The 93,374-nt window shown below is 44.2% G+C and carries 76 protein-coding genes (1 of these 76 cut by a window edge); 33 read left to right on the forward strand and 43 right to left on the reverse strand.

Features of this window, described 5'->3' with window-relative positions; all coding sequences use genetic code 11:
• Positions 1–1,079: the 3' end of an Hsp70 family protein gene (locus AACT19_RS13415; RefSeq protein WP_065681266.1), read on the forward strand. It extends 1,762 nt beyond the left edge of the window; the window shows 1,079 of its 2,841 coding nt (coding positions 1,763–2,841); the start codon falls outside the window, past its left edge; its stop codon occupies positions 1,077–1,079.
• Between the two features lie 156 nt (positions 1,080–1,235).
• Here AACT19_RS13415 and AACT19_RS13420 read toward each other — a convergent pair whose 3' ends face one another.
• The 8 genes from AACT19_RS13420 to AACT19_RS13455 all read right to left on the reverse strand — a co-directional run bounded on the left by AACT19_RS13420 (position 1,236) and on the right by AACT19_RS13455 (position 9,237).
• Positions 1,236–1,451 carry a hypothetical protein gene (locus AACT19_RS13420; RefSeq protein ID WP_076646691.1) on the reverse strand — a complete coding sequence of 72 codons (216 nt, stop codon included), beginning with the start codon at positions 1,449–1,451 and terminating at the stop codon, positions 1,236–1,238.
• A gap of 268 nt (positions 1,452–1,719) precedes the next feature.
• Positions 1,720–2,193 carry a DUF2947 domain-containing protein gene (locus AACT19_RS13425; protein ID WP_076646693.1) on the reverse strand — a complete coding sequence of 158 codons (474 nt, stop codon included), beginning with the start codon at positions 2,191–2,193 and terminating at the stop codon, positions 1,720–1,722.
• A 140-nt stretch (positions 2,194–2,333) separates the two neighbouring features.
• Positions 2,334–2,921, reverse strand: a complete 588-nt coding sequence (gene rimJ / locus AACT19_RS13430; protein WP_017094348.1) for a ribosomal protein S5-alanine N-acetyltransferase — start codon at positions 2,919–2,921, stop codon at positions 2,334–2,336.
• Positions 2,922–2,939: 18 nt separating this feature from the next.
• Positions 2,940–4,484: a transcriptional regulator TyrR gene (gene tyrR, locus AACT19_RS13435; protein WP_017077872.1), complete on the reverse strand. Its 1,545-nt coding sequence runs from the start codon at positions 4,482–4,484 to the stop codon at positions 2,940–2,942.
• Between the two features lie 224 nt (positions 4,485–4,708).
• Complete coding sequence (locus tag AACT19_RS13440) at positions 4,709–5,761, reverse strand: YcjF family protein (RefSeq protein WP_076646695.1); 1,053 nt, start codon at positions 5,759–5,761, stop codon at positions 4,709–4,711.
• A 14-nt stretch (positions 5,762–5,775) separates the two neighbouring features.
• Entirely contained in the window at positions 5,776–7,149 is a 1,374-nt protein-coding gene (locus AACT19_RS13445; RefSeq protein ID WP_076646697.1) for a YcjX family protein, read from the reverse strand.
• A gap of 221 nt (positions 7,150–7,370) precedes the next feature.
• Entirely contained in the window at positions 7,371–7,556 is a 186-nt protein-coding gene (locus AACT19_RS13450; protein ID WP_004734731.1) for a hypothetical protein, read from the reverse strand.
• 163 nt (positions 7,557–7,719) lie between these two features.
• Entirely contained in the window at positions 7,720–9,237 is a 1,518-nt protein-coding gene (locus AACT19_RS13455; RefSeq protein ID WP_004734730.1) for a fumarate hydratase, read from the reverse strand.
• Positions 9,238–9,482: 245 nt separating this feature from the next.
• Between AACT19_RS13455 and pabB the strand changes: the two genes are divergently transcribed.
• A complete protein-coding gene (gene pabB / locus AACT19_RS13460) occupies positions 9,483–10,862 on the forward strand; it encodes an aminodeoxychorismate synthase component I (protein ID WP_076646699.1) in 1,380 nt (459 codons plus the stop codon).
• Positions 10,863–11,020: 158 nt separating this feature from the next.
• On the opposite strand, the gene AACT19_RS13465 is transcribed toward pabB, so the two are convergent.
• Both AACT19_RS13465 and AACT19_RS13470 read right to left on the reverse strand, forming a co-directional pair.
• Positions 11,021–12,739, reverse strand: a complete 1,719-nt coding sequence (locus AACT19_RS13465; RefSeq protein ID WP_076646701.1) for an ATP-binding protein — start codon at positions 12,737–12,739, stop codon at positions 11,021–11,023.
• Position 12,740: 1 nt separating this feature from the next.
• Positions 12,741–13,283, reverse strand: a complete 543-nt coding sequence (locus AACT19_RS13470; protein WP_017080579.1) for a heme NO-binding domain-containing protein — start codon at positions 13,281–13,283, stop codon at positions 12,741–12,743.
• A 306-nt stretch (positions 13,284–13,589) separates the two neighbouring features.
• On the opposite strand from AACT19_RS13470, the gene AACT19_RS13475 reads away from it, so the two are divergent.
• The 3 genes from AACT19_RS13475 (at position 13,590) to AACT19_RS13485 (ending at position 17,234) form a co-directional block, all read left to right on the forward strand.
• Positions 13,590–14,189, forward strand: coding sequence for a CoA pyrophosphatase (locus AACT19_RS13475; protein ID WP_004734720.1), 600 nt, complete (start codon positions 13,590–13,592; stop codon positions 14,187–14,189).
• Positions 14,190–14,498: 309 nt separating this feature from the next.
• A complete protein-coding gene (locus AACT19_RS13480; protein ID WP_017091019.1) occupies positions 14,499–15,752 on the forward strand; it encodes an aromatic amino acid transport family protein in 1,254 nt (417 codons plus the stop codon).
• A gap of 120 nt (positions 15,753–15,872) precedes the next feature.
• Positions 15,873–17,234: an L-serine ammonia-lyase gene (locus AACT19_RS13485; RefSeq protein WP_076646703.1), complete on the forward strand. Its 1,362-nt coding sequence runs from the start codon at positions 15,873–15,875 to the stop codon at positions 17,232–17,234.
• 469 nt (positions 17,235–17,703) lie between these two features.
• Here the strand turns inward: AACT19_RS13485 and AACT19_RS13490 are convergent, their stop codons facing one another.
• The 4 genes from AACT19_RS13490 to AACT19_RS13505 form a co-directional block, all read right to left on the reverse strand.
• Positions 17,704–18,846 (reverse strand): amino acid permease, encoded by a 1,143-nt coding sequence (locus AACT19_RS13490; protein WP_102462093.1) that lies wholly within the window; start codon positions 18,844–18,846, stop codon positions 17,704–17,706.
• An 81-nt stretch (positions 18,847–18,927) separates the two neighbouring features.
• The gene (locus tag AACT19_RS13495) at positions 18,928–19,125 is read right to left on the reverse strand and encodes a hypothetical protein (protein ID WP_131825228.1); all 198 of its coding nucleotides are present in this window, start codon (positions 19,123–19,125) and stop codon (positions 18,928–18,930) included.
• A gap of 266 nt (positions 19,126–19,391) precedes the next feature.
• Positions 19,392–20,222, reverse strand: coding sequence for a formate dehydrogenase accessory sulfurtransferase FdhD (fdhD, locus tag AACT19_RS13500; RefSeq protein ID WP_076646707.1), 831 nt, complete (start codon positions 20,220–20,222; stop codon positions 19,392–19,394).
• An 89-nt stretch (positions 20,223–20,311) separates the two neighbouring features.
• A complete protein-coding gene (locus AACT19_RS13505; RefSeq protein WP_004734714.1) occupies positions 20,312–21,196 on the reverse strand; it encodes a LysR family transcriptional regulator in 885 nt (294 codons plus the stop codon).
• A gap of 600 nt (positions 21,197–21,796) precedes the next feature.
• On the opposite strand from AACT19_RS13505, the gene AACT19_RS13510 reads away from it, so the two are divergent.
• Complete coding sequence (locus tag AACT19_RS13510) at positions 21,797–24,121, forward strand: FdhF/YdeP family oxidoreductase (protein WP_076646709.1); 2,325 nt, start codon at positions 21,797–21,799, stop codon at positions 24,119–24,121.
• Between the two features lie 95 nt (positions 24,122–24,216).
• On the opposite strand, the gene AACT19_RS13515 is transcribed toward AACT19_RS13510, so the two are convergent.
• A complete protein-coding gene (locus AACT19_RS13515) occupies positions 24,217–25,110 on the reverse strand; it encodes a LysR family transcriptional regulator (protein WP_065608343.1) in 894 nt (297 codons plus the stop codon).
• Positions 25,111–25,224: 114 nt separating this feature from the next.
• Between AACT19_RS13515 and AACT19_RS13520 the strand changes: the two genes are divergently transcribed.
• Together AACT19_RS13520 and AACT19_RS13525 are read left to right on the forward strand one after the other, a co-directional pair.
• Positions 25,225–25,650 carry an ester cyclase gene (locus AACT19_RS13520; protein ID WP_017086469.1) on the forward strand — a complete coding sequence of 142 codons (426 nt, stop codon included), beginning with the start codon at positions 25,225–25,227 and terminating at the stop codon, positions 25,648–25,650.
• Between the two features lie 313 nt (positions 25,651–25,963).
• Positions 25,964–27,598, forward strand: a complete 1,635-nt coding sequence (locus AACT19_RS13525) for a methyl-accepting chemotaxis protein (RefSeq protein WP_076646757.1) — start codon at positions 25,964–25,966, stop codon at positions 27,596–27,598.
• A gap of 106 nt (positions 27,599–27,704) precedes the next feature.
• On the opposite strand, the gene AACT19_RS13530 is transcribed toward AACT19_RS13525, so the two are convergent.
• Entirely contained in the window at positions 27,705–29,195 is a 1,491-nt protein-coding gene (locus AACT19_RS13530) for a SulP family inorganic anion transporter (RefSeq protein WP_076646711.1), read from the reverse strand.
• Between the two features lie 823 nt (positions 29,196–30,018).
• On the opposite strand from AACT19_RS13530, the gene asnS reads away from it, so the two are divergent.
• A complete protein-coding gene (gene asnS / locus AACT19_RS13535; RefSeq protein ID WP_004734710.1) occupies positions 30,019–31,419 on the forward strand; it encodes an asparagine--tRNA ligase in 1,401 nt (466 codons plus the stop codon).
• A gap of 159 nt (positions 31,420–31,578) precedes the next feature.
• Here asnS and AACT19_RS13540 read toward each other — a convergent pair whose 3' ends face one another.
• The 4 genes from AACT19_RS13540 to AACT19_RS13555 all read right to left on the reverse strand — a co-directional run bounded on the left by AACT19_RS13540 (position 31,579) and on the right by AACT19_RS13555 (position 35,563).
• A complete protein-coding gene (locus AACT19_RS13540) occupies positions 31,579–32,739 on the reverse strand; it encodes a trypsin-like serine peptidase (protein WP_076646713.1) in 1,161 nt (386 codons plus the stop codon).
• A 1-nt stretch (position 32,740) separates the two neighbouring features.
• Positions 32,741–33,418, reverse strand: coding sequence for a hypothetical protein (locus tag AACT19_RS13545; RefSeq protein ID WP_076646760.1), 678 nt, complete (start codon positions 33,416–33,418; stop codon positions 32,741–32,743).
• Positions 33,419–33,825: 407 nt separating this feature from the next.
• Complete coding sequence (locus AACT19_RS13550) at positions 33,826–34,032, reverse strand: hypothetical protein (protein ID WP_004734707.1); 207 nt, start codon at positions 34,030–34,032, stop codon at positions 33,826–33,828.
• Positions 34,033–34,159: 127 nt separating this feature from the next.
• Positions 34,160–35,563, reverse strand: coding sequence for an aminotransferase-like domain-containing protein (locus AACT19_RS13555; RefSeq protein WP_076646715.1), 1,404 nt, complete (start codon positions 35,561–35,563; stop codon positions 34,160–34,162).
• Between the two features lie 220 nt (positions 35,564–35,783).
• On the opposite strand from AACT19_RS13555, the gene AACT19_RS13560 reads away from it, so the two are divergent.
• From AACT19_RS13560 to AACT19_RS13570, 3 genes are all read left to right on the forward strand, one after another.
• Positions 35,784–36,083 carry a hypothetical protein gene (locus AACT19_RS13560; protein ID WP_017083346.1) on the forward strand — a complete coding sequence of 100 codons (300 nt, stop codon included), beginning with the start codon at positions 35,784–35,786 and terminating at the stop codon, positions 36,081–36,083.
• 250 nt (positions 36,084–36,333) lie between these two features.
• Positions 36,334–37,875 carry an HD-GYP domain-containing protein gene (locus AACT19_RS13565; protein WP_076646717.1) on the forward strand — a complete coding sequence of 514 codons (1,542 nt, stop codon included), beginning with the start codon at positions 36,334–36,336 and terminating at the stop codon, positions 37,873–37,875.
• A 202-nt stretch (positions 37,876–38,077) separates the two neighbouring features.
• The gene (locus AACT19_RS13570; RefSeq protein WP_017086475.1) at positions 38,078–39,268 is read left to right on the forward strand and encodes an amino acid aminotransferase; all 1,191 of its coding nucleotides are present in this window, start codon (positions 38,078–38,080) and stop codon (positions 39,266–39,268) included.
• Between the two features lie 182 nt (positions 39,269–39,450).
• Here AACT19_RS13570 and AACT19_RS13575 read toward each other — a convergent pair whose 3' ends face one another.
• Complete coding sequence (locus AACT19_RS13575) at positions 39,451–40,095, reverse strand: TonB-dependent receptor (RefSeq protein ID WP_029222477.1); 645 nt, start codon at positions 40,093–40,095, stop codon at positions 39,451–39,453.
• Positions 40,096–40,245: 150 nt separating this feature from the next.
• Between AACT19_RS13575 and AACT19_RS13580 the strand changes: the two genes are divergently transcribed.
• Entirely contained in the window at positions 40,246–42,135 is a 1,890-nt protein-coding gene (locus tag AACT19_RS13580) for a DUF294 nucleotidyltransferase-like domain-containing protein (protein ID WP_004734701.1), read from the forward strand.
• A 5-nt stretch (positions 42,136–42,140) separates the two neighbouring features.
• Positions 42,141–42,857, forward strand: a complete 717-nt coding sequence (locus AACT19_RS13585) for a 3'-5' exonuclease (protein ID WP_004734700.1) — start codon at positions 42,141–42,143, stop codon at positions 42,855–42,857.
• Positions 42,858–43,014: 157 nt separating this feature from the next.
• Here the strand turns inward: AACT19_RS13585 and AACT19_RS13590 are convergent, their stop codons facing one another.
• Together AACT19_RS13590 and AACT19_RS13595 are read right to left on the reverse strand one after the other, a co-directional pair.
• Positions 43,015–43,707: an MOSC domain-containing protein gene (locus tag AACT19_RS13590; RefSeq protein ID WP_076646719.1), complete on the reverse strand. Its 693-nt coding sequence runs from the start codon at positions 43,705–43,707 to the stop codon at positions 43,015–43,017.
• A gap of 53 nt (positions 43,708–43,760) precedes the next feature.
• Positions 43,761–44,003, reverse strand: a complete 243-nt coding sequence (locus AACT19_RS13595) for a hypothetical protein (RefSeq protein WP_004734698.1) — start codon at positions 44,001–44,003, stop codon at positions 43,761–43,763.
• Between the two features lie 87 nt (positions 44,004–44,090).
• Here AACT19_RS13595 and AACT19_RS13600 point away from each other — a divergent pair, with 87 nt between their 5' ends.
• A complete protein-coding gene (locus AACT19_RS13600) occupies positions 44,091–44,903 on the forward strand; it encodes an AraC family transcriptional regulator (protein ID WP_076646721.1) in 813 nt (270 codons plus the stop codon).
• A 48-nt stretch (positions 44,904–44,951) separates the two neighbouring features.
• On the opposite strand, the gene AACT19_RS13605 is transcribed toward AACT19_RS13600, so the two are convergent.
• The 4 genes from AACT19_RS13605 to AACT19_RS13620 all read right to left on the reverse strand — a co-directional run bounded on the left by AACT19_RS13605 (position 44,952) and on the right by AACT19_RS13620 (position 50,967).
• A complete protein-coding gene (locus tag AACT19_RS13605) occupies positions 44,952–46,913 on the reverse strand; it encodes a bifunctional diguanylate cyclase/phosphodiesterase (protein WP_076646723.1) in 1,962 nt (653 codons plus the stop codon).
• Between the two features lie 20 nt (positions 46,914–46,933).
• Positions 46,934–48,082: a sugar ABC transporter substrate-binding protein gene (locus tag AACT19_RS13610; protein WP_076646725.1), complete on the reverse strand. Its 1,149-nt coding sequence runs from the start codon at positions 48,080–48,082 to the stop codon at positions 46,934–46,936.
• A 365-nt stretch (positions 48,083–48,447) separates the two neighbouring features.
• Complete coding sequence (serC, locus tag AACT19_RS13615; RefSeq protein WP_076646729.1) at positions 48,448–49,542, reverse strand: 3-phosphoserine/phosphohydroxythreonine transaminase; 1,095 nt, start codon at positions 49,540–49,542, stop codon at positions 48,448–48,450.
• Positions 49,543–49,704: 162 nt separating this feature from the next.
• Positions 49,705–50,967 (reverse strand): DUF945 family protein, encoded by a 1,263-nt coding sequence (locus AACT19_RS13620; protein ID WP_017091692.1) that lies wholly within the window; start codon positions 50,965–50,967, stop codon positions 49,705–49,707.
• A 183-nt stretch (positions 50,968–51,150) separates the two neighbouring features.
• Here AACT19_RS13620 and AACT19_RS13625 point away from each other — a divergent pair, with 183 nt between their 5' ends.
• From AACT19_RS13625 to AACT19_RS13635, 3 genes are all read left to right on the forward strand, one after another.
• On the forward strand, positions 51,151–53,094 hold the full coding sequence (locus tag AACT19_RS13625; protein WP_054540983.1) for an ATP-binding protein: 1,944 nt from the start codon (positions 51,151–51,153) through the stop codon (positions 53,092–53,094).
• The gene (locus AACT19_RS13630; protein ID WP_004734693.1) at positions 53,087–53,584 is read left to right on the forward strand and encodes a response regulator; all 498 of its coding nucleotides are present in this window, start codon (positions 53,087–53,089) and stop codon (positions 53,582–53,584) included. The genes AACT19_RS13625 and AACT19_RS13630 overlap by 8 nt, the downstream gene beginning before the upstream one ends.
• Before the next feature lie 249 nt (positions 53,585–53,833).
• Positions 53,834–54,376, forward strand: coding sequence for a hypothetical protein (locus tag AACT19_RS13635; protein ID WP_048609214.1), 543 nt, complete (start codon positions 53,834–53,836; stop codon positions 54,374–54,376).
• 162 nt (positions 54,377–54,538) lie between these two features.
• Here the strand turns inward: AACT19_RS13635 and AACT19_RS13640 are convergent, their stop codons facing one another.
• Positions 54,539–55,120 (reverse strand): TfoX/Sxy family DNA transformation protein, encoded by a 582-nt coding sequence (locus tag AACT19_RS13640; RefSeq protein ID WP_004734691.1) that lies wholly within the window; start codon positions 55,118–55,120, stop codon positions 54,539–54,541.
• A 357-nt stretch (positions 55,121–55,477) separates the two neighbouring features.
• Between AACT19_RS13640 and AACT19_RS13645 the strand changes: the two genes are divergently transcribed.
• The 5 genes from AACT19_RS13645 (at position 55,478) to AACT19_RS13665 (ending at position 61,037) form a co-directional block, all read left to right on the forward strand.
• Complete coding sequence (locus tag AACT19_RS13645; RefSeq protein WP_004734690.1) at positions 55,478–56,398, forward strand: HDOD domain-containing protein; 921 nt, start codon at positions 55,478–55,480, stop codon at positions 56,396–56,398.
• 54 nt (positions 56,399–56,452) lie between these two features.
• Positions 56,453–57,358, forward strand: coding sequence for a lysine exporter LysO family protein (locus AACT19_RS13650; protein ID WP_076646731.1), 906 nt, complete (start codon positions 56,453–56,455; stop codon positions 57,356–57,358).
• Positions 57,359–57,532: 174 nt separating this feature from the next.
• Positions 57,533–58,060, forward strand: a complete 528-nt coding sequence (locus AACT19_RS13655) for a hypothetical protein (protein ID WP_004734688.1) — start codon at positions 57,533–57,535, stop codon at positions 58,058–58,060.
• 119 nt (positions 58,061–58,179) lie between these two features.
• The gene (panP, locus tag AACT19_RS13660) at positions 58,180–59,823 is read left to right on the forward strand and encodes a pyridoxal-dependent aspartate 1-decarboxylase PanP (RefSeq protein WP_076646733.1); all 1,644 of its coding nucleotides are present in this window, start codon (positions 58,180–58,182) and stop codon (positions 59,821–59,823) included.
• Positions 59,824–60,182: 359 nt separating this feature from the next.
• A complete protein-coding gene (locus AACT19_RS13665; protein WP_004734686.1) occupies positions 60,183–61,037 on the forward strand; it encodes a MurR/RpiR family transcriptional regulator in 855 nt (284 codons plus the stop codon).
• 130 nt (positions 61,038–61,167) lie between these two features.
• On the opposite strand, the gene AACT19_RS13670 is transcribed toward AACT19_RS13665, so the two are convergent.
• Positions 61,168–62,469 carry an iron-containing alcohol dehydrogenase gene (locus AACT19_RS13670; protein WP_076646735.1) on the reverse strand — a complete coding sequence of 434 codons (1,302 nt, stop codon included), beginning with the start codon at positions 62,467–62,469 and terminating at the stop codon, positions 61,168–61,170.
• A 528-nt stretch (positions 62,470–62,997) separates the two neighbouring features.
• On the opposite strand from AACT19_RS13670, the gene AACT19_RS13675 reads away from it, so the two are divergent.
• Both AACT19_RS13675 and AACT19_RS13680 read left to right on the forward strand, forming a co-directional pair.
• Complete coding sequence (locus AACT19_RS13675) at positions 62,998–63,261, forward strand: GrxA family glutaredoxin (RefSeq protein ID WP_009847069.1); 264 nt, start codon at positions 62,998–63,000, stop codon at positions 63,259–63,261.
• 250 nt (positions 63,262–63,511) lie between these two features.
• On the forward strand, positions 63,512–65,194 hold the full coding sequence (locus AACT19_RS13680; RefSeq protein WP_017077841.1) for an aspartate:alanine antiporter: 1,683 nt from the start codon (positions 63,512–63,514) through the stop codon (positions 65,192–65,194).
• Positions 65,195–65,422: 228 nt separating this feature from the next.
• Here AACT19_RS13680 and fabV read toward each other — a convergent pair whose 3' ends face one another.
• The 3 genes from fabV to AACT19_RS13695 form a co-directional block, all read right to left on the reverse strand.
• Positions 65,423–66,625, reverse strand: coding sequence for an enoyl-ACP reductase FabV (fabV, locus tag AACT19_RS13685; RefSeq protein WP_029224510.1), 1,203 nt, complete (start codon positions 66,623–66,625; stop codon positions 65,423–65,425).
• A 210-nt stretch (positions 66,626–66,835) separates the two neighbouring features.
• Positions 66,836–69,118: an acyl-CoA dehydrogenase gene (locus AACT19_RS13690; RefSeq protein ID WP_076646737.1), complete on the reverse strand. Its 2,283-nt coding sequence runs from the start codon at positions 69,116–69,118 to the stop codon at positions 66,836–66,838.
• Positions 69,119–69,173: 55 nt separating this feature from the next.
• A complete protein-coding gene (locus AACT19_RS13695; RefSeq protein ID WP_029222147.1) occupies positions 69,174–69,803 on the reverse strand; it encodes a TetR/AcrR family transcriptional regulator in 630 nt (209 codons plus the stop codon).
• Between the two features lie 788 nt (positions 69,804–70,591).
• Between AACT19_RS13695 and AACT19_RS13700 the strand changes: the two genes are divergently transcribed.
• Positions 70,592–71,899: a TolC family outer membrane protein gene (locus AACT19_RS13700; RefSeq protein ID WP_017095900.1), complete on the forward strand. Its 1,308-nt coding sequence runs from the start codon at positions 70,592–70,594 to the stop codon at positions 71,897–71,899.
• Positions 71,899–72,510, forward strand: a complete 612-nt coding sequence (locus AACT19_RS13705; RefSeq protein ID WP_029406074.1) for an OmpA family protein — start codon at positions 71,899–71,901, stop codon at positions 72,508–72,510. The genes AACT19_RS13700 and AACT19_RS13705 overlap by 1 nt, the downstream gene beginning before the upstream one ends.
• Positions 72,511–72,758: 248 nt before the next feature.
• On the opposite strand, the gene nhaA is transcribed toward AACT19_RS13705, so the two are convergent.
• The 5 genes from nhaA to AACT19_RS13730 all read right to left on the reverse strand — a co-directional run bounded on the left by nhaA (position 72,759) and on the right by AACT19_RS13730 (position 79,935).
• A complete protein-coding gene (gene nhaA, locus AACT19_RS13710; protein WP_004734677.1) occupies positions 72,759–73,922 on the reverse strand; it encodes a Na+/H+ antiporter NhaA in 1,164 nt (387 codons plus the stop codon).
• A gap of 273 nt (positions 73,923–74,195) precedes the next feature.
• Positions 74,196–75,344, reverse strand: coding sequence for a lipocalin-like domain-containing protein (locus AACT19_RS13715; protein ID WP_017079058.1), 1,149 nt, complete (start codon positions 75,342–75,344; stop codon positions 74,196–74,198).
• Complete coding sequence (locus AACT19_RS13720; RefSeq protein WP_029222149.1) at positions 75,334–77,787, reverse strand: ABC transporter permease; 2,454 nt, start codon at positions 77,785–77,787, stop codon at positions 75,334–75,336. The genes AACT19_RS13715 and AACT19_RS13720 overlap by 11 nt, the downstream gene beginning before the upstream one ends.
• On the reverse strand, positions 77,768–78,439 hold the full coding sequence (locus AACT19_RS13725) for an ABC transporter ATP-binding protein (protein ID WP_004734674.1): 672 nt from the start codon (positions 78,437–78,439) through the stop codon (positions 77,768–77,770). The genes AACT19_RS13720 and AACT19_RS13725 overlap by 20 nt, the downstream gene beginning before the upstream one ends.
• Before the next feature lie 122 nt (positions 78,440–78,561).
• Entirely contained in the window at positions 78,562–79,935 is a 1,374-nt protein-coding gene (locus AACT19_RS13730) for an MATE family efflux transporter (protein ID WP_017086491.1), read from the reverse strand.
• Between the two features lie 96 nt (positions 79,936–80,031).
• Here AACT19_RS13730 and AACT19_RS13735 point away from each other — a divergent pair, with 96 nt between their 5' ends.
• Positions 80,032–81,492: a DUF2867 domain-containing protein gene (locus tag AACT19_RS13735; protein ID WP_017090666.1), complete on the forward strand. Its 1,461-nt coding sequence runs from the start codon at positions 80,032–80,034 to the stop codon at positions 81,490–81,492.
• A 174-nt stretch (positions 81,493–81,666) separates the two neighbouring features.
• On the opposite strand, the gene AACT19_RS13740 is transcribed toward AACT19_RS13735, so the two are convergent.
• The 3 genes from AACT19_RS13740 to rsuA form a co-directional block, all read right to left on the reverse strand.
• Positions 81,667–82,326: a DUF2913 family protein gene (locus AACT19_RS13740; RefSeq protein WP_017091686.1), complete on the reverse strand. Its 660-nt coding sequence runs from the start codon at positions 82,324–82,326 to the stop codon at positions 81,667–81,669.
• Complete coding sequence (locus tag AACT19_RS13745) at positions 82,326–83,543, reverse strand: Bcr/CflA family multidrug efflux MFS transporter (RefSeq protein WP_076646739.1); 1,218 nt, start codon at positions 83,541–83,543, stop codon at positions 82,326–82,328. Before AACT19_RS13745 ends, AACT19_RS13740 begins: the two co-directional genes overlap by 1 nt.
• A gap of 192 nt (positions 83,544–83,735) precedes the next feature.
• On the reverse strand, positions 83,736–84,431 hold the full coding sequence (gene rsuA, locus AACT19_RS13750) for a 16S rRNA pseudouridine(516) synthase RsuA (RefSeq protein ID WP_076646740.1): 696 nt from the start codon (positions 84,429–84,431) through the stop codon (positions 83,736–83,738).
• Between the two features lie 97 nt (positions 84,432–84,528).
• Between rsuA and AACT19_RS13755 the strand changes: the two genes are divergently transcribed.
• From AACT19_RS13755 to AACT19_RS13770, 4 genes are all read left to right on the forward strand, one after another.
• On the forward strand, positions 84,529–86,271 hold the full coding sequence (locus AACT19_RS13755; protein WP_076646742.1) for a DEAD/DEAH box helicase: 1,743 nt from the start codon (positions 84,529–84,531) through the stop codon (positions 86,269–86,271).
• Positions 86,272–86,375: 104 nt separating this feature from the next.
• Entirely contained in the window at positions 86,376–86,774 is a 399-nt protein-coding gene (locus AACT19_RS13760) for a PepSY domain-containing protein (protein ID WP_076646744.1), read from the forward strand.
• Positions 86,775–86,862: 88 nt separating this feature from the next.
• Positions 86,863–87,522: a response regulator transcription factor gene (locus AACT19_RS13765; RefSeq protein ID WP_004734666.1), complete on the forward strand. Its 660-nt coding sequence runs from the start codon at positions 86,863–86,865 to the stop codon at positions 87,520–87,522.
• 102 nt (positions 87,523–87,624) lie between these two features.
• Entirely contained in the window at positions 87,625–88,971 is a 1,347-nt protein-coding gene (locus AACT19_RS13770) for an ATP-binding protein (RefSeq protein ID WP_076646746.1), read from the forward strand.
• Between the two features lie 106 nt (positions 88,972–89,077).
• On the opposite strand, the gene AACT19_RS13775 is transcribed toward AACT19_RS13770, so the two are convergent.
• The 3 genes from AACT19_RS13775 to AACT19_RS13785 form a co-directional block, all read right to left on the reverse strand.
• Positions 89,078–89,458 (reverse strand): VOC family protein, encoded by a 381-nt coding sequence (locus tag AACT19_RS13775; protein WP_029222629.1) that lies wholly within the window; start codon positions 89,456–89,458, stop codon positions 89,078–89,080.
• Between the two features lie 174 nt (positions 89,459–89,632).
• Entirely contained in the window at positions 89,633–90,952 is a 1,320-nt protein-coding gene (locus AACT19_RS13780) for an LssY C-terminal domain-containing protein (RefSeq protein WP_076646747.1), read from the reverse strand.
• A gap of 14 nt (positions 90,953–90,966) precedes the next feature.
• Positions 90,967–91,695, reverse strand: coding sequence for a glycosyltransferase family 2 protein (locus tag AACT19_RS13785; protein WP_076646749.1), 729 nt, complete (start codon positions 91,693–91,695; stop codon positions 90,967–90,969).
• 369 nt (positions 91,696–92,064) lie between these two features.
• On the opposite strand from AACT19_RS13785, the gene rplY reads away from it, so the two are divergent.
• Positions 92,065–92,343 (forward strand): 50S ribosomal protein L25, encoded by a 279-nt coding sequence (gene rplY / locus AACT19_RS13790; protein WP_004734628.1) that lies wholly within the window; start codon positions 92,065–92,067, stop codon positions 92,341–92,343.
• Positions 92,344–93,374: the final 1,031 nt, after the last annotated feature.

The raw sequence follows: 93,374 nt of genomic DNA on the forward strand, positions 1-93,374 counted from the left end.
CGTGTCAATTAACGGAAGTCGGCACACTGAAAATGGAGTGTGTGAGTACGGAAGATGACACCAAGCGTTGGTTGCTTGAGTTCGAAGTTAGAAACAAGCAAGGCGATGAGTCTGATACCGCTAAACTTCACCCAAGACTGGATGAATGTAAGGAATTGATTTCTCGCCTGTACAGCGGCAACAAGAAGAGTGCTGAATCGAAAGAGATCAAAACACTATCGAAAGATCTTGAGAAGCGACTTGGTAAGCGCGATGAATGGGACTTCACGACCCTTCGCCATCTGTTTGATACCTTTTCATTAGGTCGTAAACGCCGTCGTCGTTCAGAAGCACACGAGAAGAACTGGCTGCGTTTGGCGGGCTACTCGCTGCGTCCAGGCTTTGGCGATCCGACTGACTCATGGCGTATCGAACAAATTTGGGGCCTTTACCAACAAAACATTCAGTTCCAGAACCACCAAGGTTGGACGGACTGGTGGGTATTCTGGCGTCGTGTTGCCGGTGGATTAAACCAAGAGCAGCAAGAGAGTATCTTGGCTGACATCGCTAAATACCTTCATCCAGGGGCAATGAAAAACCCTAAGACAGCCAAAGATGCACAAGACAATGGCTATGAAGCCATGGTTCGTTTGGCGGCGTCACTTGAGCAACTTGAAGTGGAAGACAAAGTTCTGCTGGCAAGCTGGTTCTTGAGCAAAGCGATTAACCATAACCAATTTGAACAGGCTCACTGGTGGGCGCTAGGTCGACTAGCATCAAGAACGCCTTTGTATGGTAGCCAACACAACGTAATTCCTAGAGAGCAAGCTGAACAGTGGTTACCAAAACTGCTTGAACAGAACTGGCAGAAAGAGCAGATGATCGCCTTCGCTGCTGTAATGATTTGTCGTAAAACCGGTGACCGTCAATTTGATATCTCTGACGACTATCGTAATCAAGTGATTGAGAAGCTAAAGCAAAGCAAGGTACCTGATTCATGGCTAACGCTAGTGAGTGAAGTGACTGAACTTTCTGAGAGCGAATCTAAGCGTGTGTTTGGTGATGCATTACCAAGCGGGTTAAGCCTGATTAATAACTAGTTTCAGGGCTCATTAGATTAGAGTGCTAACTAGTAAAGAAAAAGCCACTTTCGATTCGTTGAAAGTGGCTTTTTTATTGGTGGCTTAAGGCTGGTATGTTTAGTCGACTTATCGCTTCTTGGTTAAGAGCCTTAGCCGTATTGCAGTTCATCATTGTTAATGTTTCGTTCCTGTTGGGTTGATAGGAAAATCCGTATTTTCATAAATATCAGATAACTTTTTCGGTTTCTTCTCTTTAGCTCCTCTGTTCGATTGATTATGAGTTTCGCTTAAAAGCCATTCCTCATGCATTTTTGCTGAATCCAAAAACTCTGGATCTTCCATTGCTTCCTTGCGAAGTTTATTTACACGTTCGAGAGTATCCCAAATCATAATACTTCACCTCCACTAAGGCAGTAATATAAAGATAGTTCAACCCCATAAAACTTCAACTAGTCCAATGAGATAGCGATCTCAATTTCGAAATTTAACTGCTCTATGTCAGTAAAAATAGTCATCCTCAACTGAGGTAAAATAATCGTTTCTTTCCGATGATCTTCGAAGATCACTAGGCATAAAAAAAGCGAGCTCAATGCTCGCTTTTTGTCTGTCTATCTGTTGATCGGATCGTCAACATTCGCTCGATTAAATCACACCGAACTTAAGCACGGTTACCAATTTTAACGGTACCATTTGTAGCAAACCAAAGTGCTTCTGAACGGCGGCGACCTAGTAGAATCGGGCCATCATCGTAGAACAAAAAGTTCTTCCAGTGTTTCTTGAAAACTGACCATTTGGTTTCTAAAACATTGTATTTTTCATAACAAAAATAAACAGTTACGTCATCTTGCCAATCAATGAAGTTTAGAATTTCTTCTGGCATTTCAGGCTCATCCGCTTCCCAATTTGCCATCCAGCTGATCTCTTCATTCCAGTTCGATGTTTTGCTTGGCCAGTCTTGCGAGCTTAGTCTTTCCGCATCAGGGCTTTGAGGGCTCACGTTCTCTTTCCAGAACTGAGATGCTCTCGCCTGTGTCATTGGTTTAATCTTTTCCAAATCCTCTGCCGGCAGCGGCATTGACTGGTGAGTGAAAATCCATTTTCTTTGGTATTCGTCCAAAGTTGTGTATGACATCAAAATTCCTCAAATATCTTCTCAGGCTGATGGTTCTACCATGCCTATATGTTCTTTTTGATACAGCGGCGATTAGAGATCGCTTGATATTCGCTGCCTTTAAATTCGTTACTTGTTCTTACGCCTAGATACTATTTAGTCTAGACATTGCGTTTGTCTTCCCAGTTAGGGTTAACTAACGCGGTTAGTATATGGTCTTCCCATTTACCGTTAATCTGTAAGTAATCTTTGGCGAAGCCTTCTCGAACAAAGCCAAGATGTTCCAAGACACCCGCACTGCGTTCATTGTGAGGCATGTAGCCCGCCATTAAGCGGTGCATGTTCTGCACATCAAACATGTAGTCTTTTGCCATGCTCAAGCCTCTGCGCATGTAACCGTGGCCCTGTGCACTTTGCGCCAATGAGTAACCGACATTACAGGCGTAGAACGGGAAACGAGACAAATTACTGAACGATATGGTGCCTAACATTTCATTAGAGTCAGCATTAATCAGTAAACAGTAATAGCCTAGCCCCATTTTATGAAGCTCGTTTAACTTAATCAGTCGCTGCGCCCAACTCGCTCTATCAAAGAACGCATCTTCGCGAATCGGTTCCCAAGGTTTCAGGTACTCTCTGTTAACCTGAAAGTACGCACTGATCATCGCTGCGTCGTCTATTTCAGCCGTTCTCAGAATCAGGTTACCGTCACGCTTACAAATGCGCTCCGGTGTACTCAAATCTTCCATAATCTTGTTCTTATTCGGTCAGTTCTTTCTAATACCGTAATCACGAAGCTTATTCGCAATTGAGGTGTGAGATACATTCAAACGTTTTGCAAGCTTACGGCTTGATGGGAAAGACTGGTAGAGCTTCTCTAGAATCTGAGATTCATAGTCTTTCATGATCTCGTCAAGCGAGCCGTCTAAGCTCAAGTTCGCCATTCCAGCAGTCATGGTTTCAAGCTGTGGCAGGTGGAATTGCTCAACCGTTAACGTATCTGAATCCAACTCTGTTAGAGCACGTAGAACCATGTTGTCTAACTGACGAATGTTGCCCGGCCATTGGTAGTTACCTAATTGGTCGATTAGTTCTTGAGTCAGCTTTGGTTTCAACATGCCTAATTGCTGTGCGTACTTTGCAACGAATAGCTCCAGTAATGGGGCAACATCGTTTGAACGTTCACGCAAAGCAGGAATCGATAAAGTCAGCACGTTCAAGCGGTAGAACAGATCTTCACGGAACGAGCCCGAGTCGGCTAATTCGGATAGACGATGGCGCGTAGATGCGATAATACGAACATCCGCGTGCATCTCTTCTTCTTCACCAACACGACGGAATGAACCATCTTGTAGGAAACGCAGCAGTTTGATTTGTAGATGCGGGCTCATCTCGCCAATTTCATCTAAAAATACGGTACCGCCATTCGCTTGTTCGAAAATGCCTTTATGACCTTGTTCATGGTTAAATGAACCCGGTGCATGACCAAACAATTCCGTTTCCGCTACGTCATCAGGCATCGATGCACAGCTTAGAATCAAGAATGGGAATGACGCTCGGTTCGAACGGTTATGACACGCTTTAGCCAGCATCTCTTTACCCGTGCCTGTATCCCCTTCAATAAGCAGAGGTTGATCCAGCATAGCCAGTTTCTTAGCTTGGCTGATCAAGGCTTTATGGCGATTAGAGACACCAACAAAGTGTTCAAAACCTAGGTTATTCTGTTCAGGGATTGCGTCTGGCGTGTTCATCTCTTGGTTGCAAGAACGAATTGTCATTACCGCGCTAGCCAGTACCGCTTCGTTGACATCACCACCAAGGTAAATCGGCAGGATCTCAATAGAGAAATCTAAACCATCTAACACCACAACTTCACGATGGCGCGTTACATCGCCTTCAATCCAACGAGCGAAGTTAAAGCTAGGAACGAACGTCGCTAGCGGCTCACCGATCACTTCGTCTTCTTGCTTGTTAAAGAGATTCAATGCAGCGTGGTTTGCCATATCGATTGAGCCTTTAAGGTCAATCGCTATCACAGGGTCAGGTAGGTTTGCCAGCAGAGCAATCAACTCTGTGTTATGCCTTTCGCTTGGCATAAATTGGATTTTACGTACATCCTTCACACCTGAAATTCGGCGAATTTCAGCCATAAGTTCACTAAAAGCATCAAAATTAATATCAGGGCAGTTTAAGTAAATAATGCCTTTAACATCAATTTCGATTCCTCTTAAATCAATGCTTTTTGAGGCCAAGATATCGAGCAACTCACGCGTTAAGCCGAGTCTGTCTTCACACAATACTTCAAGACGCACAAATAGTCCTATTATAGGTGTCAGGATAAGTTGACAGTAGTGTGGATTAAGCTCTGAGTTCAGTCAAGAAGAAGAGTAAACATATGTTTACTCTTCACTCGCAAACGACTCAATGTCATACACTTTGTTGGTTAGTAGCTCGCTTTGTTGGTTAGTAGCTCGCTTTGTTGATCAGTAGCTCGCTTTGTTTAAGCGTGATGCGCTTTATTGATAAGCAACTCACTCTATTTAAGCGTAATGCGCTTTATTTCCGAAAGGACGGCTTTACGAAGATCTGATATTTTTACTTTTCGCTCATTATGCCAAGGCATAGGGCGCAGCAATGTCATGGCTTTTAAACCCAGTCTCGCAGTGAGAATACCGACACCGAGCCCCTGCCCTGCTCGAGCTGAAACCTTGCCTGCAAGATCCATCGAGACGAGGTCCATACTAGCGTCTATCGCGAGTTCACTGGCACCTGCCGCTGCCATGTTGATCAACACCAACTTGAACAACTTAATACGCGACCAGTAACCAAGCTCAATGCCATACACATCAGCAAGCTTGTCTATCATGGTGAAATTGCGCCACGCCACCAGCAACATATCGGCAGCCGCCAATGGGCTCACAGCAACCAAAGCGGCCGATTCGGTCGAGAACTTAGTGACAATTTGAGTCGCCACTTTATCTTGTTGGGCAACAACGAGTGCATCATACATATCCAAGACTTCAGCATCGCTGTGTGCAGGGTTAATGCTGTTTCGCCATTTATCATAAGCGGGTGATTCAGCGACAATACCGCCCTGCTTCGCAATGTGTTCACAGAACGATTTGCCTTTACCGACACTTTGGCTCTGAAGTAGCTCTTCACTCTGCTCTTGAACGCTGAAATGATCTTTCAATGAGCGTAGCTTCCACAGCTCTTTGCCTATTGCGCCCAAGCCTAATGAAGCGATTGCAGCAATAAAGCCAGCCCAACCTAACGCAAGCCAGTCTGCTGTTTGAATCGCGGTAATGACAGAGTCAATCGCCTGCCAGCCCACCAGACCAGAGAAAGCGACAAGTAAGCCCGTTCCAAACCACTTCTTCTTTTTGCTCGGTCGAATCACTTGCTCCAATTGCTGCTCAGCTTCACCATCAAGATCGGCTTCCACTTGCGGTGCGACAGGAACAAATTTCTCTTGCTCTGTGAACAGTTGTTGAGCGCCTAAACCTGGGCTAACTTCGCTCTTGTCTTGCTCATCAAAAGAGGTCTTCAACGGTTCATTAAAGACCTGCTTTGTTTTTAATTCACTCATTTTGATTGCCTCAATTACTTCAACTTGTCGCCAATGAGATACTCTAAAACCTTGTCGACTCTTAGATGTTGGCAAGGCTCATCGGAATGTTGCTCCATCGGCCTAAAGCTCGTGAAATCAAACTGGTTGGTTTCCCAATACTGTTTGTTTGGCAGTTTACGCGGCACCTCACCCGGATACATGGTTTGAGGAGCATTATCTAAAGTCACACCTTGCAGAGCAGGGACATTGTCTGAACCTGACGATATATAACCCGCGCTGGTCGCTTGAATAGACGCGATGCTCATGCAACTCATGTCGATATGTTCAAACGCCGCCTGTTGCCAAGCCGGATGTACCATCTGTTGTAACAGCGATACCAAGTTCGGATGTTGATCCGGAGTCACGTGATCGGCCTTGGTTGCGGCGAATAATATCTTGTCGATCTTCGGCGCGAATAAGCGCCTTAGCATATTGCTTCGACCATACTTAAAGCTTTTTAGTAGCTGCTCTAATGCGCCACGCATGTCCATGAAGGAGTCATAGCCCGCATTGAGCGGCTGTAAGCAGTCCACCAGCACGATTTGTCTGTCGAACGTAGCAAAGTGATTCTTGTAGAACGCTTTCACGACCTTCTGTTGATACTCTTCATAACGCGCTTTTAAAACCGCATAGTTACTTGTTTTTGAGAACTTGCCCTCAGGTGCGATGCACGGGAAAAATTGCAGCACAGGCGCGCCTTCAAGCTCACCCGGCAATACGAATCGACCCGGCTGTACCCAGTGCAACCCGTTATCCTTACAAGTGTGAAGGTACTGAGTATAGCTATCGGCAATGGCGACCAATTTCTTTTCGTCTGCTTCGGCTAACAAGTCAACGTCACCACGCATTGCGTTCCACTGTTGCGAGTAGGTTTCTCTATCGCCTTTTAGTGCTGCAAATTGAGACTGACTCCAAGTATCAAAATCCATATCCAGCAAAGGTAAATCAAGTAGCCACTCTCCCGGATAATCAACAATATCGAGATAAAGGGTGCTGTTCTTGCTCAGCAGCTTCTTTGCGCCTTTAGCAGGCTTATATTTGATTGCTAGACGAATCTCACTGACATCACGCGTTGGCACCGGCCATTCTGGTGGCTGTGCATTCAAAGATTCCATCGCTTCATCATAAGAGAAACGTGGAATCATCATGTTTTGTTGCGGGATGCGTTTAGCGCCAATAATTCTTCCGTCTCTCGCTGATGCAAGCAGTGGTAGATTTTTGTGGGTAGACGTATGAAGAAGCTGATTAACCAGCGAAGTAATGAATGCTGTCTTACCCGCACGAGAAAGCCCCGTGACCGCTACTCGAATGTGAGAATCCGTTCCTCTGCTTATAAAGTCACTCATTTCTTGAGTTAGGTGTTTCATTTGAACGACTCCGTGATAGTTAGGCTGGATTGCTGACTCACCAAGAGCGCAATCATTTGGAAAAATAGCCTACTTATTTATTCCAATCGGAATATCTTAAATACTGATGTTTTTGCTTATGGTGATAAGTATGCAATACACATTCTTAATGCTAGATGAATAAAAGCCCCTGACTACATTCATAATCAGGGGCTTTAGAATTTTTCTGCGATATCCGACGTTTAATCGTCTTCAATCAACTTGTAGATAACAAACAGTGCAATCTCTGCAATTAGCCAAAGCGCACAAGTAATTGTCACGTATTTATTATCAAAGATGCTGATCCCTTTCAAGATCAGGTCGTAACCAACAAAAGCACCAATCACCACTGCCAAGATAATCTGTAGGATCTGAATAAAACGAGGCATTCCTCTCTCCTATATTCTTATATCAAACTATGTGTTTATCACTATATCATTGATAATAAGACAAAAGTGCAAATAATGCTGCACTTTTGTCTTCAACTTTCTGTCAAGAATTGCAATTCAAACGCTGAAGCTAGCGCCTGTTACGACTTTTGACTTCGGTAAATTATGCTTTTTCAGCTTCAGCAATTTTCACTTTCCACGTATCAGGGCCGATCTGGTGCGCGTTCACGCCGTTAGAGTCAACCGCGACCGTTACCGGCATGTCTTCAACTTCAAACTCGTAAATCGCTTCCATACCGAGATCTTCAAACGCAACCACGCGTGCTTTTTTAATTGCTTTCGCGACTAAATAAGCTGCACCGCCAACGGCCATTAGGTAAACCGATTTATGTTGTTTGATTGACTCTACCGTTGCAGGGCCACGTTCTGCTTTACCAATCATGCCCATAATGCCGGTTTCTTCTAGCATCATGTCGGTGAACTTATCCATACGAGTAGACGTTGTTGGGCCAGCAGGACCAACCGCTTCATCGCGTACCGCATCAACAGGGCCAACGTAGTAAATAAACTTACCTTTCAGGTCAACGCCTTCAGGTAAACCTTCACCACTTTCAAGCATGCCTTGAATACGCTTATGCGCTGCATCACGACCGGTTAAGATCTTGCCTGATAGAAGAACCGTTTCGCCAGTCTTCCACTCTTGAACGTCTTCTTTAGTAATTTCATCTAGGTTAACACGGCGTGTATTTGCGCCTGCTTCCCAAGTAATATCTGGCCACTCTTCTAACTTAGGTGGTGTTAGTTCTGCAGGGCCGCTGCCGTCTAGCGTGAAGTGAACGTGACGCGTTGCTGCACAGTTCGGGATCAAGCAAACAGGCTTTGAAGCTGCATGCGTTGGCGCTGTTTTGATTTTAACGTCAACCACAGTCGTTAGACCGCCAAGACCTTGTGCACCAATACCAAGCTTGTTTACACGGTTGAAGATGTCTAAACGAAGCTCTTCTTCTGCGTTCTCTGGACCTTTGTCGATAAGGTCTTGAATATCGATGTGTTCCATCAGAGATTCTTTCGCTAGTACTGCTGCTTTCTCAGCCGTACCGCCGATGCCTATACCAAGCATGCCCGGTGGACACCAGCCCGCACCCATAGTTGGTAGCGTCTTCTCTACCCACTCTGCAATATCATCAGAAGGGTTAAGCATTACCATCTTGGTTTTGTTCTCAGAACCGCCGCCTTTTGCCGCGATTTGAATTTCAACTTTGTTGCCTGGAACCATATTAATGTGAACAACCGCTGGTGTGTTGTCTTTTGTATTAATACGCTTACCTGCAGGGTCCATTAGGACAGATGCACGCAATGGGTTATCTGGATTGTTGTAAGCTTGACGAACGCCTTCATCAACCATCTGTTGTACTGTTTGATCCGTTTCCCACCTAACATCCATACCGATGTTCACGAAACAAGTAACAATACCCGTATCCTGACAAATTGGACGATGGCCTTCCGCAGACATGCGCGAGTTAATCAGAATCTGAGCGATAGCATCTTTTGCTGCTTGGCTCTCTTCTTTCTCATACGCTTTTTCTAGGGCTTGGACAAAGTCTAAAGGGTGATAATAAGAAATGTACTGAAGTGCGTCAGCGACACTGCTGATCACATCTTGCTTACGAATAACCGTCATTGCATGCCTCTTTATTGTTCTGGTTCCATGTGGGTTCATGGTTTGACTATTCAGGCCTAATTGGCTTAGCTTTTTATTGTGTTGAGCTGTATTTAGTTGCTTTAGCAATCGCTTGCATAGCTGTAAACTAAACCACTTGTATTACACCGTTCTAATCAAGAACCCATTTTATTTTCAATTTATGATACTCTTGCTTCCTCTCACACGCCATGCAGTGATCGAACTCTTTGTCACAAATTAAACAAATGAATAACAACGAATTTCGCTCTATCCAAATCAAGCCGCTTGAATATCAATCAACTTTAGCTAAACAGCTGTTTTCCCATATTGAAAACCTACCGTGGGCAATGCTATTACGCTCTGCTTCAGAAAGCCACGTTGATAGTCGATACGACATTTTAGTTGCTCAACCCATCGCCACCTTCGAAACTATCGGTGCAGAAACGACCGTTAATGTTAATGAAGAGTGCGAGGTTTCAGACTCCGATCCTTTCGAACTACTCGACCAATATCAGCAACAGTTATTACCTGCGATTAAAGAACACGCTGAGTTGCCATTCGTTGGCGGTGCATTGGGCTACTTTAGTTATGATTTGGGGCGCAGAGTTGAAACACTTCCTTCACTCGCAAAGCGAGACATTGAAGCACCAGACATGGCGGTTGGTTTGTATGAGTGGGCTGTGATCGTTGACCATCAATTAAAAACGGCGTGTATTGTCGGCAGCAATATCGATGAACATCATGATTGGCTGATGCAGCAAGTGGCTCGGTCAAACCGAACACATGCGCCCTTTGGATTAACCACACCTTGGCAATCCAACATGAGCGAACAGAACTACGCAACGAAATTCGATAGTGTTCAAGAGTACCTGTTATCCGGCGATTGCTATCAGATTAACTTGGCTCAGCGTTTCAATGCCCAATACCAAGGCAGTGAATGGCTAGCCTATGACAAATTGGAACAATACAACTCGGCGCCCTTTTCTGGCTTCATCCGTTTGACCGACTGCGCAATCATCAGTGTTTCGCCTGAACGATTCTTAGAACTTAATAGTGGCACCATTGAAACAAAACCGATCAAAGGCACACGCCCTCGTTCTGAAAACCCTATGATTGATGATGCCAACGCACAAGACCTAGTCAACGCCGATAAAGATCAGGCAGAAAACTTGATGATCGTCGACCTGCTTCGTAATGATATTGGCCGAGTCGCAAAGCCGGGATCGGTTCATGTACCAAAGCTCTTCGATATTGAAAGCTTCCCTGCTGTGCACCACTTAGTGAGCACGATACGAGCGGACCTTGATGACCAATATTCTGCAACTGACCTTCTGAGAGCCTGTTTCCCTGGAGGCTCGATTACCGGCGCTCCAAAAGTTCGCGCGATGCAGATCATTGAAGAGTTAGAACCGCATCGACGTTCAGCGTACTGCGGCAGTATTGGCTACATCAGCCGAAATGGCAGAATGGACACCAGCATTACTATTCGTACGTTAGTGGCAGAGAACAATACGCTTTATGCATGGGCTGGCGGTGGTGTGGTATTTGATAGTGATTGCGCTTCTGAGTACCAAGAGACGTTGGATAAACTAAGTCGTATCCTACCTGTGCTTGAGGAATGTTAAGCATAACGTCATTAACTGACAGTTTCGCTGCTTAACGGCCAGCGAAAGCTCTATATAAGAAGAAACCGAAATAACAAAAACCGAAGGATCGTAAGATCACTTCGGCTTTTTTAGTCTTTGAACTAGAGTGCATTGCTCACAACGCATTATTCGCGCGTTTAAGCGACCTTCACCGCAGAGAGACCCCACTTCTTAAGCATTTCTTTAAGATCATTGGCTGTGTAAGGCTTACTAAGAATGTCATCCATTCCGCACTGAATACAACGTTCTCGCTCTTCCAGCGTCGTTCCGGCGGTGAGTGCCACAATAGATCTAACGTAACCCTTATCTCTAAGTTTCTCTGTCGCTTCAAATCCGTCCATGACGGGCATTCTGCAATCCATGAAAACAATGTCGTATTCATTATCTGAAGCAAGCTCAAAAGCTTCTACACCATTGCTCGCGGTAGCAGGTTCAATCTCATGTTTACGTAACATTTGTTGGATGATGATCTGGTTCATCTTAATATCATCAACCACCAGCACTTTAAGCAGTGACAATTCGACTTCAGATTCAAAGCCTCTAGCGACACTATCACTCTCTGCTGGTACATCGACAACCTGAAGAGGAATCGAGATGGTAAACGTAGTGCCTGAGCCAACAACACTGGTCACCCCAATCACGCCATTCATCAGAGCCACCAGCTTGCGACAAATCGCTAAGCCAAGCCCAGTGCCCTCATAATTTCGGCTACTTGAGTTATCAGCTTGTGTGAAAGGTTCAAACAGCGTCTTATGTGCAGATTCGGCAATGCCTACCCCAGTATCTTCCACTGAGAAGACAAACTGGTTTTTGTCCCACTCAATATCGACATTGACGTGCCCCTCTTCTGTAAATTTGATCGCATTACCGATTAAGTTTACAAACAGTTGCGTGATACGTTCTAAATCGCCTTGGAAATGAGAAGGTACGTTAGATGCGACACTGATATTAAATTCGATCTGCTTCTCAATCGCGCGATTGACGAAGATACTTTCAATCGTATTTCTCAAATCATGCAACGCAAATTTCTTAGGAATAAGATCCAACATCCCTGCATTGATTTTACTGAAATCAAGCAAGTCATTAATGATGGTTCTAAGAAACTCTCCAGATTGGCTCAGGTTATTCACTATTTCACGCTGAGAACTGCTGAGTTCGGTATCACTGATCAATTCTGCACTACCTAGCAAACCATTGAGCGGAGTTCTTAGCTCATGGTTAATCATGGCCACAAAGTCGCGCGTTGCCCTCTCGGACTCTTCCGCTCGTTTACGTGATTCAACATTTCGATTGATAGCAAGCTGATGAGTTAGTGCACTGCAGATAAGATCGGTCACTAACAACAGTTGGCTTTGAATGAATTCGTAGTCCTGGTCTAACAATCTGACCTTCACGATTAACGCGCCGACTATGACCTTTTCGACTTCTAATGGCACCGTTAGCAGGTTGCCTTGCCAATGAGGTTCTTGAATGTATTGCTCTATCACCTCGACGGCTTCGTCACCATAGTCGTAGGTGTGTAACTGCGGGATCAGCTTGGGAGGCAAAATCAAACGACTGGCTTCGATCAAGTAACTGTTGGTCACATTCATCGTCAATTGTGACAACATGACGTCATCGAGATCATTTCTAAGGAACGCGCGCCCGAAATCAATCAACAGGTTGTCGATTTGTTCTTGGAATTCAATACGGCGTATATTCGCGTTAGAGCGCTTTTCTAACTGACGCAGAGCAAGCTCAAGCTGTTGGTTAGCCTCAAACAGTTCGAGGCTCTTTTGTTCCAACAACGCTTCAGCCGCTTTTCTTGCCGCGATTTGACGCTTAAGTTTCTTCTCTATGGCAGATGCCGGATCCATATCACTTTTCTACTTTGAGATTAAACCTAACCACGCTTTGGTCATCATTTTGCGGCGTCATTTCAACCGCGATAGATTCACCGTGGTATTCAGCACACCCTTCAATAAGCCCTAAGCAAACGTGAGACATGCACCTTGCGCTTTTATAGTCAAAAACAAGCTGTGCTTCAGTCGTGGTAATAAAGCTGAATTCAGGCGGCTCCGCATCCGGATAGAGCTTCTTCACTTCAACGTGAATATAGCGCTCTACGTGTTGGATAAATTGAAAGGTGGTCGTGCTATGAGCAAGGCTCGCTTTATTAGGCAATGAGGCCAATAAGTTCTTAAACACCGACTGCCCAAAAACACGCTGTAAACTGGCGGCATCAATATCGGTTTTCTTACTCAAGTTGATAATCAACCTGACAAGGTCTTTGTGGTCATAGCTTCCGACCGACGTGTAGATCCCTTCGTCTTCTGACATCTCTAAAACTTCTTCCAAAAGCTCTAGCCCAAACTTGTCTTCAACAAGCTCTAAAAATTCGGTGAATATGATTCCTTTCATCTCATACCTTTTCTTCTATTTCTTTTTAGAATGGTCTACTAAGTTATTGTTATCAAATTCTTAAACAAAAAAACTACGTTTCATCACCTAATTTTATGACATGGGTAACGCTTACTCGGAAATGTACAAATATTGAATATAGCAAAACCCCTCGTTTTAAGGAGATAGGTGACTGCCCCCTCCCCTTTATTATGCTTAGTTAATGACTGAACTAAGGGTAAGTAAATGACGACAAACTCAAAATTGGTAATCAGCCCACGGTTATGCCTATACTTAAAATCATAATAATCAATATATTGGCTTGATATGAATAAAGAAAACTTCCTTCAACAATTCCAGCTTAACCCTACGGTTGGCTATCATCCCGAATCTGTAGAGCGTGTTTCGCATATCAGTGGCGATCAATTGCGCAAAGCGGCAGTGGTGGTCGGTTTAGTGGAACGAGAAGATGGTTTACATGTTATTTTTACTAAAAGAGCCGCTCATTTAAAGCATCATCCAGGCCAAGTCAGCTTTCCTGGAGGAAAACACGAACGTTCCGACCCTTCTATGCAATTTACTGCACTTAGAGAACTCCACGAAGAGGTGGGAATTCGATCGGATCAAGTTAAAATTGTTGGCCAATTACCTGCATTGAGTACTATTAGTAAATTTTCTGTGACACCGATTGTTGCAATGGTCGATCCTGACTATGAAGCCATCATCGATGAGAACGAAGTGGCCTCGATTTTTGAGGTGCCTGCCACCTATGTTTTAGACCAAGCCAAGTTACACAGCCACACAGTTAACGTTAAACAAATCAAGCATCGTGTTTTTGCGATGCCCTTCGAAGAGCACCTAATTTGGGGCGTTACAGCACAAATCATCCAATCTCTGCAGCGACATGTAGTGCAACAAATTACATAGCAACTACGTTTTGTTTAATCTCTGTTAACAAAATCCATCCTTTCTATAGAACAGATTTATTAATGCAATTTTACGCAAACGTTTCCCTGGTATAAATCTGACCACCCCCGCCATTCGCATAATAAAAACTAATGTCTAGCATGAACATAAATCACCTGTAGCACGCCAATTTCGTGATCAAAAATCCGTTTTTCGCATATCATGTGACACGCCGTTTCATTACATGATTTAGATCTATTTTTTACAGAAGAAAATTCTGCAGAATTAGCCCCAACTTATTTCCTGTTCCCAAAAAATGAGTAATTTAACATGAACACAACAACTTCTTCGGCAAATGCCGTTAAAGATTCAAGCAAGTTTAACTATAAAGATTTTACCTGGTGTTTATCACTATTCGGTACAGCAGTTGGTGCTGGCGTACTATTCCTTCCAATCAAAGCTGGTGCGGGTGGTTTTTGGCCATTAGTTATCCTAGCTCTAATCGCGGCACCAATGACTTGGTTCGCACACAAATCTCTAGCTCGTTTCGTACTGTCTGCTAAAAACCCTGAAGCTGATATTACAGACACAGTTGAAGAGCACTTCGGTAAGACTGGCGCAAACATTATTACTTTTGCTTACTTTTTCGCTATCTACCCAATCGTTCTTATCTACGGTGTTGGTATCACGAACACGGTTGATTCTTTCCTAGTAAACCAAATGGGTATGGAATCTATTCCACGTCCTCTTCTTTCTGGTGCACTGATCCTTGCTATGACAGCAGGTGTTGTATTCGGTAAAGAACTGATGCTTAAAGCAACGTCAGCAATGGTTTACCCACTAGTATTCGTCCTACTAGCGCTGTCTTTCTTCCTAGTTCCTGAATGGAACACTTCAATGATGGAAACAAGCCCAGAATGGTCTTCAATGCCTTCTATTATCTGGCTTGCGATTCCAATCATCGTGTTCTCTTTCAACCACAGCCCAATCATTTCACAGTTCTCTAAAGAGCAACGTCGTGTATACGGTGAAGACGCAGTTAAGAAAACTGACGCGATCACTGGCGGCGCAGCAATGATGCTGATGGGTTTTGTAATGTTCTTCGTATTCTCTGTAGTGCTTTCTCTATCTCCAGAGCAACTAGCTACAGCGCAAGCGCAAAACATCTCGGTACTTTCTTACCTAGCTAACGTTCACGAGTCTCCACTTATCTCTTACATGGGTCCTCTAGTAGCGTTCGCAGCGATTACTTCTAGCTACTTCGGTCACTTCCTAGGTGCTCATGAAGGTCTTGTTGGTCTAATCAAGTCTCGCTCTGGTTCTTCAATCAGCACGATTGAGAAAGCATCTCTAGCGTTCATCGTTGTTACAACTTGGATTGTTGCGGTAGTTAACCCAAGCATCCTAGGTATGATTGAAACAATGGGTGCTCCAATGATTGCAGCTATCCTGTTCCTAATGCCTGTATTCGCGATGCAGAAAGTACCAGCAATGGCTAAGTACAAAACATCAGCACCTGTGCAAATCTTTACAGCTTTATGTGGTCTAGCGGCTATTAGTTCTGTAATCTACGGCGCTCTTTAATCTCAAGTCCTTTTTATAAGATGACATCCATCTTATATCGCGAGATTAGACAAAAAATATAATGATAATAAATGAGCCTCCCTACTCCCCTTGGGAGGCTCTCTTTTTGAGGTAATCGCTATGATTAGTGTATTTGATATCTATAAAATCGGTGTTGGTCCATCGAGCTCACACACAGTTGGACCAATGAAAGCGGGTAAAGAATTTATTGATGACCTACGTTCAATGGGAAAATTGCGCGACATCACTAAAATCACCGTGGACGTATATGGATCACTATCACTGACAGGGAAAGGTCACCACACCGATATCGCAATCATCATGGGTCTTGCTGGCAATACTCCTGAGAAAGTAGATATCGACTCTATCGCAGGCTTCATTGCTCGCGTAGAAGAAACTGAACGTCTACCTGTTGGTATGCACTGTCATACTGTTTCGTTCCCGAAAGATGGCGGAATGAATTTCCATACTTCGAACCTTTCTCTACACGAGAATGGCATGAGCATTCATGCTTGGATTGACGACGAAGTAGCTTACTCAAAAACGTACTACTCAATTGGTGGCGGTTTCATCGTTGACGAAGAGAGCTTCGGCAAAGAAGAAGAAAACCCAATTAAAGCACCATACGAATTCACAACAGCTGAAGAGCTGGTTAATCAGTGTAAAGAAAGTGGTCTTTCTATCAGTACACTGGTTATGAAAAACCAAGCGGCTTTCCACTCAGACGAAGAGTCTCGTACTTACTTCGCTAACATCTGGAGAACGATGCGTGAGTGTATGGATCGCGGTATGAATACTGAAGGTATCTTGCCGGGTCCACTGCGTGTTCCTCGTCGTGCAGCTTCACTTCGCCAACTTCTGATTACTTCAGAAAAAACAACCAACGATCCAATGACGGTTGTTGATTGGGTGAACATGTTTGCATTCGCAGTAAACGAAGAAAATGCTGCCGGTGGCCGTGTTGTTACTGCACCAACTAACGGCGCATGTGGCATCATCCCAGCTGTATTGGCGTACTACGACAAGTTCATCCAAACGGTGACAGAGAAAGATTACATCCGTTACTTCGCGGCTTCTGGTGCGATCGGTGGTCTTTACAAGCGTAACGCTTCTATCTCTGGTGCTGAAGTTGGCTGTCAGGGCGAAGTTGGCGTGGCATGTTCTATGGCTGCTGCTGGTCTTGCTGAGCTTATGGGTGGTAGCCCTGAGCAAGTATGTATGGCTGCAGAAATCGGCATGGAGCACAACCTAGGTCTAACGTGTGACCCAGTTGCTGGCCAAGTACAAGTTCCATGTATCGAGCGTAACGGTATTGCTGCAGTTAAAGCAATCAACTCAACTCGTATGGCACTTCGTCGCTCTTCTGCTCCGACTGTTTCTCTAGATAAAGTTATCGAAACAATGCTAGAAACCGGTAAAGACATGAACGCTAAATACCGTGAGACATCTCAAGGTGGTTTGGCAGTTAAGGTGGTTTGTTAATTAACATTCGTTTGTTAGTTAACATTGGCTTGCTAGTCCGTATTAATTTATTGGCCAGCATCAGTTAACAAGCCAACACTTAACTCAGTCTGCTTTTAATGAGCAGATAATAAAAAGGAACGCCAATGCGTTCCTTTTTTTGTATCTGAAGTTTTTGTAGCTGAAACTTGGTGACTAGGGCGTGTTGATCTTTCGAGCTGATTTTTGCAGCGAGTTGCTGGGTATTTATACAAGGCAGAGGCGTCGATGTGTAGCTAGCCTACATGAGAAGCCGATAACGTAGTAGAAATGGCCAGCAAACGCTGCCCGAAGGGTTCGGCTATAAGCGTTTTACTCTTTGTTGAGGGGGATTTGCTTAGAGTGACTAGGCTACTTCCCCCTCGCCGCGATTAAAACGCTTTTATCTCGAACAAAATTTAACCACGAAGGGTCAACACGCCCTAATTATTCAGCCGACCAAATTGGTTTGCTAAATCACTTGTGAGATAAGCAAGAAGCAACCAAATAGCAATGAGAAAAGCATCATTGGTCGGCCACCTTCAGCGCTGTATCTGTCTTCCGCTACTTTCATGAAGCGCTGCTTGTGAACCATCACCAGAGGAACAAACACAGCTAGGAACACTAAGATGATACCTGCGTAGTTCAACACTTGTAGGAACTTGTCAGCTGCAAGCAATGAACCCGCCAAAGGCAAGATAAAGCTAATGCAGTACGTTACCGCTGTATTTTGATTGAACATGTCTTTGTTTTGGTTGAACAACGCCATCGCCACACCAAAGAAAGAAGTCAACAACGCCAAGCCAGTGAAGGTAGACAGAACGTTACCCACCCAAGGAGACTGAGCCTCAAACGCCGCCATCAAATCTGATACGTTCTTGAAGCTTCTGAATTGCTCTTCGCTCAAGTTACCCACTACCGCAAACAACCAACATAAGTAACACACTAATGGAATCAGAGAACCGACGATCACCATGTTACGTAGCTGTTTGTCTGTCGCTTCGTGGTTGTAAGAAACCAAGGTTGGAATCACAACCATAAAGCCAAAGCTCGTAAACAGGATGGCACTGGTTTTGATTAGATCAACGTGGTCATGACTGGTTACCTGCATCAAGTTTTCTTGAGTCATGCTCGGCGCTAAGAACACCATGGTTGCGAACAAGCTAGCAAGCATCACGAAGAACAGTGCACGGTTGAGTTTATCAATCACACCGGTGCCACTTGCGACTACAGCGCCAGCAAGTAACGTAAACACGACTTGGCTCGTGGTCGCGGTGAGTTCAACGCCAAAGTTAGACAGTAACTTACTCAGTAAATCACCTGCGCCTAGAATGTAAGCCATCAATAGGCAAATCAATAACGCGTATAGCAAGCCGTTAGTCAGTAACTGGCCTTGTTTACCCAAGGTTTTTCGAGCAATAGAGTTCAACCCTAGACCGCCACCGGCTTTGATGGTCGCTTCTAGAAGTAATAATGCTGCGTAAGTCGTACCGAAGCAGATCAGTACCATCAGCAGTGTGCCGTAAAGCAATCCGAATTGAGCTAATACCATTGGGATCGCAAGCATACCAGCACCGAGAGCGGTACCAGCGATAATTAGGGAGCTACCCATCATTTTAATATTCATTGTTTTTAACTTATTTGTTTAGTTTTTATAGATGTGAGTCTTCGTACATCGAGCGGATGACAAAGGAATTCAGATAGAAATAGAGTTATAAAACGAATAACAATAGGAGCGATAAGCGGTAAAGAAGCGTGCAGAGACGTGGTCGAACAAGGTGTTCAAAGGGGAGCTTGTCTTAAAAGAGGTAAAACGAGAAGCGTGAGTTTGCGTTAACTGATGTGGTGAACCTTCCGTAGGTTCAATAATCGGTGATGTAATCTTGAATTTCATGCATGTGTCCAATAATTAAGTCACATTCCATAGTAATTGAAGCAGCGTATCCATTGCTGCCCTACCTCTGTCATTAGAGGTGTTTTCATCTTATCGAATGAGCTTTGAAACACAACGCTATAACCACATTTTTTGCTATTAAATTGAACAAAACAGCCATTTGGATATAAATTAACCACCAAACCGCGTAAAACAATAATCATTTATAATAAAAACCAAAGAGAGACACAATGGTCTCTCTTTTTATCCAAACGAAAACATTACATTTATGGCGCAGGGCTATATAAACGAGGTGGACTGCTGTTGGGTAAGTGAATCAGATTTAAGCGATTACGTCTTGCCCATTCGACCGTCAGTGAGGTCGGAGCCGACAAACAAACCAAGGTTGAGATTTCGGCACGCACGGCTTTATGGATAAGCTCTAAACTGCAACGGCTCGTCATAATCACGAACCCTGACTTAGGGTTGATCTCGTTCACAGCCATCGCCCCTATTAGTTTATCCAGTGCGTTATGGCGGCCAATGTCTTCACGACAAAGTGAAATTTCTCCTTTCGAATTCGCAAACAAAGCGGCATGTAAAGCACCGGATATTTTGGCTGCTTTTTGATGTTCAGCAATTCGCCCTCTCAACCCCTGAAAAACCAGTGGACTGGGTGGTAATGACGATGGCAATGGAACCAAATCAGGAAGTGCTTGTTCAAGCGCCTCAACACCGCACAAACCACAGCCTGTGGTTCCAGCCAAGTTGCGCCGCTGAGTTTTCATGTCCCAAAAAGCGCGATTGCTGATTTCTACTTGCGCGAAATGAGATTCACCATTGCCACCAATCTCAATATCACGAATTTCACTGAATTTTTTTACGATACCGGTGCTTAAACTAAAACCGCGCACAAAGTCTTCCATGTGACCGGGCGTCACCATCATAACCGCCTGACTGATCCCGTTATAACTGATCGCCAATGCCGATTCGTTTGCCAGAGGTACATCTACCACCATGCTATAGCCCGTAAGCTCTCGATAGCTCATGGCATTGGGCTGTGGAGGCGCTTGATTAAAATCAGGCAGTTCAATATAGGATTGAGTTATACATCTCATAAAATCACCCGGAAAGACGGTCAGCTTGACGATATCGACTCAGACTGAAAACGTTACTGATTAAATAAATATCACTGGTTAAACAAACATCACTGATTAAACAAGTGTTTTGCTTCAGCAAAGCACTGATCAGTGAGTGCCGAATAAGGTTCTTGTTTACGCTTAAGTAGACCGAGAGGCGAATGCACCACGGCTTTTTCTATCGGTACGATACGCAGTTGTTCGTTGAGCTCTTCCAATCCTGAGTTAAGCGGCATAACAGCACAGCACAGGCCACTGGTGACAGCTTGGATCAGGTGAAACGTAGAGTTACTTTCAATCAAAGTCTGCGGAACTAGGCCTTTACTACCGAAACTCAAATCAATCGAATGACGATAATGCATGCCTTTAGACAAAAGCCCCAAAGGAATGCTATTGAGTGATTCCCATAAGACTTCCGACTCAGCAAAATCAAAGAATCGGCTATCATACAGAATGCCTAAATCCGTCGAGTTCATTTCTATAACGTCAAAATAAGCCGTATTGATCTGGTCGGTGTAACACATGCCTAAATCAAGTTGGTTACGATTGAGCTGGTCTATGATCTGCTCAGATGTCATCGACAAAATTTGAAAGCGAAGTTCAGGGAATTTTTCTGCTAAAGGCTTAATCAACTGCATCGGGTTTTGACTGGCTAAAGGCACCATGCCAACTCTTAGCGAGCCGACCAGCTGACCACGGCAGTTAGCCGCTTCGGCTTGTAAACCGTCATGAGCCGCTAAGACGGTCTTTGCCCAAGCCAATATACGTTCACCCGCTTCGGTAAACCCTTCAAAACGTTGACTTCTTGAAATCAACTCGAGGTCTAACTCTTCTTCTAAACGCCTTATCCTCATCGACAACGTAGGCTGAGTAATATGACAAAGTGTCGCAGCCTGACCAAAGTGTTTCGTTTGATCTAAAGCGATTAAATACTTAAGTTGTTTTATATCCATGAATGATTAGTAAAACCTTGAAATGAAGCGTCTTCTTCGCGTTCGTCGTACATTAACGGTTCTCTGTGATTGAAAATACCTATCACGGGAAATGGCTCAATCTGTAAAGCAACAGCTAAAATAACAACGGCATTTTTGATTTAAATCAAAGTATGCCTAATTTAAATATAGGTCAAATCTAAATTATCTATAGCGTGATAGACAGCAACTATCATAGGAGGCTCAGCTATATCAAGGCTGATCAACAAATCCCTCGTAAAATAGAGCTCACATCGCACTGGCTAATAAATTTTATTTATCACTGTGAAAAGTCTATTTATCACTGTGACAAAAGCGACACTTTCCATATTTACTCGCCATGATAGATTCTATTTATCACTTAGTCGGCAATATCAATTGGACGCACCGCCCCTTAACGGCATAACCTTTGATTTAGATCATGGCAAACAATTAGCCAGTCTATTTCTAAATATTCAAAGCAGTAAACAGGTATCGATACCAAATAATCAAAACCGTTTTACTCCCGCCTTATTTTTATAACGCGCCTGTTTTTACCGGTTCCCTTGTTTACTGCCGTTCCCGTGTGTGAGGAGTGCAGTTGTGAGCCAAAAAGAACAGATAAAAAAATATAAAGGTCCTGCTGGTGGTTGGGGTGCGTTAAAAGCCGTCACTAAGAGTTGGTGGGGCAGCGAAAACGCCATCAAAAACATTCGAACAATGCTTAAAACGAATCAAAACGGTGGTTTTGATTGTCCGGGATGCGCATGGGGGGAATCCCCACACAGCAGTAAAGTGAACTTCTGTGAGAACGGTGCAAAAGCCGTGAACTGGGAAGCCACAAATCGATTTGTGGATCCTGAGTTTTTCGCTGAACACAGCGTAACATCCTTGTCATCACAAACAGACTACTGGCTGGAATACCAAGGTCGAATAACCCATCCGATGAAGTACGACGCTGCATCCGACCACTATATCCCTATCGCGTGGGACGAAGCATTTTCGCTCGTAGCCAAGCATTTGAAGCAACTCGACTCGCCACATCAAGCCGAATTTTACACTTCGGGTCGAGCCAGTAATGAAGCGGCGTTTTTGTACCAACTTTTCGTCCGTGCGTTTGGAACAAATAACTTCCCTGACTGTTCAAACATGTGCCACGAAGCCAGTGCAATTGGCATGAAAGATACGGTCGGTGTGGGCAAAGGAACCGTGATTTTTGACGACTTTGAACAAGCAGACGCGATCTTTGTGCTCGGGCAAAACCCAGGCACTAATCACCCCCGCATGCTTGAACCATTGCGTGAAGCGGTAAAACGCGGCGCTCAGGTGATCTGTTTCAACCCATTGAAAGAACGTGGACTTGAACGTTTCCAAAATCCTCAAGTTCCAGTTGAAATGTTAAGCAATGGTTCAAAACCAACCAATACCGCTTATTTAAGACCAGCATTAGGTGGCGATATGGCGGTATTTCGTGGGATGGCTAAATATTTGCTGCAATGGGAACGTGATGCGCTCGCAACCGAAGGCAAAGCCATATTTGATCGTCAATTCATCAGCGAACACACCACAGGTATTGATGAATACTTAGCAGAAGTTGATGCGACAACATGGGAGCATATCGCTGAACAATCGGGGTTAGCTTTAAGCGAAATAGAAATGGTCGCAGACATGTACCGCCGTTCAGAAAAGGTGATCATGTGTTGGGCTATGGGGCTAACACAACATCGTCATTCAGTACAAACCATCAAAGAAGTAGCCAATGTGCAATTGTTGCGCGGCAACGTCGGTAAGCCAGGTGCTGGGCTATCACCGGTTAGGGGGCATAGTAATGTCCAAGGCGATCGTACGATGGGTATCGATGAAAAACCCTCAAACCAATTTCTAGATAGCATAGAACGCCGCTTTAACTTCAATGTCCCACGAGATGTAGGCCACAACACCATACAAGCGATTAAAGCTATGGAGGAAAAACGCTCGAAAGTCTTTATTGGTTTAGGTGGTAATTTTGCGCAAGCCACACCCGATACTCCTCGCACACATCTGGCGATGAAAAATTGTGACCTTACCGTTCATATCTCAACCAAACTCAATCGCTCTCACCTTGTTACCGGTCAAGATGCCTTGATTTTGCCATGTTTGGGGCGAACGGAAATCGATACACAAGCTAATGGGCCACAAGGCATCACCGTCGAAGATACCTTCAGCATGGTTCACATCTCTTACGGACAGCTCGAACCTCGATCAGAGCATTTACGTTCTGAACCAGCCATTGTCGCGGGTATTGCCAATGCCACACTGGGCAGCCATCCAATCGATTGGAATTGGGTCATTCAAGATTATGGGCATATTCGAGACCTCATTGCAGATACGATTCCGGGCTTTACTGACTTCAATCAGAAACTGGAAAATCCGGGTGGATTTCATTTAGTCAATCCTGCCGCAAATCGTCAATGGAACACCATCAGCGGCAAAGCGCAATTTGGCTCCAATGAACTACCAAAACAGCTGATTAATGAAGCGGTGTTGCAAGGGGGTAATAAACCCGATCTGATCTTGCAAACCATGCGTTCCCATGACCAATACAACACCACGTTATATGGCTTGAATGATCGTTACCGCGGTGTCTTTGGTATGCGCGAAGTTTTGTTTATCAATGAAGCCGATATATTGAAGCTCGGTTTTAAACCGGGTGACAAGGTCGATATGGTGTCGCTTTGGGAAGATGGTGTAACGAGAAAAGTGAAAGGGTTTACCTTGGTGGCTTATGACGTTCCACAGGGTCAGGCGGCGGCTTACTATCCTGAAACCAACCCTTTGGTTCCTCTAGACAGCTATGGTGAACGAACCTTTACCCCTACCTCGAAATTTATCGCCATCAGATTAGAAAAATCAATCTCTGACGCCATTCCCCTTTCAACCGTCAGCTAACTGGCAATCGGCAATTGAAAGTAAAAGTAAAAGTAAAAGTAAAAATCCACCTGTTTTGGCAGGTGGATTTTAATAATGACGCTTGGCCAGTATATTCAACAGCAAGAGAAGTGCTCACATAGTTCATCAATAAACACCTTCACTTTGCGCGGCGTATTCACTCGCTCGCGGTAAAGTGCGTAAACCGTTCTTTCTTTAAGCGCATACTGCGGCAGAATTTCCACAATTGCGCCAGACTCTATATCTTCTTCGGCCAATTGCTTTGGTAGCATTGCAATACCATAGTCTAAACGAACAGCGACCTTCACTGCTTGCACGCTGTTTACCGTGAGTGTTGGCTTCAGATTTACATCATGAAAATGCCCACTAAGCTCAAACCTCCACACACCATCATTCTTAAGGTTTGGATCTTCAATTATGGTGTGATTAGCTAAATCAATTGGCGTTGTAATCTCTGTATTATTTTCTAGGTATTTAGGTGAAGCACAAACCAAGTTCTGATTTACAAAGATAGTGCGCGCGATCATTCCTAAGTCTTTCGAAACTAAATCACCAGAACGAATCGCAATGTCATAACCAACCGTCGCGAGATCTTGAACACCATCTGAAAGCATGAGATTTAACGCCACATCTGGGTATTTGTTTGAAAATGTCAAAATGAAGGGCATCAACATAATCTCAGTGAGACCTTGAGGCGCCATAACACTCAAAGAGCCAACCATTTCTGAACTATCAAACCTCAAAGAATCATTTAAATCTTCAATGCCGTCGACCAACCCATGAGCCTCATTAAAATAGCGACGACCAACCTCAGTTAAGGACAGTGACTTGGTAGAACGATTCAATAAGCGAGTATTTAGGTAAGCCTCAAGCTCTCTTACATGGCGACTAACCAAAGACTTCGACACTCCGATCTTCTTAGCCGCACCTGTAAAGCTGCCCTCCTCAACAGTCACAATAAATGACTTAATAGACGTTAATACGTTCATGACCTCACCCCACTGTTTACATATTGTCGACAGATTATCCACAAAATGGGCTCTACTCAAGACAGTAACGTTCCATTAGATTGTTGGCACTCAACAGACATAAGGATAGAAACTATGACAAGCAAACAAGTTCAGGTTGTAAAAGACTACTTTAAGCATTGTGTAGACGGTAAACAAACTCACCGTATTGGCGAATATTTCGCCGAAGATACAATGATCCATCGACCTGATTGCAATAAGATAATTAATGGCCTCTCTGAGTTCGAAGCCATGTTAAAAGTTCACGTTACTGACCGATATGAATCACTGGAAACGACGTTTCAAAAAATCGTAGAAGACGGCCATCAAGTTGTTGTTGCGCTCACTCACAGAGCTAAAGGTGCTGATGAGTGGAAAGGCTACCAACTGAATGGCAAAAACGTTACTTGGACTAGCCTTACTTACTTCCGATTCAATGATGAAGGCAAAGTTGTCGAGGAGATTGTTGAACGCAATGAGCTAAGCATGGCACTTCAACTGGGCTTAAACCTAACTAGGTAAAAGCTCACTGGAATGATACTGACTCAGCAGTTAAGCCAGATTGAATAATACGAAGAAGAAGGCATCTATTAGGTGCCTTTTAGAAAGTAATTTTTGTTTAAGTCATGTACGTTTATTTGGGCTTTTCATACTCTTCAAATTTAACGATAAACTCCCTTTCATTCGCCCAAAGAACATCATCACAAACTCGCTACATCACAGAAACATAACCACAACCGGAGTGTGGTCACACAATCGGTTATACCTCATAGGTGGTAGGGTCTCTTACACGTAAAGTATGCGCGTCATTATAATTAATAAAAACAAACACCTTATGCGCTCAACAATCACCTTTAAAATCCTAGTGGCCCTCGCCATCGTGTTCACTTTTCTATTAGTATTATCGACCTACTTTCAATATTCACAGCAAAAGCAGCTTGTAAACTCAGTGTTAAGTGAGCAGCTTCACGATAAAGCGAGCAACTATTTCGATAGCCTCAATATGATGATGCTCACTGGCACCATGGCACAAAAAGAGACCCTTCGTCAGAAAGCGTTAGCTCAAGAAGGCATTGAAAATGTTCGTGTATTGCGTGCTGATGCGGTGAGTAAGTTATACGGGCCTGGCAATGACAACCAAACACCTATGGATGATATTGATAAACGAGCGCTAGCGGGTGAAACCGTTATCGAACCCTTTTCTGCCGATTGGGGAAAAGGCTTGGTTATTGCTCTGCCAATGAAGTCGAGCGAGAACTATCGCGGCACCAATTGTGTGGCATGTCATATGGCGCCAGAAGGGGAAGTATTAGGTGCAATTCGACTTGAATATAACCTTAGCCATGTCAACTCGCTGATCAATACTCAAACGATGACAGCGATCGGTATCATGGCGGTGATCTCCTTTGCCGGATTCGTTCTTACTATGGGATTGATTCGTAAGATAATCGTTCGCCCGCTTCAACAAACCTCTCGCTTTATGACCCAAGTCAGCAGTGATAAAAACCTATCCACTCGGCTGCCAGAGCAAAGCAAAGATGAAATTGGCACGCTTGCTAACTCCATCAACTCGTTCATGGGCACGGTTTCCGACAGCTTAGAGAAGGTACAAGACACCTCGCACAAACTGAATGCGTCTGCCAACCAACTGACCAGTGTTGCACAAATTACCGAGCAAGCCGCCAGCGATCAACAAAACGAAACCGCTGAAGTACAAAACAATATCGAAGGGATACAGGCGCAACAAGTCAATGTAGAACAAGCCACTTTAACCGCGTCAGAACTCATCAATCATACCGCTGATGTGGCCTGTAAAAGTGCGAACCAAGCACATGATGCAAGTAGTGAGATAAAGAACCTAGTCAGTAGCATAGAAGAAGTGAAACACAAGATACTGACACTCAATGAGCAAACCGGAGAGGTCTCTTCAATATTAAGTGTGATTCGTGGCATTGCCGACCAAACCAACCTTCTAGCCTTAAATGCGGCGATTGAAGCGGCTCGTGCGGGAGAGCAAGGTCGGGGCTTTGCAGTAGTGGCAGATGAAGTTCGAAATCTTGCATCACGAACGGCAGAGGCAACTGGCAGTATTGAGTCTATCATTCATCAGTTTCAGCAAGGCAGTGAAGAGTCGCTGACTTCTGCCGATCGCGTTTGCGAACAAGCACATCAAAGCTCAACAGATATCGACGCACTGTCCGTTGAAATGAATGGTGTCGTTGAAGAAATGAAACAAGTGCTGGCTCATGCGAAAAATATTCAACAACAGACGCAATCCACTACACACGCGACCGAAGATGTTCAACAAAAGGTTGAAACCATCACTTCTCACGCCGATAACACATCGCAGTCTGCGGCTGAGACTCGTGGAATCAGTAATGATTTAGAAGAGCTGTCTGATCACCTTGAATCTCTTATCAACCAATTCACCTTATCGAACTCAAAGACCAACGATAGAGGTCAGTCATAGGTCGCTAGAACTCCCCTACCGACATCAACAAAAAAGCGCTCAATGATGAGCGCTTTATCTTCATAACAATGTCTAGTTCAGGCTTTCAAAGTACCTTAAACCATGATTAGTGCGTAATGGAAACCGCGGTTAAGTCTTTATGCTTGTGGTACATCGCGTGTTTGAATATCAGATTCGCACTCACGGTATCCATTCCTGCGACTTCTACATAAGCGCCTTTTTTACGGAACTTAAATACGACCTTATCAAGCGCCTCAACCGACGTGTTATCTAGGAAAGACGCATCCGAAATATCGATGGTCACTAAAGAGGTCGCATTGTCATAATCAAATAAATCGACAAACGCATCTGAAGAAGCAAAGAAGACATGGCCTTTTACTCGGTGGGTAGTGTGCATTTCGTTAGTCACCACTTCATCGGATATAAAGACCATCGACTTGCTAGCATGCGCATAAAACAGAGCCGATAGCACCACGCCAACCGCAACACCTATTGCGAGATTGTGAGTAAACACCACCACCGCCACGGTTGCTAACATGGTTACATTGGTTGGGAGTGTGTGGTCTTTAAGCTCAACAACAGAGCGCCATGAAAACGTGCCGATTGAAACCATGATCATCACAGACACTAAAGCGGCCATCGGTATCAGCTTCAACCAATCAGAAACAAACACCACCATTAGCAGTAAAACAACCCCGGCGATCAAGCTGGATAATCGGGTTAAGCCGCCTGATTTGATGTTAATGATCGACTGGCCAATCATCGCACACCCCGCCATACCACCAAATAGTGAAGCCACGATGTTCGCAACGCCCTGCCCTTTGCATTCATTGTTCTTATTACTTTCAGTATCGGTCAGGTCATCCACGATCGTCGCCGTCATCAATGATTCCAATAAACCTACAAGAGATAGAGCAATAGAATATGGAAGGATGGTTGTGAGCGTATCAAACGTGAATGGAATATTAGGGATCAAGAACACAGGCAGTGAATCCGGAAGCTTGCCCATATCGCCAATCGTTCTGACATCTAAACCAAATAACAAACTGATAATAGTCAGGGCAACAATCGCGACTAATGGAGAAGGTATTGCACGACCAAACTTGGGAAAATAAGGAAGCAGATAAATGATCGCCAAACCCAAGGCGACTAACACGTAAACGCTCGAAGGGACGTTGATCAACTCAGGGATCTGAGCCATAAATATAAGAATAGCGAGCGCGTTAACAAACCCAGTAATCACCGATTTGGACACGAAATTCATCAGATTACCAAGCTTGAGGTATCCAGCCGCGATTTGAATGACGCCAGCAAGAAATGAAGCTGCGAGCAGATACTCTAGCCCGTGTTCTCTCACTAAGGTGACCATCAACAGCGCCATTGCGCCCGTTGCCCCAGAGATCATCCCCGGACGACTGCCAACCAAAGCGGTTACAACACAGATACAGAAAGAAGCATAAAGCCCTACTTTAGGGTCGACGCCTGCGATAATTGAAAATGCGATGGCTTCAGGGATTAATGCGAGTGCAACCACAATCCCAGATAATGAATCTCCTTTAACGTTTGATAACCAGTGTTTTTTTAAATAATTAAGCATGTAATTCTCTTTTACTTGTACAGCCAGTCCTGCCTTGTTCAGACATAATTTGATCGACTGTTTTTCTTGAATGAGCGAGCGCTCGAAAAGTGCGGGTGTAGAGAGAATGCAGGGGTTAAGGCGGCGTAATTAACACGTGAATATTAAACTCCTCTAGTGGGTGATTGTTTATTAGATGGACTCACACTTGTGCTTTGTGTTTGTCACTTAAGTTTCGGACAAGGTAGTGTAAGTATTGCACTAGGTAACTTAGGCATTACATAAGGTAATATAGATATTAAACAAGGAAACCTAGGTATTACACAGATAGCTCGGGTAACGCACAAGCTTGAATGGCTGCCAATATAAAGTGAGCGCTACTTTAATCACACGTCCAATCTTGCAAACAAAGGTTTCGAATATTAACGCTTCTTAATCCGGCCAAAAACCGCTAGCGGTCTCGATTTCAGCCAGCTCTATGTTGTAACCAACGTCAGGTCACGTCGTTTCAATCACTCTGCTCACATCGATTTACAAGGTATTGAAGAATACTTAACCATTAGCGCTAGCGCACCTCCCTAGCACTCAAACAAATACCAAACAGAAAGCCAAATCGAACAAAAAACACACCCTCAAACCTATTTATCGTCAGTAGACACAATATTTCTTTCACCAAGCAAGAATAAAGGTTGAAGCTGTCGGTATGACAGGTAATATGTTCAATCGATTTAAAAAGTTTATACAACTCAATGTTTCGGCTAATTATTGTGCAAATATATGTTCATTTGCCTCAATGCTAGAGACTTTGAGTTGAATTTGTCCCTCAATGGAGAATGAAATCAACATGACTTACGCGCCTGTAACAGACGTACTTGGCGGCAAGCTAGCGGTAGACAGTGAAGTAACTGTTCGCGGCTGGATCCGTTCACGTCGTGATTCCAAAGCTGGAATCTCTTTCCTTGCCATTTATGACGGCTCTTGTTTCGACCCGATTCAGGCCGTGGTTCCTAATAATCTTAATAATTACGAAGACGAAGTATTAAAGCTAACAACTGGCTGCTCTGTTGAAGTAACAGGTAAGATTGTTGAGTCTCCTGCGAAAGGTCAAGACTTCGAACTAGCAGCAACTGACGTTAAAGTTGTAGGCTGGGTTGAAGACGCTGACACTTACCCAATGGCTAAGACACGTCACTCTATTGAATACCTTCGTGAAGTTGCTCACCTACGCCCACGTACGAACGTGATCGGCGCAGTAGCACGTGTACGTAACTGTTTATCTCAAGCGATTCACCGTTTCTACCACGAGCAAGGTTTCTTCTGGACTTCAGCTCCGCTTATCACTGCATCTGATGCAGAAGGCGCTGGTGAAATGTTCCGCGTATCGACGCTAGACATGGAAAACCTGCCTCGCACTGACGAAGGCAAAGTTGACTTCAACGAAGATTTCTTCGGTAAAGAAACTTTCCTAACAGTATCTGGCCAACTTAATGCTGAAGCTTACGCTTGTGCACTAAGCAAGGTTTACACGTTCGGTCCTACGTTCCGTGCTGAAAACTCAAACACAAGCCGCCACCTAGCTGAATTCTGGATGGTTGAGCCTGAAGTTGCGTTTGCAGACCTTGACGATGTAGCGAAACTGGCTGAAGACATGCTTAAGTACGTTTTCGCTGCTGTTCTTGAAGAACGCCGCGACGACCTTGAGTTCTTCGCTTCTCGCATCGACAAAGAAGCAATCACTCGTCTAGAGCAATTCGTAGACGCTGATTTCGCACAAGTTGACTACACTGACGCAATCCAAATCCTACTAGATTCTGGTAAGAAATTTGAATTCGACGTTGAGTGGGGCATCGACATGTCTTCTGAGCATGAGCGTTACCTAGCTGAAGAGCACTTCAAAGCACCTGTTATCGTTAAGAACTACCCGAAAGACATCAAAGCTTTCTACATGCGCTTAAACGACGACGGCAAGACAGTTGCAGCAATGGACGTACTTGCACCAGGCATCGGTGAAATCATCGGTGGTGCACAACGTGAAGAGCGTCTAGACATTCTAGACGAGCGCATGATTGGTATGGGTATCGACCCTGAGCACATGAGCTGGTACCGCGACCTACGTAAATACGGCACAGTGCCTCACGCTGGCTTCGGTCTTGGCTTTGAGCGTCTAGTGTCTTACGTAACAGGTATGGGCAACGTTCGTGACGTTATCCCGTTCCCACGTACACCACGCTCTGCTAACTTCTAATCTCAGCTTTCTTCTTTCAGAGAAGTCAGTATAGATAGATAATTAAATAGATAAAAACCTCCGTATATACGGAGGTTTTTTTATACGCACTTATTTATAAGGGTATGTTCATAAGCCCCTATTGATAAGCGCCTTCTGATAAAAGCTTAACAGCTCAGTCTACTCGACAGTACGAACCAAAAAGTGATCTAAAAGTATCTTCTCGCCCGTCGGTTCTAACGGCTTAAATTCAATCACCATCTGATCACCCTTTTGCTCAAAAGCATTCACTTTAAAGAATAAGCTCTCCTTATCCGCCTTAATGTTATGAGCAACCTGACGACCATTTACAAACACATCAAAAGCGGGCGCTTTTGGGTTTGCAGGAATGACAGTTTCAAAAGTGTACGTTTCACCTTCTTGCGCATAAGCTGTGTTGTAAATACCGCCATCCTTCGTCCAATAAGTACCATTAAAATCCATACTTCCAGCTTTCCAGTAGCTGTAAAAGGCATGAAGATCTTCGATACTGTTCTGGGTCGTTGGCGTCCATCTTACATCACCAAGATTTACTGGCTTCGAGTAACTAAACCCATGCGCTCTCATATCATTGTTTAAGGAATCTAATCTCCCCAAAACATCGTCAAAGGTATCTTGCCAACCAAGCTCGCCATAGTATTGAAGGCCTATCTCTCCAATAATGTAAAACTCGCCGTCACGTTCAATCGTAATGCCTGAACCTGAGTCGCCATGGATAATCAGCCACTGCAAATCACTTTGAGGCATGATCACCGGGTTATATTTATATTCAGCTAACCATTTCTTGTCTGTGTCATTGTACTTAACAAATTTCTTCCCGCCATTACGGCCGTTGTAGTTACCAAAGCCAACGCTATTTACTTCATAAACCTGTGAATGATCGAACATCCCTTTCTCTGGTAACTTCGCGGGTTTAATACCGGTTATTGGCGTGTCTAAGCGCACCAGAGCGAAATCATAAATGCCATCGGTAAATTCATACTCCCCCCACCCACCATCAGGGTCAGTAGTCGCACGTGATGTATGAATAACGTTGTACTTACCGTCCTCATCTTTTTCATAAGAAGAACAAGTTACTGCATTTTCATACCCTTCACTTTTAGAGCCTGATACGTGATTTGCCGTTATCACCCAGTAAGGGTCAATTAAGGTCGCGGAACCCGCATTCATATGACAGGCAAAATCGAACTGAGTTTGTAGAGCGAACGTTTTGTGTTGAGTGACCGAACGATCCATTTTCCCGAGACCTGAGTGAGCAGAAAAAGTCGCTAAAATTGCTGATGCTAGAATGATTCTTTTCATGTTACTCAACCTCTCTCAACTGGATAGCCTCAATAGCGTGATAGCCTTGTCTCGATTCAAAATCAAACTGCCTATATTGGCGTGAATATGAGATTTCTACGATGTCGTCTGGCGATTGAGATTCGAAAACAATCGTATTTTTGACACTGGTCATGTGAAATGAAATGTCATTTTTAATTGTGATGCATTGCTTGTTAATACATGCCGTCACATCAGCAGAAGACAGCCAATTATGCGTATAAAGCTCTACAGAAAATCGCCCTTCTTTACTCGGCTGAACGTCAAAAGAGAAACCACTAGAACCAACAAGCAAACCTGAAAAAGCCAGCTCTTGGTTATAATCCGTAGAGTCGCCGCCTTGCCAGTAGTAACGATTGCCAACTGCATTTTTAGTCTCTGAATTAGCGACTTGTTTTAAATCACCAATAACCTTCACATCACCAATTAAGGCACTATTGGGTTTATCTTTTCTTTGATGCTCTCCATAAAGAAAAGCCCAATCTAAGCCGTTTAAGCCAACATCTCTTGCGTAACGATACTTTCCCTCATCAAGCTCATAGCCGATAAATTCACTGGTAATAGACAGTCTATTAGTACCAACTTCCGAAAAATTACTTAGTCGATTCAAATCAACATGGAGTTCGCTTGCTGAAGCATTGGTGGCTAACAAAGCCAATATGCACATGTTTGTTTTTGTATATTTCAATCTCATAATCCCGCATCTCAATTAGTCATAACCAATTGTAATAAATGGGAAATTTAAACCTGTAAGGTACTGTAAGCCTTTACTCTGGTCACTTTTATCGCATAGCGACCAATAATTGACGTGAATATATAACGGCGAAAGGTAGGCTCTGGTTATTTCCTAGCACAACCAATAAGCCAAGTTTTTGACTAAAGGTGATGCATATTCCAAATAATCACCATTTCTCGCTTACACAGACTTACAAAGCCTGTGGCATTAAAGTATGAGATAGCCTTCAGAGCTCAGGTTTAATGCAATCATTCAAAAGTTCAGGTCATTTAAAACGAAAAAGCCCTGCCAATTTCTGGCAGGGCTTAAAATAATTCGACTGGATAATCGGCTTAATCGACATCTTGGTCGATAGCGTATTTTATCGCGAGACCGCAGATTGCCATCATAACGAACGGGATAGCCGCTGTTGTGTATTCAGCCCAAGCCATATCAGCGAAGGCTTTTGCCAGCAATACGTGTCCGAGAATAAGCAGAAGCGCACACACAATCGCGACGATAATCAGCTTAACTTCATTTCCCATAGTCATTTTCAACATAACGGTATCTCCAATATTTGGTCTAACTGTATTGAATCACAACTCTTTGTTGTACAAGGCGTACAGTTGCACCAGAAACAATCCGTACAGTTGAAATCATGCTCTGTTTTATGAGTGACTTAAGATTTTACGAATGCGTAAGTTGATGTGCCAGTTTGCCAAGCAAGATTAGTGCTTGTTCTTTCTCTTCTGTGAGTTCATAAGAGAAGTTCAATCTGATCGCGTTATCTACTCTGCCCTGCTCACTAAACAGATCGCCTGAAGCGACGCTGATCCCCTGAGCAATCGCTAGTTGGTAAAATTGTTGACTGTCGAATTTGGCGGAAAGGCGAATCCATATGAAGTAACCACCAGCCGGTTCTTCAATCTCGACGGAATGCGGGAAGTACTGCTTGATGACCTCAATGAATCGTTCTTTTCTCACTAGAAGATTTTTACGTAATTTACGAAGGTGATTGTCGTAGCTTTCATGTGTTAAGAAGTGTGCGACGCCAAGTTGCACAGGCGCACTACTCGACAGTGTAGAAAGAAGCTGCAGCTTTTGAATGGCATCATTGAAACGCGTGTTCACAACCCAGCCGACCCGATAACCCGGACACAGACTTTTTGAGTACGAACCACAAAGCAGAACAGAATCGGTCTTATCGAAGGCTTTAAGTGGCTTGGGTTTATGCCCTTCAAAGTAGAGGTCACCATATACGTCATCTTCAATAATGTAGGTTTCGTGTTGTTCTGCAATCCGAACTACACGGCGCTTCGCTTCTTCAGACAAACTTGTCCCTGTCGGGTTTTGAAACGTCGTCATCAGCCAACACGCTTTTACATCTTGGTTTTGTAGTGCTCTTTCAAACTGCTCAATATTCAATCCATTGATTGGACAAACATCCACTTCGATAGGATTGAGTCCTAATCTTTCTACTGCCTGTAAAGCACCATAGAAAGCGGGAGATTCAATCACAACATTATCACCTGACTTAGTAACCGTTTGCAGGCTTAAGTTAAGCGCTTCCATTGCGCCAGAGGTAATCACGATATCTTGATGGTTAACCGTAATGCCTTGCTGCAGGTAACGCTGCGCGATTTGTCTTCTTAAGGACTCACTGCCCGGTGGCAGATTATTGATCACACTGGCACCTGTCATCTTTCTACCAGCACTGGCAAGGTTTCGAGTCAAGGTAGGTAATGGGAAAAGGTCAGGATCGGGGAATGCTGAGCCAAAAGGAATCACACCCTCTGCTGAACTCGATTTCAAAAAGTCGAATAAGCGATCATTAATGGCTTTCTTTTTGTGTACTAACGGCAGTTCATAATCAACGCCGTCCACACGTGGTGCAACAAAGTAGCCCGACTGAGGCTTAGCGATGATCCACCCTTCGCTTTCTAACAATTGGTAGGCTTGTAAGACAGTACTATTGCTGACGTTGTAATTTCGACAACTCATGCGTACCGAAGGGATCTTCTCTCCGGATCGCCAAGTGTTATTAGCGATCTGAGTTCGAATATCCTTTGCAAGCTCTTCATAACGCGCCATCTAATTGTACTACCTAGATAAATTCTAATAAGCCGGGGATTTTATCACTAACGTTAACAACTATTGCTGCTATCCATATGATTGGACCTAATTTCTATAATAGTGTGAATTGGTTCACAGATAACTTTGTATGCTTTGCTAAGTTTGTAACCAAGGCGGGAGCCAAGTTCGTTCTACGCCTCTATAATTTGATGTAACCCAAAAAACATGCGAGATAACAATGAAAAAAATAGAAGCAGACCAATTAAGTTATAAAGGAGAGTCAAACGGTGTTCATAGTTGGACAACACCGAGTGGCCAGCCATATTACTGGCACCCAGATTGGCTACATATCGCTGAAGATGCAACAGGCTCACATCCAAAGCAGAAGATCGACGTCGATCAAGACCAAGCACCAAATGAGAAACACGCGGTGTCTGCTATTCTGAAACACCTTAACCAATGGGCATCAGACAAACTAGCGTCTCACCCTGAGATTGAAACAGGTTCTATCGAAGCTGAAATCAACCTGAAAAAGTAATTGTTTTAAAGTAGATAGCGAACTCAATCACTCGCGATTCCACTCAAGTATACCGACTGAATAGCCTCTAATCTCAACGAGGCTATTCAAGTATCTTCATAGTAATGCTGCAATAACCCCCACCTAGCTAACAAATCACTAACACAAACCAGTTTCTTGTATCATTCCACGAAAGCTATCGATAGAATTTCCGGTCTTATTCACGCCAGTTATGCTAATTACTCGTAATTCTAAAGTCGTGAATCAATGAATGCATAAATCTAATAAGAATGAGAACAAAGGCTTATCGATGGATACTTCAAATTACAATCAATCGCTAACGACTAAATTATACGTCATCGCTGGCGTGCTGTTTGGCACCTACGGCAGTCGGGTGTGCCCAATGCTCGAAAGCTTAACGACGTTAGAGATTTTCACACAAGTAAGTATTGTGTTTGTCTTATTATGGCTCGCGCGTCGTTACTTATTAGCGCAACACACCTTAGTCAAACAAGGTCGCTTCGCGCAGTTCGATACCCTGCTATTTTTTGCTGCAAGTGTGCCTTTCGCGCTCTACTACAATTTAAGCTATGAATTCACCATAGACAGTAATTTGAAAGTACTGTTTGGCATGAGCCTATTTGGCTTCTTTACCGGTACCATTCTTCAATTGAGCGCCCAACTCAACCAAATGGATAAAATGGAGGCGACTGGGCAATTTGACTTCCAACTGATTGGCGAAAGGAGTTCGCTGGTTAAGCAAATGATTGGTTTGGTTATCGTGCTTCTGGTAACACTAACCACCATGCTAACTATGATCGCCGTCAAAGACATCTTTTGGCTAGAACATAACCCTGACCGCTTATTAGATGGAACAGGCAAGATCAGCGTGATCAAAGAGTTCATTTATTTGGCAGTGGTGCTGGGTGGCTACGCAATCATCATCATGACACTTTGGAGCAAACTGATTAAACGCATTTTGCTTAGCCAAGAGTGTGCATTGAGCAAGGTCACCAATGGCGAACAAGGCGTTCGTTTACCTATTTTCGGTTACAACGAGCTTGGCTCAATGGCATCAATGACCAACACCATGCTTGATAGCCTCGAAACGGCACAAAACGAAGTCAAAACTACCCGTGACGTTGCGATCGTAAGTTTGTCTGCGTTGGCAGAATCTCGAGACAATGAAACCGGTGCTCACATTCTGAGAACCCAAGAATACGTAAAGGTACTCGCACAAGAGCTCAGTAAGTCGGAAATCCACGCAAACTTGTTAACACCAAACTACATAGAGCTGCTTTACAAATCTGCCCCACTTCATGACGTAGGCAAAGTAGGCGTTCCTGATAACGTGTTATTAAAGCCGGGCAAATTAACTGACGAAGAGTTTGAGATAATGAAAGGTCACCCCGCAATTGGTGCTGAAGCGTTATCTATTGCAGAAAAGCAGTTAGGAAGCAGCTCTTTCCTGAGAGTCGCGAAAGAGATATCTCTGACCCACCACGAAAAATGGAACGGCAGCGGTTATCCAAATCAGCTGTCTGGTGAGGACATTCCATTATCCGGTCGCTTGATGGCATTAGCCGATGTTTATGACGCGTTAATATCAAAACGAGTCTACAAGCCAGCCTTTACTCATGAACAAGCTAAGCAGATTATCTTGGAGGGCAATGGGACGCATTTTGATCCGCAAGTTGTCCAAGCTTTTCTGGCTGTCGAACAAGAGTTTGTTTCGATTGCCGCGACCTACAAAGATGGCAAAAATGTACCAAGTGAACTCGAGCGTGAAAGCTTTATTGCTCAACCAGCCTAATCTATATAAAAACCACTAACTTCTTGCACCCTATAGGTTAATCCGTAGGGTGTTTTGTTATCAAATACCCTCTTTAGTCAATAAATCTGATTGAAATGGATTTTTTTTGGCCTTTCTGTTCACTTCGTATTGTCTTAAAAATTCCATACAGGTATAACTACCCATAGATACTATCCCCTCTCAATTGACATGGATGAAGATTATGTTTGAAAAAGTGTTAGCTGCTCCCGCCGATCCTATCCTCGGCCTTACTGAAGAGTTTAAAAAAGACTCTCGTGCAGAGAAAATCAACCTTGGTGTTGGCATCTACAAAAATGAAGCTGGCCAAACGCCTGTACTTAAAACAGTAAAGAAAGCAGAAGCTGCACTTCTTGAAAGCGAAAAAACCAAATCTTACCTGACAATTGAAGGTACAGCTGAGTACGGCCTAGCGGTTCAGAAGCTTCTTTTCGGTTCAGACGCAGAGATCGTAACGTCTCAACGCGCGAAAACTGCACAAGCTCCTGGTGGTACTGGTGCACTTCGCGTTGCTGGCGAATTCATCAAGCGCCAACTAGGCGATGCTAAAATCTGGATCAGTAACCCAACTTGGGCAAACCACAACGGCGTTTTCGCTGCTGCGGGTATCGAGACAGCTCAATACAGCTACTACAACGCTGAAACAAAAGACAAAGACTTCGCAGGCATGGTTGCTGACCTAGAGAAAGCTTCTGAAGGCGATATCGTTCTTCTTCACGGCTGCTGTCACAACCCAACAGGTATCGACCCAACAACTGACGAGTGGGAAGTGCTGGCTAAACTGGTTGCTGAGAAGAAACTACTTCCTTTATTCGATTTTGCTTACCAAGGTTTTGCAAAAGGCGTTGAAGAAGATGCAGCTGGTCTACGTATTTTTGCTCAATACAACAAAGAGATCCTTGTTGCTAGCTCATTCTCTAAGAACTTCGGCTTGTACAACGAGCGTGTGGGCGCATTCACTCTAGTTGCAGAATCTGCAGACGTAGCAACGACAGCGTTCTCTCAAGTTAAGAGCATCATCCGTTCTATCTACTCTAACCCACCAGCGCACGGTAGTGCTGTAGTAACTCACATCCTTGGTGATGCTGATCTACGTGCTGAATGGGAAGCGGAAGTGGCAGAAATGCGTGACCGTATCCAAGAGATGCGTGAGCTATTCGTAACAACACTGAAATCTGAAGGTGTTGATGCAGACTTCACATTCATCGAGCGCCAAAACGGCATGTTCTCGTTCTCAGGCCTAAGCAAAGAGCAAGTAACTCGCCTGAAAGACGAATTCGCTATCTACATTGTTGGCTCTGGCCGTATCAGTGTTGCTGGCATGACTAAGTCAAACATGGGTCCTCTATGTAAAGGTCTTGCTGCGGTTCTTTAATCGAAAAGCGAAACCTGTATCTGTCGACCTATAGATAGACAAAAGCCAGCGATTAAGCTGGCTTTTTTGTGTCTGTCTCTTTGTATATAATATCTATGTATATAATAGCTATTAAGGCACTTAGCCTTTTCGTTACTAACACTTAGTCTCTGCGTACTAACGCTTAGCCTCTGCGTTGCTGGTTAATACTCTAAGAAAAATTCCACACCTAGCTCGTTCGTCCTCTCGCTTCCACCTTTACTACCCTCACCATCTCTGTGTTGATAAGAGCCACCAATCGCAAACTTATTGGTCACGAGATAACGTAAACCCACGTGGTAAATTTCTTCATCAAACAGGTCACTTCGGTTCACTTGTACACTGCCGTTAGCAATCCAACGCTTTGCAAAACCATAGTTAAGCTCGGCTTTTACACCTTGGACAAATTCAGTATCCGATTCGATGGTTTCGTTGCTGCCATTAAGCTCTACCTCACCTTTAGTAATACCCAGCAAGTAAGAAGCGACAATATCCAAATCTTTCTTGATGCTGTAACGATACCCAGCCCCTGCCATTAAGGTATCAATTCGAGTGGTACTTTCATCTGGATGAATGAAGCGCGCACTATAGTCACCTAACAACAGCCAATCATCGGTCATCGCGTAACTGACGCCTAATCCATACGACGAGGCATTGTTATTACTGCCTGCATCTTCATTTAAACTGCCCGAATGCGCGGTGGCATAAACATGGTCATAATCAAGAATATCCACCGCGTTAGTGTCCGCCGACAAACTTGGAGAAAACATAAAAACCGCAGGTACCAAACTAAGCTTCCACTTCGACATTCCTATCATCCTTCAACTGTCACTCCATTAACTGAAAGATTAGTCTATCCATAAGACTTTAAAAAGGTTTTAGCTCACAGATTGATTTGTGCCGGAAAATTATTATCAAATGTTGTACCATGAAATCATACAAACCAATGGATGATCATTATGGATGCTGAGTTATTAGAGATTCAAAACTTTCTGGCACAATACCCCCCTTTCTCTGAACTTCCTGAAGAGATATTGGTGAAAGTGACCAGTAGTGTGGAAATTTCTTATTACCGCCAAGATACCCCTATCATTCACTTTGGTGATCAAATTCATGACCTCTATATCGTTCGAAGTGGCGAAGTCGAAGTCTATCGTCGTAAGGGCGAACTCTATAATCGCCTTGATGAAGGGCATGTGTTTGGACAAATGGGGTTGCTGACCAACAACAAAGTTCGCTTCCCAGTTAAAGCGACCGAAGATACCCTTCTTTACTGCATCCCTGAGCCGATTTTCCAAGAGCTCTACGACAACTATGATTCATTCGCCGACTTTGTCGAGGTGGAAGATAACGCGCGACTTCGCCAAGCAAACTCAGACAGCAATGACGCCAACGATTTGTCGACATCTAAGGTCAAAACGCTCTTGACCAGCGAAGCGCCGATGATCGAGAAAACGCGCACCATCCAACAAGCCGCAACCATGATGGCAGAAGACAATGTCTCTTCTCTACTGATCATCGACCCTGATATTGTTGAAGATGATGAAGACGATTCAACACCTGTTATCGGCATCATTACCGACCGAGACTTATGTACTCGCGTTCTAGCCGAAGGCCTTGACCCGTCGGATGAAGTATCCAGTGTGATGACACCAGAGGTTATCTCACTCGACCACAATGCCTATGTATATGAAGCAATGATGACCATGCTTCGCTACAACGTTCACCACTTGCCAGTGCTTAAAGATAAGAAACCTATCGGTATTATCGAAGCGACCGATATTGTTCGCTACGAGTCTCAAAACTCACTGTTATTGGTAAGCAGCATCTTCCAACAACAAAGCATTGAAGATCTTAAAGTACTTTCTGAACAAGTAAAAGACAGCTTTGTGCGCTTGGTTAACGAAGATGCCAACGCGCACATGGTGGGTACCGCAATGTCGGTAATCGGCCGTAGCTTTAAGCAACGTATTATTGAGCTAGGCGAAGAGAAATTAGGTAAAGCGCCCATTCCTTATTGTTTCCTTGCACTCGGCTCGATGGGACGTGATGAGCAATTACTCGTCACTGACCAAGATAACGCCATTATTCTTGATGACACCTACGACGAGAAAAAACACGGTAAATACTTTGAAGAGCTATCGACCTTTATTTGTGATGGCTTAGATCAGTGTGGCTATGTGTACTGTACCGGTGACATCATGGCCACCAACCCAACGTGGCGTATGACTCGTCGCCAATGGGAAGAGTGCTTTGCCGATTGGATTGATGATCCAAACCCGAAAGCGCTGTTGAACGCTTCTATCTTCTTTGATTTAGACGGTGTCTACGGCCGCTTAAAATGGGCGGAACAACTGAACAGCTTTATTGTTCGCCGTGCACGTAAGAACAACCGTTTCTTAGCATGTCTTGCTCGTAATGCGCTTAACCGCACACCGCCACTCGGGTTCTTCAAAGATTTCGTGATGGAGAAAGATGGTCGTCACAACAACTCGATCAACCTTAAACGTCGTGGCACCGCGCCACTTGCCGATCTAATTCGTGTTCACTCTTTGGCAGTAGCCTCTCGCTCGAAGAACTCGTTTGAACGTTTGGATGACATTATCGACGCAGGTATTCTGCCAAAAGGCCGAGCTCAAGACTTGAAAGATGCGATGGAATTTATCTCCTTAGTTCGTATTCGCCACCAGGCACACGATGTCGACAACAACATAGAACCGGATAACAACATTGAGCCAGAGAACCTATCTGACTTCGAGCGACGTAACCTAAAGGACGCATTCCAAATATTAAGTAATGCGCAGAACTTCCTTAAGTTCCGTTATCAAGCCAGCAATAAGTTTAAGTAGGGCCTATGAACAAACTATTCAGATCACCTGCGGTCGATTGGCCATTTAAGTTTGCTCAAAAGCTGGAACGAGCGAGAGACGAACGCTTAAAGCAATTTTATAGCCAACCTCTTCCTGCGCCTGATACGCCATTATCAGAAGTAACCTTCTTAGCTGTCGACTTTGAGACTACGGGTTTAAACCCAAACAAAGATGGCATCATTACCATTGGCCTTGTCCCGTTTACGCTAAATCGTATTTACTTACGACAAGCCAAACACTGGACACTGAGACCAAAGCAGAAATTAGAAGAAGACTCTGTAGTTATTCATGGCATCACTCACAACGACATCATTGACGCGCCAGACCTTAGCGAGGTGTTAGATGAGATATTAGAATCGCTGGCGGGTCACATCCCAGTGGTTCATTACCGTCGTATCGAGCGTGATTTTTTGGATAACGCACTGAAAGTGAGATTAGGTGAAGGGATCGAATTTCCAGTCCTCGACACGCTCGAGATTGAATCTCAAATCCAGAACAAACTGGCTGGCGGCCTATGGAATAAGCTCAAAGGCAAGAAGCCTGCGTCAGTGAGATTAGGGCAGAGCCGCCGTCGATACCACTTGCCTGACTACACGCCGCATCATGCATTAACGGATGCAATAGCGACTGCAGAGTTACTACAAGCGCAGATTGCACATCACTTTAGCCCTGACATGCCGGTTAAAGATTTCTGGTTATAGCTAGATTTAAATACTGTTTAAATCGTACGTGAAGCGATTAGGCATTAACCGTTAGCCATTAGCCATTAGCCATTAGCCATTAGCCGTTTTACACCTTAATACTCATAACGCTCACATTATCGAAATAGTGAGCGTTTTTTTGCGTATTAGGAAAAGCTTACTCCGCTGTCGGACCAACTAATCGCATTTCCCAATCTTCGACTTTGCCAGTTTCAAGGCGACGCTCTATAAGTGCTCCCCAAGATTCGACTAAAGGTAGCTCCGCCAGTTCTTTAAGCTCTTGTTTATCCAAACAACCTGTGAACACCGCCCCCATGATGCGAGTTAACGGCCATTCTGGATAAGGTCTTTCACATAAAATGATCTCATCTCCAGCACCGATATCCCCCTCTTCCAATACACGGAAATACCAGCCAGTTCTTAGCGTATCTTGCAGCCTTCTTGCCATATCATTTTGATCGAATCTCACGTTCAGCTTCCAGCACGGCATACGCCCTTGCGAGACTTCCAACAATGTTGAACCAATACGAATCTTATCTTTCAAGCAAATAGAGTGCTCCGTGATGCCGCTTGAGCTTAGGTTCTCGCCAAATGCGCCTGCAGATTGGAAGATGATTTTGTCACCTAACTCTTCCTGCCAAACTGGGTAGTGCTCGCTTGGATAAATATGAAGGGCTTTTTGAATACCACCGTGAAAGCGAGGGTCGCCTTGTTCATCATTGGTAAAACCAAGTTCTTTGGCATGCTGACGCTCAGGTGAAACCTGCTTGTTGATGGCGCTATTTGCACCGTGTGCAAAGGCAACAGTTTTACCTACCAATACGCTATTTACTAAGCCTAACTTCTTCATATCTTTCCCTTTTACCTAAACTTATTTGCTGTTTTATACGAGCTAAAGCCAACTTATTGCTCGCCCAGTGATTTAAATACCGGAACCGCTGCTAATACTTCAATGTGGTTTTCTGTGCTCTTTAAGTAACGCGTTTCGCTGTTCGAAAGCAATAGATGACGCTGATAACCTTCTGTTTTCGGAAACTTAGCCAAGACCGTTTCGAGCGATGTTTCACACTTATTTTGGTTAATACCTTCAATATCGACTTTGAATAGTAGTTGGTTTTCTTTCGATATTTCAACTTGATATCGCATACGCGTGCCCTCTCTACTTCATTCACTCTGCCGGGCATGATAGCCTAGTCTCGCCACGTCAGAATAGGGACATAAAGACACTTAACCATGCCAACCCGCCAAATAGATTCTCACTCCAGAGTCATCACCTCAAATGAGATGATGGTCGCCAATCCTAATTCACCAGCGTTAGTGAAGACCATCGATATGCCCAAGGGCTACGTCGATGCAATGCACCAACATACGTGGCATCAAGTGATCTTCCCACTCAAAGGCCTATTGCAAACGAAAACCGAGCACTACCAGCATCTTGTGCCCCATACTTCTGCTTTGTTTGTGCCTGCAGGGATTCAACATGAATCTATCGCATTGAGCCATACGACGTTTGTCGGTATTTACCTTAATCCTGCCTTTGGTACTAAGTATGAGCCTCAAGTACGAACCATTACCCTGACGCCGTTTTTAAATGAGCTCTTGCAGGAAATTCGCAGACAGTGCGAAGGATTAGTGAGTAATGAAGAGGTATCTCGATTGCTTTCGGTATTGCACGATCAGATCATGAAAGACAACGTTCAGACCTATCAATTGTTGCTACCCGAAGACAGGCGTTTGAAGCTTATATTTGAAGTGCTGACAGAGACGCCAACGTTAGATTTGTCGCTAAAGAGATGGGGAGAGAAAGTCGGTGCATCAGAGCGAACCTTATCGCGCTTATTCTCAAAAGAATTCAATACGTCATTTCAGTTATGGCGACAACAAATCCGCCTGATTTACTCGTTGTCTTTGCTCGATGAAGAGTTCTCAATCCAAAGCATTGCCGACCAAATCGGTTATCAAAACGACTCGTCCTACATCAAAGCATTCAAGGCTTCCTTCAATGTCACCCCGCAGCAGTTTCGCTTAAATGGTCGAAGAAGGTAGTAAGAGCCTATCTTTAAACCCTGATTCTAATTTACAAGGTGACTTACGCTACTTTGCTACTTCAGCTAGATCTTGATAATAACGACGCTTTTGGCGGTACATATCTTCATCCGCTTCAGAAAACAGTAGCTCGACTTCTGTCGATTCCGTTGACGCGAAGCCAATCGAGAATCTAACCGGTATGCTAACGCCGACTTGCGTTTCGATAGCCTGATCGATTTGATCTGCATACAGCTGTTCAGCGAGTTGGTGAGGGCCTTGCGCGTGTTTCTCAGCAGACTTCAAAGTAAGAATAGCAAACTCATCACCACCTAATCGATACAGATTACTGGTATGGCTTAACCGATTGCGAATCACATCCGTACAGCCTTTGATCAACTCATCACCAACCGCATGTCCATACTGATCGTTAGCGGTCTTTAGTCCATTAATATCAATGATCAGCAAAGACAAACTGTCTTTGTACTCTGTAGCTCGCTGCTTAGAGAAATCCGGATCTTCATCGAAGGCTTTACGGTTGTAGCACCCTGTTGGCATGTTGATACGAGTAATGTTCTCAAGCTCTATCCAACCAGCTAACTGTTTTTGGTATAGGTCGAAAATCAATAAGTCTTCCTCGCTCAGCAAACCAAAACCCTGAGACGAGAAGTAACCAATCGTGGTGCCTTTTGAATCTTTTAAATCTTTGTCGCGACTAGTCATGTCGCTATCAGCAATGTCGCCATCAGAAACAGAGTTAAAGCTGAATTGGATTAAGCTATCAGGAAGCAACGATTCCAGTTGTTGATCCACCAGCTCAGGAATCAAGCGATACTCGACACTTTGTCTCATAGAAGCAAACTTAACGATCTTAAGAATACGGTTTTTCTGTGACTCTTCGCGGGCTAATGAATGCGTTAATTTACTCGTTTTCTCTTCAACCGTTTGCTCTAGCTGTGTGTTAAAACTTTCAAGCTTGTGGTTGTTCTCTTTTATCTGTTGATAGGCGGATCTCAACTGATTATTACGTATCGTCAGTTCACTCAATTGACTCTGTATTCGAGACCACATCTTTTCCAATAAACGGCTGAATACAGTGAACTCAGTAAAACGATGCTTATCTGGATTGTGCTCAGGGGGCTGGTTGTTTGAGTAGGACTCCACCGAACCTGTGAGCAAATTAAGTTGTCTCGAAAAGGCGCGATTCAATACTAACGCGAAGACAATTGCGACGGCTAATGTCGCAAATAATATTCGAACAAACACTACCTGAGATTGCTGCATCTCTTGTAAACGAGCACTGTCCGATACATGGTGTTTCACCGCTAATGTTAATGCTTCTGAAAACAGCTTATTGTCGTTAGAGATTAACTGGGAGCCTGTTTGTTCAGTTTTATCGCTAACCGAAGCCAAGTAATCAAACTCCACTGACTCATTGTCATACAGGAAAGGCGCCATTTTAGACTCTAATCGGCCGTAACCCATCAGCACGACGAGATAGCCTTGCGGCGTATAACTTGAGCCCTCTATCAACCGATACGGCAAAATTGGCGCGACAAAAACGATACCTGAATCCGCGTTATCTGCGATCTCTGGCTCTATAAACTCAGCGTGAAACAACTTGCCTTGCTTGTACGCAGACTGAGGAAGCTTCAAATCCTCAAGTAACTGACTTTGTTCAAAATGATACAAGCTACCTTTGCTGTCATAAATGGGCTTCCAGTTACTATCCAATATATAGGTTGCGGACACGCTATCGGCTAGTGCGTTAAAGCTCTCCATCTTGTCCCACACAACGCTAGAGAAAAAGATATTCCCACCCGCTTTAATCAATGAACGATCTTGCGAATACCACTGCGTGAGACTGGCTGTAAGGTTTAGTTGCTCTTGCACCGTTTGCTGAATACCTACCGTTGAGTTGGCTAGCTTGATCTCTTTTTGTTCAAGAGAGCTTTCATTCTGCTTATTCAGTATCAGTTGACCGGCTAGATAAACTGGGAATAACGAACACGCCAACAACACCAAACCCATGGAGTATTTCAATGAAAGTTTCAATCGCCAGCCCCCATGTTCGCTGAGTAGTAGCTTACAAAGTCATCGTAAAACTTGTTCAGCTCTGGCTTCGGCATTCCCGACTTATATCGCTCATACGCTCGTGCTGAAGCTTCCCATACGATCGCCATTTTATAGTCGCTCGACATCATTTGCGAAGATTGAAATTCATCGTACATGTTAGAGAAAGTCTTGTTTCCTTCTTCAACACGGCGTTGGTTCACCTCACGAAATGGCGAGATCATCGCGTTTGAATGCGCTAAATAAGTAAAACTGTTCGATTGTAAGTACTGAACAACTTCTTTTAATGCTTCTCTTTTCTCCGGGTTGTTCATCCCTTTCTTTGTGATCGCAAAAATCTTGGCACCACTAAATGAAGACATCGCCTTGTCGCGATAGGTAGGTAAAGAGTTCACATGTAAGTGCTCGCCATACGCCTGATCTAGTTCGCTAAAAGCCCAATCACCATCAATCAAAAACTCGACTTCACCAGCAATGAAACGTTGCCTCGCACATGTCTCATTGCAAGACGCTTCAATGGTTTTGGCTTTCTCAAGCTTATCGACGAACTCAAAAATTGAGACCAAACCTTCCCCATCAATGTTTATCGATGAAAGCATATCTTGAGAAAACAGTTGGAAAAAAGCCAAATAGAAGTACATGTTTGGATTTGGGAACAAAATAGTGGCACGGTTCGAATCAGATGAGCGTTGAATCAACTCTTCCCAAGTAATGGCATGGTCTTGCGGCTTGTTCGAATACAGAACTAATTGGTTACCGATTCCTACTGGTAACGCCTTAAGTTCATCATTAATCACTACGGCATCAAGAGCTTTTTTCTCATAGCGTGAAGTATCGACCCAAGCGGAAGGTAACGTTGAGAGCTCAATATACTCAGTAAGCCCCAAGAAATCAGAAGGCACCCAAATAACATCAGGAAAGGTATTGTCTCGAGGATCTGCGACAAGCAGCTCTGATCGGATACTGTTGATATCAAATGGTCGTATTTCAACACGATGATCAGTCATCGATTCGATGTGTTCTTTAACGTAGTCAGCGGTTTCATAATTGATACCGGCCCATATTTCGAGCGTAGAGGCGCAAGTAACCACGGGGAACAACGCCGCTAATATACTCAAAAATCTCACACCTAATTCCTCATGGCGAAAAGTATCATGTCTCGAATGGCGCCAGAAATCATCAAGAATGCTGATGACATTGGCTGTTGGGGTTTGTCGTTATTTTGGGGCAAGACGTTATATAGTAAAAGGTCAGTAACAAACAGAAAAACCAAGCTATCTGTTCATTTTTTCGATCGATACAAGTTGCTCTCCCCCGATAACAACCAAACCTTTTTGTTCAACTTAACTCTGAACAAAAAGTGCAACATATCATACCCTTTATGCTTTTTTAGGCAAAAAAAAATGCCGCAAAAGCGGCATTCATCTCGTTTAGTACATCTGACACAATCAAAAGCAAGGATGCTATTTATTGTTCAAACTTCTGTTATTGATTAAGCGTATTTCTCTTCGAAGCCTTTCATGAAGCTGACTAATACTTGCACGCCTTCCAAAGACATCGCGTTGTAAAGTGAAGCTCTCATTCCGCCTACCGCTCTGTGACCTTTTAGCGATTTCAGACCCGCAGCATCAGCTAACTCTAAAAACTTTGCGTCTAGTTCTGGTTTCGCCAATTGGAAAGGTACGTTCATTCTTGAACGGTTTGCGGTGTGAACATCGTTTTTGTAGAAAGCAGAGCTATCAATCGCATTATAAAGCAACGCCGCTTTCTCTTTGTTCACCAACTCCATCGCTTCAACGCCACCTTGAGCTTTCAGCCACTTGAATACAAGGCCTGATAGGTACCAAGCGTAGGTTGGTGGTGTGTTGAACATTGAGTCTTTTTCAGCAAGTACTTTGTAGTTCAGAATACTCGGCAATACTTCGTTTGCTAGTTCTAGTAGATCATCACGCACGATAGCAATGCAGATACCAGCTGGGCCGATATTCTTTTGAGCACCCGCGTAGATAACACCATACTGAGAAACATCGATCTTACGAGACAGAATGTTAGATGACATATCTGCGACGATTGGCTTATCCGTTTGAGGAAGCTCACTGATTTCAATGCCATCGATGGTTTCGTTTGGACAGAAATGTACGTACGCCGCTTCTGGGTCGATTTTCCAATCTTTAGCCGGAACAACCGCCGCTTTGCCATCAATAGATGTCTTCGCGTTGAATACATCGATTTCGCAATATTTGCTCGCTTCAGTCACTGCGCTTTCTGCCCAGTAACCCGCATCAATGTAAGTTGCTTTCGTCGCGTCACCTAGAAGGTTTAGAGGAACAGCAGCGAATTGAGCACGAGCGCCCCCCTGACAGAAAAGAACTTTATAGTTGTCTGGGATGTTCAGAAGATCACGTAGGTCTTGCTCAGACTCATCGGCAACTTGAATAAATTCTTTGCTGCGATGGCTGATTTCCATAACGGAAGTGCCTAAACCATTCCAATCAATGAAGTCTGCTTGCGCTTGTTTCATTACCGGTTTAGGCAGTGCCGCTGGGCCAGCACTAAAGTTGAATACGTTATCTAATGTAAGTTCCATGGGGATAATTGCTCCTGCTAAATAATAACTATGCAAGTAATACCATGTTTTACCCAACATAAAAACAACAAAATAGGTCTTAAGACCTCTTTTGTTTCGTACCGTACAAAATGTTTAACTTAACCCGTTAGATCGCCCTATCAGTATTAAGCCCGACTCTTTTTATTGAACAAAAGCCGGCATAAGCAGTGCAATTAATGGAATTTCTTGTCCATTTTCAAACACTAGATTTCCATTCTCTAGGTCAGCCGTGATTTCATAACCACTTTCTGTTTGCTTGATCATTTCCATCACGATCAATTCGTCGATACCTTCACGGATAAAAGGGTATTCTTCAACAAGCTCATTTGAGAAGCTAGATTGAACATTACCTGTTAATGCAGGAACAATCATTGAAGGGTTACTGCTGATGTTTTCTGTGCCTTCCGGTACGCTCACCAACCATTTAGATTCAAACTGACCTTTGCCTAATTCTAACGACATATTGTTCATTGAAAGGTCGAAGCCTTTAGCAAACAGTACGTCGATGAACGGAATTATCTCAGCCACATCTTCTTGTGTCAGAACAGGGTTCGCCTGGTAAATTTCAAAGATTTTCTCAAACGACTGGCTGTCCAGTTTCGACATTTCAAAATCGACGTTTAGATTGTTCAACTGGCCTTCGTTGGTCTCAATGTTGGCGATATCCAACTTAAGACTGCTGCTCAAGCGCTTAGTCGCTTCATCTAGATGCGATTCAAAATCGTACTTAGAGTTTTCGATGGTCATGAAGGGCTGCATTGCAGAATCTGAAATCAAGAAGCTATCAATAGTAAAATTCTGCGTGCCTAACCAGTAACCTTTCGCTTGCTGGCCTGAGCCAATGCCTTTTAGGTTAGAGAGTGTGACCTCTTCACCCGTTTCAAAATCAATTTGAACCGATGGGATAGAAAGCTGGTAATCAACCTGCCCTAATACAGTAGCGTGGCCAGACAGATTCGACTTCGTGATAGATACCGAGGTACCATTTTCTTCTGAGCCTTGGTGATTGAACTGGCTTAACTCGAAGTTGAAATCCGTGTTGCCGTTTAGCTCAGTGCTGGTAGTCAGAGTAAGAGGCAGAATGTCAGTGTTCTCAAACGTCGACAGCGCGTTTAAGCTCACTAAGCCATGGCTCACCGCACTATTAATGACAAACTCACTCGGTAAGCCATCGAGCGCAAGTTGCTCTTTCAAGCTCTCATCCGTCACAGTTACGCGAGTGGTTACAGTAGAAGAAAGGTAACCTCTATCGTATTCCACGATCTCAGCTTGAATGCTTGAATTGTTAAGCTTTGCAACGCCATCAGTAATCGCATTTTGTCCAATTTGCCCAACCGCTAATGGCCAACAAAGTGCCAATGAGATTGCTCCGCCAATTGCACCAATTTTTCTTAACTGTTCCATGAGTTCTCTTTCTACACTAGTCTGTTTTTTTTAGTCTAACCCATCAGTAGCAAACAAGAAACATTGAGTTAAATCAGTCTATTGCTCGATACTTCGATTGCCTCAATAAATTAACGGCTAGCTCTCATCCTTATTCAGCGGTTCTTGCTAGGCTAGAGACGTCGCTACTATTAAGGTTGAGCTGTGAATCAATACGCTGTTATCTGTTTGGACAATAATCCGGTTAGCATTGAAAGAATACGTTCGGAGCTGGCTCCGTTAGCTTCTGTATTCGATATTTATACTGCCGAGAACATAGAAGACGCGCATCACGCATTAGAAGATATCCATGATCACCACCAAACGGTTGCTTTAGTGATCACTCATCATCATTCTGGATTTAATGGTGTGCAATTTCTTATTGAACTGGAACAGCTGCCCCATAGTAATACCGCAAGAACGATATTAGTCAGCGCTTCGTCAGACATTCAATCCATTCTGACCGCGGTGAATGAAGGCCGGCTCAATCACTGCCTAACCAAACCCGTTCAAGATCAAGTTCTATTCAAATCTGCGCAGAAAGAGCTGACCTCTTTTGTTATCCAATACGACTCAGAAAACCTGTTATCTTACAGTGATGCGTTGGATCAACAGCGCTTATTCAGAGCACACATCGAGCAAAAGATTCATTCTTTTCAATCGGGTTTCATTCACGACTACCACCAGCTTTCTGACAATGCCCTTGCGGAGCGTGTCGTCAGTGCATTACAAGATGTGTTTTCAAAAGATGACAAAACCAAGGCCATTCGAGACTACTCACCCGAACATCTCCTCACTGTAGAAGGTGAAGACAATCGCTTTTTATGGCTGATCATTGAGGGTGAAGCCGCTCTCTATAAAAAAGACGAGTTGGGACAACAGCGGGAAGTGGTGCGACACTCTAAGGGCAATATTGTCGGCGGGATGTCGTTTGTGACGGGTGAACCTTCGTTCTCAACCGCGATAACCCTAACGCAAACACGAGTCATCAAGCTGGATAAAGATAGCTTTGCTCAAGTGATGCACTCAAACAACACCCTGCTGCCGTTATTCACCAATCTATTGCTCCGTCACTTTAACCGCCGCTTGCAAAGAAGTATCACTAATAAAATCAAGCTGCAACAAACGTTGGAGTCACTAGAGTCTGCACATCAACAATTGATCGAGAAAGAGAAGATGGCGATGCTTGGGCAACTTGTCGCAGGTGTTGCTCATGAGTTGAACAACCCTATTGCCGCGATCTTACGAAGTATTGAAACCTTGTCTGAACATCTCGACCAGATACTCGAAAACTCGTCACTCCCAGAATCGAATAAAGGGACTGACGTGCTGGCGCATTCAAAGTTAGCCAAGCCACTATCAACGGCTCAAGAAAGACAACTCGTAAAGCACCTCACCTCTACTATCGATGATCGTGCGCTAGCCAAAAAAGCAGTGAGACTAAACCTAAGCCAAGACTCGGCGGTTCTAGACACCTTGAAAGACTCACCTGTCGCAGGCAAAGAGCTGCTCAATGACTTAGAGCATTACCACTATGTTGGAAACTCTATCCGCTCAATTCAAGTATGCAGCAAGCGTATTGCCGATATGGTTAAAAGCCTAAAAAGCTATGCCCGAGAAGATGAAGAGGTTCGCCACTACGCAGACATTCACGAAGGGCTTGAAGATACCTTAGTGATCTTTGAAAACAGACTCAAACATCACCAACTCGAAAAACATTACGACACCGAATTACCGCCTTTATTGTGCCAGTCGCTCTCGCTACAACAAGTATGGACGAACCTGATCTCTAACGCACTCGATGCCCTTTCTGAACGAGGAAAAGTGTCAATCACTACCTCTCAACAGACGAAAGGTGACGACACGTTTCTTGTAGTGGAAATCTCCGACACCGGCCATGGCATTGCGAAAGAAGACATCAGCACCATTTTCAACCCAAATTTCACTACCAAAAAAGAAGGTAACTTTGGTTTAGGAATTGGTTTATCTATTTCTCAACAAATCGTTTCGGCTCATCAAGGGTTTATTTTGGTGAAGTCTGAGGTAGGCAGCCATACACACATGCAAGTGTGGCTTCCATTCAAACAAGAAGGAGCACCTCATGAATAAGTACCTAATTTTATGTGTCGATGATGAGCCTGAAGTTCTTAACAGTGTCCTTCAGGACTTGGCGATATTTGAAGAGAACTTTCTGGTTGAAGGTGCTGAGTCTGTAGATGAAGCCAAGCAAGTAATAAAAGAAATGGGACAAGATGGTATAAAGCTCGCGTTAATCTTGTGCGACCACATCATGCCTGACAAAACCGGTATCGACTTTCTCATAGAACTCAATCAGAACGATTACACTAAGCCGACACGCAAACTACTGCTCACAGGGCAAGCTGGCCTGGAAGATACGGTTACCGCGATTAATAACGCAGCGCTTGATTTCTATATTTCTAAGCCTTGGCAAGGTGATCAGCTCAGAGACACAATTACTCAACAACTGACCGACTATGTGATTGCAAACGACAAGCAATTGCTAAACTGGACTTCCATTTTAGATACCGAGCGCATCCTCACGTCAATGGCAAACAAGCGAACAAGCTTTGGTGAATAAGCTAATGCATTGTAAATCGACCTTAAGTTTTGGTGAATCGAACTTAGATTTTGGTGAATAGTCCCATAAACATGAGATCTCAGTTGCAGAGCAGCGCTTAAATTGTATATTTTTTAGCTAAATGGCAAAGGATTGGCATTTTTATGGATTACTTTTCCACGAGTTAGATTAAACTGTCTCAATGTTTATGGTTTGCCTGATTTTTCTCAAGCCAAAGGAATTAACACTAAATAAAGGTTTATGGTCGTTATGCGCAAAATTCTACTTACTACCGCTATGCTATTGGCTTCTGGCCAAGCACTAGCTGTTGATGAACAACCACAAGTAATGAGCAACTTTAACTACGATTACTTTGAAGCACGTATCGGTGCTAGCCCAGTAACATTTGGTGGCGCGTTCAGTAAGTCAATTCACCCGAATGCTCACGCTATAGCACGTATCGATTCAGAATTTGAAGGCGATTACGACTCAGCTGTAGGTCTTGGTTTCCACGCTCCATTAAACAACTGGGCAGACCTAACAGGTGAAATGCTAGCTCGTATCGTTCAGCCTGAAAACTCAAGCTCTACTGATATCGGTATGGAAATCAACGTTGGTGTTCGCCAATGGCTTGGTCCACAACTAGAAGTTGGTGGTAAAGGTGGTTACGTTTCTATCGATGACAACGATGATTGGACAGGTTCTGTTTACGCGCGTTTCCACTCTACAGAGCTTTTCTCTTTAGGTGCTGAAGCTCGTATTAACGACTTCTACGGTGACCAGCTAATGTTCACGGCTCGTTTCAAGTACTAATACTTAACGCTCAAGCCCTAGCAAATAAGCTCTCCATGAGCACTTAGCCTTTTGATACTTAGTCTTTTAAGAAATCCGGCTAAGACAGAAACAAAAAAAACCGAGGACATTCCTCGGTTTTTATTTATTAGTAATAATCTTAAGCATATAAGGCAAACTTCTTTAGTGGCAGCCCTTTAATAATTGCTGCTTGCGTGGCTCTTGTAATAGTTTCCAGTGAATACCATCAATTGCACCCGCAAATTTCCAAAGTAGTTTTAGGTCAACATCGTTTCCGTACGCTTTGCGAACCTTATTAAACACTTCAGGCGCGCCCAACTGCATAAACATTGAAACATCGTCCACACCCGCCTTTTTAACCATGCGCTCTAACGTAAGTTGCATGTTTGGTAGATCTCTCAATCGACGGCTAGCGGATGATTTCTTAAAGCTACGTTGCTGAATTGAATTATCGATTGAAGTACGAATAATACTATCCAATTCAGGATGTTCGCATGTAAACAGGTCAGTAATATCGTAATAATTTACGGTAGCTGTTGTCTGTTTTTTTACATGACGATACTTTTCACAGTCAAGATCCGTCAGTTTTTTATCTAATGACTTTCCACCTCTGATGAATAAACAACCTTCACTCAATAAAGCGAACATAGCGTCATTTTGAAAGAGGCCGATACCTCCAAACATAGAACGTTTTTGATGCTCACCAAATTGATTCACGTAATTAATAAATGCTGTCTCGGTCATATCCGTTGATCCTTAATCAAATTACCCCGATTAGGTTCATTACCAGACAAGCAGCTTTTTATGCGAAAAATTTTTAATCTATTTTTTATTCTTTAGGTGAATATTATGATTTCGTTTTCCACCTTTAAATAAATGATACTTCGAAAAGAAAAATAAGTCTGGGCTTAGTTCACATCAATCAATTGAGTATTATGATTTTTCATGATTGATATCACAGTAAACTATCAAACCATGCTTAAATTTCGACACCCAGTGATACACCCGTTCAAATTATTCAAGGTTATGTCGTCGGATGAGTATTGCTTCACAGCATCGCGGCTTGTAAAATGGCAGAACATACATGTTGTTACTTTTTTTATGAATCATTTATCGTTTTTCTGGCTACCACAAAATAAGGCTCTTCTCTTAAAGGGTCTAGAATCAGAGTTTGCCCAACTTGTTGGCCATTCTATTTCAGCAGGAAAAATAACACTTCCTCCTATCCCTAACGTTGTACTGAAAATTCAAAAGCTTTGCACTCTCGAATCAACCGGGATTGCCGAAGTTGCCGAATGCTTACTTGAAGACCCAGGCCTCACTGCTGTCGTCATTCGAGTGGCTAACTCTGTCGTATTCAACAGACGCAACATTACTTGTGTCGATATGATGACGGCTGTGTCGCGCCTTGGCATATTAAGAGTGCGTGATATCGTTACGGCTCAGGCTATTGAGCAACTCAAGCATTCAGTCAACCTGAGCAAAGAGTGTAATGAGTTACTGGTTCAGAGCGCTTCTGTCTCCAAAGAACTCGGCGCCACTATGGTACTGGTGACCAACGGCTTCAAAGAACTCTCCCCTATCGAATACCGCTACCTTGAACATGAGAAGTCACTGCTTGTTGGGTTACTGGCTGACATTGGTTTGTTCTGTTTAGTGAGCGAATACCACCTCTACCTCGAAAATGGCAATTACCTAGACCACGATATCGCCCTACAAATATTCCAAGGCCAATGTTCTGCAACCAGTAAACTGGTGCTTAATCGTTGGGGCTTCGACAGCGACTTTATTGATGTGTGCAGTAATACCATTAATAGCCACGAAGAACGCGAAGTGTCTTACTTGGATATTGCACGAATCGCTAATCACCTGCTGATGTTCAGAAACAAGGATGAGAACATCGATGATCACGAAGTTGAACTTAACGTGACAGGTGCAGAGGTGCTTTATAAATTAAGCAACTTGAGCAAACATGATTTTAATGCAAAGCTAAGCGACGTGATCAATACTAGTGGCTTCTAAGTCACTGTTAAGTGACAAGTAAATGTAATATGAAGTAAATGCAATGGGGAAAGCATGTTTACAGGGATGATCTTTATATTTGCACCACTCGTCGTGGGGTATCTTTTTTCTATTTCGAACGATCAGACGCTAGAATTTATCAACCGCTCGACATCGCGGTTGATCTACGTGATTCTCGCATTAATGGGGCTAAGCTTAGCCGCCCTCGATAACCTAGGCAGTAATCTGCAGACAATCCTTCTTTACACCGTCACTTTCTTTGTCTGCTTAAGTGTTTGTAACCTAATAGCACTGCCCGCTATTGATAAGTTATTGCCACTCAAAACCGATAGTAGCAAGAAGAAGCTTCCCCTCTCTTCGATGGCGATGGAGTCTGCCAAACTGATCCTAGTTGTGGGTTCAGGCCTTATCGCTGGCTTAGTGCTCCCTATTGGCCTTGATTGGGTTGATACCGCCAGTGAATGGATTTTGTTTGTACTTCTCTTCTTTATTGGCATTCAACTGCGTAATAGCGGTTTAACACTTCGACAAATCTTGCTGAACAAACACGGCATGGTCATCGCAATCACGATTATCGTCACCTCAATGCTAGGTGGCGTTATCGCGGCTTACATTCTGGATATCCCTCTGTTCAAAGCCTTGGCTATGTCTTCTGGATTTGGTTGGTATTCTCTGGCTGGTATCTTGATGGGTGACGCCTTTGGTCCTGTTTATGGTGGCGCTTCTTTCATGCTTGAGCTGTTAAGAGAGTTAGTTGCCTTAGTACTGATTCCAGTGCTGATTCGCAGCTATCCGTGTACCTCTATAGGCTACGCAGGCGCTACGGCGATGGACTTCACTCTACCTGTCATTCAAACAACAGGCGGTGTTCGATGTGTGCCTATCGCTATCGTCAGTGGCTTTATCCTAAGCTTGCTTGTCCCGATTTTGATGTTGTTCTTTGTATCTCTTGCTAACTAGATCGCAGGAATAGCGTTTGTTTTAGATTAGAATGCAACTCGAATACCTATGCCCAAGACACCGATACAGTTACCGAAATAAAAAGACACTAAGTGTCATTGCTCAACAAATAACGATCACGGTAACCTGTAACGACAAAGTTATAAAAAGAATAAACTTACAAAAGGAACCACTATGAAACGCCTTTGCGTCGCATTACTGCTAGCTTCAACTTCTACTTTCTCTTTTGCAGCAGATTCAATGTCTGAAACAAACCAGTGCCAAGCAAAAAAATATGATGCGTACATCGACGCCTCTTTGAATTGGTATGCCGACCTTGCTGCATTGACCTCTGAGCAATACCCAGAGCTAACAGAAGTCAGTGAGTGGTTCCTAGAAGGTCGTAAGCACCACTTTGAGCTTAATCGTGCTGCAGTAAACTACTACCTTGTGAACGACTCAAGCAAAGTGGCTACAGAACAACCTGTCGAAGGTTGGCTACAACTAGAGCAACACGACATTAAAACGCTATCAACACGTGATGACGAGCTAGGTAAAATCGCGAAAACAACGTTCGACGACCGCCAATCAACGCCTCATGCTCAAAACTACGAGCTACGTTCAGCGTTTGCAGAATTGCTTAGCCACCCTAAGCAAATCGATACGGCACTGCAACGCTATAACCAGTCAATTACTAAACTTGAAGCGATTAAGTGTAAATAACCCCTCATTTAATATGCTTTTTTGAGAAGTTGGATTTCATAATTAAGACGGGACATTGTTCCCGTTTTCGTTTAGATTGTCCCGCTCGCGTCAATATAAAAAAAAATAAATCGCTTGCTATGGTTACGGAACAAAAAACAGCAGATGTTAGCTTCGACAGTCTTTTACGTATCTTCACGGTACCTGAAGGCCCAGATTCAACACTCACTCAAATTGAAGACAAACTTTCACGAAACCTGAATCAATTCTTACGTGAACACATTGTGGCTGAAGAAAAGCCGCTGCGTGAAATTGAGAAAGATTTTTCAAATGCTCATATCCCTGAGCAGCCTGAGTTTGTTTCTGAACATACTGAGCATCTCCTCGATTCTCTCGTGTCTCACTCGGTTCATACGTCTTCGCCAAGTTTTATTGGCCACATGACGTCTGCTCTGCCGTACTTTCTGATGCCGCTTTCTAAGATCATGATTGCGTTGAATCAGAATCTAGTAAAAATTGAGACCTCCAAAGCTTTCACGCCCCTAGAGCGTCAAGTTCTGGGTATGCTACATCGCTTGATCTACCAAGATGACGATCAGTTTTATTCACGCTGGATGCACAGTGCGAACCACTCTTTGGGTGCGTTTTGTTCTGGTGGTACCATCGCGAACATTACTGCGCTTTGGGTTGCGCGCAACAATGCGCTGAAGGCACAAGGCTCGTTCAAAGGTGTAGAAAAAGAAGGCTTATTTAAAGCCATGAAGCACTACGACTACGAAGGCCTAGCCATCTTAGTTTCTGAACGTGGTCACTACTCTCTGAAAAAAGCCGCAGATGTCCTTGGTATTGGTCAAGAAGGTCTAGTGTCTGTTAAGACGGATAACGACAACCGCATTTGCACTTACGATCTAAGACTCAAGATCGAGCAACTTAAGCAGAACAAGATCAAACCTTTCGCCGTCATTGGTGTGGCTGGTACAACCGAAACTGGTAATATCGATCCGCTAAGAGACATTGCTGAGGTGTGTGCCGAAACAGATTGTCACTTCCACGTAGATGCAGCTTGGGGCGGTGCGACTCTGATGTCGAACAATCATCGTCACCTGCTTGATGGCATCGAGCTAGCAGATTCAGTCACGATTGACGCACATAAACAGCTTTATATCCCTATGGGTGCGGGTATGGTGCTGTTTAAGAAACCAGATGCGATGACAGCGATCGAACATCATGCTCAATACATATTGCGTAAGGGTTCGAAAGATCTTGGTAGTCATACGTTAGAAGGCTCTCGTTCCGGTATGGCAATGCTTGTTTATGCGTCGATGCACATCATCAGCCGACCTGGCTATGAACTGCTAATCGACCAAAGCATCAACAAAGCGCGCTACTTTGCCGACCTGATTAAAGATCAAAGCGATTTCGAACTGGTTTCAGAGCCTGAGCTGTGCCTACTGACATACCGCTATGTGCCTGAACCAGTTAAAGCGGCGCTGCTTAAAGCTGACGCAATAAAACGCGTTGAACTGAATGAGCTACTGAATGAACTGACCAAGTTTATTCAAAAGAAGCAGCGTGAAACAGGCAAGTCTTTCGTATCGCGAACGCGCTTAAATCCCGAAGCATGGGCGCATCAACCAATCATCGTTTTCCGCGTAGTGTTAGCAAATCCACTGACAGGTAATGATATTCTTTCTTCAGTGCTTGAAGAACAGCGTGAAATCTCTAAACTAGCACCAAACTTGATGGGCAAAATCAACAAACTGGTTACGCAAATCAACGCATAGTCATTCAATTTTAGTTGCATCAAATTGAAAATTTCTTTCTTTTTGATGTAACTAAGCTGTCAGTTCATACTCAATTTGCATTCTTTTTGCTCAAACTCTCTTCCAATTCTGTAGTTTTCTAAAATTTTGTTGAGGTTTGTCATATTCTTAAGCATTCATGCCGTGTTTTTGTATTAGTAAATAGTATGTTGGGTTTATACTGACTCTATGGTGCTAGTTAGCTTGATATCTATTTGATGCAGCAGTATTTACAATACCGAATATAACTTTGGCTTTGTGCTTACTGATATTTGCTTCAGCCATACCCCCTGGTAAAAGATATTAACTAGCAAGTTGTTCTCTATACCCTTGTGAACACTATGAATACATTAGAAAAAATACAAAAAAACCTGGAAAATTTCAGCAAGTCTGAGCGTAAGGTAGCCGAAGTAATCATGGCTTCCCCTCAAACTGCAATTCATTCTAGCATTGCTACCTTAGCTAAAATGGCTGACGTGAGTGAGCCTACAGTTAACCGCTTCTGTCGTCGTTTAGACACAAAGGGCTTTCCTGACTTCAAACTTCACCTAGCTCAAAGCTTGGCGAACGGTACACCTTACGTGAACCGTAATGTTGAAGAAGATGATGGCCCAGATGCTTACACGCATAAGATTTTCGAATCAACTATGGCTTGTCTAGACGTTGCTAAAAACAGTCTAGACGCGATGCAAGTTAACCGTGCGGTTGACCTGCTGACTCAAGCAAAACGCATTTCATTCTTCGGACTGGGTGCCTCTTCTGCTGTAGCCAAAGATGCTCAAAACAAGTTCATTCGTTTCAATATCCCAATCACTTGTTTCGAAGACATCGTGATGCAACGCATGAGCTGCATTAACTGCAGTGACAACGACGTTATTGTTCTTATCTCTCACACTGGCCGCACAAAAAGCCAAGTTGAGATTGCGAACTTAGCTCGCGAGAACGGCGCAACAGTTATCGCTATCACAGCGAAAGACTCTCCATTAGATAAAGCGAGCTCGCTGTCTATCTCATTGGATGTACCGGAAGACACTGACGTTTACATGCCAATGGCAAGTCGCGTTGTTCAGATGACGGTTATCGATGTGCTAGCAACAGGCTTTACACTTCGTCGTGGTTCTGGTTTCAGAGAGAACCTAAAGCGCGTGAAAGAGTCACTTCGTGATTCACGTTACGAGAAGTATTCTCAGTTCTAATCTGTTAAGGCATGACCTGAAAACACATGAACTGAGAACAAGTTGAATTAAAAAACGGAGCCTAGTGCTCCGTTTTTATTTATCTGTTTACAATTTACAATGGTTTATGCAGTGAACTGTTCGAAGAACGTTAGATCGTCCAGCTATTGCCTTTCTCTACAACATTATTCTCAGACGCATAAGAGTTAATAATGGTAAAACTCGACTCGGCAGCCTGTTCTGGGGCAAGTTGATTAGCCTGATTCATTGAGGCTGTCTCATGATCCCCCTCTCCACAACTGCACTCCTCGCAAACCTGCTTCAGAATATGTACAAGCCTCTCTTGATTCAACGGTAAAGGGGTTCCTTTAATAGCCACTGATTTGAGCGCATCGGCAGACACCTCATCAAACTGAGCTTCGCAGACACCAAATTCAAGTAAGCTTGGTAGCTTGAGTGTATCCAACACTTCAGATAACCAAACAATCGCCTCTTCTTCTTTTGCTTCTACGTTACCCGTCACTATCTGAGCGATTCGCTGATAACGCGCTAATATGTCGTTTCTTTGCTGCTCTTTCGCTACAGCTATGTTTTCTAACATCACAAATGGTGCCAAGCGCGCTGTAATCACACTGTGCGGCGCAGAAATCTTACCTCCTAACGCAGAAGCTAGCCCGTGCGCAGCGCCGAGCTTAGCATTGGTTATCGCCATTCCTCCGAGCATAGAAGCGAAGGCAAGGTCAGAACGCGCTTGAGGTTCATCATAGATACACGCCTGAATGACAGAACGACTCAGCTTACGCAATCCTTCTTCACAGATCATATCGGTTAACGGATTCGGTTCACCACACACATAGGCTTCCATTAAATGGGTAAATGCGTCCATAGCACCGCGGCCAGATAAATACGGATTAGTGCCATGGGTTAATGCTGGGTCAACAATCGCGACGTCAGCTAGCATGTCTGGGCTTCTAAGGCTTATCTTGACTTGGTCTTGTCCAGACTTAAGCACCGCATTTCTAGTGACTTCAGCGCCGGTACTCGCTGTGGTTGGGATAGCGATAAACGACAGTGGTTTGGTTTTAAGAGGAACATTACGCCCAACCACTTCAACATAGTCGTATAAATTACCTTGATTAGGTAAAACCGCAGCTAACGCTTTTCCCATATCAATGGCACTGCCGCCACCCATTGCCACCACCATATCAGGTTTAAATCGCCGAGCAGACGTGGCAGCCTCTTCAACCATTTTGATATTGGGTTCACCCGAAACGGCAATGTGCTGGTAACGCATACTCTGCGCATCTAGATAGTCAGTAACCAGTGAGGTGCGTTCTAATGTATTACCAGTAACCAATAACACGCTGTAGCCGTATTGATTAAAGAGAGACAATGAAGCGGGAAGTGCCCCATCACCAAAGATGATCTTTGTAGATGTCATAAATTGAAACATGGAGCCTCCTGCGCCTATGACTAAACAAAACTACGAACTCTTGGTTTTTTTGAAATTCTTGGTTTTTGGCATTTAATCTTCGGAATACAACCTTCGAAATGTAACCTTTGTACTTGCAACACAATGCCTGCATCTTAAATACAAGCACACTAAAATGGGGTTACATCTGGCAGCTTACCGAATATGGTTCCATACCCAATAATAAGATGCCTCGTTCTGTGTTTGATTTTTTTGACGAGGTGCGACTTGTCACACTAAAGATGGATTAAAGTCGCAATCTTAGGGGTAATTCACACTCTAATATTAAGGGTACTGAACGATGGTAGAGGCCAGTGAACGCGACCCTGCCTTTTTATGATTAATATTTGCGCTGATAGGCAAAACCTATCGTATTAAGAGGCAATTCCATCTTTATTTCCCCATGGCATTGAGGCATAGTTGGTTTTAAGAAAGTTTGAGTGGCATTCATTAAAGAATAGTTAACATAATTGAGTTAACGAGCCTCATCCCGTATTTAGGAGAAATTAAATGTTTGTAGTTATTTTTGGTCGCCCTGCTTGCCCATTCTGTGTTCGTGCAAAAGAGCATGCTGAAACTCTTAAAGCTAAACGCGATGACTTCAACTACCGTTACGTTGACATCCACGCTGAAGGCATCAGCAAAGCTGACCTAGAGAAGACTGTTGGTAAGCCTGTAGACACAGTGCCACAAATCTTCATCGACCAAGACCACATCGGCGGCTGCACAGAATTTGAAGCATACGCAAAAGAAAACCTAGGTCTTTTCGACTAAGCTAGGATTTCTCATACGAGAATCGAGGCTACGGCCTTAAACAGCAGACTAATTTAAGCGTTAGACTGTACGATTTATATCAAGCCCGCTCACTGTAGCGGGCTTTTTTTATGACCAGTTTTCGTACGGAATAACAATAAAGTCAAAATCAAGTAAAATAGCAAAATATCGCTTATATTTTATTTATATTTAGATACAATTCACCTCTCAAACTTACCCTGTGTTTCACGCCAATTATTGAGCGACCACTGTGAATATCGACGTTGTTTTTCTGTTAGAACAAAACCCCATTCTCCTCATCTTTGTTGTTTTATCGATTGGCTTAGCCATTGGTAAAATTCGTTTCGGTAGCCTCCAACTCGGCAATTCAATCGGTGTTCTGATTACTTCCCTTATCATGGGACATCTTGGTTTTTCGTTTAACGCTGATGCGCTCACGATTGGCTTCATGCTTTTCATCTACTGTGTAGGTATTGAAGCAGGACCAAACTTCTTCGGGATCTTCTTCAGAGACGGTAAGCATTATCTCATTCTGAGCCTTGTGGTTCTCTCTACCGCAATTGCTTTAACGTATTTCAGTAGCCACTACCTTGGGTTAGGCTTTGGTTTATCCGCAGGCATGATGGCGGGGGCCTTAACAGCAACGCCTATATTAGTAGGTGCTCAAGATGCTCTGAATTCTGGGCTTGCAGAATTACCAAGAAACATGGATATAGGCCTGATCATCGAAAACCTCTCCGTTGGTTATGCGATGGCTTACCTAGTTGGCTTAATCAGTATGATTATGTTTGCTCGCCTTATTCCAAAGCTTCAGAAAGTTAACCTACACGATTCAGCTGAGCAAATCGCCCAAGAGCGTGGCTTAGGTGCTTCAGGGCAACGTAAGGTTTACCTTCCAATCATACGAGCTTACCGCGTAGGACAAGAGCTTATATCTTGGACAGACGGTAAGAACCTTCGTGAACTGGGTATCTATCGCCAAACGGGCTGTTACATCGAGCGTATTCGCCGTAATGGTATTCTTGCCCATCCAGATGGTGATGCGATCCTGCAAGAAGGTGATGAAATCGCATTGGTAGGTTTCCCTGATAGCCACGCGCGTCTCGACCCAAGCTTCCGTAATGGTAAAGAGGTTTTCGACCGTAACCTTCTCGATCTGCGTATCGTGGAAGAGGAGATTGTCGTTAAGAGTGACAGCATCGCAGGTAAGCGCCTATCCGACTTGAACCTATCTGAATACGGCTGTTTCCTTAACCGCGTAGTACGTGCTCAAATTGAAATGCCGATGGACTTAAATATCGTGCTTTCTAAAGGCGATGTCCTGCAGGTGAGTGGCGAAAAGAGTCGCGTTCACGGTCTAGCTGAGAAAATTGGTTTCATCTCGATCCACAGCCAAATGGCGGATTTGATGGCCTTCTGTAGCTTTTTCATTCTGGGTATTTTGTTTGGTTTGATCACCATGACATTCGGTCAGGTGTCGTTTGGATTAGGTAATGCGGTTGGCCTGCTTTTATCCGGCATCATGCTTGGCTTCTTAAGAGCAAACCACCCTACTTTCGGTTATGTGCCTCAGGGGGCATTGAACATGGTCAAAGACCTGGGTTTGATGTTCTTCATGGTCGGTATCGGCTTGAGCGCCGGTGGTAAGATGTTTGAACACTTAACGCAAGTAGGCCCTCAGGTCATCGGTATTGCTCTAGTAGTGAGTGTTCTGCCGGTATTCTTCGCTTACTTGGTTGGTGCTTACGTATTGAAGATGAACCGAGCTCTACTATTTGGTGCCATCATTGGCGCGCGAACCTGTGCTCCGGCGATGGACATCGTAAATGACCACGCTCGCTCAACTATCCCTGCTCTGGGTTACGCGGGTACGTACGCGATTGCCAATATATTGATGACCTTAGCAGGTACTTTCATCATCATAATTAGCTAGCGTCTGCTACTTTAAAAGCAGCCAAGCTTAGATATTTCGAATGCACTAATTCATCTTTGGATTAGTGCATTTTTTATTACTTCTTCTCAGCTTTAACGCATCCCAAGTCTGCTCTTAGAGCTTTTGCATCCTGCTATTCGTATCTGCTGATATCTTTCATATCTGGTTTTTAGCAAAAAAAATAGGCGCTCAGTGAGCGCCTATTTCGTTTTGATTCGATTGTTTGAATTAGATGTCAGCCACATCAAATTCAACAGCAGTATCAACGTCAGCTTCGTAATCAACGCCTTCAACACCGAAACCGAACAGCTTCAAGAACTCTTCTTTGTACTCTACGTAGTCAGTCAGTTCTTTCAGGTTTTCAGTTGTGATTTGAGGCCATAGGTTACGACAATGCTCTTGAATGTCGTCACGAAGTTCTAGGTCGTCTAGACGTAGACGGTTCACTTCGTCAACTTCCGCTGCGCTGCCATCTTCTTTGTACAAACGTTGGCTGAACATACGGAAGATCTGTTCCATACAACCTTCGTGAATACCTTCTTCACGCATCTTCTTGAACACCATAGCGATGTAAAGAGGCATAACAGGGATTGCAGAACTTGCTTGAGTCACAACAGACTTAAGAACAGCAACATTTGCAGTACCGCCTGTTTGGCCTAGTTTTTCGTTTAGCGCTGATGCTGCACGATCTAGATCCATCTTAGCTTTACCTAGCGCGCCATCCCAGTAGATTGGCCACGTTAGCTCAGTACCGATGTAGCTGTAAGCAACAGTCTTACAACCGTCAGCTAGAACACCCGCTTCAGAAAGTGCGTTAATCCAAAGTTCCCAATCTTCACCGCCCATTACAGTAACAGTGTCTTTGATCTCTTCTTCAGTAGCAGGCTCAACGCTTGCTTCGATGATCGCATCTTTGTTTGTATCTACTGCTGTAGATGTGTACGTTTCGCCGATAGGCTTAAGAGCTGAACGAATTACTTCGCCAGTCTCTGGCATTTTACGCACTGGAGACGCCAGTGAGTACACAACCATATCGATCTGACCTAGGTCTTCTTTGATCAGGTCAATTGTTTTCTGTTTCGCTTCGTTAGAGAAAGCATCGCCGTTAAGGCTTTTTGAATACAGGCCTTCTTCTTTAGCTAACTTGTCGAACGCTGCTGAGTTGTAAAAGCCAGCTGTGCCCGGCTTTTTCTCAGTACCGGCTTTCTCGAAGAAAACACCGATAGTTGAAGCACCGCCACCAAATGCAGCCGCAATACGTGAAGACAAGCCGTAGCCACTTGAAGAGCCAACAACGAGTACACGTTTAGGTGCGTTTGCGATTGGGCCTTGAGCTTTTGTGTAAGCAATTTGTTCTTTTACATTAGCTTCACAACCGACTGGATGTGTTGTAGTACAGATGAATCCGCGAATTCGAGGTTTGATGATCATATTCAACTTCCTTAAAAAATCAGGGTAAGGATAAAAGTTTCGTACGCAAATGGCATCTAATTTCTGTAAAAATGTGGTGAAAATGCAAGTGGTTGGAGCACTCAGCGGATATTTGCTGACTAAGTCACCATTTGTTAACGCACCTATTGCGACTTCTACGACAAAAACAAAAAAAGGCACCTTATTAGGTGCCTTTTATCATTTCTTTATCTAAGCAACGCTATTTAGCTTAGGTTTTAACTCTTTTCGCGTCAAAGTTTCACTAAAGTCATGACTGAAGTGGTCAACTTGAATCGCTGTATAGCGTAGTTTATCAGCAGCAACAATTTGGTCGACTTCTTCTTGTGTCAGAACATCAGCAGCAAGTGCTTGAGCCAGTTTATCCGCAAGCAAGCCTTTACGAGCCACTTTGCCCTCTTTCACTGCTTTGAAGATCTTACGCTCCAGAGGCTTGATGCTGTACATCGCATTGAAAGCATTCTCCATAAGGCCAACACTATCATCTTCCTCTTTGCCAATGTAACAAAGGTGCGTCAGACGTTCACGGTGAGCTCCCGGAGTCATCAAGCTTTCTGCTAGTTGAACTGTTAGGTTATCACTCGGTTTTTCGAAGTGGTTACCAACAGGGAAAACTAGTCCTTTCAGCACTTTCCCAACCATCTTGTTCGGGAAGTTTCTGTACGCTTCCTGCAGCGACTTAGCCGCATTATGGAAACAGTGTTGAACCGCGTAATGTACGTAGTCTAGGTCAGCTTGTTGACGACCTTCGTCTTCATACTTCTTAAGCGCAGCCGACGCCATGTATAGGTAACTTAGACCATCACCCAAACGTGCAGAGATAAGCTCTTTACGTTTCAGTTCGCCACCTAGCGTCAGCATTGCGAAATCCGCACTCACTGCAAGCGCACGGCTCAAACGAGTCAAATCTTGGTAGTAAGGCTTCGTTGGGCCGCTCATGTCGGCTTTAATGAACTTAGAGCCAGTTAGTGCCGCACCAAAAGCACCGAACGTGTTTTTAGTTGCGTGTGAGATGTGCTTGAACAACAAGCTATCAAAGTCTTTTGCACCTTGCTTCTCATCTGGGTTCGCTGCCGCTTCCATTTCGCTCAATACGTATGGGTGACAACGTGTCGCACCTTGACCGAAGATCATCAGGTTACGAGTTAGAATGTTCGCACCTTCTACTGTGATAGCAACTGGAATACCTAGGTAAGGCGCAGCCAAGTAGTTCATTGGGCCATCTTGAATTGCACGACCTGAATGGATATCCATTGAGTCATTCAGAATAGTACGTGCCATCTCTGTCATGTGATACTTCGCGATAGCCGTTACGATACCCGGCTTCTCTTTCATATCAAGTGAAGTGGTTGTCAGTGTACGAGTCGCTTCTAATAGATACGTTAAACCACCAATACGACCAAGGCTCTCTGCAACACCTTCAAACTTACCAATCGACATACCGAATTGCTTACGAACATAAGCGTACGCACCAGTAGTTTTCGCTGTTAGGTGGCCCATCGCCGTGCCAAGTGCCGGTAACGAGATACCACGACCTGCAGACAGACATTCCACCAGCATACGCCAGCCTTTACCTGCGTAATCTGCACCACCGATTAGCCATTCCATTGGAATAAACACATCGTGACCGCGTGTTGGGCCGTTCATAAACGCAAGACCAAGTGGATCATGACGCTCACCAATCACAACACCTTCGTGGTCTGCCGGGATAAGCGCACACGTGATGCCAATGTCTTCTTTGTCACCCAGTAGCTTTTCTGGATCGTGCAGTTTGAAAGCCAGACCAAGTACCGTCGCCGCTGGAGCTAGCGTAATGTAGCGCTTGTTCCAGTTAAGCTTGATGCCTAGTGTCTCTTTGCCTTCGTGCATGCCCATACAAACGGTACCGACATCAGGGATACCACCCGCATCAGAACCTGCTTCAGGCCCTGTTAGTGCGAAACAAGGGATATCTGTACCGTCAGCAAGACGAGGTAACCAGTAGTCTTTTTGATCTTGAGTTCCGTAGTGAGACAGTAGCTCACCAGGGCCAAGAGAGTTTGGAACCATTACCGAAACCGCAGTACTAATACTACGCGTCGCAATTTTAGTTACGATGGTAGAGTTTGCGTGCGCTGAAAATTCACGACCGCCGTACCCTTTTGCGATAATTAGCGAGAAGAAACGCTCTTTGCGTAAGAAGTTCCAAACTTCCTCAGGAAGGTCTCGGTCTTCTTTCACAATTTTGTGGTCATCTAGCATAGCGAGCAATATTTCAAGTTCATTGTCCATGAACGATTGCTCTTCTGCTGTCAGCTGAGGTTTTGGGTACTGGTGAAGCTTAGTGAAATCTGGTTTACCAGAAAACAGCTCTCCGTCCCACCACACGCTACCCGCTTCCATCGCTTCTTTCTCGGTGCTAGATAGTGGTGGTAGTACTTTTTTAAAGAGTTTAAAAGCTGGGTCACTTACCCATTTTTGTCTTAGAGAGCTCATAGTTCAGATCCTTTTGTTCACTATATTGTTTGTGAATATTTTGCTTTTTATTGTTTTATTCTTTTGCTGACATGCCAGCGGCCAAAAATGGAATGAGAATATCGACCACTGCCTTCGCATCTATCTTTGTGTCGTAGTCATTCTCTGCAATTTCTATTAGAGCTTGGCTAGACGCCATGGTGAAAACACAAGTCCCAAGGGTGAAGTGTAAACGCCAAAATAACTGCTCTTGAGTGAGGTTCGGATTAGCTTTCATTACTGACGTCGTAAACAGAGTCAGTACTTCGCTGTAGCGAGTTGTAATGAACCAACGCAAGTGACCTTGCACATCCGTATAACCTCGACCGATGAGTAACATAAATCGGCTAGTACCGTTTGGCCTTACATCATTCAGTGCTCTTAGTGGCTGTCTTAAAGACTCAAACACATCACTCATAGAATACGTTTCGTTCAAGTTTAAGTTCACTAAAGCGTCTTGCAATGCAGGCATAAATGCTTCTAAGTATCGATTGAGTACCGCACGAACCAGAGTCTTCTTATCGCCAAAGTGGTAGTTCACTGAAGCAAGATTGACATTGGCTTTACCCGTAATAGTGCGTAAAGAGGTGTCATTGAAACCGTGCTCAGCAAATAAGCCTTCAGCCACATCTAAGATTTTGTCTTTGGTTGTACTTCTTGGTGCCATTTCAATCACTCGTATTAAACAACTGTTTGAAATATACGCCTAGAACATTTATTTAACAAGCAAGCAACATCACATTTTCACCAATTGGTCGTACCAGTTATCGAGAATCAGCTCTAACCGATTGAATCGATGTACGTTTAATAAAAAAGGAAAAATTACTGAATTTTCTGGGAACTGAATTAGAAATGGAGGGTCATAAATTAGGTAGAAAACAGAGTATTTAGAAGTTTAACAGGCCGTCAAACTTGTTTCTCTCCCTGCTTTCTTAATTACTGCATTTTCCTTATTAACTCCTATACTTGTATCCGCCCAAACCGCATTGGTTTGGGCTTTTTTTTGTTTGTTGTTTGTTGTTTGTTGTTTGTTGTTTGTTGTTTGGTACGAGAGTGAGCCTTACTTACCCCTCTTCACAACTACTAACTACAACCTGAACAGCGCGACCGTCTCTTTATATGCTGTCATTTTCTCCTAAGAATCGAACTACCATGCTTGGCACATTGTTATCACTGGAACTCGTATTTCAAACAACCTACTAGCCAACGTTTACCTATCTGAGCCCAAACCTAATACTACGTTTCCTCTATTTACAGTGCATCCATTCGAAGCTTGCCACTTGCTACTATTGGCAAACTAATCAATAAGGATAGGGACTTACATTCGAAATAAAGCCAACAAACTTAGCAATTTCTTGCAGATGTCCTAAGCTTCGTTTAATACCCTTTTCAATTAAGTAGTTAAACGCTTGTTGGGAAGCGGCGGGAGCTTTTAAAAGTAGAAGGAGACCTACTTTGAGACTGTTGAAATTACCCATTATGTGTTGCTTGGTTATTGCAGCTCCACTCTCTGCTCAAACTTTAGAACAGGCCGTCGCCATTACCTTGGCTACTAACCCTGAGATAAAGAGTATCTTTAATGAGTTTGTGAGTGTACGGAAACGAAATGACGCCGCTGGCGGTGCTTATAGACCTAGTATCGACCTCGATGCTGGTATTGGTTATGAAGGCATTAACCCTGCGCCAAACAATGGTCCTGATACGGATCTCACACGAAAGGAAGCCACGATATCCCTCACTCAGTTGCTGTGGGATGGTTCATCGACTCTCAATGATATTGATCGTACTGCCGCAGAAGCAGAATCGGTTCGTTTGCAATTGCTCGCGGATGCCGAAGACAAAGCGCTAGAGGTCACACAGATCTACTTAGACGCAGTGAAAGCAACTGAAGTTTTAGCCCTTTCGGAAAGCAACCTCGCTATCCACAAGAAAATCTATAAAGACATCAAAAAGCGTGCAGTCTCAGGCATAGGCTCAACCGCAGATGTGTCTCAAGTAGAAGCAAGGATTGCAAAAGCGCACGGCAACTTATTAGCCGCGCAGAACAACCTAATTGATACACACACCCAATTTAGAAGAATAGTGGGTCAAGAACCGCTTGGCTTAGTCTACCCAAGAGCCGATATTTCTATGATTCCTCTGTCATTATCAGACGCCCTTGTTGATGCTCTGGACCAACACCCAGTCATCAAAGTCGCGACTGCAGATGTCGATTCAGCGCACTTCCAGTACAAACAATCAAAAGGGGTTAACTACCCGACGTTCTCTATCGAGGCATCTCAATCATGGCGAGATGATGCGGGAGGCGATGAAGGCTCAAGTCAAGAAACGCTCGCGATGCTAAGAATGCGATATAACTTGTACAACGGCGGAACAGACAGTGCTAATTCTGAAGCTGCTGCTTACCAATTGAACAAAGCAAAAGATTTGAGAGATCGAGCTTATCGCCAAGTGGAAGAAGGCCTTCGCCTCTCTTGGAGTGCATTGGATCTGACGTTGCAACAAAAGAATTTCTTGTCTGATCACGTGGATTCGGCATCAGAAACCGTTATCGCATATGAAAAACAATATCGAATCGGTAAGCGTACACTCCTTGATCTGCTTAACACTGAAAACGAATTGTTTGAAGCCCGTAAAGATTATCTAGATGCGCATTACTCTGAACAGTACGCTAAATACCGTGTAATGAACGCGACAGGCTCTCTATTGAACGCTCTACTGGTCGACATTCCAGACGAGTGGACAACGGCTGTGGAGTATTAATGATGAAGAGACCTTATTTATTACTTTCTGCATTAACGATAACGCTATGTGCTTGCTCTAGCCAAAATGAAGAGCCCTACATAGAAACCCCAGAAGCGGAGCAAATTTCTGATCTGCAAGATGATGATAACGATGGTGTGGTCAATGCACGAGACACCTGTCCTGGCACACCAGCGTCGTCTCTGGTAGACAACGAAGGCTGTGGAGAGACGGTTAGCTCGCAAGAAGTCAGACAGCTGAACATCCTTTTCGCCAATGACTCCTATGAAGTTAACCCTATCTTCTCAGATCAAATCACTACCATGGCTGAGTTCTTAGAAACCTACCAAAGTGCATCGATAGAGATTCAAGGTTACGCGAGTAAAGTGGGTTCCAACGAATACAACTTAGATTTATCAAAAAGACGAGCAAACAATGTTCAAGACGAGTTACTGTCGAATGGTATAGAGCCAGAGCGAGTGAGAATTGTCGGTTATGGTGAAGAACGCCTGGAAAACGAGGGTGATGATGCTACTTCTCATGCACTAAACCGTAAGGTCACGGCAACCGTGGTTGGGTTAAGTGAACAAATCGTTGAAGAGTGGACCATTTTTACCACGCTAGAAAAATAGCGTGACATTGTCACTGAAATGTAAGACGGGTTATCTTACAAAGACAGCTTAACAGTAAGATCAAGAAAGCCGTGATAGGGTTGCCCATCACGGCTTTTTTGTTCTTTGTTGTCACATGAGTCGAGGGATGACTCTGTGACTCTTCTTGCTACTCAAGAGTTGGCTTGTTACTCAGTGAGTAGGCTCGCTATCAAGCGAACCTACTACCGAATATAGTTTTACTTACCAACTATGCTTTTACTTACCAATTATAGCTTTACTTCTTGTTGCTTAGTCTTCGGTAGAGAAATACTTAGCAGGAAGTAACCTAAGATAGCTGCAGTCGTTGATCCCATCAGGATGCCTAGTCGAGCGAGCGTATCAAAGTCTGCGTTAGTTGGACCAAATGCTAGTGATGAAATAAAGATAGACATCGTAAAGCCAATACCACACAACACAGATACCGCGAAGATGTTCATGAAATTCACACCTTCAGGAAGTTTAGCTACACCCGTTTTCACAGCGCCCCAGCTGAATAGGAAGATACCCAGTGGCTTACCAACCAATAGACCCATAGCGATACCAAGCGGTAACATGCCTGTAAGGTTTGAAATTGAGATGCCTTCCAGTGAGATACCTGCGTTTGCAAATGCGAAGATTGGCAAAATTGCAAAAGCGACGTATGGGTGCAGAGCATGCTCTAGGTGTTTCAGCGGAGAACGCTCCCCTTTATTGCCTTTCAGTGGGATAGCAAAACCAATAACTACACCAGCCAATGTTGCATGAACACCAGACTTCAATACTGCGAACCACAGAATTGCACCGACAATGAGATAAATACTCAGCTTAGTCACATGCTTGTTGTTTAGCATGAACAGCACACCCGTTGCGATGAAGCCAACCGTTAGTGCAAGCGTAGATAGATCGCCTGAGTAGAACAGTGCAATGATAACAACAACACCTAGGTCATCGATAATTGCCAATGCTAGTAGGAACACCTTCAAGCTGACCGGTACTCGGTTACCAAGAAGAGCCATGATACCCAATGCGAATGCGATATCTGTTGCTGCTGGAATAGCCCAGCCCTGAAGCGCTTCAGGGTTACTTGAATTGAATAGCACGTAAATAAGTGCAGGAGCTAGCATACCACCCACAGCTGCAATAGCTGGGAAGATTGCTGTCTCTTTAGACTTTAATGCGCCTTCTAAAAGTTCGCGCTTAACTTCTAAGCCGATTAGAAGGAAGAAGACAGCCATTAAGCCATCGTTAATCCAGTGAGACACAGACATACCAAGAACGTAACTGTGTAATACGCCTTGGTACATTTCGTTCAGTGGTGAGTTTGCTACAAACATTGCGATCGCCGCAGCGATGACTAGTATGATGCCGCCAGCAGATTCCATTTTAAAGAAGTCACGGATGACGTCGGTCATGATTTCGCCCTTATATTTATTATTTAAATAAACGAATAACAAAGAATAACCATGAGTTTATATCCAAGCGCAATCGATAGATAATCACTTCTTCGGATGTTTAACTTCGGTTTTTCCTACAAATACTAAACAATACGTCGTATATTCCATAATGTTGTTATGCACCATAAAATAAGTATAGATGAGATCACAAAGGCTGTATGCACAATTAATCAGGGGCTCACAAAAATCATGGGCACAAAAAAGGCTATCAAATGATAGCCTTAGGTGTTTTTAGTAACCGGTTAACTGCATAAAGCCTGTCGCTTCATGGCTTCCGCTCGCCATAATTGGCCCTTCCCAATATGGTATGACAAATGGCAACCACATATCTCGGCGTTTGATGCGTGTCGTGAGGTTAATATTGTGCTGTGGCACGTTAATAATCCATTGAAGCGGCATTCTTCTACCATTCTGTAGCGTCGTATTCTGTAAAGGCTTGATAGAAATATCGGAGTCCGTTAACTGGTACACCTTGCCCGAACGAGTGGCCAATGTTCCAAAAACATAAGGCAGCTGTTGATTATGGCGGTAGCGGTTAATGCTCAGCGCTGTACCATCATCGAGATTAAACACGAACCAATCCCAGCCTTGTTGACCCACTCCGAGTAAGCCACTGCCCCACTCTTTATGTACCCAAGCTGTGCCTTCTACTTCCTTGGTAACGCCGTCCAGATTCAATACACCGCTTAGAGATAAAAATGGAGCGCTGAAGTTATAAGACGCGACAGGCAATAAATCGTGCTTTTTCTGGTAACCATTATCGCCGTTGAGCACATAGGGCCCTTTCGCAATGGTGTCGAGTTCAAGACCAAACGTATCCGTTTTCACTTGAAGGCGACCAGGAAATGGTGTGTTGCCAAGGGCCCGCCAGTTCCAGTTATCAATCCAAATTCTAAACGGACGACTGGTCATTCCCGCTTGGCCAATACCACCACGCGCTAAGCGTTGCTCTTTCCAAACCTTAGAATCAGAAGAGATCACGACATTTGAAATATAGACCTGTGGGCTTTGCCACCCCGGCGTCTCGCGTTCGTCAGTCGCTATTCGGAAGAAGCTCCATTGAACCGAGTACTTTTTGCCATCATCCCCTTTTAGAGAAGCAAAGTAATGCCACCACTCGTGTTGAAATTCTGGGTGGAATTGGAAGTCTCGAGGTAACGAAACGCTGCGGTCAGGTAACACTGGCTCGAATACATTAAAGTGCTCGCTTACAAGCACTGAGTTGACCTCGTTCACCCCTTTCTCGCCAACATCAACAAAGTAAGAGTAGTATGCCCAGACACCTAAAATGGTGCCAAAGAAACCTATCAATAATAGAGAGGAGACAAATCGGTGTCTGAATTTCGTTGAGCCATTTCGTTGAAGCATATTAAAGCGCATCCCTCAGTGATTTCATCGGAGTGTTCCGAATCATTCTCATCACTGGCAAAGCACCAGCTAACATCAATGCTGCCATAGCCCACGCAAATGTCTGTAAATAGTCCCAGGGAATCACTTGTAACTCGAGTGACCACCCAAAAGACTGCTTGATCACGATATCGACGATCAAACTAGCCAACGCTAAGCCGAGCGGAATCGCAATTAAGGAGGAAATAAGCCCGAACACAAACAATTGTAAGCTACCGGTCAGAATCAGTTCTTTCGCTGAGACACCTAAACAGCGCTGTAAAGATATATGCCTTTGTCGAGACACTTCACCAGCAACCGTTGCGAAGAAGATGCCGAAGACTGCGATGACCAATGTGATGTTACCCAATGTATCTGCAATCGCGAACGTTCTATCGAACACACGCATCGCTTGACTGTGAATATTGTTGTTATCGAAAACACGCTCAGAGCCAAGCCTGAATACGCTTTCTAAGCGGCTTCGAAGCCCTACTGAATTCACATCATCTTTGAGTATTACGCCAAGGCCCACATTGCCCCGCCCTGCAAATCCATACAGCCAGTTTCGATGAGACATCATGACTTGATGGTAAGGGTTACCGTAATCGTAATACACACCGACAACCTGCCAACCAGAGCCAAGATTGTCATAGAGATCGATGTAGTCACCTGGGCGAATACCCAACTTGAGAGACATCGATTCACTGATCAACACACCTTTAGAGTGATGTAAGTGATACCAGTAATTAGGAATACCTAACTTTATCGTCAGCGCTTCTAGCTCACCTTCAGAAGGCCCAGTACTGACCACTTGAATACTGCCTACAGGAGATGCAACATCCTTCTCCCAACGCCACCAAACAGAATCTACTTCAGGTTGTTCTGACAGCCAGTTACTCATACGAGCAGCACCATTGTTGGTTGGGTAGATGTAAAGATCTGCCGCCAAGCGCTGTGTTAACCATTTATCTGTGGTATCTCTAAAGCTTCCGACCATGGTTTCTACACCAATATTCGCGGTTAGCGCCAACATAAACGCCATTGTCGCCACACCACGGTAACTCATGCTTGAAGCGGCATCCGCGAAGAACCAACGAGCACGAACCCAACGTAATGAATAAGACAGGCTGTTAAATAGCTTCCACATCAAGAACGGCGTAAACAGAGCCACACTAACAAGCATCAGCGCGATAATCGCAAAACCCGTTTCTTGAGTCTGAGGCGCTTGATACACAGCGACAGCTGCAACCAAGAAACCACAACCAATCAAAGCCTGCCAAGTGAATTCAGTACCAGCAAAGCGCATCAAAGATAAACGAGAGGTCAAACGGATCGGTTGTGAACGAAGCAGACGAACCAATGGCCAAGCACACGCTAGGAATGCACCAAGCAACGCCATTAATAAGCTGTAACCGCTCCATCGCCAATTCCAGTCGATAGTTAAACCAACGTTGGCGTCATATAAATCACCTAAACTTGAAGATACCGCTGGTAACAGTTGGTTTGCCAACATGACACCGAATACATTGCCGCAGATCCAGCTCAATACCACCAATAACAGTAACTCTAAACAAAGCGCTTTAGCCAGTTGCCAACCCGACACACCCGTCTGTCTTAAGATTCCAACTAACGGTTGGCGCTGAATAAACGACAGCGACATCGCTTGATAGAAAATGAATAAGCCAACCACAAACGACAGCATACCCATCGCTTTTAGATTTAAGTGGAACGCGCTGGTCAGCGACTCAAGCTCAGCTTTAGAGCTGCGAGAGATCGTCAAACCATTAGGCAGCATGTTTTTAAGACGCTCAAACTTCTCAGGCGACATATCTGAACACGCAATCACAGACAGCCCAGCACTGCGTTTAAGCATTCTGAGCAAAGAGATATCGGCAATCAGCCTTGTGCCATCAATCAGGTTTTTTTGGTCAACAGCGATAGGGCCAAGCTCAGAACCATCCATGAGAGGAATGTAGTCCCCGTTATTCCATTCCATGTGTTCTGCAAGATCATCACTCACAAGGATTGGGTATGGCGGCTTCATGAGGTTTAACGTAGTGAGATCTTTTAACGCAACACCCGGCTGAAGCTGAAGCATAGACACAGGGTCGATGCCGATAAGCATGAAGTTCGCGCCATTTTCATCAGTGATACGATGGTGGTCAAAAGGAGAACACTGTTGAAAGCCTTCACGGCGAAGCTGGATATAAAAACCTTGCGGGATTTTATTGGCGTTGTGTTTTGGTCGAATACGATAAGGAAGAGGATTCGAAAAGAGTTTTTCGCCATGCGCATAGCTTTGCTTGGCGTGTTGGTTGATAGCAGTAACACCAACCAAAAGTGATACGCCAAGGGTTAAACCAAGCCATACCAAAATAATCTGCAGTGGGTAGCGTCGATAGTGACCGAGTAGTGCCTTAACTACGGGCCATAACATGCAGTTGCCCTCCTTGTAGGCGGATTCTGCCGTCCATGTGCTGTGCTACTTTTTCACTGTGTGTCACCAACAACAAAGTGCATTCTAATTGGCGAGCCAAAGAGGTCAGCAAACGCATTACCGCTTCTGCATTACGCTCATCTAAACTTCCCGTCGGTTCATCGGCTAACAGAATTTTAGGTTCCATGTACAGAGCACGAGCAATCGCTGCGCGTTGTTGTTGACCACCAGACGCTTCTTCAGGGTAACGTCCAAGTAAAGGCATAAGGTCTAAAGCAGAAAGAATCTGTCTCCAGAGGCCTTTGTCTTCAGGCAAGCCTTTTAACTGGCGACAAAAACGAATGTTGTCAGCAATATTAAGCGTTGGAAGTAGGTTGAATTGCTGGAAGATGTGACCAATATTATTTCGGCGATATGCGGTGCGATTGCGTTCTGTCGAATCGTGCATATTGAAGTTTGGGAAAGCAATTTCGCCAGAGTCTACTAGGTCTAAACCCGCGATAAGATTCAGTAATGTACTTTTACCTGAGCCACTTTCGCCCATTAGTGCAAGCTGGTCACCTTGGTTTAATGTTAGTTCAGCACCTTGCAAAACAGGGTGAAATTCCCCCCCGTCGACATAGCCTTTACATAGGTCTGACAGCTTTAACATTAAACAGCTCACATTAGTTAGAATTTGGAAGGAGAATCTACACTAATTCCCTGTTAGGAGGAAGTATTTTGAAAGATAGATCACACACCAACGATAAAGTGATGTGATCGATGCGCCCTACTTCAACTTCCTATCAAGTTTTTGATCCATTTTCTTGTTTTCATGCGATAGAGCGACCCACCCCACTTAATCACTTCTTCGGTGAGGAAAAGCAGATACACCCACTCAGGTGGAAACTTTAAATAGATAGCCGCAATCGCAGCCAGTGGAATACCAATCACCCACTGAGCAATCAAATCTTGATAGAGACAGAACTTCACATCACCACCCGCTCTCAACACACCAACGATCACAGTCAGCGGTACCGAGCGAATAATAATCCCCACGCTGAGAATGAGGATGAATTTCTCAGAGAGGGCTCTGGTTTCTTCAGTCAACGCACTGAACGCATTCAATATTGGCATTTGGACGAAATAGAGAAAAATCGCCACAACAATACTGGTTAAGAAACACAGAATCGTTAAGCCTAATGCTTGATAATAAACCGCTTCATTGTTCTTCGCGCCAAGTTGGTTACCCACCAAAACAGCCGCTGCATTGGACAGGCCAATCAATAAACTCAATGAGATAGATTCAACCGGCGTCATGACTGAAAGCGCAGCCAAACCTTGAACACCCGATTGTCCCATGATCGCGTGGTAAGCAAACAAGCCACCCGCCCACGCTAAGAAGTTAAACGTGGTTGGCAAAGACAACTTCAAGAAGCGAACGACTTTCTCAACGGTTGCAGCCGCTTTGATATCACAAAGTTTAAAAGCTAATAGGTGTTTAGATAAATAGAGGTAGCCATATAAGGTCGCCACTTCAATGGCGCCGCTCAATACCGTCGCAATCGCTGCGCCTTTGATTCCAAGCGATGGAAAGCCCAAGTTACCGAAGATCAGCACCCAGTTTAAGAACACATTAGATAGAATGCCGATACCGCTGAAGAAAGTGCTTAACCCAGGTTTATGCATCGCTCTCAAACCTACCGCCATACTGCTGACGCACGACACCGCCAGCATGCTGAATGAGGTGATGACGATGTATTCAACGCCGAGGCTGATGACTTCTTGAGAGTCGGTCGTCACGCCCATGATTTGCGCAGGAAAAGAAACAAAGAAAACAATGGTCAGCAACGCAAACAGGGTCGAAACTAGCCACGTCAGTGCGGTACTTTCTCTGACACCTTGTTTGTTACCCGCGCCCCAATATTGAGCCGTTAGCAAAGCGCCGCCCGTAGTGACACCCACCAGCATAATAGTCGTCACAAACATTGCACGGCTCGCAACCCCCACTGCCGCGATGTCTGCTTCCCCAAGCTGACCTAACATCAACACATCAACTAAGCCTCGGCTTGAAAACATAATGCTCTGCAAAGCAATAGGCAAAGCAATCGCAATAAGCCTACGAACAAAATCACCTCGAGTGTGATGAATAATTGAAGAGAGCAACATAGAGATACCTAAACGGAACGTATTGATGAATAAAGATAAATATCGCGCTATTATATCAATGTTCGGTTTTTAACCACAGATATAAATGGAGTAACAATGAAGAAAGTACTGGTTTTAGGCGCTTCTGGATATGTTGGTTCGCAGCTCCTCCCTCTCCTGCTTGAGCAAGGCTATCAAGTCACTGCTGCAGCAAGGCATATCGACTATTTAAAGGCACGAACCGAACCTCATGACAACTTGTCACTAGAGTATCTTGATCTTGCAGATCAAGCCGCAACACAAGCATTAGTCCCCGACTTTGATCTTGTCTTCTTTTTAGTTCATGGGATGGCAGAAGGCCACGACTTTATTGATTATGAACTGAATTTGGCACGTAACTTTGTTTCAGCTCTTGGGCCAAAGAATCAACACGTCATCTACCTGAGTTCGCTTCAGCCGCAAACGGGTGATTCAGAACACCTTCAAGCGAGAAAGAAAACCGGAGAACTGCTACGCAAAGGACCAGTCCCCGTCACTGAACTGCAAGCAGGCGTGATCATTGGTCCAGGCTCTGCAGCGTTCGAGATCATGCGAGACTTCGTGTACAACTTGCCTATCATGATTGCGCCCAAATGGGTCGACTCTAAAGCCAACCCTATTGCCTTGCAGAACCTGAACCACTATCTGCTAAAACTCGCACAGGACACGCCTAGCGAAAGCCAAACCTTCGAAGTTGGCGGGCCAGACATTGTCTCTTATCGAAATCAATTTGCTCACATTGCCAAAACAGCCGATCGCCCACTCAGGCTTTGGGCGACGTCACTCCTCACGCCCTCAATCGCGTCATATTGGCTAGGCGTTGTGACTTCTGTTCCGTCTAACATAGGCAGAGCGCTTCTCGCGGGCTTAAAACATGACTTTATTGCCAGTTCGACCATCATTAGAGAAAAGTACCCTCAGAAGCTTATCTCGTTCGAAAATATGGTTGAGCAAGCGATTCACGCTGAAGGAAACTTCGTGAAAAGTAATGTTTGGGGCTTTGATAAGACCGCTTTCAAACGCTGGCAAGCTGGTTATGGCTATTATCCTAAGAAAACTGGCGCAAGTATTACCTCAAGCGCATCTTTGGAATCCCTTTGGCAGGTCGCTCAGCAAATAGGAAGCCCGAAGCAAGGTTACTTCTTTGCTAATGCTCTATGGCGCACACGCGAATGGTTAGATCTTCTCTTTGGCGGTGGTGTACCGGTTCGACAAATGCCTGAAGGACCGACCCTAAAAGTCGGTGACAAAATCGATTCGTGGAAAGTCATTCGTTGTGAAGAAAACCAGTTTTTATCTCTGCTTTTCGGTATGAAAGGCCCGGGGTTGGGGAGACTCGAGATTACCGTCTCTGACCACGGTGATTCACGTGAACTGAACATATCAGCTTGGTGGCATCCAAAAGGCTTTCTAGGGTTACTGTATTGGTTTGCGATGATGCCAGCCCACCTGTTTATCTTTAAAGGCATGGTTAAAGCGATTGAGAAGCAGGCTAAAGAGCAGATGCGAGATTCGAGTGTCGAGATGAGAAAAGATTAAAAGCGGATCCGGGATTCGAGTAACGAGATGCGAAACGATTAAAAGCAGATGCGGGATTCGAGTGTCGAGATGCGAAAAGATTAAAAGCAAATTTGCGACACGCGCTATGAGAGGCAAAAAAAGAGCGGATAATTCCGCTCTTCGTATCTCTCATCTCGTATCCCGAATCCGCTATTAGCCAATAACGCTAATTGGGATCTCTGCAAGTTGGTTGCCTTGGTTAGCAGGGTAAACAATGTATTCACCGTGATACTTCACCGCAGACTTGTAGTCCGTTACTTTGTGAAGCATGAAACCCGCTTCCATCGCCGCTTGAATGAACTCGGCGTGATTACCACGAACAAACCAGTTCATTGGCTTAACCATCAACTCACCGTCGAAAGAGTCATCACACTGTTTGCCACACAAAGCAAAAGAGTGCTCGCCATCGGTGAAGAATTGAATCTTACCGCCAGTCGTTAGCTCGTCTTCACTCGATACGCTCCAACCCATCTCGTACATTTTGTCCATGAACGCTTCAACATCACTGTCTTTAAGCACTTTAGGCTCTTCGCCTTCAGGGAAAAAACGCCCGTAAAACGCAGAAATACGTTTAAAGGTAAAAGTTAAATCAGAGTTATTGCCTTTTGAGCGACCCTGTTTCTGCCAGCGAACCAAGTCAGGCACAATCACGCGATCATAAGCTTGGGATTTAATCGCCTTTGTTACCCAGCGAACAAGGTAAAGGTTGTTCGCGATAGGTGCGTCAATGGCCTTGCCAGACTTATGTAGAGCGTATAGCTCACCTAGCGCATCATTCACTAACTTCTGAATTTCAATATAGTATTTTGACATTATGCCTTCTTTCCTAATGTCCAATATAGTAATGCTGACATTACTGCACACGCAGCCATTACCATAGCCATAGACCCAGCACTGTCACTTGGCAGCATCGCAACGATAGCCCCAACGACAGAACCAGTACCAAATCTTAATGTTCCCGCAAGCGATGAAGCCGTGCCTGCCATGTTTGGATAACCACTGAGCAATAGACCCATAGAGTTACTGCCGATAGTAGAGATAGTGCCAATAAATAGCATCACAAACGGCACAATTCCCCAAAGCCCGAGATCCAATGCCCAACCGACAAGTAAACCTACGCCAGCCAGTAATTGGATGACCAGCGCTGCCCTCAACATTGTATGAGAACCGACCTTCTTAACAATTCGACCATTGATGGTTGTCATCAAAATCATCGCAACAATGTTCAAGCCAAACAGGTAACCGAACAAGTCAGGACGTACGCCATAGATATCAATGTAGACAAAAGAGCCTGCGGTTAAGAATGCAAACATCCCAGAGAATGAGAATGCACCCGAGAAAATCAAACCCATAACCGTCGGGTTTTTACACAAACGAGCGTAATTACGAATCGTCGTTTTAAAGCGCAAGGGCTGACGATTTTCGACAGGCAGTGTCTCGGGGATTTTGATGATAACCGCGAGAATCACGATCACCGCAAAAATAGCCAACACCCAAAAGATTGAACGCCAACCAAACCACAATGCCAAATAGCCACCAATCATGGGGGCTACTAGTGGCGCAACCGTCATCACTAAGGTAACGAACGACATGGTTCTTGCGAAATCTTCACGGTCGAACATATCGCGCACAACCGCTTGGATAATAACCGCTGCGGCAGCACCTGCAAAACCTTGAGCCGTACGAACTAACGTTAACGCTTCAATACCATGAGTGGTTGCACTCACGACGGAGGCTATCGCAAAGAAGAATACACCAATCAGTAGAACAGGCTTACGACCATAACTGTCGGCTAACGGACCATGTAACAACTGACCCAATGCAAAACCTGCGGTGTACGCTGTGAGTGTGATTTGTACTTCACCCGCTGTCACGCCTAGATCTTTGGCGATCGTTGGCATAGCAGGCAGGTACATATCGATGGCGAGTGGTGTCAGTGCACCAATCGCACCCAGAACCAAAAATAGCATCCAACCTAACTGAGGAGTTTGTGGTTGTGAGCTTGGGGTCTGTTGGGTAGACGTTTGCATAACTCTCCGACTAAGTACTAGGTTCTATGTGAGCACGAGCATGCACGCAACAATATACGAATACGCACAGTGATACACGAATATGCGCACACATACATGAACATATAGTAATAATGGCTGAAACTGTCCTAGTACCAGTCAAAATAATCAGCCGACGCTATCCTTGGTCGGCCACATCTACGGCAGAAAAGATTACTTCCAGATAGAGTCGACTTCTTCTTGTGTTAGGTAACGGTATTCACCCAACTCCAAAGATTCATCCATCTCGATTTCACCGATACGCTCACGGTGTAACCCTTCAACTTTATTACCAAGTGCCGCAAACATACGTTTTACTTGGTGGTATTTGCCTTCGTGAATCGTTAATAGTACTTCACGCTCAGCACGAACTTCTAAGTGTGCTGGAAGTGTTAGGCCATCTTCGCTCTTAAGCTGGATGCCCTCTTTGAATTTTTCAACGTAATCGTCTTCAACAGGTTCAACCAACCACACACGGTACGTCTTCTCGCACTTGTGCTTTGGCGATGTGATGCGGTGAGACCACTTACCATCATCGGTAATCAACACAAGACCCGTCGTATCAATATCTAGACGACCAGCAAAGTGCAGCTTGTCCATTTTGATTTCATCGAGTAATTCAAAGGCGATACGATTTGCGCCATCTTCATGCGAACAAACAAAGCCTTCTGGCTTATAAAGCATGATGTAACGTGGGCCGTGAACATTCAGTTCATTGCCTTGCCATTCCACAACACACTCTTCAGTTACTTTGAGTGAACCGTTTTTTTGAATGACATCATTTACTGTCACTGCCTTGGATTTTAATAAGTGTGTTGCTTCTCTTCGAGTGACGCCTAACGCATCGCACAGAAATTTATCTAAACGCATGAATACCTCAACTAATCTAAGTCGGGTATTATAGTCACCTTTGCTCAATTAGTTGAGCTATTTCACACTATTTGTTTTCTACCCTACAAGACGCGATATGTATACACTCCGCCCGTACCAAGCTGATTCTGTAAAATCAGTGATTCATTACTTCAGAAAACACCAAACTCCGGCTGTTCTTGTGTTGCCTACAGGCGCTGGAAAAAGCCTTGTGATTGCAGAGCTAGCAAGGCTTGCGAAAGGTCGAGTTCTGGTACTCGCTCACGTTAAAGAGTTGGTCGAACAAAACCATGAAAAGTATGAAGGTTATGGGCTAAAAGGCTCAATTTTCTCTGCGGGTTTAGGGCGAAAAGAGACAGACCAACAAGTGGTGTTTGCTTCGGTTCAATCTGTGGTTCGCAACCTCGATTCATTCTCTAACCAATTTTCACTGTTGGTTATCGACGAATGCCACCGTGTTCCCGATGAAAAGACCAGTAGCTACCAAAAAGTGATCACTCACTTGCGCGAGAATAATTCGGGCATCAAGGTGCTTGGGCTAACCGCGACCCCTTATCGTCTTGGTATGGGTTGGCTTTATCAGTATCACACGCGTGGACAAGTACGATCTGAAGAGCCTAGGTTTTTCAGAGATTGTATTTTCGAGTTGCCGATTCGCTACTTGTTAGACGAAGGCTTTCTAACACCAGCACGCATGATCGATGCGCCAGTGTTGAGTTATGACTTCTCACAGCTAAAACCTGCAAGTACAGGCCGTTACAAAGAAGCCGAACTCGATATGGTGATTGAGCAATCTAAACGTGCGACCCCACAAATTGTCGACCAGATCATTGAGCTGGCCAAAGACAAGTTAGGGATCATGATATTTGCTGCCACGGTTAGACACGCACAAGAGATCCTTGGCTTACTGCCTGAAGGTGAATCGTCAATCGTACTCGGCGACACACCAACTCTCGAACGTGACCAAATCATCAGTGACTTCAAAGAACGTAAAATCAAGTTCTTGGTTAACGTATCGGTATTAACCACAGGTTTTGATGCCCCTCATGTGGATTTAATCGCGATTTTGCGTCCGACAGAGTCCATCAGTTTGTATCAACAAATCGTTGGCCGTGGCTTACGCTTATCGCCGGGTAAAAAAGAGTGTTTAGTGCTCGACTATGCAGGCAACAGTTACGATCTTTACCAACCTGAAGTGGGCGACCCTAAACCCGACTCAGACAGTGAAATCATCACCATCCCCTGCCCTGCATGCGGCTTCAACAATAACTTCTGGGGCAAGCTAGACAGCAATGGCTTCTTGCTAGAGCACTTTGGCCGTAAATGCCAAGGCTACTTTACCGATGAAGACACTGGCGAACGCGAACACTGTAATTATCGCTTCCGAGCCAAATACTGCGGTGAATGCGGCGCTGACAATGACATTGCCGCGCGCATTTGCCATGAGTGCGATGCAACCTTAGTCGACCCAGATAAAAAACTTAAAGAAGCGCTGAACTTAAAAGATGCGTTGGTGTTTGAGTGTTTAGAGATGGATCTTAACGTTCTCAAGGACGACAAAGGTAAGTCGCAACTTAAAGTCACTTACCGTGGCGAAAACCAAGCACAAGTGCATGAATTTTGGTCATTAACCACCAAGAAACAAAAGCAGAACTTTAAGGATCAGTTTGTTCGCCCTCACCTTGCCGACAGACACCGCCCTTTTGAAGAAGCTTCACCAACGAAAGTGGTTGCTCACCAACATAGATTCCGCCCACCTCAATTCGTGATTGCACGTAAAGTCGGGCGTTTTTGGAAAATGAGAGACAAGATATTCGAAGACGAGCTTCAGCAACGTTAACATCTCATTTTTTGAGAACCTAAATCTCATTATTCATCAGGTTCACTTTCTGTTCAGAATTACTTTTTTATACTGAACGCTATCAACCTTCTCTAGGATTCGCTATGTTTAGTAAAGTTATGATTTCTATGTTTTCTTTAAGCTTAGGCTTATGTGTCGCCGCTAGTGCGTGGGCTGACTCAGCTCATAACGGTCATGATCTTGTACAAGATGTCCATAAAGCAGGAACCCGTATCGAATTTGAAGAAGATCAAGACGAAGTCTACGAAGCCGTACGCGAAGGCTATATTCGCCCTTTCTCAGAAATGTATGCGGCCGTTGAGAACGATCTTCATGGCAGAATCATTAAAGTAGAGCTAGAAGAAGATGACGACATTTGGGTGTATGAACTAAAAATCAATTACCAAAACAACATCATCAAAGTCGAATACAACGCCGAGACGTTAGAAATGCTCATGATTAAAGGCCGAAACTTTAAAGACGCAATTAAGCACGGTGAATAAGTAAGCGCCGCAACTTTAAAGACGCCATTGATCACGACGAGCAATTAAGCACAACGAACAGTCATTACAAGAATTAAGAAGAACAATTATGAAAATTTTAGTCGTTGAAGACGAACCTCGCTTGGGCCAACAAATTCTAGAAACCCTTGAGGGAGCCGACTGGGTTCCGGAACTTTCTCAAGACGGTATCGACGCACTCTACCGTGCAACATCAGAAGAGTGGGATGCTATTGTTCTCGATTTAGGTCTACCTAAGCTGGATGGCCTAACCGTATTAAAAGGCATTCGAGACGAAAACATTAACACGCCAGTGATTATCTTAAGTGCGCGTGACACGCTTACCCAACGTGTAGAAGGCTTGAATGCAGGTGCTGATGACTACCTAACTAAACCATTCGAAATGGTCGAGTTGATAGCCCGCATTCGGGCTCAACTACGCCGAGCGTCAGGCAGTGCTGCTCCTATACTTCAAATTGGAGATCTAAGCCTAGACACACGCAGCTCAAAAGTGTTGTGGCAAGGTCAAGCGGTTAGCCTCACGGCGCTAGAATATAAAGTTGTCGCGTACTTCATGCATAACCAAAACAAGGTTATCTCGCGCACGGAGTTGGTTGAGCACATCTACAAGCAAGACTTCGACCGCGACTCAAACACGGTTGAAGTTTTCATCGGTCGTATTCGTAAGAAAATCGCACCAAAGATCATCAAAACCGTTCGTGGCCTTGGCTACCAACTGAATGCTGAATAATGCTGTATTTAATTAAGCTAAGAGCAATCTCCAATTAGTGGACAGCCTGTGCTGATCGTTGTTGTTCTCATAGCAAGATGAGCAAAGACAGGCTGGTAACGTATGAATCTAAAAAAACGAACACTTAAAAACGTCAGTCTAAAAAGCCGCTTGCTACTCGCCGCGGCTTTTTGGCTAGGTGCGATGATATTAGCGGCAGGCGTCGGAATACCTAAGTTGGTTAACGATTACTTGGTCGATGACGTCAAGCAACAGCTCAGCCTAACCATGGACGAGTTAACCGCCAACATAGAAACCAACGACAGTGGTAACCTCATCATGGCAGAGCGTCTGTCTGACCCTAGGTTTAACCAACCCTACAGTGGTATTTATTGGCGAGCCGCTACCCAAGACCAGATTATTCGATCTCGCTCGCTATGGGACAAAGACCTCACCATCAAGCATTCGCCGATTCATACTTCAATCAAAGGGCCTGAGAAAGAAAAGCTGATTTACATCGAGCAGGATATCTATCTGCCTGAACTGAACGATCCTGTCACGATCACCATAGGTATTGATGAAGACCCATTAGAATCCACACTGACCGAACTTACAGGTCAAGTCTGGTTGATTCTGATGTTGCTGTTTGTGGGCGTGCTGATGTTGATTGGTATTCAAGTCAGCTGGTCACTATTGCCACTCAGTAAGATGCAACGTGAACTGGTGATGTTAAGAAACGGCGAGCAACAAGGGTTAAGCGACAACTACCCGAAAGAGGTTTCTCCATTGGTTTCTGACCTCAATGCCCTACTCTTCCACTATCAAGAGTTATTGGAACGAGCGCGTAACCACGCTGGAAACTTATCTCACGCTTTGAAAACACCGCTGTCGGTTTTGAAAAATGAGATAGAGCGACTTCCAGACGATGACAAAACATTGTTACAGCAACCCATTCATCAGATTCAGAACCAAATAGATTATCATCTTGGCCGTGCGCGCATGGCTGGTGCAATGAACATTCTTTCAGTGAAGTCTTCACCTTGTGAGCGTGTTGAAGCCATCTCAATGGCGTTTGATAAAGTCTACGCTGCCAACGAAGTCACCATGATTAACGAGTTAGACTCTGAGATTGAAGTAGCAGTAGAAAAAACCGACCTTGATGAAATGGTCGGCAACCTACTCGAGAACAGTTACAAATGGGCGAGCAGCATTATCCGAGTCCATTCGAATGAACTCGACGATGGCAACATTGAATTGGTGATTGAAGATGATGGCCAAGGCATTCCTGAAGAGAAACTTGAGCAAGTCACCAAACGTGGTGTTCGACTTGATGAAACCACACCGGGAACAGGGTTGGGGCTTAACATCGTGAATGAAATGGCACACAGCTACCGAGGCAGCCTAACGCTCAGCAAGAGCTCAATGGGCGGATTGAAAGCCTCTCTGGTGCTTAAACTAAGCAAAGGTTAAGTAAGCTAAACGCGCTAAGTAAACCAAGTAAACACGATAAGCCCTAGCACAACGCTAGGGCTTAACTTTATTCTGGTTTAACAAAGCTTTTCTCGCTTCAATATGATTAGCTCATCGAGTGAAGCCCAATCATATTGCCTTCCGTGTCACTCACTACACTGATAAAACCATGCTTACCAATGTCCATTTTGGGTACTTGTAGCGCGCCACCATTGGCCGCTGCCAAACTGGCTTCTGTGGCACAATCCTCACAAGAGAAGTAAACCATGGTGCTGTTGCCTCCCGCTTTTACACCAGACATCTTACATATAGCTCCTGTGGCGCCATAGTTCCCCATATCGCAAGGAAATACCCACATCTCAACTTCGATTCCGGTTTCATTGTCTAACTTATCCAGCGTCACTTTAAACACTGATTCATAAAAAGTTTTTGCTCTCGACATGTCATCAACATATATTTCAAACCAACCAATCGGATTCATTTGCATAACGTTATCCTCAGCTTTCGCTGCTTGTTCGCCCTTAATCAGCATAGTCAAAATTGAAAAATTTATAGCCGAGGAATTACATGAGAGGAGGTTATGTTTGTATAGATATAGTCCAGTAGAAATTGCAAAGCCTTGTTTGACGGAGGGTTCAAACAAGGCTCGAGCTGGTCGCTCTTATATATCACTCTGTATATCGTTCATAGCAACATCCAAAGCGTTTGAATCATCGCGGTAGGTTGCTACTCCGATCATCAAAATCCTGCCATCAGTATAATAGTCATGATCGTCATCGATCACTTCCACCGTCGCTAATGGGTGTTTAACTAACTCGATGTCTGGTAATGACGTTCGTATCTGATTAGCGAGCCTATCTCGCTCTTCATCAACATTAGGGTCAATGTTATGAAGTACGGTCACAATGCCTGAGTAAGGCGTGACTTTAAGGCCATCATCATAACTAATTGCGCCTAACCACTGAGGCTGGTTAGTTTTAATATCAACACCAGCACGCCACCAGCGAATATGGCTACGCTTCATCAAGTTACCCGGCAATTGAAACGCCATATCTTGCGGCTTGTCTCTCCAATATAAATCGGATACTGGCGGCGTTTTGTCTCTAAGCAATGCGAGATAACCAGCCCATTCAATCTCATTTCGAGAAAACGTTTGATTCTCTATCCAGCCTAATTGCTTCATTAAATCTCTTGGAGTTGCTCCAACATAAATTACGTTGATCGCTTGTGCTGAGTAGAACGAAGATTTGCCAGGGAACGCTTTATAGGTAACCGAATTCCAGTCGACTTTGTCAATTTGAGCCGTCTCTGGTTGATTCTGAAAATCATCGGCCTTCCAGAAAAAGTGAGCGTAGTTCGCAAACAATACCCACGCCAACAACAGCGCACTGGATTTAAGCACCAAGCGTCGCCACTTCATTCGATAACCAATAATGGTGAAGACCAATACCGTGAACACACCGGCGATCAAACTATTATGCTCAGAGATAAATATCTTAAGGCTATTAAGCCACGGGAAGTTTTCAACGCCGTGCGCCAGTAACATGCCCCAAGCAATGAACTGTCCGCCACCAAGAGCCAAGCCGATAAACGCCAACACACTAAAATTACGCCACGGTACACGATGCGAGCCAGCTATAAATGGCACAACCCAAGCGATAGGCCCTAATAAACGAGCAAAAAGAATGATGTATGTGCCTTTGCGAGCAACCAGATAGCGGCAGCGCGCAATTAATCTTTTGGTTTTAGGACGAAACTTAATGAGCCTTCGTTGCGCCTTAGCACCGTATTTATAACCAATGAAATAACTGAGTTGGTCACCAAGCAAACCACCTAGCATCACCAAAACCAACGCCATCCATGCACCTGAATACAGTTGAAAGCCCGCTGCGATAAAGAAGGGCTCTCCCGGTACAAATAGGTTTGGGCCAATGAGAGCATCACCCAATGCCCCCAGAAACAGCCCTAGTCCATCAAACATAACAACCTCAATACTTACTGTTCTTTGTAGTGACCAAACTTGTAGTTCATCTCGTTGTTACGCATTTCGCCTTTGAAGAAGCGTCTTACATTAGCTTTAAGATAAGTTGAGCCTGTCTTCACAACGCCATCTTGGTCTAAACGACGTGGGTCAAAACCAAAGGTCATATTCAGGAATCTAAATCGCCATGTCTTGCTCGCACGTTTTACGTAGTCACAGTCTTCGCACAGGACGATCTCTTCATCGAAACCGCCGATCTCATCATGCGCGCGTTTAGTCGAGAAAATACATGCGCCAATCGCCGTCGGGGAAAAGAACTGGGTAGTGAACAAGCCTGCGTTAAATAAGCCGTAACCAAACTTGTGTACAAGCGGCAGACCTTTCGAGCTCATGTACACACCCGCCACTTCAAGCTTCTTCTCCTCTAGTTCATAAAGCGCTTTCGCAAGAAAGTTTCGGGGCAAGCTCACGTCAGCATCTAAGAAAAGGATTCTGTTGTATTGCGCCAATGAAGCACCTGTGTTTCGTCCAAGGCTCACACCACGATTTTCCATATGATGAACCGTTAATTTTGGCAACGCGTTTTCATAAGCTTGTGCCACTCCTCTTGTGTTGTCTTCACTGTTCGAGTCGACAACAATCACTTCAAACTCTTGGTGGGTTTGCACACTCAACTCTTCCATTAAGCGGCTAATGCGTTTCTCTTCGTTTAGCGTAATTACGACAATGCTTACCGGTTCCATATTTTCACCTATTCATTCTGCTGTTTAATTAACACTTAGATTAACCAACCAAGCCTTAACCAAGTCTTAGGCAAACATTCATTTTCCGTTCATTAACTTGATGATTTAGCAGCGCTATAAATAGATAAGATTGGCAATGTAAAAGACGACAAAATGGGGTAAATAAGAGCTAGTGAACGTTTTATCTCCAAACGAATCATTTATCGAAGGAAATTCACTTTGAGATGGGCTTCTGACTTGCTCAGATTTGAATGTGATGTTAGTATCCGCGCTCGCTTAAGCATGAACTCGTTTATGCCTAAGCATTACCACACACTCAAGGTCGCATTGAGGTGTGAAGTTAATTTTTACTAATTTGAGAGTAAAACTATGAAATTTGAAGCAGTAGTACGTACTGAACTAGGTAAAGGTGCGAGCCGCCGCCTACGTCACACTGGTAAATTCCCAGCAGTAATCTACGGTGGCGAAGCAGCAGCTGTAGCTATCGAACTTGTTCACGCTGAAGTGATCAACCAAATGGATAAGCCTGAATTCTACGAAGCAATCACTCTGTTGATTGACGGCGCAGAAGTTAAGGTTAAGCCGCAAGACGTTCAACGTCACGCGTTCAAGCCTAAAGTTGAGCACATGGACTTCATCCGTATCTAATTCCCTACCAAGGAATAAGATTGGATTAATCCAAGCCTTCTGCATAGAAAAGATAATCGATCTTACCAGTCGAGAAATCTAGAAATTCGAAACCCCGATGCTACCAACATCGGGGTTTCACCGTTTTTGAGCCCTCAAAAACGTCGTAAATCTCGCGCAATACACTGAAATAAATCACTGTCACCTTCCCCACTTTATCCCAGCTTTACTTGGGTGGATTAAGGGTGGACGAAAGGTGGACTTATACAGTAGTTTTTCTATCAGTAAGACTAGACCGCTTTTTCGCTAGGTTCAACACACTACTCAAACAAAAAGACAAAACCGACTAGCATCTAGAATGTTACTTGTATGGTCATGTACGCACTTCTAAACGAATAGAGTAATCAAGAATAAGAACTACTCCTTTGGCATAACTCGCTAGCGCTGAGAGCCGCCTACTTACATTCATGTATATTGGATTGGGCTTTACCACCGCGTAATACACTCTAGGCTAATCAAACAACAGTGAAAGGCGATCAAGAAAACACTTCTGGCCTTTCGTTCATTCTTAGCACCATCTTCCAACCTAATCCTTCAACTCTCATTTAATGACATAACACGCCAGAACTAGCCATTAGCAAGTAAACCTACTCATCCAGTATCAAGAACTTTAAAGGCCTATAGACACTCACTGATCCGCACACTCACCTTTCAAAACATAACACTCGGCTTCTCTGGCCAAAAATCATGGATTCGGAATCCGAATAATTGCTAGAACGTCTATGCAAACCAAAAATATTGAAGAATTTGGGTCCAAGAATTTATGATGGTGGGGCTCTGGTCGCATCACAAGCATAAACTCCTGCCCCCCCACCCTCGCGCACTCTAGGTGACACTTTCAGTTCACCTAGAGCGCATGGATTTAAAGGGCTAGCGAGAGATTTTATTGACCAAGTAATGTTGACACTTTCCTGGAAGAAATCTCAATCCAGATTCTAGTGCTAATTCTTAAAAATCAACGGCGTTTTGAAGGGGCTTTGTTGCGTAATTCA

Origin of the sequence: Vibrio sp. 10N.222.47.A9, from assembly GCF_963872585.1 — a bacterium.
Taxonomy (GTDB): domain Bacteria; phylum Pseudomonadota; class Gammaproteobacteria; order Enterobacterales; family Vibrionaceae; genus Vibrio; species Vibrio splendidus.

Bases quoted from the DNA above. Each gene is read 5' to 3' on its own strand.
- AACT19_RS13650 (WP_076646731.1), top strand. From the start codon at position 56,453: ATGTTTACAGGGATGATCTTTATATTTGCACCACTCGTCGTGGGGTAT.
- AACT19_RS13555 (WP_076646715.1), bottom strand. From the start codon at position 35,563: ATGGCGCGTTATGAAGAGCTTGCAAAGGATATTCGAACTCAGATCGCT.
- AACT19_RS13620 (WP_017091692.1), bottom strand. From the start codon at position 50,967: ATGGAACAGTTAAGAAAAATTGGTGCAATTGGCGGAGCAATCTCATTG.
- AACT19_RS13590 (WP_076646719.1), bottom strand. From the start codon at position 43,707: ATGAAGAAGTTAGGCTTAGTAAATAGCGTATTGGTAGGTAAAACTGTT.
- AACT19_RS13490 (WP_102462093.1), bottom strand. From the start codon at position 18,846: ATGATGGGTAGCTCCCTAATTATCGCTGGTACCGCTCTCGGTGCTGGT.
- AACT19_RS13520 (WP_017086469.1), top strand. From the start codon at position 25,225: ATGACAAGCAAACAAGTTCAGGTTGTAAAAGACTACTTTAAGCATTGT.
- AACT19_RS13725 (WP_004734674.1), bottom strand. From the start codon at position 78,439: ATGTTAAAGCTGTCAGACCTATGTAAAGGCTATGTCGACGGGGGGGAA.
- AACT19_RS13765 (WP_004734666.1), top strand. From the start codon at position 86,863: ATGAAAATTTTAGTCGTTGAAGACGAACCTCGCTTGGGCCAACAAATT.
- AACT19_RS13420 (WP_076646691.1), bottom strand. From the start codon at position 1,451: ATGATTTGGGATACTCTCGAACGTGTAAATAAACTTCGCAAGGAAGCA.
- AACT19_RS13570 (WP_017086475.1), top strand. From the start codon at position 38,078: ATGTTTGAAAAAGTGTTAGCTGCTCCCGCCGATCCTATCCTCGGCCTT.
- AACT19_RS13585 (WP_004734700.1), top strand. From the start codon at position 42,141: ATGAACAAACTATTCAGATCACCTGCGGTCGATTGGCCATTTAAGTTT.
- AACT19_RS13450 (WP_004734731.1), bottom strand. From the start codon at position 7,556: ATGCCTCGTTTTATTCAGATCCTACAGATTATCTTGGCAGTGGTGATT.
- AACT19_RS13675 (WP_009847069.1), top strand. From the start codon at position 62,998: ATGTTTGTAGTTATTTTTGGTCGCCCTGCTTGCCCATTCTGTGTTCGT.
- AACT19_RS13575 (WP_029222477.1), bottom strand. From the start codon at position 40,095: ATGTCGAAGTGGAAGCTTAGTTTGGTACCTGCGGTTTTTATGTTTTCT.
- AACT19_RS13515 (WP_065608343.1), bottom strand. From the start codon at position 25,110: ATGAACGTATTAACGTCTATTAAGTCATTTATTGTGACTGTTGAGGAG.
- AACT19_RS13760 (WP_076646744.1), top strand. From the start codon at position 86,376: ATGTTTAGTAAAGTTATGATTTCTATGTTTTCTTTAAGCTTAGGCTTA.
- pabB (WP_076646699.1), top strand. From the start codon at position 9,483: ATGAATAACAACGAATTTCGCTCTATCCAAATCAAGCCGCTTGAATAT.
- AACT19_RS13470 (WP_017080579.1), bottom strand. From the start codon at position 13,283: ATGAAAGGAATCATATTCACCGAATTTTTAGAGCTTGTTGAAGACAAG.
- AACT19_RS13705 (WP_029406074.1), top strand. From the start codon at position 71,899: ATGATGAAGAGACCTTATTTATTACTTTCTGCATTAACGATAACGCTA.
- AACT19_RS13720 (WP_029222149.1), bottom strand. From the start codon at position 77,787: ATGTTATGGCCCGTAGTTAAGGCACTACTCGGTCACTATCGACGCTAC.
- AACT19_RS13630 (WP_004734693.1), top strand. From the start codon at position 53,087: ATGAATAAGTACCTAATTTTATGTGTCGATGATGAGCCTGAAGTTCTT.
- rsuA (WP_076646740.1), bottom strand. From the start codon at position 84,431: ATGCGTTTAGATAAATTTCTGTGCGATGCGTTAGGCGTCACTCGAAGA.
- AACT19_RS13560 (WP_017083346.1), top strand. From the start codon at position 35,784: ATGAAAAAAATAGAAGCAGACCAATTAAGTTATAAAGGAGAGTCAAAC.
- AACT19_RS13455 (WP_004734730.1), bottom strand. From the start codon at position 9,237: ATGACGGTTATTCGTAAGCAAGATGTGATCAGCAGTGTCGCTGACGCA.
- AACT19_RS13605 (WP_076646723.1), bottom strand. From the start codon at position 46,913: ATGGGTTTGGTGTTGTTGGCGTGTTCGTTATTCCCAGTTTATCTAGCC.
- AACT19_RS13635 (WP_048609214.1), top strand. From the start codon at position 53,834: ATGCGCAAAATTCTACTTACTACCGCTATGCTATTGGCTTCTGGCCAA.
- AACT19_RS13600 (WP_076646721.1), top strand. From the start codon at position 44,091: ATGCCAACCCGCCAAATAGATTCTCACTCCAGAGTCATCACCTCAAAT.
- AACT19_RS13665 (WP_004734686.1), top strand. From the start codon at position 60,183: ATGAATACATTAGAAAAAATACAAAAAAACCTGGAAAATTTCAGCAAG.
- nhaA (WP_004734677.1), bottom strand. From the start codon at position 73,922: ATGACCGACGTCATCCGTGACTTCTTTAAAATGGAATCTGCTGGCGGC.
- AACT19_RS13780 (WP_076646747.1), bottom strand. From the start codon at position 90,952: ATGTTTGATGGACTAGGGCTGTTTCTGGGGGCATTGGGTGATGCTCTC.
- AACT19_RS13670 (WP_076646735.1), bottom strand. From the start codon at position 62,469: ATGTTTCAATTTATGACATCTACAAAGATCATCTTTGGTGATGGGGCA.
- AACT19_RS13745 (WP_076646739.1), bottom strand. From the start codon at position 83,543: ATGCAAACGTCTACCCAACAGACCCCAAGCTCACAACCACAAACTCCT.
- AACT19_RS13770 (WP_076646746.1), top strand. From the start codon at position 87,625: ATGAATCTAAAAAAACGAACACTTAAAAACGTCAGTCTAAAAAGCCGC.
- asnS (WP_004734710.1), top strand. From the start codon at position 30,019: ATGACTTACGCGCCTGTAACAGACGTACTTGGCGGCAAGCTAGCGGTA.
- AACT19_RS13485 (WP_076646703.1), top strand. From the start codon at position 15,873: ATGATTAGTGTATTTGATATCTATAAAATCGGTGTTGGTCCATCGAGC.
- rimJ (WP_017094348.1), bottom strand. From the start codon at position 2,921: ATGGAAGATTTGAGTACACCGGAGCGCATTTGTAAGCGTGACGGTAAC.
- AACT19_RS13640 (WP_004734691.1), bottom strand. From the start codon at position 55,120: ATGACCGAGACAGCATTTATTAATTACGTGAATCAATTTGGTGAGCAT.
- AACT19_RS13495 (WP_131825228.1), bottom strand. From the start codon at position 19,125: ATGAAATTCAAGATTACATCACCGATTATTGAACCTACGGAAGGTTCA.
- AACT19_RS13755 (WP_076646742.1), top strand. From the start codon at position 84,529: ATGTATACACTCCGCCCGTACCAAGCTGATTCTGTAAAATCAGTGATT.
- AACT19_RS13465 (WP_076646701.1), bottom strand. From the start codon at position 12,739: ATGGATCCGGCATCTGCCATAGAGAAGAAACTTAAGCGTCAAATCGCG.
- AACT19_RS13645 (WP_004734690.1), top strand. From the start codon at position 55,478: ATGAATCATTTATCGTTTTTCTGGCTACCACAAAATAAGGCTCTTCTC.
- AACT19_RS13580 (WP_004734701.1), top strand. From the start codon at position 40,246: ATGGATGCTGAGTTATTAGAGATTCAAAACTTTCTGGCACAATACCCC.
- rplY (WP_004734628.1), top strand. From the start codon at position 92,065: ATGAAATTTGAAGCAGTAGTACGTACTGAACTAGGTAAAGGTGCGAGC.
- panP (WP_076646733.1), top strand. From the start codon at position 58,180: ATGGTTACGGAACAAAAAACAGCAGATGTTAGCTTCGACAGTCTTTTA.
- AACT19_RS13505 (WP_004734714.1), bottom strand. From the start codon at position 21,196: ATGGATATAAAACAACTTAAGTATTTAATCGCTTTAGATCAAACGAAA.
- serC (WP_076646729.1), bottom strand. From the start codon at position 49,542: ATGGAACTTACATTAGATAACGTATTCAACTTTAGTGCTGGCCCAGCG.
- AACT19_RS13550 (WP_004734707.1), bottom strand. From the start codon at position 34,032: ATGTTGAAAATGACTATGGGAAATGAAGTTAAGCTGATTATCGTCGCG.
- AACT19_RS13425 (WP_076646693.1), bottom strand. From the start codon at position 2,193: ATGTCATACACAACTTTGGACGAATACCAAAGAAAATGGATTTTCACT.
- AACT19_RS13440 (WP_076646695.1), bottom strand. From the start codon at position 5,761: ATGAGTGAATTAAAAACAAAGCAGGTCTTTAATGAACCGTTGAAGACC.
- AACT19_RS13525 (WP_076646757.1), top strand. From the start codon at position 25,964: ATGCGCTCAACAATCACCTTTAAAATCCTAGTGGCCCTCGCCATCGTG.
- AACT19_RS13530 (WP_076646711.1), bottom strand. From the start codon at position 29,195: ATGCTTAATTATTTAAAAAAACACTGGTTATCAAACGTTAAAGGAGAT.
- AACT19_RS13565 (WP_076646717.1), top strand. From the start codon at position 36,334: ATGCATAAATCTAATAAGAATGAGAACAAAGGCTTATCGATGGATACT.
- AACT19_RS13595 (WP_004734698.1), bottom strand. From the start codon at position 44,003: ATGCGATATCAAGTTGAAATATCGAAAGAAAACCAACTACTATTCAAA.
- AACT19_RS13475 (WP_004734720.1), top strand. From the start codon at position 13,590: ATGAATAAAGAAAACTTCCTTCAACAATTCCAGCTTAACCCTACGGTT.
- fabV (WP_029224510.1), bottom strand. From the start codon at position 66,625: ATGATCATCAAACCTCGAATTCGCGGATTCATCTGTACTACAACACAT.
- AACT19_RS13445 (WP_076646697.1), bottom strand. From the start codon at position 7,149: ATGAAACACCTAACTCAAGAAATGAGTGACTTTATAAGCAGAGGAACG.
- AACT19_RS13715 (WP_017079058.1), bottom strand. From the start codon at position 75,344: ATGCGCTTTAATATGCTTCAACGAAATGGCTCAACGAAATTCAGACAC.
- fdhD (WP_076646707.1), bottom strand. From the start codon at position 20,222: ATGAGATGTATAACTCAATCCTATATTGAACTGCCTGATTTTAATCAA.
- AACT19_RS13730 (WP_017086491.1), bottom strand. From the start codon at position 79,935: ATGTTGCTCTCTTCAATTATTCATCACACTCGAGGTGATTTTGTTCGT.
- AACT19_RS13540 (WP_076646713.1), bottom strand. From the start codon at position 32,739: ATGAAAAGAATCATTCTAGCATCAGCAATTTTAGCGACTTTTTCTGCT.
- AACT19_RS13740 (WP_017091686.1), bottom strand. From the start codon at position 82,326: ATGTCAAAATACTATATTGAAATTCAGAAGTTAGTGAATGATGCGCTA.
- AACT19_RS13735 (WP_017090666.1), top strand. From the start codon at position 80,032: ATGAAGAAAGTACTGGTTTTAGGCGCTTCTGGATATGTTGGTTCGCAG.
- AACT19_RS13775 (WP_029222629.1), bottom strand. From the start codon at position 89,458: ATGCAAATGAATCCGATTGGTTGGTTTGAAATATATGTTGATGACATG.
- AACT19_RS13785 (WP_076646749.1), bottom strand. From the start codon at position 91,695: ATGGAACCGGTAAGCATTGTCGTAATTACGCTAAACGAAGAGAAACGC.
- AACT19_RS13695 (WP_029222147.1), bottom strand. From the start codon at position 69,803: ATGGCACCAAGAAGTACAACCAAAGACAAAATCTTAGATGTGGCTGAA.
- AACT19_RS13655 (WP_004734688.1), top strand. From the start codon at position 57,533: ATGAAACGCCTTTGCGTCGCATTACTGCTAGCTTCAACTTCTACTTTC.
- AACT19_RS13690 (WP_076646737.1), bottom strand. From the start codon at position 69,118: ATGAGCTCTCTAAGACAAAAATGGGTAAGTGACCCAGCTTTTAAACTC.
- AACT19_RS13480 (WP_017091019.1), top strand. From the start codon at position 14,499: ATGAACACAACAACTTCTTCGGCAAATGCCGTTAAAGATTCAAGCAAG.